Origin of the sequence: Ensifer adhaerens (assembly GCF_001270265.1) — a bacterium.
Classification (GTDB): Bacteria; Pseudomonadota; Alphaproteobacteria; order Rhizobiales; family Rhizobiaceae; genus Ensifer; species Ensifer adhaerens_B.
Map to the genome: position 1 here is coordinate 394,823 of NZ_LGAP01000001.1, position 111,796 is coordinate 506,618.

112 protein-coding genes, 1 tRNA gene and 5 pseudogenes (2 of these 118 cut by a window edge) are annotated in these 111,796 nt (G+C 60.3%); 65 read left to right on the plus strand and 53 right to left on the minus strand.

The window, feature by feature from the left end; all coding sequences use genetic code 11:
• From AC244_RS01890 to rplQ, 5 genes are all read left to right on the plus strand, one after another.
• On the plus strand, positions 1 to 13 hold the 3' portion of the coding sequence (locus tag AC244_RS01890; protein WP_053247119.1) for an adenylate kinase. The gene continues 566 nt to the left of window position 1, outside the view; 13 of the gene's 579 nt are visible here — the last part of the coding sequence; its start codon lies off the left edge, out of view; its stop codon occupies positions 11 to 13.
• A gap of 231 nt (positions 14 to 244) precedes the next feature.
• Positions 245 to 613 (plus strand): 30S ribosomal protein S13, encoded by a 369-nt coding sequence (gene rpsM, locus AC244_RS01895; RefSeq protein WP_025426685.1) that lies wholly within the window; start codon positions 245 to 247, stop codon positions 611 to 613.
• A 228-nt stretch (positions 614 to 841) separates the two neighbouring features.
• The gene (rpsK, locus tag AC244_RS01900) at positions 842 to 1,231 is read left to right on the plus strand and encodes a 30S ribosomal protein S11 (RefSeq protein ID WP_003536496.1); all 390 of its coding nucleotides are present in this window, start codon (positions 842 to 844) and stop codon (positions 1,229 to 1,231) included.
• 103 nt (positions 1,232 to 1,334) lie between these two features.
• Positions 1,335 to 2,345 carry a DNA-directed RNA polymerase subunit alpha gene (locus tag AC244_RS01905; protein ID WP_025426686.1) on the plus strand — a complete coding sequence of 337 codons (1,011 nt, stop codon included), beginning with the start codon at positions 1,335 to 1,337 and terminating at the stop codon, positions 2,343 to 2,345.
• A gap of 44 nt (positions 2,346 to 2,389) precedes the next feature.
• A complete protein-coding gene (gene rplQ, locus AC244_RS01910) occupies positions 2,390 to 2,815 on the plus strand; it encodes a 50S ribosomal protein L17 (RefSeq protein WP_025426687.1) in 426 nt (141 codons plus the stop codon).
• Between the two features lie 40 nt (positions 2,816 to 2,855).
• On the opposite strand, the gene msrQ is transcribed toward rplQ, so the two are convergent.
• Positions 2,856 to 3,518 (minus strand): protein-methionine-sulfoxide reductase heme-binding subunit MsrQ, encoded by a 663-nt coding sequence (msrQ, locus tag AC244_RS01915; protein ID WP_053247120.1) that lies wholly within the window; start codon positions 3,516 to 3,518, stop codon positions 2,856 to 2,858.
• Positions 3,519 to 3,520: 2 nt separating this feature from the next.
• The gene (gene msrP / locus AC244_RS01920) at positions 3,521 to 4,468 is read right to left on the minus strand and encodes a protein-methionine-sulfoxide reductase catalytic subunit MsrP (RefSeq protein ID WP_053247121.1); all 948 of its coding nucleotides are present in this window, start codon (positions 4,466 to 4,468) and stop codon (positions 3,521 to 3,523) included.
• Between the two features lie 198 nt (positions 4,469 to 4,666).
• Here msrP and AC244_RS01925 point away from each other — a divergent pair, with 198 nt between their 5' ends.
• From AC244_RS01925 to sugE, 3 genes are all read left to right on the plus strand, one after another.
• Positions 4,667 to 6,064, plus strand: coding sequence for a DegQ family serine endoprotease (locus AC244_RS01925; protein ID WP_053247122.1), 1,398 nt, complete (start codon positions 4,667 to 4,669; stop codon positions 6,062 to 6,064).
• The gene (locus AC244_RS01930) at positions 6,061 to 7,368 is read left to right on the plus strand and encodes a replication-associated recombination protein A (RefSeq protein WP_053247123.1); all 1,308 of its coding nucleotides are present in this window, start codon (positions 6,061 to 6,063) and stop codon (positions 7,366 to 7,368) included. The genes AC244_RS01925 and AC244_RS01930 overlap by 4 nt, the downstream gene beginning before the upstream one ends.
• Positions 7,369 to 7,588: 220 nt before the next feature.
• A complete protein-coding gene (gene sugE, locus AC244_RS01935) occupies positions 7,589 to 7,903 on the plus strand; it encodes a quaternary ammonium compound efflux SMR transporter SugE (protein ID WP_053247124.1) in 315 nt (104 codons plus the stop codon).
• Positions 7,904 to 7,955: 52 nt separating this feature from the next.
• Here sugE and AC244_RS01940 read toward each other — a convergent pair whose 3' ends face one another.
• The 9 genes from AC244_RS01940 to AC244_RS01980 all read right to left on the minus strand — a co-directional run bounded on the left by AC244_RS01940 (position 7,956) and on the right by AC244_RS01980 (position 14,509).
• Positions 7,956 to 8,741 carry an ATP12 family chaperone protein gene (locus AC244_RS01940; RefSeq protein ID WP_053247125.1) on the minus strand — a complete coding sequence of 262 codons (786 nt, stop codon included), beginning with the start codon at positions 8,739 to 8,741 and terminating at the stop codon, positions 7,956 to 7,958.
• Entirely contained in the window at positions 8,734 to 9,399 is a 666-nt protein-coding gene (locus AC244_RS01945) for an HAD-IA family hydrolase (RefSeq protein WP_053247126.1), read from the minus strand. Before AC244_RS01945 ends, AC244_RS01940 begins: the two co-directional genes overlap by 8 nt.
• The gene (locus AC244_RS01950) at positions 9,399 to 10,391 is read right to left on the minus strand and encodes an RluA family pseudouridine synthase (RefSeq protein WP_053247127.1); all 993 of its coding nucleotides are present in this window, start codon (positions 10,389 to 10,391) and stop codon (positions 9,399 to 9,401) included. Before AC244_RS01950 ends, AC244_RS01945 begins: the two co-directional genes overlap by 1 nt.
• A 37-nt stretch (positions 10,392 to 10,428) precedes the next feature.
• On the minus strand, positions 10,429 to 10,806 hold the full coding sequence (gene crcB, locus AC244_RS01955; RefSeq protein WP_053247128.1) for a fluoride efflux transporter CrcB: 378 nt from the start codon (positions 10,804 to 10,806) through the stop codon (positions 10,429 to 10,431).
• 26 nt (positions 10,807 to 10,832) lie between these two features.
• Positions 10,833 to 11,666, minus strand: a complete 834-nt coding sequence (gene fghA / locus AC244_RS01960) for an S-formylglutathione hydrolase (RefSeq protein WP_053247129.1) — start codon at positions 11,664 to 11,666, stop codon at positions 10,833 to 10,835.
• A 25-nt stretch (positions 11,667 to 11,691) separates the two neighbouring features.
• Entirely contained in the window at positions 11,692 to 12,339 is a 648-nt protein-coding gene (locus AC244_RS01965) for a DUF1345 domain-containing protein (RefSeq protein ID WP_053247130.1), read from the minus strand.
• A 41-nt stretch (positions 12,340 to 12,380) separates the two neighbouring features.
• Positions 12,381 to 12,821 (minus strand): YaiI/YqxD family protein, encoded by a 441-nt coding sequence (locus tag AC244_RS01970; RefSeq protein WP_053247131.1) that lies wholly within the window; start codon positions 12,819 to 12,821, stop codon positions 12,381 to 12,383.
• Between the two features lie 80 nt (positions 12,822 to 12,901).
• The gene (locus AC244_RS01975; protein ID WP_053247132.1) at positions 12,902 to 14,029 is read right to left on the minus strand and encodes an S-(hydroxymethyl)glutathione dehydrogenase/class III alcohol dehydrogenase; all 1,128 of its coding nucleotides are present in this window, start codon (positions 14,027 to 14,029) and stop codon (positions 12,902 to 12,904) included.
• Between the two features lie 81 nt (positions 14,030 to 14,110).
• Positions 14,111 to 14,509 carry a helix-turn-helix domain-containing protein gene (locus AC244_RS01980; protein WP_053247133.1) on the minus strand — a complete coding sequence of 133 codons (399 nt, stop codon included), beginning with the start codon at positions 14,507 to 14,509 and terminating at the stop codon, positions 14,111 to 14,113.
• A 625-nt stretch (positions 14,510 to 15,134) separates the two neighbouring features.
• Between AC244_RS01980 and AC244_RS01985 the strand changes: the two genes are divergently transcribed.
• Positions 15,135 to 16,079 carry a DMT family transporter gene (locus tag AC244_RS01985; protein WP_082366726.1) on the plus strand — a complete coding sequence of 315 codons (945 nt, stop codon included), beginning with the start codon at positions 15,135 to 15,137 and terminating at the stop codon, positions 16,077 to 16,079.
• 28 nt (positions 16,080 to 16,107) lie between these two features.
• Here the strand turns inward: AC244_RS01985 and lipB are convergent, their stop codons facing one another.
• Complete coding sequence (gene lipB / locus AC244_RS01990; protein ID WP_053247642.1) at positions 16,108 to 16,827, minus strand: lipoyl(octanoyl) transferase LipB; 720 nt, start codon at positions 16,825 to 16,827, stop codon at positions 16,108 to 16,110.
• Between the two features lie 194 nt (positions 16,828 to 17,021).
• Between lipB and AC244_RS01995 the strand changes: the two genes are divergently transcribed.
• The 8 genes and pseudogenes from AC244_RS01995 (at position 17,022) to AC244_RS38725 (ending at position 21,752) form a co-directional block, all read left to right on the plus strand.
• A tRNA-Leu gene (locus tag AC244_RS01995) sits at positions 17,022 to 17,106 on the plus strand.
• Between the two features lie 672 nt (positions 17,107 to 17,778).
• Entirely contained in the window at positions 17,779 to 18,021 is a 243-nt protein-coding gene (locus tag AC244_RS02000; protein WP_053247134.1) for a hypothetical protein, read from the plus strand.
• Positions 18,018 to 18,572 carry an AbrB family transcriptional regulator gene (locus tag AC244_RS02005; RefSeq protein WP_053247135.1) on the plus strand — a complete coding sequence of 185 codons (555 nt, stop codon included), beginning with the start codon at positions 18,018 to 18,020 and terminating at the stop codon, positions 18,570 to 18,572. Before AC244_RS02000 ends, AC244_RS02005 begins: the two co-directional genes overlap by 4 nt.
• Positions 18,573 to 19,243: 671 nt before the next feature.
• Complete coding sequence (locus AC244_RS02015; protein ID WP_053247137.1) at positions 19,244 to 19,732, plus strand: hypothetical protein; 489 nt, start codon at positions 19,244 to 19,246, stop codon at positions 19,730 to 19,732.
• A 207-nt stretch (positions 19,733 to 19,939) separates the two neighbouring features.
• Positions 19,940 to 20,326: a ParB N-terminal domain-containing protein gene (locus AC244_RS02020; RefSeq protein WP_161807831.1), complete on the plus strand. Its 387-nt coding sequence runs from the start codon at positions 19,940 to 19,942 to the stop codon at positions 20,324 to 20,326.
• Between the two features lie 199 nt (positions 20,327 to 20,525).
• Positions 20,526 to 20,744, plus strand: a pseudogene (locus tag AC244_RS37850) (cysteine rich repeat-containing protein); the annotation flags it as partial.
• Between the two features lies 1 nt (position 20,745).
• A pseudogene (locus AC244_RS34925) lies at positions 20,746 to 21,107 on the plus strand (OmpA family protein); the annotation flags it as partial.
• 366 nt (positions 21,108 to 21,473) lie between these two features.
• Positions 21,474 to 21,752 (plus strand): hypothetical protein, encoded by a 279-nt coding sequence (locus tag AC244_RS38725; protein WP_321166218.1) that lies wholly within the window; start codon positions 21,474 to 21,476, stop codon positions 21,750 to 21,752.
• A gap of 272 nt (positions 21,753 to 22,024) precedes the next feature.
• Here the strand turns inward: AC244_RS38725 and AC244_RS38730 are convergent, their stop codons facing one another.
• Positions 22,025 to 23,473, minus strand: coding sequence for an ATP-binding protein (locus AC244_RS38730; RefSeq protein ID WP_321166219.1), 1,449 nt, complete (start codon positions 23,471 to 23,473; stop codon positions 22,025 to 22,027).
• Positions 23,474 to 23,718: 245 nt separating this feature from the next.
• Here AC244_RS38730 and AC244_RS38560 point away from each other — a divergent pair, with 245 nt between their 5' ends.
• Positions 23,719 to 23,853 (plus strand): hypothetical protein, encoded by a 135-nt coding sequence (locus AC244_RS38560; RefSeq protein WP_268750756.1) that lies wholly within the window; start codon positions 23,719 to 23,721, stop codon positions 23,851 to 23,853.
• 50 nt (positions 23,854 to 23,903) lie between these two features.
• Here the strand turns inward: AC244_RS38560 and AC244_RS02035 are convergent, their stop codons facing one another.
• Positions 23,904 to 24,674 carry an SOS response-associated peptidase family protein gene (locus tag AC244_RS02035; protein WP_082366700.1) on the minus strand — a complete coding sequence of 257 codons (771 nt, stop codon included), beginning with the start codon at positions 24,672 to 24,674 and terminating at the stop codon, positions 23,904 to 23,906.
• Positions 24,675 to 25,528: 854 nt separating this feature from the next.
• Between AC244_RS02035 and AC244_RS02040 the strand changes: the two genes are divergently transcribed.
• The 4 genes from AC244_RS02040 (at position 25,529) to AC244_RS02055 (ending at position 32,012) form a co-directional block, all read left to right on the plus strand.
• A complete protein-coding gene (locus tag AC244_RS02040; protein WP_053247142.1) occupies positions 25,529 to 26,281 on the plus strand; it encodes an ImuA family protein in 753 nt (250 codons plus the stop codon).
• A complete protein-coding gene (locus tag AC244_RS02045; protein ID WP_053247143.1) occupies positions 26,202 to 27,713 on the plus strand; it encodes a Y-family DNA polymerase in 1,512 nt (503 codons plus the stop codon). The genes AC244_RS02040 and AC244_RS02045 overlap by 80 nt, the downstream gene beginning before the upstream one ends.
• Positions 27,710 to 30,967 (plus strand): error-prone DNA polymerase, encoded by a 3,258-nt coding sequence (locus AC244_RS02050; protein ID WP_053247144.1) that lies wholly within the window; start codon positions 27,710 to 27,712, stop codon positions 30,965 to 30,967. Before AC244_RS02045 ends, AC244_RS02050 begins: the two co-directional genes overlap by 4 nt.
• A gap of 79 nt (positions 30,968 to 31,046) precedes the next feature.
• On the plus strand, positions 31,047 to 32,012 hold the full coding sequence (locus AC244_RS02055; protein WP_053247145.1) for a magnesium and cobalt transport protein CorA: 966 nt from the start codon (positions 31,047 to 31,049) through the stop codon (positions 32,010 to 32,012).
• Between the two features lie 34 nt (positions 32,013 to 32,046).
• Here the strand turns inward: AC244_RS02055 and AC244_RS02060 are convergent, their stop codons facing one another.
• From AC244_RS02060 to AC244_RS02070, 3 genes and pseudogenes are all read right to left on the minus strand, one after another.
• Entirely contained in the window at positions 32,047 to 32,682 is a 636-nt protein-coding gene (locus AC244_RS02060) for a hypothetical protein (protein ID WP_053247146.1), read from the minus strand.
• 133 nt (positions 32,683 to 32,815) lie between these two features.
• Positions 32,816 to 33,625 (minus strand): Ku protein, encoded by an 810-nt coding sequence (locus AC244_RS02065; protein ID WP_053247147.1) that lies wholly within the window; start codon positions 33,623 to 33,625, stop codon positions 32,816 to 32,818.
• Positions 33,626 to 33,637: 12 nt separating this feature from the next.
• A pseudogene (locus AC244_RS02070) lies at positions 33,638 to 34,546 on the minus strand (Ku protein).
• Positions 34,547 to 34,790: 244 nt separating this feature from the next.
• On the opposite strand from AC244_RS02070, the gene AC244_RS37385 reads away from it, so the two are divergent.
• Positions 34,791 to 35,123, plus strand: a complete 333-nt coding sequence (locus tag AC244_RS37385) for a hypothetical protein (RefSeq protein WP_053247148.1) — start codon at positions 34,791 to 34,793, stop codon at positions 35,121 to 35,123.
• 1,098 nt (positions 35,124 to 36,221) lie between these two features.
• On the opposite strand, the gene AC244_RS02080 is transcribed toward AC244_RS37385, so the two are convergent.
• The 3 genes from AC244_RS02080 to AC244_RS02090 all read right to left on the minus strand — a co-directional run bounded on the left by AC244_RS02080 (position 36,222) and on the right by AC244_RS02090 (position 38,215).
• Positions 36,222 to 36,839 carry a hypothetical protein gene (locus AC244_RS02080; protein ID WP_152975816.1) on the minus strand — a complete coding sequence of 206 codons (618 nt, stop codon included), beginning with the start codon at positions 36,837 to 36,839 and terminating at the stop codon, positions 36,222 to 36,224.
• 144 nt (positions 36,840 to 36,983) lie between these two features.
• On the minus strand, positions 36,984 to 37,892 hold the full coding sequence (locus tag AC244_RS02085) for an ImmA/IrrE family metallo-endopeptidase (protein WP_053247150.1): 909 nt from the start codon (positions 37,890 to 37,892) through the stop codon (positions 36,984 to 36,986).
• Entirely contained in the window at positions 37,889 to 38,215 is a 327-nt protein-coding gene (locus AC244_RS02090) for a helix-turn-helix domain-containing protein (protein ID WP_053247151.1), read from the minus strand. The genes AC244_RS02085 and AC244_RS02090 overlap by 4 nt, the downstream gene beginning before the upstream one ends.
• Before the next feature lie 195 nt (positions 38,216 to 38,410).
• Here AC244_RS02090 and AC244_RS02095 point away from each other — a divergent pair, with 195 nt between their 5' ends.
• From AC244_RS02095 to AC244_RS02120, 7 genes are all read left to right on the plus strand, one after another.
• Positions 38,411 to 39,850: an SMODS domain-containing nucleotidyltransferase gene (locus AC244_RS02095; RefSeq protein WP_053247152.1), complete on the plus strand. Its 1,440-nt coding sequence runs from the start codon at positions 38,411 to 38,413 to the stop codon at positions 39,848 to 39,850.
• Between the two features lie 12 nt (positions 39,851 to 39,862).
• Positions 39,863 to 40,633 (plus strand): hypothetical protein, encoded by a 771-nt coding sequence (locus AC244_RS02100; RefSeq protein ID WP_053247153.1) that lies wholly within the window; start codon positions 39,863 to 39,865, stop codon positions 40,631 to 40,633.
• Positions 40,634 to 40,643: 10 nt separating this feature from the next.
• The gene (locus tag AC244_RS37855) at positions 40,644 to 41,021 is read left to right on the plus strand and encodes an SMODS domain-containing nucleotidyltransferase (RefSeq protein WP_234716828.1); all 378 of its coding nucleotides are present in this window, start codon (positions 40,644 to 40,646) and stop codon (positions 41,019 to 41,021) included.
• Between the two features lie 72 nt (positions 41,022 to 41,093).
• The gene (locus AC244_RS37860; RefSeq protein WP_234716829.1) at positions 41,094 to 41,507 is read left to right on the plus strand and encodes a hypothetical protein; all 414 of its coding nucleotides are present in this window, start codon (positions 41,094 to 41,096) and stop codon (positions 41,505 to 41,507) included.
• 227 nt (positions 41,508 to 41,734) lie between these two features.
• Positions 41,735 to 42,352 (plus strand): hypothetical protein, encoded by a 618-nt coding sequence (locus AC244_RS02110; protein WP_053247154.1) that lies wholly within the window; start codon positions 41,735 to 41,737, stop codon positions 42,350 to 42,352.
• Positions 42,353 to 42,405: 53 nt separating this feature from the next.
• Positions 42,406 to 42,927: a hypothetical protein gene (locus AC244_RS37865; protein WP_053247155.1), complete on the plus strand. Its 522-nt coding sequence runs from the start codon at positions 42,406 to 42,408 to the stop codon at positions 42,925 to 42,927.
• Positions 42,908 to 44,239, plus strand: a complete 1,332-nt coding sequence (locus tag AC244_RS02120; protein ID WP_234716830.1) for an AAA family ATPase — start codon at positions 42,908 to 42,910, stop codon at positions 44,237 to 44,239. Before AC244_RS37865 ends, AC244_RS02120 begins: the two co-directional genes overlap by 20 nt.
• A 102-nt stretch (positions 44,240 to 44,341) precedes the next feature.
• Here the strand turns inward: AC244_RS02120 and AC244_RS02125 are convergent, their stop codons facing one another.
• From AC244_RS02125 to AC244_RS02135, 3 genes are all read right to left on the minus strand, one after another.
• Positions 44,342 to 45,532 carry an MFS transporter gene (locus AC244_RS02125; protein WP_053247157.1) on the minus strand — a complete coding sequence of 397 codons (1,191 nt, stop codon included), beginning with the start codon at positions 45,530 to 45,532 and terminating at the stop codon, positions 44,342 to 44,344.
• A gap of 61 nt (positions 45,533 to 45,593) precedes the next feature.
• Positions 45,594 to 46,193: an NADPH-dependent F420 reductase gene (locus AC244_RS02130; protein ID WP_053247158.1), complete on the minus strand. Its 600-nt coding sequence runs from the start codon at positions 46,191 to 46,193 to the stop codon at positions 45,594 to 45,596.
• Positions 46,194 to 46,219: 26 nt separating this feature from the next.
• The gene (locus tag AC244_RS02135; protein ID WP_053247159.1) at positions 46,220 to 46,972 is read right to left on the minus strand and encodes a 3-oxoacyl-ACP reductase family protein; all 753 of its coding nucleotides are present in this window, start codon (positions 46,970 to 46,972) and stop codon (positions 46,220 to 46,222) included.
• A gap of 111 nt (positions 46,973 to 47,083) precedes the next feature.
• Here AC244_RS02135 and AC244_RS02140 point away from each other — a divergent pair, with 111 nt between their 5' ends.
• On the plus strand, positions 47,084 to 48,013 hold the full coding sequence (locus tag AC244_RS02140) for a LysR family transcriptional regulator (RefSeq protein ID WP_053247160.1): 930 nt from the start codon (positions 47,084 to 47,086) through the stop codon (positions 48,011 to 48,013).
• Positions 48,014 to 48,091: 78 nt separating this feature from the next.
• On the opposite strand, the gene AC244_RS37870 is transcribed toward AC244_RS02140, so the two are convergent.
• The gene (locus AC244_RS37870) at positions 48,092 to 48,931 is read right to left on the minus strand and encodes a hypothetical protein (protein WP_053247161.1); all 840 of its coding nucleotides are present in this window, start codon (positions 48,929 to 48,931) and stop codon (positions 48,092 to 48,094) included.
• Positions 48,932 to 49,582: 651 nt separating this feature from the next.
• On the opposite strand from AC244_RS37870, the gene AC244_RS02150 reads away from it, so the two are divergent.
• A complete protein-coding gene (locus tag AC244_RS02150) occupies positions 49,583 to 50,269 on the plus strand; it encodes a ThiF family adenylyltransferase (RefSeq protein ID WP_152975817.1) in 687 nt (228 codons plus the stop codon).
• A gap of 15 nt (positions 50,270 to 50,284) precedes the next feature.
• Here AC244_RS02150 and AC244_RS02155 read toward each other — a convergent pair whose 3' ends face one another.
• Positions 50,285 to 51,928: an alpha-amylase family glycosyl hydrolase gene (locus AC244_RS02155; protein ID WP_053247163.1), complete on the minus strand. Its 1,644-nt coding sequence runs from the start codon at positions 51,926 to 51,928 to the stop codon at positions 50,285 to 50,287.
• 151 nt (positions 51,929 to 52,079) lie between these two features.
• On the opposite strand from AC244_RS02155, the gene AC244_RS02160 reads away from it, so the two are divergent.
• From AC244_RS02160 to AC244_RS02180, 5 genes are all read left to right on the plus strand, one after another.
• Positions 52,080 to 53,108, plus strand: coding sequence for a substrate-binding domain-containing protein (locus AC244_RS02160; protein ID WP_053247164.1), 1,029 nt, complete (start codon positions 52,080 to 52,082; stop codon positions 53,106 to 53,108).
• Positions 53,109 to 53,359: 251 nt separating this feature from the next.
• Entirely contained in the window at positions 53,360 to 54,568 is a 1,209-nt protein-coding gene (locus AC244_RS02165; RefSeq protein ID WP_082366729.1) for an ABC transporter substrate-binding protein, read from the plus strand.
• A gap of 37 nt (positions 54,569 to 54,605) precedes the next feature.
• Positions 54,606 to 55,583, plus strand: a complete 978-nt coding sequence (locus tag AC244_RS02170) for a carbohydrate ABC transporter permease (RefSeq protein ID WP_053247166.1) — start codon at positions 54,606 to 54,608, stop codon at positions 55,581 to 55,583.
• A 5-nt stretch (positions 55,584 to 55,588) separates the two neighbouring features.
• Positions 55,589 to 56,413 (plus strand): carbohydrate ABC transporter permease, encoded by an 825-nt coding sequence (locus tag AC244_RS02175; protein ID WP_152975845.1) that lies wholly within the window; start codon positions 55,589 to 55,591, stop codon positions 56,411 to 56,413.
• A gap of 18 nt (positions 56,414 to 56,431) precedes the next feature.
• Entirely contained in the window at positions 56,432 to 57,436 is a 1,005-nt protein-coding gene (locus AC244_RS02180) for an ABC transporter ATP-binding protein (RefSeq protein WP_053247168.1), read from the plus strand.
• A 278-nt stretch (positions 57,437 to 57,714) separates the two neighbouring features.
• Here AC244_RS02180 and AC244_RS02185 read toward each other — a convergent pair whose 3' ends face one another.
• A complete protein-coding gene (locus AC244_RS02185; RefSeq protein WP_053247169.1) occupies positions 57,715 to 58,617 on the minus strand; it encodes a LysR family transcriptional regulator in 903 nt (300 codons plus the stop codon).
• A gap of 95 nt (positions 58,618 to 58,712) precedes the next feature.
• Here AC244_RS02185 and AC244_RS02190 point away from each other — a divergent pair, with 95 nt between their 5' ends.
• Entirely contained in the window at positions 58,713 to 59,804 is a 1,092-nt protein-coding gene (locus AC244_RS02190) for an alpha/beta fold hydrolase (RefSeq protein ID WP_053247170.1), read from the plus strand.
• Positions 59,805 to 59,908: 104 nt separating this feature from the next.
• Here the strand turns inward: AC244_RS02190 and AC244_RS02195 are convergent, their stop codons facing one another.
• Positions 59,909 to 60,973 (minus strand): substrate-binding domain-containing protein, encoded by a 1,065-nt coding sequence (locus AC244_RS02195; protein ID WP_053247171.1) that lies wholly within the window; start codon positions 60,971 to 60,973, stop codon positions 59,909 to 59,911.
• Between the two features lie 203 nt (positions 60,974 to 61,176).
• Here AC244_RS02195 and AC244_RS02200 point away from each other — a divergent pair, with 203 nt between their 5' ends.
• From AC244_RS02200 to AC244_RS02220, 5 genes are read left to right on the plus strand one after another with little or no spacing between them, the layout of a single operon-like run.
• Positions 61,177 to 62,460 (plus strand): extracellular solute-binding protein, encoded by a 1,284-nt coding sequence (locus AC244_RS02200; protein WP_053247643.1) that lies wholly within the window; start codon positions 61,177 to 61,179, stop codon positions 62,458 to 62,460.
• 11 nt (positions 62,461 to 62,471) lie between these two features.
• A complete protein-coding gene (locus AC244_RS02205; RefSeq protein ID WP_082366704.1) occupies positions 62,472 to 63,404 on the plus strand; it encodes a carbohydrate ABC transporter permease in 933 nt (310 codons plus the stop codon).
• Position 63,405: 1 nt separating this feature from the next.
• Positions 63,406 to 64,254, plus strand: coding sequence for a carbohydrate ABC transporter permease (locus AC244_RS02210; RefSeq protein WP_053247172.1), 849 nt, complete (start codon positions 63,406 to 63,408; stop codon positions 64,252 to 64,254).
• Positions 64,255 to 64,258: 4 nt separating this feature from the next.
• Positions 64,259 to 65,767: an argininosuccinate lyase gene (gene argH, locus AC244_RS02215; protein ID WP_053247173.1), complete on the plus strand. Its 1,509-nt coding sequence runs from the start codon at positions 64,259 to 64,261 to the stop codon at positions 65,765 to 65,767.
• Complete coding sequence (locus AC244_RS02220) at positions 65,767 to 66,852, plus strand: ABC transporter ATP-binding protein (protein WP_053247174.1); 1,086 nt, start codon at positions 65,767 to 65,769, stop codon at positions 66,850 to 66,852. Before argH ends, AC244_RS02220 begins: the two co-directional genes overlap by 1 nt.
• Positions 66,853 to 66,956: 104 nt before the next feature.
• Here AC244_RS02220 and AC244_RS02225 read toward each other — a convergent pair whose 3' ends face one another.
• Complete coding sequence (locus AC244_RS02225; protein ID WP_053247175.1) at positions 66,957 to 67,976, minus strand: LacI family DNA-binding transcriptional regulator; 1,020 nt, start codon at positions 67,974 to 67,976, stop codon at positions 66,957 to 66,959.
• 226 nt (positions 67,977 to 68,202) lie between these two features.
• Here AC244_RS02225 and AC244_RS02230 point away from each other — a divergent pair, with 226 nt between their 5' ends.
• The 6 genes from AC244_RS02230 to AC244_RS02255 all read left to right on the plus strand — a co-directional run bounded on the left by AC244_RS02230 (position 68,203) and on the right by AC244_RS02255 (position 74,596).
• A complete protein-coding gene (locus AC244_RS02230; protein WP_053247176.1) occupies positions 68,203 to 69,462 on the plus strand; it encodes an extracellular solute-binding protein in 1,260 nt (419 codons plus the stop codon).
• Between the two features lie 92 nt (positions 69,463 to 69,554).
• Positions 69,555 to 70,436, plus strand: coding sequence for a carbohydrate ABC transporter permease (locus AC244_RS02235; protein ID WP_053247177.1), 882 nt, complete (start codon positions 69,555 to 69,557; stop codon positions 70,434 to 70,436).
• An 11-nt stretch (positions 70,437 to 70,447) separates the two neighbouring features.
• Positions 70,448 to 71,305 carry a carbohydrate ABC transporter permease gene (locus tag AC244_RS02240; RefSeq protein ID WP_234716831.1) on the plus strand — a complete coding sequence of 286 codons (858 nt, stop codon included), beginning with the start codon at positions 70,448 to 70,450 and terminating at the stop codon, positions 71,303 to 71,305.
• A gap of 197 nt (positions 71,306 to 71,502) precedes the next feature.
• Positions 71,503 to 72,588 (plus strand): ABC transporter ATP-binding protein, encoded by a 1,086-nt coding sequence (locus AC244_RS02245; RefSeq protein WP_053247178.1) that lies wholly within the window; start codon positions 71,503 to 71,505, stop codon positions 72,586 to 72,588.
• A gap of 82 nt (positions 72,589 to 72,670) precedes the next feature.
• Complete coding sequence (locus AC244_RS02250) at positions 72,671 to 73,453, plus strand: ThuA domain-containing protein (protein ID WP_053247179.1); 783 nt, start codon at positions 72,671 to 72,673, stop codon at positions 73,451 to 73,453.
• A 48-nt stretch (positions 73,454 to 73,501) separates the two neighbouring features.
• Positions 73,502 to 74,596 (plus strand): Gfo/Idh/MocA family protein, encoded by a 1,095-nt coding sequence (locus AC244_RS02255; protein ID WP_053247180.1) that lies wholly within the window; start codon positions 73,502 to 73,504, stop codon positions 74,594 to 74,596.
• A 51-nt stretch (positions 74,597 to 74,647) separates the two neighbouring features.
• Here AC244_RS02255 and AC244_RS38735 read toward each other — a convergent pair.
• Positions 74,648 to 74,847, minus strand: a pseudogene (locus tag AC244_RS38735) (recombinase family protein); the annotation flags it as partial.
• 619 nt (positions 74,848 to 75,466) lie between these two features.
• On the opposite strand from AC244_RS38735, the gene AC244_RS02270 reads away from it, so the two are divergent.
• Positions 75,467 to 75,817 carry a helix-turn-helix domain-containing protein gene (locus AC244_RS02270; RefSeq protein WP_234716832.1) on the plus strand — a complete coding sequence of 117 codons (351 nt, stop codon included), beginning with the start codon at positions 75,467 to 75,469 and terminating at the stop codon, positions 75,815 to 75,817.
• Here the strand turns inward: AC244_RS02270 and AC244_RS02275 are convergent.
• The 3 genes from AC244_RS02275 to AC244_RS02285 all read right to left on the minus strand — a co-directional run bounded on the left by AC244_RS02275 (position 75,814) and on the right by AC244_RS02285 (position 78,818).
• Positions 75,814 to 77,763 carry an AAA family ATPase gene (locus tag AC244_RS02275; RefSeq protein ID WP_053247183.1) on the minus strand — a complete coding sequence of 650 codons (1,950 nt, stop codon included), beginning with the start codon at positions 77,761 to 77,763 and terminating at the stop codon, positions 75,814 to 75,816. The two genes, AC244_RS02270 and AC244_RS02275, sit on opposite strands and share 4 nt — an antisense overlap.
• A 3-nt stretch (positions 77,764 to 77,766) precedes the next feature.
• Positions 77,767 to 78,153 (minus strand): hypothetical protein, encoded by a 387-nt coding sequence (locus AC244_RS02280; protein ID WP_053247184.1) that lies wholly within the window; start codon positions 78,151 to 78,153, stop codon positions 77,767 to 77,769.
• 365 nt (positions 78,154 to 78,518) lie between these two features.
• Positions 78,519 to 78,818: a DUF6634 family protein gene (locus AC244_RS02285; RefSeq protein ID WP_053247185.1), complete on the minus strand. Its 300-nt coding sequence runs from the start codon at positions 78,816 to 78,818 to the stop codon at positions 78,519 to 78,521.
• Positions 78,819 to 80,807: 1,989 nt separating this feature from the next.
• Between AC244_RS02285 and AC244_RS36215 the strand changes: the two genes are divergently transcribed.
• Complete coding sequence (locus AC244_RS36215) at positions 80,808 to 81,059, plus strand: hypothetical protein (protein ID WP_152975818.1); 252 nt, start codon at positions 80,808 to 80,810, stop codon at positions 81,057 to 81,059.
• 251 nt (positions 81,060 to 81,310) lie between these two features.
• Here AC244_RS36215 and AC244_RS02300 read toward each other — a convergent pair whose 3' ends face one another.
• The 6 genes from AC244_RS02300 to AC244_RS02325 all read right to left on the minus strand — a co-directional run bounded on the left by AC244_RS02300 (position 81,311) and on the right by AC244_RS02325 (position 86,702).
• A complete protein-coding gene (locus AC244_RS02300; protein ID WP_053247188.1) occupies positions 81,311 to 81,925 on the minus strand; it encodes a site-specific integrase in 615 nt (204 codons plus the stop codon).
• Between the two features lie 130 nt (positions 81,926 to 82,055).
• The gene (locus tag AC244_RS02305; RefSeq protein WP_053247189.1) at positions 82,056 to 83,435 is read right to left on the minus strand and encodes a DUF6538 domain-containing protein; all 1,380 of its coding nucleotides are present in this window, start codon (positions 83,433 to 83,435) and stop codon (positions 82,056 to 82,058) included.
• 664 nt (positions 83,436 to 84,099) lie between these two features.
• Positions 84,100 to 84,873, minus strand: coding sequence for an adenylate/guanylate cyclase domain-containing protein (locus AC244_RS02310; RefSeq protein WP_053247190.1), 774 nt, complete (start codon positions 84,871 to 84,873; stop codon positions 84,100 to 84,102).
• A gap of 413 nt (positions 84,874 to 85,286) precedes the next feature.
• Positions 85,287 to 85,649, minus strand: a complete 363-nt coding sequence (locus tag AC244_RS02315; RefSeq protein ID WP_053247191.1) for a hypothetical protein — start codon at positions 85,647 to 85,649, stop codon at positions 85,287 to 85,289.
• A gap of 162 nt (positions 85,650 to 85,811) precedes the next feature.
• Entirely contained in the window at positions 85,812 to 86,072 is a 261-nt protein-coding gene (locus AC244_RS02320; RefSeq protein WP_053247192.1) for a hypothetical protein, read from the minus strand.
• A gap of 120 nt (positions 86,073 to 86,192) precedes the next feature.
• Positions 86,193 to 86,702, minus strand: coding sequence for a peptide deformylase (locus tag AC244_RS02325; protein WP_053247193.1), 510 nt, complete (start codon positions 86,700 to 86,702; stop codon positions 86,193 to 86,195).
• Between the two features lie 288 nt (positions 86,703 to 86,990).
• Here AC244_RS02325 and mgtE point away from each other — a divergent pair, with 288 nt between their 5' ends.
• Positions 86,991 to 88,412, plus strand: a complete 1,422-nt coding sequence (mgtE, locus tag AC244_RS02330) for a magnesium transporter (RefSeq protein ID WP_053247194.1) — start codon at positions 86,991 to 86,993, stop codon at positions 88,410 to 88,412.
• A 69-nt stretch (positions 88,413 to 88,481) separates the two neighbouring features.
• Positions 88,482 to 88,868, plus strand: coding sequence for a MerR family transcriptional regulator (locus tag AC244_RS02335; protein WP_053247195.1), 387 nt, complete (start codon positions 88,482 to 88,484; stop codon positions 88,866 to 88,868).
• Positions 88,869 to 88,945: 77 nt separating this feature from the next.
• Here the strand turns inward: AC244_RS02335 and AC244_RS02340 are convergent, their stop codons facing one another.
• The 3 genes and pseudogenes from AC244_RS02340 to AC244_RS02350 all read right to left on the minus strand — a co-directional run bounded on the left by AC244_RS02340 (position 88,946) and on the right by AC244_RS02350 (position 91,255).
• Positions 88,946 to 89,419: a methyltransferase family protein gene (locus tag AC244_RS02340; protein ID WP_053247196.1), complete on the minus strand. Its 474-nt coding sequence runs from the start codon at positions 89,417 to 89,419 to the stop codon at positions 88,946 to 88,948.
• Positions 89,420 to 89,422: 3 nt separating this feature from the next.
• Positions 89,423 to 90,429, minus strand: a pseudogene (locus AC244_RS02345) (heparan-alpha-glucosaminide N-acetyltransferase).
• A gap of 133 nt (positions 90,430 to 90,562) precedes the next feature.
• Positions 90,563 to 91,255, minus strand: a complete 693-nt coding sequence (locus AC244_RS02350) for a DUF599 domain-containing protein (RefSeq protein ID WP_053247197.1) — start codon at positions 91,253 to 91,255, stop codon at positions 90,563 to 90,565.
• Positions 91,256 to 91,949: 694 nt separating this feature from the next.
• Between AC244_RS02350 and AC244_RS02355 the strand changes: the two genes are divergently transcribed.
• Together AC244_RS02355 and AC244_RS02360 are read left to right on the plus strand one after the other, a co-directional pair.
• The gene (locus AC244_RS02355) at positions 91,950 to 93,350 is read left to right on the plus strand and encodes an L-serine ammonia-lyase (RefSeq protein WP_053247198.1); all 1,401 of its coding nucleotides are present in this window, start codon (positions 91,950 to 91,952) and stop codon (positions 93,348 to 93,350) included.
• 77 nt (positions 93,351 to 93,427) lie between these two features.
• The gene (locus AC244_RS02360) at positions 93,428 to 93,865 is read left to right on the plus strand and encodes a DUF1489 family protein (RefSeq protein WP_053247199.1); all 438 of its coding nucleotides are present in this window, start codon (positions 93,428 to 93,430) and stop codon (positions 93,863 to 93,865) included.
• 45 nt (positions 93,866 to 93,910) lie between these two features.
• On the opposite strand, the gene AC244_RS02365 is transcribed toward AC244_RS02360, so the two are convergent.
• The 6 genes from AC244_RS02365 to AC244_RS02390 all read right to left on the minus strand — a co-directional run bounded on the left by AC244_RS02365 (position 93,911) and on the right by AC244_RS02390 (position 99,591).
• On the minus strand, positions 93,911 to 94,180 hold the full coding sequence (locus AC244_RS02365; protein ID WP_053247200.1) for a hypothetical protein: 270 nt from the start codon (positions 94,178 to 94,180) through the stop codon (positions 93,911 to 93,913).
• A 74-nt stretch (positions 94,181 to 94,254) separates the two neighbouring features.
• A complete protein-coding gene (locus AC244_RS02370; protein ID WP_053247201.1) occupies positions 94,255 to 95,772 on the minus strand; it encodes an SPOR domain-containing protein in 1,518 nt (505 codons plus the stop codon).
• 184 nt (positions 95,773 to 95,956) lie between these two features.
• The gene (locus AC244_RS02375; RefSeq protein WP_053247202.1) at positions 95,957 to 96,691 is read right to left on the minus strand and encodes a hypothetical protein; all 735 of its coding nucleotides are present in this window, start codon (positions 96,689 to 96,691) and stop codon (positions 95,957 to 95,959) included.
• Positions 96,692 to 97,021: 330 nt separating this feature from the next.
• Positions 97,022 to 97,630 carry a transglutaminase-like cysteine peptidase gene (locus AC244_RS02380; RefSeq protein WP_053247203.1) on the minus strand — a complete coding sequence of 203 codons (609 nt, stop codon included), beginning with the start codon at positions 97,628 to 97,630 and terminating at the stop codon, positions 97,022 to 97,024.
• A gap of 632 nt (positions 97,631 to 98,262) precedes the next feature.
• Entirely contained in the window at positions 98,263 to 98,871 is a 609-nt protein-coding gene (locus AC244_RS02385; RefSeq protein ID WP_053247204.1) for a PilZ domain-containing protein, read from the minus strand.
• A 111-nt stretch (positions 98,872 to 98,982) separates the two neighbouring features.
• A complete protein-coding gene (locus AC244_RS02390; protein ID WP_053247205.1) occupies positions 98,983 to 99,591 on the minus strand; it encodes a PAS domain-containing protein in 609 nt (202 codons plus the stop codon).
• A gap of 344 nt (positions 99,592 to 99,935) precedes the next feature.
• Between AC244_RS02390 and AC244_RS02395 the strand changes: the two genes are divergently transcribed.
• A complete protein-coding gene (locus AC244_RS02395; protein ID WP_053247206.1) occupies positions 99,936 to 100,667 on the plus strand; it encodes a rhomboid family intramembrane serine protease in 732 nt (243 codons plus the stop codon).
• A 264-nt stretch (positions 100,668 to 100,931) separates the two neighbouring features.
• Positions 100,932 to 101,360: a CBS domain-containing protein gene (locus AC244_RS02400; RefSeq protein ID WP_053247207.1), complete on the plus strand. Its 429-nt coding sequence runs from the start codon at positions 100,932 to 100,934 to the stop codon at positions 101,358 to 101,360.
• 157 nt (positions 101,361 to 101,517) lie between these two features.
• Here AC244_RS02400 and AC244_RS02405 read toward each other — a convergent pair whose 3' ends face one another.
• The 4 genes from AC244_RS02405 to folE all read right to left on the minus strand — a co-directional run bounded on the left by AC244_RS02405 (position 101,518) and on the right by folE (position 103,982).
• Positions 101,518 to 102,483 carry a patatin-like phospholipase family protein gene (locus AC244_RS02405; protein ID WP_053247208.1) on the minus strand — a complete coding sequence of 322 codons (966 nt, stop codon included), beginning with the start codon at positions 102,481 to 102,483 and terminating at the stop codon, positions 101,518 to 101,520.
• A 46-nt stretch (positions 102,484 to 102,529) separates the two neighbouring features.
• Entirely contained in the window at positions 102,530 to 102,754 is a 225-nt protein-coding gene (locus tag AC244_RS02410; RefSeq protein WP_053247209.1) for a hypothetical protein, read from the minus strand.
• 134 nt (positions 102,755 to 102,888) lie between these two features.
• On the minus strand, positions 102,889 to 103,341 hold the full coding sequence (gene hisI / locus AC244_RS02415; RefSeq protein WP_053247210.1) for a phosphoribosyl-AMP cyclohydrolase: 453 nt from the start codon (positions 103,339 to 103,341) through the stop codon (positions 102,889 to 102,891).
• A gap of 23 nt (positions 103,342 to 103,364) precedes the next feature.
• Positions 103,365 to 103,982 (minus strand): GTP cyclohydrolase I FolE, encoded by a 618-nt coding sequence (folE, locus tag AC244_RS02420; protein ID WP_053247211.1) that lies wholly within the window; start codon positions 103,980 to 103,982, stop codon positions 103,365 to 103,367.
• Between the two features lie 342 nt (positions 103,983 to 104,324).
• On the opposite strand from folE, the gene AC244_RS02425 reads away from it, so the two are divergent.
• The 6 genes from AC244_RS02425 to AC244_RS02450 all read left to right on the plus strand — a co-directional run bounded on the left by AC244_RS02425 (position 104,325) and on the right by AC244_RS02450 (position 109,224).
• A complete protein-coding gene (locus tag AC244_RS02425; RefSeq protein WP_152975819.1) occupies positions 104,325 to 104,771 on the plus strand; it encodes an iron-sulfur cluster assembly scaffold protein in 447 nt (148 codons plus the stop codon).
• A 3-nt stretch (positions 104,772 to 104,774) separates the two neighbouring features.
• Positions 104,775 to 105,149, plus strand: a complete 375-nt coding sequence (yidD, locus tag AC244_RS02430) for a membrane protein insertion efficiency factor YidD (protein WP_053247212.1) — start codon at positions 104,775 to 104,777, stop codon at positions 105,147 to 105,149.
• On the plus strand, positions 105,146 to 105,574 hold the full coding sequence (locus tag AC244_RS02435) for a DUF2267 domain-containing protein (protein WP_053247213.1): 429 nt from the start codon (positions 105,146 to 105,148) through the stop codon (positions 105,572 to 105,574). The genes yidD and AC244_RS02435 overlap by 4 nt, the downstream gene beginning before the upstream one ends.
• A 15-nt stretch (positions 105,575 to 105,589) precedes the next feature.
• Entirely contained in the window at positions 105,590 to 106,129 is a 540-nt protein-coding gene (locus AC244_RS02440; protein WP_053247214.1) for a DUF1697 domain-containing protein, read from the plus strand.
• A 126-nt stretch (positions 106,130 to 106,255) separates the two neighbouring features.
• Positions 106,256 to 108,238: a threonine--tRNA ligase gene (gene thrS / locus AC244_RS02445; protein WP_053247215.1), complete on the plus strand. Its 1,983-nt coding sequence runs from the start codon at positions 106,256 to 106,258 to the stop codon at positions 108,236 to 108,238.
• A gap of 146 nt (positions 108,239 to 108,384) precedes the next feature.
• Complete coding sequence (locus AC244_RS02450; RefSeq protein WP_053247216.1) at positions 108,385 to 109,224, plus strand: lysophospholipid acyltransferase family protein; 840 nt, start codon at positions 108,385 to 108,387, stop codon at positions 109,222 to 109,224.
• Positions 109,225 to 109,269: 45 nt separating this feature from the next.
• Here AC244_RS02450 and AC244_RS02455 read toward each other — a convergent pair whose 3' ends face one another.
• Positions 109,270 to 110,274 (minus strand): hypothetical protein, encoded by a 1,005-nt coding sequence (locus tag AC244_RS02455; RefSeq protein ID WP_053247217.1) that lies wholly within the window; start codon positions 110,272 to 110,274, stop codon positions 109,270 to 109,272.
• A 99-nt stretch (positions 110,275 to 110,373) separates the two neighbouring features.
• Between AC244_RS02455 and AC244_RS02460 the strand changes: the two genes are divergently transcribed.
• Both AC244_RS02460 and AC244_RS02465 read left to right on the plus strand, forming a co-directional pair.
• Positions 110,374 to 110,958 carry a nitroreductase gene (locus AC244_RS02460; RefSeq protein ID WP_053247218.1) on the plus strand — a complete coding sequence of 195 codons (585 nt, stop codon included), beginning with the start codon at positions 110,374 to 110,376 and terminating at the stop codon, positions 110,956 to 110,958.
• A complete protein-coding gene (locus tag AC244_RS02465) occupies positions 110,958 to 111,560 on the plus strand; it encodes a flavin reductase family protein (RefSeq protein ID WP_053247219.1) in 603 nt (200 codons plus the stop codon). Before AC244_RS02460 ends, AC244_RS02465 begins: the two co-directional genes overlap by 1 nt.
• 40 nt (positions 111,561 to 111,600) lie before the next feature.
• Here AC244_RS02465 and AC244_RS02470 read toward each other — a convergent pair whose 3' ends face one another.
• Positions 111,601 to 111,796, minus strand: the 3' portion of a protein-coding gene (locus tag AC244_RS02470) for an aldolase (RefSeq protein ID WP_234716833.1). It continues 485 nt past the right edge of the window; only the last 196 of its 681 coding nucleotides appear in the window; its start codon lies beyond the right edge, outside the window; its stop codon occupies positions 111,601 to 111,603.

The following is a 111,796-nucleotide window of genomic DNA, read 5'->3' on the forward strand; positions in this document are numbered from 1 at the left end:
GATTCTGGCTTAGACCCTGGGTCTTTGCCGAAAAGGAACCGCCGGGGAGTTGACTTTTCCGGCTGATTCCGCCAAAGACAGCGCCAACTCGCGACATGGGAGCGATCGGCGCGGTCTTCAACGAAACGAAGTCCGGGTACGGTCGTTTTTGACGTGTCTCGAACCTCAATCAACGTGCGGCTCTTGAGGTCGCGTAACGAAGCACCTATTGCCGGATGGCAACTGGAACGCAAGGAGAATAGACGTGGCACGTATCGCTGGCGTCAACATCCCGACGGCAAAGCGCGTTGTTATCGCGCTGACCTATATTCACGGGATTGGACCGAAATTCGCACAGGAAATCGTCGAGAAGGTCGGTATTCCGGCTGATCGCCGCGTGCATCAGTTGACGGACGCTGAAGTTCTTCAGATCCGCGAAACGATCGACCGTGACTACCAGGTTGAAGGTGACCTGCGTCGTGACACGTCGATGAACATCAAGCGTCTGATGGACCTTGGCTGCTACCGCGGCCTGCGTCATCGCCGCAGCCTGCCGGTGCGCGGTCAGCGTACCCACACCAATGCCCGCACCCGCAAGGGTCCGGCAAAGGCGATCGCCGGTAAGAAGAAGTAATTTCCCGAATAGGGAGATTGGGAGGCTGGCGCACGCGCCGGCCTCCTTTTGCAGTTTGGGAAGGGCGTTGCCCGACCGTTGCGGAACTGGATAGGTTTCGTGAAATGCCTGCAGGGCCGGTTCCGCCGGTTCTGGATGAAACTGAAGAAGCAGGGCAGGGGACGAAAATTCCTTTCCCGGTGGAGCCGCTGGAATTACGGCGGTGCAGAGATCTAAGAAAGGGATCCTATGGCCAAGGAAGCCACCCGCGTTCGCCGTCGCGAACGCAAGAACATCACGTCTGGCGTTGCGCACGTCAATTCGTCGTTCAACAACACCATGATCACCATCACCGACGCACAGGGCAACGCAATTGCCTGGTCGTCTGCCGGTGCCAAGGGTTTCAAGGGCTCGCGTAAGTCGACCCCGTTTGCCGCTCAGATCGCCGCTGAAGACTGCGCCAAGAAGGCCCAGGAACACGGCATGAAGTCGCTTGAAGTTGAAGTTTGCGGTCCGGGTTCCGGCCGTGAATCCGCTCTTCGCGCACTGCAGGCAGCGGGCTTCATGATCACCTCGATCCGCGATGTGACCCCGATCCCGCACAACGGTTGCCGCCCGCGCAAGAAGCGCCGCGTCTGATCATTTGCGTTCAAAATGCCGGTGAGGGCGCTTTGGCGCGCTCCCGGACTTCGGGGCTCGGTTGTCACGATTGGATGGTGACAACGAACGGAAGGCACAAAACATGATCCAGAAAAATTGGCAGGAACTGATCAAGCCGAACAAGGTGGAGTTCATCTCCTCGGGCCGCACCAAGGCAACGTTGGTGGCGGAACCGCTTGAACGCGGCTTTGGTCTGACGCTCGGCAACGCGCTTCGCCGCGTGCTGCTGTCGTCGCTTCGCGGTGCTGCTGTCACCGCGGTGCAGATCGACGGCGTCCTGCACGAGTTCTCCTCTATCCCGGGCGTCCGGGAAGACGTGACGGACATCGTGCTCAACATCAAGGAAATCGCCATCAAGATGGATGGCGACGACGCAAAGCGCATGGTTGTGCGCAAGCAGGGTCCGGGCGTTGTAACCGCCGGTGACATCCAGACGGTTGGCGATATCGAAATCCTCAACCCGAACCATGTGATCTGCACGCTCGACGAGGGCGCGGAAATCCGCATGGAGTTCACCGTCAACAACGGCAAGGGCTACGTTCCGGCTGACCGTAACCGTTCGGAAGATGCTCCGATCGGCCTCATCCCGGTCGACAGCCTGTACTCGCCGGTCAAGAAGGTCTCGTACAAGGTGGAAAACACCCGCGAAGGCCAGGTTCTTGATTATGACAAGCTGACGATGTCCATCGAGACGGACGGCTCCGTCACCGGTGAAGATGCGATCGCGTTTGCGGCCCGCATCCTTCAGGACCAACTGTCGGTTTTCGTCAACTTCGACGAGCCGCAGAAGGAAGCAGAGGAAGAGGCAGTCACCGAACTCGCCTTCAACCCGGCGCTTCTCAAGAAGGTCGACGAACTGGAGCTTTCCGTCCGTTCGGCCAACTGCCTGAAGAACGACAACATCGTCTACATCGGCGACCTCATTCAGAAGACCGAAGCAGAAATGCTCCGCACGCCGAATTTTGGTCGCAAGTCGCTGAACGAAATCAAGGAAGTTCTCGCTTCCATGGGCCTGCACCTCGGCATGGAAGTGCCGTCCTGGCCGCCTGAGAACATCGAAGATCTCGCCAAGCGTTACGAAGACCAATACTAACCATTAGACTGCGGGCAGATGCCTGCAAGTGAAGGAGAATAGCAATGCGCCACGGTAAAGCCGGCCGCAAGCTGAATAGAACCGCCAGCCACCGCAAGGCGATGTTTGCCAACATGGCAGCTTCGCTGATCGAGCACGAGCAGATCGTTACGACCCTGCCGAAGGCTAAGGAAATCCGCCCGATCGTTGAAAAGCTCGTCACTCTCGGCAAGCGCGGCGACCTGCATGCTCGCCGTCAGGCGATCTCGCAGATCCGCGACGCCGCTGTCGTTTCGAAGCTGTTCGACACGATCGCATCGCGTTACGCCACCCGCAACGGCGGCTACCTGCGTATCATGAAGGCTGGCTTCCGCCAGGGCGACAACGCTGCTCTCGCTGTCATCGAATTCGTTGACCGCGACACCGATGCAAAGGGTGCGAAGGATCGCGCTCGCGTCGCAGCTGAAGCTGACGCCGCAGAAGCAGCCTGATCTTTTCAGGCAAGCTGAATTGAAAGCGGCCGGGTGTTCTTCACCCGGCCGCTTTTTCTGTTTCAGGGGCTCGGATCGGCCGGGCGCCTGCCTGGCGTTTGCGCTTCAGATAAGGCTTGCGCGCCAGACGCCAGCATAGAAGCAGGGTGACCAAGGCGAGATAGGTCGCCTGTTCCGGGCCAACCACCTTGACCGACATCGCGAAATGCAGCGCCCCCGCCGCGGCAATGACGTAGGCGAGCTTGTGCAGCCGGCTCCACCGGTTGCCGAACCGGCGGATCGACCAATTGTTGGAGGTCAACGCCAAGGGGATAAGCATCACCAGACCGGCCATGCCGATGGTGATGAAGGGACGCCGAGCGATATCGGCGATGATAGCAGGAATGTTCAGCACCTGGTCGAGCAGGAAATAGGCCAGGAAGTGCATCACGACATAGTAGAACGACAGCAGCCCGAGCGCGCGCCGATAGCGCAGCCAGTTGATGCCGAAGATGTCGCGGATCGGTGTGATCGCCAGCGTAGCGATCAGAAAGCGCAGCGCCCAGATGCCAAGCAGATGCTCGAATTCCTTGACCGGGTTGCCCGGCAGACGCCCCGTCGCCCCGAGATAGAAGGCGGCAAGGGCCGGACAGAGGCCCAGCCCGTAAAGTGCCCAGACGGACGCGGAGTGAAAGCGTTTCGGCAGGGCGGGCAATCTGGCCATCCTCAGAAGTTCGCTTTCAGGTCCATGCCGGCATAGAGGCCGGCGACGTCGTCCGCATAGCCATTGAAAGGCAGGGTATCGCGCCGGTTGGCGCCGAAGAAGCCACCACCACCAATCCTGTTTTCGGTTGCCTGGCTCCAGCGCGGATGGTCGACGGCTGGATTCACGTTGGCATAGAAACCGTATTCGTTGGGTGCTGACAGGTTCCAGGTCGAGGGCGGCGGCGTTTCCGTCAGCGAGATACGCACGATCGACTTGATGCCCTTGAAACCGTATTTCCAGGGAACGACGAGCCGGATCGGCGCGCCGTTCTGGTTGGGTAGCGTCTTGCCATAGACGCCGACCGAGAGAATGGTGAGCGGATGACGCGCCTCGTCCAGGCGCAAACCCTCGCGATAGGGCCAGGGCAACGGCTGGAAGAAGCCGGATTGGCCGGGCATCTCCTCGGGGCGCACCACGGTATCGAACGAGACATATTTGGCATTGCCGAGCGGTTCGACCTTGTCGAGCAGGGCTGCGAGCGGAAACCCGGTCCAGGGGATGACCATCGACCAGGCCTCGACGCAGCGCATCCGGTAGACGCGCTCCTCAAGGGGGAGTGCCAGAAGCTCCTCCAGCCCGAATTCCCTTGGCTTGGCGACGAGACCGTCGACTTTCACGGTCCACGGCGTCGTCTTGAAGGCCTCCGCGTTTGCGGCAGGATCGGCCTTGCCGGTCCCGAACTCATAGAAATTGTTGTAGCCCGTGACGTCGCCTTCCGGCGTCAGGTCTTCGTCCACCGTATATTTGCCCTTGGGCGCAACAAGGGCGGCCGCTTGCGCGGCACGGGCGCCAGCTCCTGCAACCAGCAGGCCACCGGCCGTCGTTGCGAGAAAGGCGCGGCGCGAGAGAAAGCAGCCCTCCGGGGTGATTTCGGACAATGCGATTCTCGGTGGACGATAGGCCGGCATGAGCTTTTCCGCTTTGAACGTGTGGGTCTTGTCTGCTCAAACTGACCAGAGTTTCGATCACTGAGAAAGAGGCGGATAACCACGTTTTCGTGCATTGGACGTGATGGCGCCGACTTTGGGTATCTTGCCGCGACGTTTGCCTTTTTTCCTGCGAAATCCTATCTGAACGTAGCGGCGACGAATAGGAGAATGCTTCATATGATCTTTGGTCAAAGAGCGCTTGCGGCGCTCGTTCTTGCGGTCTCTCTGTCCTGTCCGGCAATGGCCCAGGATGTAAAGGCCGTGCCTCAATCGCGCACGGAGATGCAGCTTTCCTTCTCCCCGCTGGTCAAGCAGACGGCGAATGCGGTCGTCAACGTCTATGCCGAACGGGTGGTCGAGCGCCGGTCGATCTTCTCGGGTGATCCCTTCTTCGAGGAGTTCTTCGGGCAGCGCATGCCGAACCGCAGTGAGAAGCAGTCGTCGCTCGGATCCGGCGTGATCGTCGGCAAGAACGGCATCGTCGTCACCAACAACCACGTCATCGAGGGTGCCGACGATATCAAGGTGGCGCTTGCCGACGGCCGCGAATATCCCTGCAAGATCGTGCTCAAGGACGATCGCCTCGATCTTGCGGTGCTGAAGATTCAATCCGATGGCCCATTCGACAATATCCCGATCGGCGATTCCGATGCGGTCGAAGTCGGTGACCTTGTGCTGGCGATCGGCAACCCCTTCGGTGTCGGCCAGACGGTGACGAGCGGTATCGTCTCGGCCCTTGCCCGCAATCAGGTATCATCAGGCGATTTCGGCTTCTTCATCCAGACCGATGCCGCCATCAATCCCGGCAATTCCGGCGGCGGCCTGATCGACATGAACGGTGCGCTGATCGGCATCAACACTGCGATCTTCTCCAAGGGCGGCGGCTCGAACGGCGTCGGTTTCGCCATTCCGGCTAATCTGGTGAAGGTCTTCGTCGCATCCGCCGAGGGCGGCAATGGCTCCTTCGTGCGTCCGTTCATCGGCGCGTCCTTCGAACCTGTGACATCGGAAGTCGCCGAAGCGCTCGGCCTTGATCGCGCGCGCGGTGCGCTCGTGACCGCCGTTGTCAATGGCGGGCCGGCGGCCACGGCCGGCATCAAGCCCCGGCCGGGGGTCACCGCCGGCCACCGCATCGCCGTCGAACATCCCCATGCCCCCCGCTCTCGCCCGACCACGGGCGGCATCGGCCCCGAGGCACGCGTCACGATTTCCGAAAACGGCAAACCGCACGACGTCAGCCTGAAGCTGGACCGGGCGCCGGAGACGTCACCCCGTGATGAACGGCTCATTGAGGGTCGCAATCCGTTTGCGGGTGCAGTTGTGGCAAATCTCTCTCCACGGCTTGCCGAGGAACTGCGCATGTCGACCTCGTCGCAGGGTGTCGTCGTCACCGAGATCAATCGTGGCTCGCCCGCCGCGCGCATAGGTCTGGCGCCGAAGGATATCATCCGCTCCGTCAATGGCGCGGCGATCGATAGTTCGAAGACGCTGGAGACCGTCATGGCCGATGATGCATCTTTCTGGCGCGTCGAAATCGAGCGTGACGGCCAGCTCATTCGTCAGTTCTTCCGATGAGCGATCTCTTCTCCTCCTCGGAACCGCCGGAAATGACCTCGGCTAGGCCGCTTGCCGATCGTCTGCGTCCGCGTACGCTGTCCGAGGTCACCGGTCAGGAACACCTGACGGGCGAGGATGGCGTGTTGACGCGAATGATCGCATCGGGCTCGCTCGGCTCGATGATCTTCTGGGGACCGCCGGGCACGGGCAAGACGACGGTCGCCCGGTTGCTGTCGGGTGAGGCGGGTCTGGCCTTCGAGCAGATCTCCGCAATCTTTTCCGGCGTCGCCGATCTCAAGAAGGTTTTCGAATCGGCGCGGGCGCGGCGGATGTCTGGCCGTCAGACCCTGCTCTTCGTCGACGAGATCCATCGTTTCAACCGTGCCCAACAGGACAGCTTTCTGCCTGTCATGGAAGACGGTACGGTCATCCTGGTTGGGGCGACGACGGAAAATCCATCCTTCGAGCTCAACGCCGCTCTCTTGTCGCGCGCCCGCGTGCTGACGTTCAAGCCGCATGGAGAAGAGAGCCTGCAGGAATTGCTGAAGCGTGCGGAGGAGACGGAAGGCAAGCCTCTTCCGCTCGACGCGGACGCGCGGGCAAGCCTGATCCGTATGGCCGACGGTGACGGCCGGGCGGCGCTGACGCTGGCCGAGGAAGTCTGGCGCGCCGCGCGGCGCGACGAGGTCTTCGATGTCGAGGCGCTGCAGAAAGTCGTGCAGCGGCGAGCGCCCGTTTACGACAAGGGCCAGGACGGTCACTACAACCTGATCTCGGCGCTGCACAAATCGGTGCGCGGCTCCGACCCCGATGCCGCACTTTATTATCTCTGCCGGATGTTCGATGCCGGTGAGGATCCACTCTATCTCGGGCGACGGCTCGTTCGCATGGCGGTGGAGGATATCGGCCTTGCCGATCCTCAGGCGCTGGCGATCTGCAATGCCGCCAAGGACGCATATGATTATCTCGGCTCGCCGGAAGGCGAACTGGCACTGGCCCAGGCCTGCGTCTATCTCGCGACCGCGCCGAAGTCGAATGGTGTCTACACGGCCTACAAGGCGGCGATGCGGGCAGCCAAGGAAAACGGTTCGCTTCTGCCTCCGAAACATATCCTCAACGCACCGACCAAATTGATGAAGGGTGAGGGCTACGGCGACGGCTATCGCTACGATCACGACGAGCCCGATGCGTTCTCCGGGCAAGACTATTTCCCCGAAAAGATGGGACGCAAGACTTTCTATGATCCACCGGAACGCGGCTTCGAGCGGGAGATCCGCAAGCGGCTGGAATGGTGGGCAAAGCTGCGTCGGGAGCGAAGCTGACTCTCTGTCGCGAGGCATTTCCTGACGGAAAACCGCTTCGCACTTTCCCTGAAAATGCTTAAGCCCTGCCAGTCGCGCAGGGCTGATTTGCCCCGGCATATCTTGCTGCCGTCAGTGAACCGTGAGATAGAAGCCGCGTTGCAGACGGCTGCACGGTTTTGAGACTCTCGATACCGAACATCCGCGGGGACGGCCTCGCTCCATACTCTAGGAGTTTGAAATGGCCTGGTTAATCCTCCTGCTTGCCGGCATCCTTGAAATCGGCTGGGCAATCGGTCTCAAATATACCGAAGGCTTCACGCGGGTAACGCCGACGATCCTGACCGTCGGTTCGATGATCTTCAGCATCGCGCTGCTGGGTCTGGCGGTCAGAACCCTGCCGCTTGGCACGGCCTATGCCGTCTGGACCGGCATCGGCACCGTCGGCACCGTCATTCTCGGCATCTTTCTCTTTGCCGAACCGGCAACGTTTGTCCGCCTCGGCTGCATCACCCTGATCGTTGCCGGTATCGCCGGGCTAAAGCTCTCCGCTTAACGCGTCGTCAGAGATCTCTCGTAATTCTTTCGCAATGTGTCCCGGCGCGCCGCTACCGCAGCGCGTCGAGAACGGCTGCTGCCGCCTGCATTTCCTGCCAACGGGCTTCGCGGCGCTTGAACGCCTCCTCGTCCGTGCCCCAATGCTCGATCTGCCAATCTTCGTCGACATGGGCCGCGGTCCAGGCCTGTTCGGCCGTCAGCCGGCCGGATGCGAACGCAACCGCAAGCAGGGCCGAGCCGGTCAAGGTGGTGATCGTATGCACGCAGGTCAGGCCAAGCGGCGTCGCAAAAGCGCGTAGACCCTCTGCATAGGCAGTGATCGCCTCACCAGGCTGTTCCTGGTGGATGACGCCTTCGGCAAGAATGAAACGGGCGCCCAGCGACTGCGCGGCCCATTCGAGCACCGGATTCCAGACGGCGTTCTGCCGTCCGACGAGCCCTTCCGGGCTGTCGGCGCGGTAGCAGAGCAGATCGGTTCCGGCAAAGCGCAGCACGTCCTCGAAAACCGAGCGTTGGTCCTTGGCAACACCGTCGAGCGCCGTATTGACGATCCGGGTGACCGGCATCTTGGCGGGATCGATGACTTCGACCTGCGCATCCCATTCGGCTGCCAGCATCTCGGCAAGCCTGAGGGTGGGGACTGCAAGCGGATGTTTCGCCGGCGTGCGGACCGGCCGGCCGTCAAGCAGGACGCTGTGGCCGCCGTCTTCCGAGGCGCCGATGCTGACGTCCTTGTAGAAGCGCTTGGGCAGCGGCTTCAGCATCTGGATCTGCGCGCGCCGGACCGGGTCCTCGTGGCTCAACGCACCGCTGAGTTCGTCGCGAATATCAGGCATGATAGTGTTCCATCCACTCAATGATGTCGGCCGGCGTCCGTGCAATGTAATCGGCACCCGCCTCGACGAGATCGGATACACCGGCATAACCCCACGCGACACCGATGGCGGCAGCGCCGGCGGCCTTCGCCATCTGCATATCATAAATCGCATCGCCGATGACGACGGTGTCGCTCGGATCGATCCCGGCCTGCGAGCAGCATTCCGTTACCATTGCCGGATGCGGCTTTGAAGGGCAGTCGTCGGCGGTGCGCGACACGAAGAACATCCGGTCAAAGCCGTGGGTCTCGGCAATATGCGTCAGGCCGCGTCGCGATTTGCCCGTCACTGCGCCGATCAGCAGTTCGTCGCGGCCGGAAAGTGTCTGCATCATCTCTGCGATGCCCGGAAACAGCAGCTCCTGAAAGCCAGCTTCCGCACGAACGCCGGCAAAGATCGCCTTGTAGTGCGCTGTCATTGCCAGCGCCTGCTCGTCGACATGCTCGCGTTCGAGCAGGCGGGCAATGGCGATGTCGAGCGTCAGGCCGATAATGCCCTTGGTCGCGGAAATTTCGGGTCGATCGAGGTCGAAGGCTTCGAAGGTCCGTGCCATCACTTCATGGATGAGACCGCCGCTGTCGACCAGCGTGCCGTCGCAATCGAAAAGCGCCAGTTTCATCAGTCGTCCTCGCCAGGCTCGTTTTCTTCGAAGCCAAGCAGGTTCCAGCTCTGGACCATGTGCGGCGGCAGCGGTGCGGTTACCCGCAGGCGACCACCGTCCGGATGCGGGATATCGATATGGCGCGCGTGCAGGTGCAGTCGGTTCTGCATGCCGCCGGGCAAGCTCCAGTTGACATCCGCGTCGAAGTATTTGGGGTCGCCGAGGATCGGATGGCCGATGTGCAAGGCATGTACGCGCAGCTGATGGGTACGGCCGGTATAGGGCTCCATCTCCAGCCAGGCGAGATTCTGTGCCGCCTGCTCGCGCACACGATAATAGGAAATGGCGTGGTCCGCGCCGTCCTCGCCATGTTTGGCGATGCGCATGCGGTCGCCGTCCGGCGTTTGTTCCTTGACCAGCCAGGTCGAAATGCGGTCTTCGCGCTTGCGCGGGACACCCTTGACCAGCGCCCAATAGGTCTTCTTGGTGTCGCGTTCGCGGAAGGCGGCAGTCAGCTTCTGCGCGGCGCCACGCGTGCGGGCAATGACAAGCACACCGGAAGTGTCACGGTCGAGGCGGTGCACCAGACGGGGCTTTTCGCCACGCTGGTTGGTCCATGCCTCGAGCATCTTGTCGATGTGCCGGTTGACGCCGGAGCCGCCCTGGACGGCGAGGCCGGCCGGCTTGTTCAGCACGATGACCTTCGCATCCTCATGCAGCACCATGCGCGACAGCAACTCGCCATCGGGCGAATGGCGAAGGTCGCGACCGGCGATCGGGCCTGTCTTTATCTCTTTCGCATCGACGCCAAGGGGAGGGATGCGGACCGTCTGGCCGGGCTGCAGGCGCGTGTCGGATTTGACGCGGCCGCCATCGACACGGATCTGGCCCGAGCGCAAAAGTTTCTGCAGCGGACCGAAACCCAGTCCGGGGAAATGCACCTTGAACCAGCGGTCGAGGCGCATGCCTGCCTCGTCGCCGTCCACCTGCTTGTGTTCTATGCCTGCCATCTCAGCGAACCTGCTTCCTGTTCTTTAGAGGCAGCCTTTAGACCATTGCGCGCATCAGGGCCAGCCCGGCAAATACCGCGAGGATCGAAAGCACGACGCTGGCGGCGACGTAGCCGAGCGCGAGCGCGACATCGCCGCGCTCGAACAGCATGATCGCGTCCAGCGAAAAGGCCGAGAAGGTGGTGTAGCCGCCGAGCACGCCGGTGATCAGGAACAGCCGCATCTCCGCCGATGCGCCGAATTTGCGCATGATCAGCTCGGCGAGCAATCCGATCAGGAACGAGCCGGTGACGTTGACGCCGAGCGTTCCCCAGGGAAAGCCCGGTCCCCATCGCTGCAGCGTCCAGAGGCCCAGGAGATAGCGGGCCATCGATCCGATAGCGCCGCCGGCACCGACGAGGAGAAGATGCGACATCGGAGACTCCGGCCGTTTCCCGTGGATTAGGCCAGCCGCTCGGCGTGCCACTTCAGATGATCGTCCATGAAGGTCGAGATGAAATAATAGGAGTGATCGTAGCGCTCGTGCATGCGCAGCGTCAGACCGATGCCGGTCCCCTTGATCGCTTCCTCGAAAAGCCATGGCCGCAGGCCGTTGTCGAGGAAGCTGTCCGCCTTGCCCTGGTCGATGAGGAATTCTGGGAACCGGGCGCCGTCCTTGACGAGCGCGCAGGCATCGTATTGCCGCCACGTAGCCCGGTCCTCGCCGAGGTATTTCTCGAAGGCGCCGATGGACCAGTCGGCCGTCGACGGCTCGACGATCGGTGCGAAGGCCGAGCAGCTGCGGAGGCGGTCCGGGTGCTTGAGCGCGATGGTCATTGCGCCGTGGCCGCCCATCGAATGTCCGAAAATGCCCTGTCGGCTCATGTCGATCCGGAAGTGCTGGCTGACGAAGGCCGGCAGCTCCTCGGTGATGTAGCTGTACATCTGATAGTGCTCGGACCACGGCGTTTGCGTGGCGTCGAGGTAGAAACCGGCACCCTTGCCCATCTGCCAGTTGGTGAGCTCGTCCGGAACATCCGTGCCTCGCGGGCTTGTGTCTGGGCAGACGACGATCAGCCCCAGTTCCGCGGCCATGCGGCGGTATTCGCCCTTCTCCATCACGTTGGCATGGGTGCAGGTGAGGCCCGAGAGATACCAGAGCACCGGCCGTGGCTCCTTGATCGCCTGGGGCGGGACGAAGACCGCGAAAGTCATCTCGCCCTTGCAGGCCACGGACTCGTGCGAGAAGACGCCCTGCATGCCGCCGAATGCGGTGTTCTGCGAGAGGACTTTCATCAAATGCTCCTTGGGTATCGTTGGATCAGCCGGCGAGTTGCACGGCCGCGTTGACCGCAGCGGCGACAAGCACGGTGTTGAAGAAGAAGGAAACGATGGCGTGCATCAGGTTGATGCGCCGCATCGCCGTGGAGGTGAGGGCGACGTCCGATGTCTGGGCGGTCATGCCGATTACGAAGGAAAAATAGAGGAAGTCGTAACCACCGGGCTCGGGTGTTTCTGGAAAATCGAGGCCGCGCTGCGGCGCAGGGGATTGCCCATCACCACCCGACACCCAATAGACATGGGCATAGTGCATTGCCGCCATCACATGGATGGTTGCCCAGCCGAGAACGACGGAGGCAAAGGCCAGTGCCAGCTCGAGTGTCGGCCTCGTACCCTGTCCGTTGAGCGCGAAGAACAGGGAGGCGAGCGAGGTCGCAGCCGCTCCGAAGGTGACCAGGAAAATCACCGCCTCGGGCTCGTCCGTGTTTCGCGCGTGTGTCTTCAGGTGCTTTCCGGTCATCATCCGCAGCCGTCGGCCGCTCATGATGAGGTAGACGCAGAAAAAGGTGATTGCCGCGACTTCGAGAAGGTAACTCGAAGCGAGGAACCACATGATCGGCAGGCTGGTGAAGGCGCACAGCGATGCGGTGTAGAACGGCCAGTGCCTGAGCCTTGTCGTCGCTGTCATCGAAATGCCCTTGCTATCCCTTGCGGCTCGGCGCTGCGCTCTCACTTTTTCGTCTGGCGCGCGAGTCGGTCAAGTGTCTCGAGGAAGGTCGAGCGGTCGCGTTGGGTGAAGGCGGCATTGTACCCCTTGCTTTCGCCGGTCTCGCGCAGGTGTTGGCCAAGGTCGCGCATCGCCGAGGCCATGCCGATATTGCTCTTGTCGAAGACGCGACCGGACGGGCCGGTGACAAATGCGCCGGCAGCCACGCAACGAACCGCAAGCGGCACGTCGGCGGTGACGACGATATCGCCGTCATGCGCGCGTTCGGCGATCCAGTCGTCGGCGGCGTCGAAGCTTGCCGACACGATGACGTTGTGCACCATCGGGTCGCGTGATGGGCGCAAGCCCGAATTGGCGACAAACGTCACCTCGAAGCCGTGGCGCTCGGCCACCTTCAGCACTTCTGCCTTTACCGGGCAGGCATCGGCATCGACATAGATCATCTTGAATCAATTTCTCAAAAGGACTGAAAAAGCGCCGGAATACAATCGATTCCGGCGCCTTCCTGAATCGGATTGCGAGCTTAGTAGAGAACCACGCTGCGAATGCTTTCGCCGGAATGCATCAGCGCGAAGCCCTTGTTGATCTCTTCAAGCGCCATGGTGTGGGTGATCATCGGGTCGATCTCGATCTTGCCCTCCAGGTACCAGTCGACGATCTTTGGCACGTCGGTGCGGCCGCGGGCGCCGCCGAAGGCGGTGCCCATCCAGCTGCGGCCGGTGACGAGCTGGAACGGCCGGGTGGAAATCTCCTGGCCGGCGCCGGCAACGCCGATCACCACCGACTTGCCCCAGCCGCGATGCGAGGCTTCGAGCGCCTGGCGCATCACCTTGGTGTTGCCGGTGCAGTCGAAGGTATAATCGGCACCGCCGATCTGGTCGGCACCACGCTTCGTCATGTTGACGAGATAGGCAACGATATCGTCGCCCACCTCCTTCGGGTTGACGAAGTGGGTCATGCCGAAGCGTTCGCCCCAGGCCTTCTTGTCGTTGTTGAGATCGACGCCGATGATCATGTCGGCTCCGGCCAGCCTGAGCCCCTGGATGACGTTGAGGCCGATGCCGCCGAGGCCGAAGACGATCGCGGTGGCGCCCATTTCGACCTTGGCCGTGTTGATCACCGCGCCGATGCCGGTGGTGACGCCGCAGCCGATGTAGCAGATCTTGTCGAACGGCGCGTCGGGGTTGACCTTGGCGACGGCAATCTCCGGCAGCACGGTGTAGTTGGCGAAGGTCGAGCAGCCCATGTAGTGATGGATCTTGTCCTTGCCGATCGAAAAGCGCGAGGTGCCGTCCGGCATCAGCCCCTGGCCCTGGGTGGCGCGGATCGCCGTGCACAGATTGGTCTTGCGCGACAGGCACGACGGGCAGGAGCGGCATTCGGGCGTGTAGAGCGGGATGACGTGATCGCCCTTCTTGACCGAGGTGACGCCCGGGCCGACATCGACGACGATACCGGCGCCCTCATGGCCGAGGATCGCCGGGAACAGACCTTCCGGGTCGGCGCCCGACAGCGTGAAATCGTCGGTGTGGCAGATGCCGGTGGCCTTGACCTCGATCAGCACCTCGCCGGCCCGCGGGCCTTCGAGCTGAACGGTCATCACTTCCAGCGGCTTGCCGGCCTGAACGGCGACGGCGGCGCGTACATCCATCTGTTTTCTCCCTTCAACTAAGAATGATCTCGGGCGGCATCGGCGCATCGGCCAATGTCGCCCGTTGGAATCGGCAATGAACTAACGAATAGTCTGTTGGACGCGATTGAGTTCCATCTCAAGAGCCGCAATCGCCTTGCCGGTCTGTTCGTGCAATTTCTTGACGAGTGCGAGTTGTTCGCGAAGGCTTTCGCCGGAAGCGGTCTTCGTCTCGTCGTCCGGTGCGCGGCCCATGCCGGCGATCAGCCAGGCGGGTGTGACGCCGAGCACACCGGCAAGCATGAACAGGCGGTTGGTGCGCGGCTCTGCCCGATCGCGCTCCCAGGCGGCGACCGTTTCTATCCGTACGCCGAGCTGATCGGCGAGATCCTTGGTCGAAAGATTGGCTGCGTCGCGCGCGCGCCAGATGCGTCCGCCCAGCGTATCTCCATCGCCGGTATCGCGCAGGCGAGCAATCATCGTTTCGGTGGACAAGCGCATGGATATCTCCTTTGCCACGGTTACGTTCAAAGGTCCCGGTTTCTGATCAGAGAAGTGAGAAAGCTTCTCCTCCGGGGCGGAAGATGAAGTGAGCTTATAGGCATTCGGCCCGTCGGGGACCACCCCGGAGCGGCAAAAACGCGGTCAAAAGCGGCTCGGACGGTGAAACACGCTCTGCCGTGCCGTACCCGCACGCGTTGAAAAGCGCTGCGAACGTTCCAATACCAACCTGCACTGATATTGACCTATTGCGTGGGATCGCCTGCGGTCCTCTGGCAAGGAGCATATCGCAGAGCGATGCCTTACAGCGCCGCGCGTCAAATCTGACGCGCAAAGGACACTGTAACGCTTTAAACTTGCTGCATAATTTTATCCTTAAATCGGATCCGATTTAAGGAATTATGCAGTAGCATCGGTCGAGGATTGCGACGCTGCCGGTGGCCGACAGGCGACCCACCCGAAGGGCCGGGCGCTTTTGGCCTCCGGACGGCGTCGATAATCCTCACCGGACCGCTTGGGTCCGCTTCCGGTTCTCTCCTTGCCGGAAACCAAAATCGCTCCGGCGCAAGAGGTCAATATCAGTGCAGGTTGGTATAAGGTGGCGCATCCGAATCGGAACAAGCCCATGACCGCGCCGGTATCGACAGCAGCCAATCCCCACAACACGGTAATGCAGGGCGTCGCCATCATGCTCTTTGCCATGGTGATCCTGCCGGGCATGGACGTGATCGCCAAATACATGGCCGTCTTTGAGGGCATGGCGCCGGCGCAGGTGACCTTCTACCGCTTCTTCTTCCAGCTTGTCGCGACACTGCCCTTGCTCATCAAGATCGGGGGCGTGCGGGCGCTGCGTCCGAAACGTCTCTGGCTCAATTTGCTGCGTGGTGTCCTTCTGGCGGCGGCTGCGCTGTTCTTTTTCATTTCGGTGAAATACATGCCGCTCGCCGACGTATTTGCGATCTACTTCGTCGAACCGTTCATCCTGACCTGCCTTTCAGCGCTGATCCTGCGCGAGAAAGTCGACTGGCGCCGCTGGCTGGCGATCGCGATCGGTTTTGCCGGCGCGATGATCGTCATCCAGCCGAGTTTCGCAGCGTTCGGCACAACATCTTTGCTACCGGTCGCCTGCGCCACGGTCTTTGCGTTCTATCTCCTTTTGAATCGCGCGGTCGGAACGGCCGACAGCCCGCTGACGATGCAGACGATCGCCGGTATCGGCGGAACGCTGTTCATGGTCGGCGTGATTGCGATCGGTAACGGCATGGGTGTCGCGGATTTCGAGCCGTCCTTGCCGAAGACGGCACTCGGCTGGGTGCTCGTCGTCATCCTCGGCTCGCTTTCGGGCTATGGCCACCTGCTGGTGGTCAAGGCCTTCCAGGCCGCACCCGTTTCGCTGTTGGCGCCGTTTGCCTATTTCGAAATCGTCACCGCGACGGCCCTTGGCTACCTGATCTTCGGCGACTTTCCATCGGTCTCGAAATGGCTGGGCATAGCGATCATCGTCGTGTCAGGGCTTTTCATGATCTGGCGCGAGCGTCAGGCCGGCGTTCGATCCATCGAAGCACCGTGATACACGCCGACTCCTGACGCCTCCTCGTTCAGGCTTCGTCGTTGCGGGTAGGGCCGAAGACCGTCTCGAAGGCTTCGCGCAGCCGCATGTCCACATCAGGCACCATAACCGGCAGGCCGAGATCGACCAGGCTGGTGACGCCGTAGCCGCGGATGCCGCAGGGCACGATGCCGCCGAAATGGTCGAGATCTGGATCGACGTTGAGCGAGAAACCGTGAAAGCTCACCCAGCGGCGCAGGCGAATGCCGATTGCCGCGATCTTGTCTTCGGCCATCGACCCGTCGGGGAGCGACGGTTTTTCCGGTCGGCGAACCCAGACGCCGACGCGATCCTCGCGCCGTTCGCCTTTGACGTTCATCGAATCGAGCGTCGAGATAACAACGCTTTCCAACGCGGCGACAAAGGCGCGTACGTCCTGTCGCCGGCGCTTGAGATCCAGCATGACGTAGACAACCCGCTGGCCGGGTCCATGATAGGTGTATTCGCCGCCGCGTCCGGTCGCAAACACCGGGAACCGGTCGGGCATCACCAGGTCGGCGGCGTCGGCGCTTGTGCCCGCGGTATAAAGCGGCGGATGTTCGACCAGCCAGACCAGTTCGTCGGCGGTGCCGGCGGCAATGGCGGCGGCTTCCCGCTCCATCGTTTCAACTGCCTGTGGATAATCGACGAGGTGAGGGGCGATCCGCCAGCGAACCGGGGGTGATTCCGGCGGGGCGAACATGTCCTGGCTCAGATTTTCGCGCTGCATTTCCGTCTGCATTCCTGTTTTGATCCCCTGTACATGGGACGGCGCGCGACAAGAGTCCAGCGTTTGCAGGGCTTCGCGAGGAGGCTGTTGAAATAGTTTCTTTTCCCGTCAAATTTCTGTCGTCATGCCCTTGTGCACCCCAGAGGCTTTTGCTACATGCAGCCCCGCCGGAGCAATTCGGCGCCTACCACGATGCGGTCGTGGCGGAATTGGTAGACGCGCAGCGTTGAGGTCGCTGTGGGGCAACCCGTGGAAGTTCGAGTCTTCTCGACCGCACCAAGCCTTCTGGGCGATATTGATTTGTATTGTTTTTTTTATTTCTTATGAATCCTTTGTGTCCCAGAATGAGCCCACTTTGAGTCCCACTGCGCACTCAATTCCAATTTGAAGTCGTGCTAGGAATCCGCTCACATTTCAATCCTTGTGATCACGCTGCGTGGCGAGACGGCGAACTAGCCGTTCAAAGGATTCCGGACTTCCGCTTTCCTCGTGAAAAATCCACGGGAAGGCGTATTAGGGATCCATGCAAATCTACGCACTACCGGTGCATCGATGACGAGGAGCATTGTTTTTTGTGACAGCGATAAGCGCAAATCGTCCCACGGTCTTGTTACCTTGCATCGAGGAGCGATTTTTGCCTGCCGCCCGTCCAGCGATATCCGGGTCGTTGGTTGCCGGGCGGGTTAGCATGGACAGATGAAAAGGGGTGGCAAGGCATAACGCCCGAACGGCCATAGTTCCCAACCAATAGGATCAACTGCAGCCGCTCTCGATCCAACCAGTCTTGCCCGCCATCCGGCCTGCTCGCGACCTTCTTAATCTCCATTAGCAAGCGCTTGTTGTGCATTGATCATTATGATCACTATATGATCATAATGATCAGAAGTCGAGCGATTTCATAATGCAGAGCGCGTAGTCGGCCTGTAGTGAGATTCCGGGTCCGATGAGCGAATGGTCGATACCCGCCGCCTAGAATCCGGTTCGAATACTGACAGAGCCGAAACCATCAACATGAACGGACTCAGTCTAGCACTGATTGAACGCCTCAAGCTGGAGCATCGTCACCTGCTGCGACGGGCACTGGCGGAAGCATGTCACTGGAACCGCCGTATCGAACGAAATCTGACGAAGCCTTCCGACCAGTTCTGGATCGAAACTTTTTCAACCGGAGAAGCTGAAACAGCAGGCAAATGATCCTCGAAGTTGCCGAAATCACCGTGAAGCCCGGACTGGAATCAGCTATGTTCCCCTTGCGAACGTCGAACTCACGGATCTTGCAGTGGTTCACTGCGGCCGTCGTCCTGGGTGTCGGGGCGGGGATCGACCTCCGGCTTCTAGCCCGATACCTCATGGGGCCGATGGCCGTCAGTGCCGTCCTGCATTTCTCTGGCGTGACCGACTTCGAAATGCCGAGCGTCGCACTGGCCGCGGCGCAGGTGGTGATCGGTACCACGGTCGGATGTCGCTTCGCAATGGCGTCACCACGGAAGATCCTGAAGGTTATCGGTCTCTCGATCGGATCCACCTTCCTTCTGCTATGCATCTCGCTGGACTTTGCCGGGGGCCTCGCCTATTTCACCGGTGATTGGTTCATCACACTTATGCTTGCCTACTCGCCAGGGGGCGTGGCTGAGATGAGCATCATTGCACTGTCACTCGAGATAGAAGTGCCGTTCGTTGTCTTCCATCACATCGTCCGCGTCCTGCTGGTAGTCGGGGGTCGGCGTTGGTGTTTAAATATGTGAAAGAGCATAGATAAACGTCACGTCACCCCCCATGCCTGCGCTAGACATTGGGCAGATACCTCGATGCTCAGGTGGCAAACTCGATGGGCCAATGCCGTTTGACCGCAGGCTCGGCAGATCGCGTAGGAAGGCTGTGTGAGGTCATGAACGCCCTGCTTTACATCGCTTCGACCGACCGCAACGTTGTGGCAACAGGCAGCGTCAGGTCGATTGCCTTAAATGTGGTAGGATGCAGACGACAGAGGGCGGTCGAAAATGGAGACTAGGATGCCACAAGGTGGAAAGGACGATGTGAACAAAGCCAACGACTCTCGCCCGATCGGGAAACCAGTCGACGACAACAAAACGTTTGGCGAAGCGCTGTCAAAGATAGGATTCGTGCCTGCCAATGTCGGACGCAAGATTGTGTCCCAGGGGAGGCGCAGAGAAACGCTGAAGAAGAGCGCCCCCAGAGACTCGGACAAATAGCTTTGGGAACGCGATCGCAAATCTTCTTCTAACATAATCGGCCGTGGTGCAAAACGCAAAGTGCTGACCATCCCGGGCGCTTACTTGGTTAGCCATAGCGCGCAACCTAGTCGATAAAGGGAAACTTCGGCATCGGCGCGAAGGTCTCTGGCCTCACAGTATCGCCTGCGGGCATCCGATACCGGTCCTGCAAGAACGGTGTCGTGTACGAGGTCACTATCGGCTACGACGATGAGGCCGAGGCATTTGTCCGCTTCACCTTCGACGTCCAGGGCAGGGAAGAATCCGTTTTTGACGTCAGCTATGCGTTACGACACACGGTCGACCTGTCATCCGATTGGACAGAAGTTGTGCTCATGGGGGAAGACGACGAGCACGACACTATCTCGGAACCTATCGGAAATGATATCAGGGTCGACCGCAGCTATGTCCCAACGCAGATCTTCCGACGCTTCGCGGAATTTCGCTCCGGCGTGAAGGTGGTGCTCGACGTGTCCTTAACGAAAGGCGGCGGTCGCGACGAGACCGGGAGGACGAGAACGCTCAAGACCCTGCAGGAGGTCGTTCCAGCACTGCCGAACGCGGAGACCGTCGTTTGCTCTGAAACCGATGTCAGAATTCAGTACATTCACGATCCGAAGCACGCGAACTACAGCCACTCGCTGAGCGCCCTCAGTAACCCTGCTACGTGATCGACTACGTTCTGCGCGCTCGTCCACAAGGGCGAGCGATAATCGGCCACCTGCTTTGCGCGCTCTGCGGCCTGACCGTCGTTGTAAATCTTCCATTAAACGGAGCCTAAGGAAATTGCCGGCGGACGTTCTCAATTAAGATACCGACAACCCCGGGCTGTCATGGATGGAGAGATTGTGTCGGCTTGGCGCGGGGAGAATTGCTCAGTGAGTTCAATGAGAGAAGTTTTCACTTTTAACAATTTGGAATACGACGTTTCCGGCCTAAACAGCTTAGTGGCGCTCAATCCCTATCGTTATGGGCCACTTCCTTGTGAGATTACCGAAGATTTCCTCCACCACATTTCCGGCTACAAAGAAGTTGACGAAAGCCGCATCGCGTCGATGACAATCGAACGACTGCAGGCTCCTCCAATATCAGTGAGACTGGAGAACGGAGAAACAAGGGTTGTCGATGGTCACCACAGGATCCATAGGCTTCACAGGGAAGGGGCGAAGGAATTCCTCATGTTTCTCATTCCGTACGAGGAAAGCCTGCCGTTCATAACAAGAACGAAGAAATTTAAACCTTCTAGGAAGGTGCGGCTGCGTTAAACTGGTGAACAGTCTTCGGGACGAGATCAAGGCGGCGCTCGACAACGCTGCCGTCGTGCCGTTTCCGCGTTCGCGCAAATGACGGAGCGACCGTAACATACAGTAACACACTGTTCTTTGTAGGGGGGTGTGAAGCATTGGTGGTGGCCATCACCCTCCCTGACGGTCGAGTTTAACGCTGTTAACGATCGGACGTGCGATGACGAACAGGCTAGCAGTTTTCGCAGCGGCGGTAGTCCTCGCCGCTTTTTGCTTCGCCGCCCCCAGCCGGGCGGACACCATCAGCTACGCGGACGCGGTGAGCACACTTGCCAACGACTGCGGCTCCGACATCAAGAAGTTCTGCAAGGGACTTAACCTTGGCAACGGCCGGATCCAGTCCTGCCTGGGGCAACACGCAGGAAAAGTCTCGCCAACAGGGCGTCGGCAGCCTTCCGGACTGGCAGGAGCTTTCGAAGCTGTCGCAACTGATCGTCGAGATCGAATTCGAGAACGACCCGGTCGCCATCGAACCGAAACCCACCGCACGGTCGGGCTGATCGCCGATGCGCTTCATAATCCCAACCTGCGGCGCTACAATTTCCTCGTCCTCGGCCATACGAGCTCGACCGGCGATGCCATGCACAATCTCAAACTCAGCGCGCAGCGCGCCAGTGCAATAACAGAGGCGCTCTCGACGACATTTGCGATTGCGCCGGACCGTCTGTATGCGATCGGTGTGGGAGAGGAGTGGCCTTTCGATCCAGCCAATCCGCAGGCCGCAGGCAATCGACGGGTCTAACTGGTCAATCTCGGACTTGTCACAATGGGTTATCGCGATCTCCGTCATCTGTAGGGCGTCGGGGTATAGGCCTTGGGCGGCTAGCGCCTGCGCGCCAACGGACTGAAAGATTGTCTGAAAGAGCGTAAAACCCGATTTACACAATATGGACATGGCCGGCCGCAGCTTCTGGAGGCACTTGTCCGGGTTACCCGCCCGCAAGTGAAGTTCGGCTTCGAAGCAATCGGCATATGCATGCCACACGTCGAGAGAGAGGGCTTTTGTGTGTTCACGAAGGAGGTCGATGTAGTGGGCGGCTAGCGTGTCGTTACCGGAGAGGAGTGATAGTGGGCAGGCCGCCTCCGCCAGTACGTTGCAAAGGGAGAGATGGTGCTGGATGTCAGTAGCATGTCGTACGGTCTCCTCGACTTCCCGGAGCGCGCCGCCTTCGTCTCCAAGGAGCCACAGCGTTCGCGCGAGGATGATGCGGGCTGTGACCCTCTGATCAAATTGAAACCGCACGGAATGGTGACGCTCCTGCAAAGCCTCGTATTCTTCGAGCATCTCGCGAAGCTGATCCCGCGCCTCTGTCTGACGGGCGATCCAATGCAATGTCGCACCACGCATGCGCTTTCCCACAATCGCGTCAGCACCATCGCGCGATGATTTCGCGAGAACGCAAAAACGTTCGGTGTACTCGAGGCCGAGGCGGGGTTCGGCGCGGTTGATCGCATCCACCCACAGGGCCCAGGTCGCACGCAACTGATAGTCAAGGTCGCCGATCTCCTCCGCGATCCTGAGGGCTGTCGTCCAAGCCGCGATGCCATGCTCCGGCGCTTCGGTCGCGCGCATCTGCGGCCAGCCGAGCGCTGCATATAGCTTCATGCGGCTCCGCTCGTCCAAGCCTGGCTTGGCGTCCAGGTAGTTAATCGCATGCGTTACGAAGACCAGGCACTCGTCCAGGAGCGAGAGCCTGAAGAAAAGAGGCAGGGCGGCCACCGCGAGACGCACGCCGAGCGGGCATTGTCGCTTTCGCGGAACGACCATTCCAAGGCAATCCGCAGACCTCCGACATGCTGGGCGTAGTCCTGCGACCAGCATGATATCGGACTTGAATAGAGTTCGTATTCGGCGCTTTCAAAGACAGCGTCGAGATATCTAGCCAGTCGCGCCATCGCGGCGGGGGTTTCATTCGCCTGGCCGAGTTTCTCCGATGCATAAAGCCTGGTTGTGTCGAGCAGGCGGTAGCGGGTTTCCCGGGAGGATGCGTCGGCAACGACGAGCGATTTAGCTACCAGCGCGGCGACAAGGTCTTCGGGTTCGCAGCCCGTGAGCACGGCGGAGGCAGCATCGTTCGCGAACCATCCTGGGAAAACAGATAGCTCGCGTAGAGCTATCTGTTCCGGGGCGGGGAGTATCATGTAACTCCAGTCCAGGGTCGCGCGGAGCGTCTGGTGCCGTGGCAAGGCCGTCCGACGACCCCGGGTGAGCACCCGAAAGCAGTCGGTGAGCGACGTGGCCAGGGCCTGGATGCCTACGGTCTCAAGTCGCCCTGCGGCCAATTCGATGGCGAGCGCGATACCGTCCAGACGAGCGCAGATTTGCGCGACGTGGGGCGCGTCCTCATCTGTCAATTCGTAGCTTCCAAGGCAGGCATCCGCCCGATCGACGAACAACTGCGCAGCCGATGACTGAAGCGCCACCTGTGCGGTCGTGCCGGGCGGCGGAATTTCCAGCGGTGGCATTCGGTTGACGCGCTCGCCAGCAGCACGGAGGGGCTCACGGCTTGTAGCCAACACACGAAGCCCGGGGGTCTCAGTGAGGAGGTCTTCCACAAAGGGGGCCACGCTCGCCACGACGTGTTCGCAACTGTCCAGAACCATGATCACGTCGCGCGTTCCGAGGTGGGACGTGATTTCACTGACAATGTCCTCGCTTCGGGAAAGTATGCCCAAGGCCGACGCGACGCTCGTTGGGACTAGCTTTGTGTTCGCGACCTCGGAGAGGTCAACCCAAACAACCTCGGATGGACAGCGGTCTGGGGCTGTGAGTGCCCGCGCGACGGTCGACTTGCCTATGCCTCCGGGGCCGACGATCGTCAGCAGCTTTGACCTTGAGAGCTGCGCCTCGATCGACATGATTGCCTCGTCCCGGCCAAATATGCGTGACACGACGCGATCTGGTCTTACCTTGAGACGTGCATCCTGCCGACCGTTTCCGACCGCGTCCTTGCGTCTAACCTGGGCAATGAAGATGTACCCCCGACCCGGGACATTTGCGATGAATTGCGGTTCCTTCTGGATGTCCCCCAGCGCTTTTCGAAGCGCGGAAACATGAACGCGGAGATTGGCCTCTTCGACGAACGTGTCCGGCCAGACGTGTTTCACGATTTCAGCGTTCGTCCGAAGTTCCCCTGCGTGCGTCACTAGATAGGCCAGGATGTCACCGCGCGGCTCCCCAGCGGCAGGGCGACACCGTCACGCGTCAGTGTGCGTCTCCTGGCGGCAATCGTGAACGGTCCAAATTCGAGCTCTTCCACGCGACGTTCCCTTGGGATGCGCCGCGGATTTTGCGTAGGACCGAGCCATCCTGTCAATCAATCAGTGCAAAAACAATCTGATGGAGCCTTCTGATGACCTACGAATACCTGGGAGCACGAGGGGTGCTAGTCGCCGCGTGGCGGGATCCTACCGGCAACAAAGAGGACGAGAGCTTCCTTGATCTTGATGTCAAGGAAAACCCCGCAATCGACGAGAATGAGATCTAGCGCGCGTGCCTCATCGTCTGTTTTGGTATCGACCCAGTGCAACGTAGCAGTCACAGAAGGGTCCCCTGAACGGGTTCTCCGTCCGTCGAGACGATGCTGGATCCGTAGGGCTCGCGCGATGTGATCATGATCGCATCATTCGGCGCCGGACGTGCGAGATGCTGCGCCTCCTCCCACGGCGCATTCATCCAGAGATCCGTCTCCTCCTTCGTCAGTAGCAGGACGGGCATTGCCTTCCAGTGAATGGGCTTCACGATGTCGTTCGGGTTCGTCGTCAGGAATCCGTATAGATCGTCTGTCGTCAGCCCGTCCTTCACCTTCCGTACGCTTGTCCACCTCGGGACGTGGATCCCGGCGAAGAACGTAAGCTCTTTGCTTTCGTTTCGCCCGAACCAGGCATTCGGGATTTTCCCTCCCGGCTCCTGACTGTCGGGATCGGGTTCAGCGAAAGTTGTCACCGGAACGATGCATCTATGCTCGACGCCAAACCATTGCCTCCAGTGCTTGAGATGGAGCTTCCGCACATTCGTCACGCCGCGGTCAGGCTCCATCCGCAGGAGTTCGTCCATATCGAAAGGCTTTCCCTTGGCCGCGAGTTTCGCGGCCCGGCCCTCGGCAGCTTCCTCCTGGACACGTGTCGGAGATGGCAGACCCCAGCGGGCATGGACGAGCTGCTTGCGACCGTCTGCGGTGTTGCGGATGATCGGCCCCATCTGGTCCGGGTTCATTTGATACGTGGGCATCAAGTTGATCATGCTCTCGGCATCGATTGCCCATTTCCGGACCCAATCTCTGTCGTCCATGCGGTATAGGTTGCACACGCCAGTCATCTCCCGTCAGTTGGGATGCGCAACGTAGCCGACCAACATAAAGCTGCCAACACCTGCGATCTGGAAAGCACCGGCGACCGCTCCTATCTCCAGCCCAATAGGAATTCAGGGAGGTTACCATGCCAGAACCTGCCAATCGTGCGGGCGAAAGGCCTCTTGTCGAGATCCTTCCGCCAGCGAGCTTCTCCTGCCGCGGAACCGTCGTCTGCGATTGCTGCCATCAGAGGAAAAGCAGGGACAACTTCGACGAAGATGCATTCGGAATCTGCACAGAATGTATCGGTTCCGACGAGGCTATCCTGGATATCGTACCTCGTTCTCCAGACGACTAGCGATCTGCCACTCCACTGGGCGGGGTCGGCTGCAGGGATGGGAGCCGAGTGCCGCACCGATCCCCATCCGCATCCACAAGGCGGTCGCATCCGAGCAAGCCGGGCGAACGTAACGCCGGCACCATGCTTCTTGACGAGTTCCGCGCGGACGTAGCTACCTGAGTGACAACAGGCCCGGCACTCGACCTCTATGATGGGATTCGCGCACCTGCCGCAGTGTCGAGGACAAGTCGAGTGGCTTTTTGGCCTTCCTGGGCAACGGCTCCATGACGAAATGTCCGGGTCATAGGCGTAATCCTTCACAATCTTTTTTCAATAAAGCCGGTGACTTACGAGATTCGGCTACGTGCCTGATTCAACGGCATATTCTTTCGCGTCACTAAACTTGTGAGACGACATTCATATTTTAGGGTGTCTTGACTCTGATTTCGGGAAGGAACATTACAGGAACATTCGCATTCAAGCGACATGATGTCGTCAGTTTCAACGCGATCTGAACAGGATTCGTGATCGATGTCCGCTGTCCCCGCGCACGTCATAGCCGATCTCCGGGAACGCATCAGCGCCATCGAGCGCCATGCGGTGAGGAAGGTCGGGTGTCTGCCGTTCGGCGTGCCGCAGATCGACTCGGTTCTTCCGGGAGGCGGACTGAGCAATGGCGCTCTGCATGAGTTCGCTGGGGGCGGCTCCGGCACGGTCGACGGAGCGGCTGCAGCCTTGTTCGCAGCAGGGATCGCCGCACGTACGAAGGGGCCGATTGTGTGGTGCCTGACGAGGCCGGATCTCTTCTTCCCGGCGCTGGCGCAGGTCGGCCTGCATTCCGACCGAGTGATCTTCGTCGAGTCGGACAAGGAAGAGGACGTGCTGGCGAATATGGAAGAGGGACTTTCCTTTGGCGGCCTCGGTGCCGTCGTCGGGGAGATCGTCCGGCTGCCGATGACCGCTTCCCGTCGCCTGCAGCTTTCCGCCGAGCGGACAGGCACGATGGCGCTCACGATCAGGCGGTGGCGGCGGCAGACCGAGGCAAACGACTTCGGGCAGCCGACGGCCTCGACCACGAGATGGCGAGTGAGCGTCCTGCCGTCCGAGGAGCTTCCGGTGCCGGGAGTCGGTCGGCCGAGGTGGCTTCTGGAGTTGATGAGATCGCGTGCGGGCGAGTGTGCTGAGTTTGAAATTGGAGCCTGCGATGACAAGGGTCGTATCCATCTATCTACCGGATCTGGCGACCGATCGAATACGTCGCGCCGATCCGTCTATCCCGGCTGATCAGGCAATAGCCGTGATCGCGAAGTCTGGTTCGAAGCGCTGGGTGTCCGCTGCCGATCCTGCCGCACGAAAGGCCGGCGTGCGCGTCGGGATGCAGGCCGCCAAGGCCCAGGCGCTATTCCGCGGCCTGATGATGGTGGATGCGGATCCTGCGGCTGATGCTGCCGCACTGGAAAGGATTACACTCTGGGCGCTGGCGCAGTATTCGCCCATCGTTGCCATGGACGCACCCGACGGCATCGTGCTCGACACCGAAGGCGCCGACCATCTTCAGGGTGGCGAACTGCCCATGGTCACGAAGATCTCGAACCAGTTCTTCGCGAAGAAGCTCACGGCGAGGGTGGCCGTGGCCGATACGTGGGGCGCTGCTCACGCCTGCGCGCGGGCGATCAGCCGCGAGACCCTCATCGTGCCCGCGGGCGAAATCGTCCGGGCGGTCGAGAAGCTTCCGATCTCCCTTCTAAGGGTGCCTGAAAAGATCATCGGCGACCTGCAGATGCTGGGCTTTAAATCCATTGGCGAACTGGCCAACACACCACGTGCGCCGCTGACCCTCCGCTTCGGACCCGAAGTGGGCCGCCGCCTCGATCAGATGTTCGGCCGCACGCCGGAGCCAATCGATCCAATCAGAACCCGCGAGTTGATCGAGGTCGCCCGGGCGTTCGCAGAGCCGATCGGTGCCGCCGAAACCATCAACAAGTACGTCGGCCGGCTGATAGCTCAGCTCATCGACAAGCTTCAGAAGGAAGGCCTCGGTGTCCGCAGAGCAGATCTCATTGTCGAGAAGGTCGATGGCACCCACCAGGCTGTCCGGGCAGGTACCGCAAAACCTGCCCGCGATGTCGTGTGGCTGACCAAGCTCTTCCGTGACCAGACCCAGAAGATCGAGCCGGGCTTTGGCATCGAAAAGCTGACGCTCGTTGCGGTCATGTCCGAGCCGCTTGAGGACGTCCAGAAGTCGTCGTCTCTGGTCGAGGACGAGGTAACCGACGTGACACCGCTGATCGACATCTACGGAAACCGCGGTCAGCGCGTCTATCGTGTCGCCCCGGTCGCCTCCGATGTTACCGAGCGTTCCGTAGGCCGTATTGATGCCGCCTCGGATCCTGTGGAGACAACCTGGATCCACCACTGGCGGCGGCCCGTCCGCCTGCTGGCGCAGCCGGAGCAGATTGATGTGATGGCTCTGATGCCGGACCATCCGCCCGTCTGGATCATGTGGCGTGGCAAGCGCCGAAAGGTGAAGTGTGCTGACGGTCCCGAGCGGATATTCGGGGAGTGGTGGCGGCGCAGCTCGGAATACGAAGCCGTTCGGGACTATTTCGTCATCGAGGATGATGCGGGCGAGCGGCTTTGGATATTCCGCTCTGGCAACGGTGTGGATCCGGAAACGGGATCGCATAGGTGGTTCATGCACGGGATCTTCGCATGAGGTACGCGGAACTCCAGGTCACCACCCACTTCAGCTTTCTCAGGGGCGCATCGTCTGCCGACGAGCTGTTCCAGACTGCCAAGGAGCTTGGCATAGATGCCGTCGGTGTCGTTGACAGGAATTCGCTAGCCGGGATCGTGCGTGCTCTCGAAGCGTCTCGGGCGACAGGAATCAGGCTCGTCGTCGGCTGTCGGCTGGACCTTCAGGATGGCATGTCGGTTCTCGTCTATCCGACAGATCGGGCCGCATATTCCCGGCTGACCCGGCTGATCACTCTGGGAAAGTCCCGGGGCGGCAAGAACAACTGCATCCTGCACTGGGACGATGTTGCCTCCTATTCCGAGGGAATGATTGGCATGCTCGTGCCCGACCTCCCTGACGATGTCTGCGCGACGCAGCTTCGGAAGATGGCAGGCCTCTTCGGCGACCGTGCCTACGTCTCGCTGTGCCTGCGACGGCGGCCGAATGATCAGCTCCGGCTGCACGAGCTCTCCAACATGGCCATCCGCTTCAAGGTCAGAACCGTCGTCACCAATGACGTGCTCTTTCACGAACCTGGCAGGCGGCAGCTCCAGGACATCGTCACGTGCATCCGCAACAATACGACGATCGATGAAGTCGGCTTTGAGCGCGAACGGCACGCGGATCGCTATCTCAAGCCGCCGCACGAGATGGAGCGCCTGTTCCCGCGACACCCAGAAGCGTTGGCCCGGACGATGGAGATCGTCCACCGCTGCAGGTTCTCCTTGGAGGAGTTGACCTACCAGTATCCGGAAGAGGCGATCGTCCCCGGCAAATCGGCACAGGTGTCGTTGGAGCACTACGTCTGGGAATGCGTACCGCAGCGATATCCTGAAGGTCTGCCGCCGGATGTGCTGAAGACGATCCGCCACGAGCTCGACCTCATCCAGAAGATGAGGTACGCGCCCTATTTCCTCACCGTCTTCAGCATCGTCAAATTCGCCCGCAGCCAGGGCATCCTGTGCCAGGGAAGAGGATCGGCGGCCAACAGCGCCGTCTGCTATGTCCTTGGCATCACGAGCATCGACCCATCCACCAACGACCTTCTGTTCGAACGCTTCGTCTCGCAGGAGCGGGACGAGCCGCCTGATATCGACGTGGACTTCGAGCACGAGCGCCGGGAGGAGGTGATCCAGTGGATCTACAAGACCTACACCCGGGAGAAGGCCGCCTTGTGTGCGACGGTCACGCGGTACCGTGCACCCGGTGCGATCCGTGATGTCGGCAAGGCGCTCGGCCTGCCCGAGGACGTGATCAAGGCGCTGTCGTCGGGCATGTGGTCGTGGTCGGAGGAGGTCACGGATAGGAACGTCCGCGAGCTTAACCTCAACCCTGAAGATCGCCGCCTTGTGCTGACGCTGAAGCTGGCGCAGCAGCTCATGGGCGCGCCGCGGCACCTCGGCCAGCATCCGGGCGGGTTCGTCCTGACCCACGACAGGCTGGACGATCTCGTGCCCATCGAACCTGCCAGCATGAAGGATCGGCAGATCATCGAATGGGACAAGGACGATATCGAAGCGCTGAAGTTCATGAAGGTCGATGTGTTGGCCTTGGGGATGCTCACCTGCATGTCGAAGGCTTTCGATCTGATCCGAGAGCACAAGGATGACGATCTCGACCTCGCCACGATAAGGCAGGAGGACAGCGCCACGTATGCGATGATCAGGAAAGCCGACACGCTCGGCACTTTCCAGATCGAGAGTCGCGCCCAGATGGCCATGCTGCCACGCCTGAAGCCACGGACGTTCTACGACCTGGTCGTTCAGGTGGCGATCGTTCGTCCGGGCCCGATCCAAGGCGACATGGTCCACCCCTACCTCAGGAGACGGGAAGGAAAGGAGCCTGTGGAATACCCGACACCGGAGTTGGAAGCCGTGCTCGGCAAGACCCTCGGCGTGCCGCTATTTCAAGAGTCGGCGATGAGGGTCGCCATGGTGTGCGCGGGCTTCACGGGCGGGGAGGCCGATCAGCTCCGGAAGTCGATGGCGACCTTCAAGTTCACGGGCGGGGTAAGCAGGTTCAAGGACAAGCTCGTATCCGGGATGGTGAAGAACGGTTACACGCCGGAATTCGCGGAGAAGACGTTCTCGCAGCTCGAGGGATTCGGTTCCTACGGTTTCCCGGAATCCCATGCAGCGTCGTTCGCCCTGATCGCCTACGCCTCCAACTTCGTGAAGTGCCACTACCCGGACGCGTTCTGTGCGGCGCTTCTGAATTCGCAGCCGATGGGGTTCTATGCCCCGGCCCAGATCGTGGGCGACGCGCGAAACCACGGCGTCGAGGTTCGGCCCGTCTGCATCAACCGATCCCGCTGGGACTGCACGCTCGAGCGCGTCGGCAACACCGACCGCCACGCAGTTCGGATGGGCATGCGGATGGTCAGGGGGCTGGCTGCCGCCGATGCGGCAAGGATCATTGCAGCGAGAATGAACAGCGATTTCGAAAGCGTCGATGACGCATGGCGGCGATCCGGCGTCCCGTCCGAGGCACTCGTGCAGCTCGCCGAGGCTGACGCATTCCGGCCGTCGATGAAGCTCGAGCGACGCGATGCACTATGGGCGATCAAGGCTCTTCGTGATGAACCGCTGCCGCTATTCGCCGCCGCCGCAGAACGCGAGGAGCGGGCTATCGCTGAGCAGCAGGAGCCGGAAGTCGAGCTCCGGCAGATGACCGAAGGCCACAACGTGGTTGAGGACTATTCGCACACGGGGCTGACACTCCGGGAGCATCCCGTCGCATTCCTCCGGCGGGATCTGCAGCGACGCAACATCGTCACCTGCGCGGATGCCATGAACGCCCGCGACGGGCGATGGGTCTGCGCGGCCGGCCTCGTTCTTGTTCGGCAGAAGCCAGGATCCGCAAAAGGTGTCATGTTCATCACCATCGAGGACGAGACCGGACCCGCGAACATCGTCGTGTGGCCTTCGCTCTTCGAGAAGCAGCGGCGCGTTGTCCTCGGATCATCGATGATGGCGATCCATGGAAAGATACAGCGCGAGGGCGAGGTTGTTCATCTCATCGCGCGGCATCTCATCGACCTCTCGCAAGACTTGTCAGGCCTCGCCGATCGCGATGTCGAGTTCAAGCTGCAGCCAGGCAGTGGTGATGAGTTTGCCAGAGGAGGTGGGCCGGATCACAAGTATACGCCGAAACCAACGGTCCAACCGCGGGATATCTTCGTGCCGGACCTGCGCATCGACACACTCAAGGTCAAGGCGAGAAATTTCCAATAGGCGGCGCAGATATCGAATCGGTTGCCACGCTTCCGCGTTTACGCAAAACTATTGCAGCCCCTCCCATGACAGGTCCCCTATGACAATCGTTGCCTCCTACGTCTACCGCGACGGAAAACGCGCCGACGCGATCCCCCTTGCCGCAGAACCTTTCGAAGCAGCAGACGGCGAATTCGTCTGGATCGGACTTGTCGATCCCACCCCGGATGAGATGGCTGACCTCCAGGCGATGTTCGGTCTCCATCAGTTGGCGGTCGAAGATGCACTTAACGGCCGGCAGATGCCCAAGGTCGATATCTATGGGGACCAGCTTTTCGTGGTCGTTAAGACGGCGCATCTGGATGGAGAGAAGATCGCCTATGGCGAGACCTGCATCTTCGTGGGCAAGCATCATCTGATTTCGGTCAGGCACGGCTCGGCCCGCGCCCACAGCGAACTGCGCGACCAGCTCGAGCGTTCGCCAAAACTCCTCGCCCACGGACCCGACTACGTCCTCCATGCGATCATCGATTTCGTCGTCGACGGCTACCTGCCAATGGTCGAGACGTTGGAAGACAAGGTTCTGGAGCTGGAGAAGCATGTCCTGGTGTCTTTCCTGCAACCGGAGCAGATCCGGCGCATTTTCCGCATGCGGCGCCAGGTGATCCGGTTTCAGCGCATTCTTGGTCCGATGGGCGAAGTCGTTGGAAAGCTCGTCCATCTGGAACTGCCCTGTGTCGATGACAACGCGAAGCCGTTCTTCAAGGACGTTCACGACCATGTGCGTCGGGTTGAAAGCACGGTCGGCGGCCTGAGAGAAATCATGACGTCGGTTTTTGAGGCATCCAATCTTCTCGAACAGCAACGCCAGGGGACGATCACGCGGCAGCTCGCCGCTTGGGCCGCCATCCTCGCCGTCCCGACTGCCATTGCAGGCATCTATGGAATGAATTTCCAGAATATGCCTGAGCTGAGTTCCCGCTACGGATACTTCGTCGTCCTAAGCGTGATCGTGACCCTCTGTGCGATCCTGTACGTGCGCTTTAGGAAGGCGGGCTGGTTGTAGCCGCAGAATACGAACGGCTGCGCAACACCTAAACTCAGCGGAGGAGCCCATCGCGCCCGAACTCTTCCCAGCCGAGCAGCTTCGGACGGGAGGCATCGTCAGGGTTGCCTTCCGGTTCTGAAGGGCTCTTTCTGCCACTCTTCAGCGACCGCGTCAGCTTTGCCTTCAATGCCGCGCGCCGCCTGTTCTCGGCCGAAGCTTCTGCATCCTCTTCGCGCCAGACGGTAACCAGGTCCCGGTCGAGGATGTCTTCAACGACACGAGGATCGAATACGTGGAAGGTGATCTGCCTCGCGCGTCCCCGCAGCTTCACGGTGCGAGTTCCCGCGCTGGGCAAGCGTCCGTCGTTGAGCCACCGATGCCTCTCGGTCGTGGAGATCGTCAGGATATCCTCTATTTCGCGCGGGATCACAGGCAGGCTCTCGATACCATCGAGTGCCTGTTTGACGATCGCAGAAGCAGAGCGGAACTCACCTCTGGAGACTTCAGGCATCGCCAGGGTCAGAACGCCTGCTTCGAGATCGATCGACTTGCGACCCGCCAAGGGAAGCCGCGCTCGAATTTCCAGCAGGATGCCTTTCGCACGGACGGATGACCCGAGCGTAGCTGAAGGCGGCAGCGACCAAGTCTTGATCAACTCCGCGCAATTGTTCTTTTTCTGCTTTGACATCGAACACGATAGATGGGTGTGCCGCGCCTTCCTCGTTGCATCATACTGGTTGAACGCTCCGGCCGTCGTCTCCGATGAAAATCGATTCGCCAGCCACGGGCGTCGTGCTTGATTGGCGTGGTCAAATGCATGGTCATCCCGCCTTCCGGTTTTTCAGATCTGCCTCCAGGGACTTGCGCAGAGCAGACATGATATCCACGACGTTGGAACCGGGTTTTTCCTCTTTCTTACCCTTTGTTGCCTTCTTCGGACGGAGGAGCTTCTTCTTCCCTTCAATGAGCTGCAGAAGGCTCTCCTGGATGGGGTCACTGACCATGTCGGGCGACCAGCGCTTCGTCTTTTGCTTGATGAGCTGCTGTACGAGCGGGACGAGATCTGGGTCGGCATTCTCGTCGATATCCTCGAAATAGGCTTCCTCCGGCCTTACCTCGTCTCCGAAGCGGAGCGACCAGAGGACGATCCCTTCATCGCGGGGTTCCAGGATGACGGCGCGTTCGCGACGGCCTATCACCAGCTTCGATACGCCAACGACGCCGTCCGCCTTCATGGCATCGCGTATGACTGCAAAGGCCTCGTTCCCGACGGCATCGTCGGGCATCAGGTAGTGGGGCTTCTCGAGGTAGATCCATTCGATGCTGTCGGCGGACACGAACTTCTCGATGTCGATCGTCTTCACCGTGTCGAGCGCGACAGCATCGAGATCCTCATCGGTCAGGATCACATAGTCGTTCTCGCCGCGGGCATATCCCTTGCCCTCATTCTCGTCCTTGACCGGCTTCCCCGTGACGGAGTCGATGTACTGCGAGACGACGCGATTGCCAGTATCCTTGTTGAGGGTGTGAAAGCGGACTTTTTCGCTCTCGCTGGTAGCAGGGGTCATTGCGACAGGGCAGGTGACCAAGGAAAGCTTGAGGTAGCCCTTCCAATAATAGCGCGGTGCCATAGCCCCACCTCCTTAGCTAGCTTTGCGGTGCGGAGCAGCCTTTGAACGGGCGGACTTCGCTGTCGGGCCGCGGGAGGCACGCACCCGTGCGGTGCCAGCGCTGGTATTTGCAGCCGTCCGTTTCGGCTTGTCGGCTGCAGCCCTCATCATGCCAGCACTCTCGCGGAGCGCGGCCAACAGATCGTTCGGCTTCGACACCTCCACCTTCTTTGGCTTCGGTAGGGCCTTGCCCTCGACCTTGGCCTTCACGAGCTCGGCGAGCGCAGCCTCATAGCGATCATCGAATGTCGCCGGATCGAACTCGCCCTTCTTCGTCGAAATGATGTGCTTGGCGAGGTCGAGCATCTCGCCTTCGATCTTGATCTTCGGCATCTCCTCGAACGCCTTCTTTGAAGACCTTACCTCGTAGTCGTAGTTGAGGGTCGTCGCTATAAAGCCTTTCCCGTGCGGCCGGATTAGCACTGTGCGCATGCGGCGGAAAAGAACCGTTCTGGCGATGGCGGCCACTTCTGACTGCGCCATGCCGTCCCGCAGTGCTACGAACGCGTCGCTGCCCATTTTGTCGGGTGTCAAATAATAGGGCTTGTCGAAGTAGACATCATCGACATCGGAGCAGGGGATGAAGGCCTCGATCTCCAGGGTCTTGTTGCTCTCAGGGATCGTCGCAGCGACCTCTTCCGGATCACTATGATGTACTGGCCGTTGTCTATCTCGAAGCCCTTGGTCTGCTTCTCCTTCGGTACCGGATCCTCGGTCTCGCTGTCGATGAATACGCGGTTAACCCTGTTTGCCTGTTGCCTTGTTGATCGTATTGAAGGTGATCCGTTCTGACGTGGATGCGGCGGTGTAGAGAGCAACGCCGCATCTCACTTCGCCGAACTTTATGAAACCCTTCCACTGGGCACGATGTCCTGTCGCCATAGCTCTGCACTCCGAATCACTACGGCGATTCAAAGCGTGTGCAGGTGATTCGTTCCAACTCGAAACGAATCATTTTTCAATGACTTATGGAGTGTTCTTCCGACTTTGAATCCGGTTCGTTCCCTGGTTGCAGCCTTTCACGCTCGGCCCACAGCGTCCGAGCGTGCCACTCACTGCGAGGTTGTCACGCAACTCGTTGGAATCTCACGCGTTCTTCCTGTTTCCAACAAGGAGGATCATCCCCATGTCTAAGCATGAATTGATCAATACCGGAACAGACAAGCACTACGTTCGCCGCGACAAGGAGGGGCAGTTCAAGGAAAGCGTCGATGTCGGCCGCTCGCTGTCCGCCGACAAGCGTCAAAAGGCGAAGACGGTGGCCAAGCCGGGCGAGGCGACCAGGGCGACCAGCTCGGCACTCATTGATTTTTGTCCGCTTATAGCTCGATGGCGTGGGTGGCCGACGGCATCCGGCTCAAAAAGGGATCTGTTCTCCTTCTCTGATGCACTCACCTACGCCCGCTCTGCCGAACCGAAGCTGAGAGCTTGGATCATTCCGCTGGGCAGTGATCGTTGATCGATGGGCCGACAGCCGACATCCGGTGTTCCTCGGTTCCGGAGACGTGGAGTTTCCGCCGCGGTGGCTTCCAGACACCGGCCTTCTATGGTGGCTACGTTATGTCCCCAAGATTGGAGCGGTCGCGACACCCGTGTTTCGACAAAGCGTCACTGACTGGCGCTTCCATCAAGGAGCTGGCGAGGATCGAGCTGCGCCGGCCACCGAGGTCGCGGTCAGGAACGCCTGCCTTCGAAGCCTATCTGGCACGGGCGCGGAGGTTTTGAGAGACCGTCGGCGACACGAAGCCCGCTTTCCATTCGCCTAAATCTCCTCCTAGAGGTTCCACTGGGAAACTTCCAGGAGAGTTTGAGCCGGGTGGCCATGGCCGACCAGTCATATTAAGGCGCACCTCGCCTGGAATTCACCCCGGCTCAACAGGATTCGAAAGCGAATCCACAAGCAATCCATCCCTGCCAAATATCTTCTTGTTAAAACCGTCAATGAACGAATTTACCACCAAATGAGTAACGGCCGATCAATCGCTACTTCAAGGACTCAGTCCTTTTCATCGGAGCCGAAAGGTCGCTAGGGAAAGTTGGGCAGGATACGGCGCAAACGGAGGCCCAATCATGCCCCAGTTCGATTTCGCCAGGAACAACCTCACATCCGGACGCCGAACGCTACGGGCACCAAAACGGCTAGTTCATTGTTTTCATTCAGTATTCTGGAAGTCGGTGTACGCTGTTGGCGGGCAGGGTGCACGCTGTTGGCAAGCTGGTGCACGCTGATGCCAAGCGTTACAAATGTTGTAGCGCTCGTCATCAGCGTACACCGACAATCATAGAAATCATTCAGCTTTTGGGAACATGCGAGCGCTGTGGCGTGCACTGTGCTGGTCATCAGTGTAAACTGAAGCAGCCCTGCTCGGCATCAGCGTAAACTGCGCATTCGGTCGAGTTTTGTGAGCCCAATTACCTATGTTCCATGCTATCTCCAGAAGCTGGATCGAGCCTTTCGAACCAGCCGAGAATCGCGACGATACCAACCTGCATTGTCATCGTTGAATCCTCCACAGGGATCCTTGTCCATTGACATCCTCATCCCGCGCGGTGAGGTCTAATACGTCGGCCCAGAAGCTCTCACGATATCGAATGCTTCCTCGACGTGCTCGTGGAGGAGACGCAGTCGCAGTCTCTGAGGAGAGGTATTGTTTGCCGAGGGGAAAGGGGAAGCGAAGTAATCCGGGCGCGCGTCAACGAGTGTCGGATCTATGCGATGGCTGTTGTGCTTCAGCAGATTGTTGAGGCGGTTCAGGTTATCGAGCTGCGGACTGAGGGGGTATTTCTTGGCGCTCTCGGTACTCAGTATCCCGAAGTGATCGCGCCTGCCATGAAGCCCGGTCCATGCTCTCGCGGACCGCTCCCAATAGTGAAAGGCGCTGGTAACGAAGGCTTCACGTACGACACTAACCGCCAAGATAGCGTCCATCTCTGCCTGGGCGAGCGAATGCGCGGTGGAGCCAAGCAGGATGCCATCCTCGTCATATTCCGAGTCATCGACGCCGGCTTGGTCATACTGTGCATAGGCCTGTTTAGCTTGACTGAGCGCCTCGTTCATCTTATCCGCCGATGCCCTGTATGCATCGCAGACGCGATCAATTCCGGTCTGATATCGGAAGGCTTTAAAGCTGTCGGGTAAAATCGCCATAAACGTCTCGAATCCTTCGCTCGACATGATCGCCTTCTGGTCGCACACAAAATGAGCGAGCGTCGCCTCAAAAATAGGGACCGTCGCAAGCCGGCATTGAAGCGCTCAACGACCAGAACTCATCTCTGTCCGAGGTACTCGCTGGGTTGCAGGCCGCGTAGCAGTAGTGGTCTACGCCCGCGCCCCCAGTCGGAAAAACTGCGTATACGAGTCCTGAAAATCATCCTCGGCTTGATAGGCTGGCGCCTTGCCTTCAAAATGTAGAAGCGTCAACTCGAAGTCATATCGATCTGTCCTCATGCACATTTCGAAAGTCGGCTCCGGAAACCAAACGCCTGCCTTCTGCTGAATGCCCTCCAAGGATTCGTCTCGCGACAGCTTGCTGACAGCAAGCGAAGCGGCAGGCAGTTCAAACAGGTCGCTTTTAGTCCGGAGAAAGCGACCTGACTTGAGGGCCGCATCGCTAGATTTCGCCCAGAGCGCGAAGCCATCCACGGACGCGACGACCATGGCCCGCGATGTCGTATACTCGAGCCACCTCAGCGTCGCGGCCGTGAGCGATACACCATACCTTGCGGCCGCTTCGCCCAAACGAGAGAAGTCAGCGAGCTGATCGGAGGGGATGAACCGCCGATAGTCATCGAGGGGCATGAGGAGCGTGGCAGCGAACTCGTTCGCTTCCTTCTCGATGTTTCGTCCGGCGCCATGCTCGACGGCTTCCTTCGTGCAATGGAAGCCACCGTCAAAATCAGGATCCTTATCGACAAGATCCCGGTGAAGCATGAAATGTCCGAGTTCGTGCGCAACGGTGTAGGCCCGGCGCCCCGCGTTCTGCTTTTTGTCGTACATGATCGCCCAACGCCGGGGCGTGGTATCGCCTGGAACGAGGGCACCTTCGCATCCAGGCAGATCATCACCGACGATCTGCTCAATGTGACTGCTTGGCGAGATCTGCTTCGTGTATTCGAGTGCAACCTCGTCCACGTTAACAGGCCCGCGCTCGAACCTGTCATTGCCAAACATCGTGTTCAGCACCAGCGAGATGTTGTTAGCAACGGCTCTCGGCGACTTCGGTGTCAATCTTTCTTGCCTCCAAGAACCTTGGCCATCGCTCGAATCTTCTCGCGGGTGTCGGGGTCCATCTGACTGTATTCACGAAAGAAGGCCTTGTCCTCGGCATCAGCGAGCGTGACCTCCTCGCGCCCGATCAGGTAATCGGTCGTAACACCGAGAGCTACCGCGATTGTCGCCAGCTTTTCTGCGGAAGGACGCGGAGGATCCTTGTTCTCCAGTTCCCAGATGTAGCTTTTGGATGAACCCGTAGCCGTCGCGAGCTGGTCGAGCGTCAAGCCCTTCTGCGTGCGTAACTCTTTGATTCTTGTTCCAAATGTCGGCTTTGCCATGGCGGTACCGTTCTCGTTTTTGTTGTTCGGTGTAGCAGTACAATATGGCCCTTGACTCTGGAAGGCAACATCTCCATCTTGTTCGGAGTAGCGATATTTAACGAAGTATTACGGCGAACCCGCTCTGAGGTCGGGGCTGGCTAGTAGACATCAAGGCGCGGCGCAGCGTGCGGGTCAAGCGAGATCGGAAGCAGCATGAAACTTGTAAGTGATTTCAAGGATTTCCTGGAGGATACCGTCAACCTCAATCAGACGCGCATCGACTTGCTCTCAGCTCGTGTCGACGCCATCAAAGATTTTCTCAGGGCATCCGACTGGGACCCGCAGATCCTTCGTTTCATCGAGCAGGGGTCGTGGGCGCACGACACGATCATCCGTCCCGTCGACAAGGGGGAGTTCGACGCTGACCTGCTCGTGAAGGTCAAACCCGTCGACGGTTGGAGCGCCGCCCAGTACGTGAAAGAACTCGGTCGCGTCTTCCGCGATAGCAAGCGCTATGGCGAGATGACGGTCGTCTACGATTACTGCGTCACCATCACCTACGCCGATGATTGCAAGATCGACATCGCGCCGTTGGTGACGGATCGCGAATATCAGGGAACGCTTGAGGTCTGCAACAAGCGCGCCGACGAATTCGAAGAGTCTCAGCCGATCGAGTACACCCGCTGGATCAAGGAAAAGAACGGATACTCGGGCAACAACTCCTTCCGGAAGGCAACGCGGCTGATCAAGTACATCCGCGACATCAAGAAGCGGTTCAGTTGCCAGTCAGTTCTGCTGACGACCTTAATCGGCCATCGGATCGAGTGGTGGGACAAGGACACCACGGCCTTCGCCGACACGCCGAGCGCCCTCCAGACGATCATGGGAAGGCTCGACGACTGGCTGCAGGAACGCCCTGAAAAGCCGAAGGTGGAGAACCCATCCCTGAAATCGCAGGACTTCGCGGATCTTTGGAACGACACCCAGTACGCGAACTTTCGCAACTTCGTGCACAAGTACCGGACGTGGATCGATGACGCCATTGAGGCCCCGAACCGCGCCGAAAGCATCGAGAAATGGTGCAGGGTCTTCGGCGATGACTTCGCGAAGGGCGAGAACGTCAAGAAGGCCGAGGCTTCAGTGACCGATCGCGCACGGGTCCTTCTCATGGACACAGCCGCCCATCTTGACGGACTTGTCGACACCGTGATCGATTACGGGGTGGGAATCCTTCCGTCCATCTTCAACAAGCCGCCACATCAGCAGGCACCGCCCTGGCCGATGGCGGAAACCGTCTCGCGCAATGTTCAGGTCTTTGCGGAGCATAGCGGTACCAAGCTGAAGGGAAGGGGGCACCGGATCAGCTCGGGTGAGGCACTCGCTCCCAAGGGCGGGCTCTGGTTCGATGTGCGCATCAACAAGTTCCAGGCAGTTCCATCTGACTGCTACGTTCGGTGGCGCATCACGAACACGGGCGCAGCCGCGATGGCCCAGAAGTGCGGGAGAGGCGGCTTCGAAAAACCCACTGAAGGCGATCGCCGGTGGGAGGGGCTGCAGTACCGCGGTGTCCATATGGCCGAAGCCTTCATCATCAGGCGACGCGACGATCGTGTTGTTGGCCAGAGCGACCCGTTCTACGTCGTGATTAAGTAGGAGCAGAAACGAATGCCTAAGGTCGATACCGTCAGTAAGAACTATTACGCCCCACTCACGCTGATGGACACCATCGGAGGCTGGCTGTTCTGGGTGATCTCCATCCTGTCCATCGTCACTCTTTTTATCGACAAGGCCGCGTATCCGCAGGCGAACATCGCTCTCCAGATAGCGTTCCTGATCGGCGCTCTGCTCTTCTTCGTGCATGGACAGGTTCAGAACATCTACCTCTTCCCAAGGGCCGAGGATGCGAGGCGGCAAGAGGCGCTATCCAACAGCTTCAACGTCGCGCTCACGCATGAGGAGACTGTCGGCTATTACAATAACGACCAGACGAACCCGCTCAGGCGGTTGGCCGCGAACTCCATGGAGAGCGTATTCTTTACGCGCTCCATTGTTCGCAAGATGCTGCGGTCCCAGCGGATAACGACGCTTGGCTATCTCGTGGTCTGGATTGCGGCGATGGCATATCCCTCCACCGATCTCGAGGTCATCGGCGTTGCGGCGCAAGCAATCTTCAGCGGGGAAATCGTCGGACGACTGGTTCGCATGGAATGGCTCCGCATGCGCTGCGAACACCTCTTCAACGACTTCAACAGGCTCTTCAACGGCGGTCGGGGGGCATCCAAGTCCATCACTCAGGCCCAGATCATCGAATTCTTCGCCTATTACGAGACAACCAAATCGACCGCTGCGATCCTCCTATCCACGAAGATCTTCAATGAGCAGAACCCAACGCTGACCGCCGAATGGGAGCGCATACGCGCTCGCATCGGTATCTGAGGCTGCATCCATGGCCACGACAGTTGCCGGTGCCTTCCAACAGTTCAAGACCAATCTGGAGATTTCTAACCTGCAGGAGAGCACGACATCTACGCGCCAACAGAATGTGCGGGATGCGGTCTCCCAGGACTTCGTGGTCCTCGACACCTTCCTTACCGGATCCTATCGCCGCAGCACGATGATCGCGCCCCTTAAGAGCGCCGACATCGATGTGTTCGCCGTCCTTGATCCGAGGTACTACGCGGCCAAGAACCAGCACGCGCTGCTGACATCGGTAATGACCACGCTCAAGAAGAAATACCCCTCGACACCGAGGATAAAACCCGACGGACAGGCCGTGACCATCACGTTCACGGATTTCGAGGTCGACGTCGTGCCGGGCTTCTAGCGGACCGGCGGAGGCTTTCTTATTCCCGACGCGAATCTCAAGCGATGGATTCCTACGGATCCCAAAAAGCACGTGGAGCTCTGGTCCCAATCCAACAAGGCTCACAACGGCGCACTCGTTCCGCTTATAAAGATGCTCAAGTGCTGGAACCGGTCGAATGGAAACCTACTCCGCTCCTTCCATCTTGAAGTACTCGTCAGACATGTCCTGCAGGACGTCACCATCAGTGACTATGCAAGCGGCGCCCGCTGGGCGTTCGACAAGATGAGGGGGAAAGTCTGGGTCAAGATCGCCGACCCCGCCGGCTACAGCGACGATGTCGCCTCATATCTCGCCAAGTCGGAAGCAGACAAGATCATTGCCGCCCTGGATAAGGCGTATCGTCAATCGGTCGCCGCTGAAAGCAACGCTAGTTACGGCTTCGTGAGGTCAGCGATCGAGGACTGGCAGACTGTCTTCGGCGATTACTTCCCTGGATATGGATGAAAGGGGCATAGTGCGCAAGGCCACCTATTTGCGCCTGTATCTCGCCGCGGCCGCCTTCAGTATCTCGAAACCATCGGCGGCAACAATGGTCCTTGACGCCCTCCTACATGTTCTATATTCGTTCTCGCCCATGAACACCTTCGCGCGCCACTCGACACGAATACGCTGACGCACTCCGGCTTCGTCCGGTGTCGCCCTGTTCTGCGTTTTCGTTTCCGAGGGATGCCATGAAGGTAATCTCGAATGACCGGAGGGACGATGCTGTCCCGCACAAGGTCACGCTTTCACCGATTTATACCCCGATGGCGACCATCAAGTGCGATGGCCCCGCCAAGTTCCGGTCGCAGCAGGCGAGGGACTTCGCGTGCCTGCTTGATCTTGATCCCGATGTCGTTCGATGGAGCGCCGCGCCACCGCTGCTACGTGACGGGGACGACGAATACCAAGTCGATTTCTTCCTGCTGACCACGGAAGGCGGATCCTTCCTCATCGATGTCGGGCAGGAAGAGCCATCGCCACCACGCTGGCTCTCCAGCGCGATCGAATCCATGGGGCACCGATACCGCCCTGTGGCTATGATCGACTTCGCCGACAGCTTCCGCCTCCGGAATGCCAGGGATCTTCTCCGATACGGCTTCTACCGAGCGCCGCTCGGCGACAGGATTCGTCTCCTTGCCGGCCTCGAGGAAATGGGATCGCTCACTGTTGCAGAATGCCTGTCGGCGATCCGGGAAGGACGGCCGATGCCGACATTGGCATCGCTCATCCTCCAAGGATTCCTGGAGATCGATCTCGACGAAGCCCTGATCAGCCCGGAAACGCAGGTGCGCCGGATACGGGGATGACGTGACGTGCAATCGCGCGGCGGCAGTCACCTTCTTCGATCCGGGGTAAAACAATGAAAAACATCTCTCGCGACCAGGACGGCTTCTCGCTGCCTGAATTCCTGGCGTATGCATCCATCAGCGGGGCCATGCGTCCATTCACTCGGGCAAACCGCTATTCCATCGGTATCGTCGTTCCCGACTGGGATCGCAGGGTCACATACATCCGGGCTGCGCTCGTGGTTCTCGACCGGGAACTAGACTTCCGCTTCCGGGATCAGGTCAGGGCATTCGATGACGAGAAGTCCGAGCCTTCGCTCGAGGCCGTGATGGACATGATGCAGAACAAGAAGACTATCATCCTCTTCAAGTCGGAGGATGCCGTTCCGCCTGACCTCAGATATGCCCTCGACGCGGTTGTGCAGGTTCCACCTCCCAGCAGCCGCCTTGTTCGTGGCGTGGTCCAATGGGCGTACGGCATCAGCGTCAGCCAGCAGCAAGCGGCCACCCTTCTCGATCCTCGAGAAGATGGCGAAGACAGAGTCTGCGAAGCCACGGCCGAAGGACTCCAGGGCGGTGTCAGAAATCCGTCTTGAAGACCTCGCAGGATACGGAGAGGCGAAGGATTGGGGCCTCGATCTGGTGCGTGACTTGGCCGACTGGCGCGCCGGGACGATTTCATGGGAGGACGTCGACAAGGGAGTGCTTCTCTCCGGCCCGCCGGGAACGGGCAAGACCATGTTCGCCCGCGCGCTTGCCGCCTCATGCCAGGTCACGCTGATCGCCACCTCGTATGCCAAGTGGCAGGCGAAAGGGTATCTGAATGACTTCCTGAAGGCCATGCAGAAGTCGTTCAAGGAGGCGAAGGATGCCGCTCCGACCATCCTGTTCATCGATGAGCTGGATGCTTTCGGTTCACGCGACGGAGCAGCCGGGAGCAATGCGTCCTACGACATCAAGGCAATCAATGGCCTCTTGGAAGAGCTCGACGGCATCGAAGGGAGAGAGGGCGTAATCGTTGTCGGCGCTTGCAATCATCCCAACATGGTCGATGCCACAATCCTCAGAGCGGGACGGCTTGATCGGCACGTGATGATTTCCCTCCCTGACGAGCACACCCGCGAGGCCATCTTCAAAATGCACCTGAATGACTGCCTTTCCAGCGACAACCATCGAGAATTCGCCGAGGCGACAAAAGGGCTTTCCGGAGCCGAGATCGAGAAGATTGTCCGCAGCGCCCGTAGGTCGGCACGTCGTCGACGTGGACCGATCACGAAGGGGGACGTAGTTCTTCATCTTCCTTTGATGGCGGACATCCCGCCGAACATCATGAGGGCGAATGCCGTCCATGAGATCGGCCATTCCGTCGTCGGCGCAGTGCTCGGAATGGATCTCGTGAGAGTTGCTATCGTCGGCCGGATCAGGGTCGATGACAGCGTGCAGTCACTAGGTCAGGCGCGTTTCAGACGCGGCACCTGGGTTCGGAGAACGAAGGAGCACTATCTCGACCTGATCGCCATGACCATGGCCGGCATGGCTGCGGAGGAGGTGTTCCTGGGTGGCCACGATGACGGTGTCGCAGGCAACGATGGATCCGATCTCTTCGAGGCCACGAAGACAGCGATCGCCTTGGAGCGATCATATGGCATGGGCGAGAAGCTTGCCTCCTATGGCGATCTCAGTCGGCGCCGTATCGAGGAGGTCGGCCATCTCGATCCGATGCTGATCGAACGGGTCGACCGCACATTGCAGGAGCAGCTTGATCGCTCGAAAGGGATCCTCCAGCGGCACTGGAAGGCTTGCTTGATCCTCACCGATCAACTGGTCTCGCGTCTGGAGTTGCCGGGCAAAGAGGTCTTGGACGTGCTGGGCGAGCAAGGAAAGCCGTCTCAACGAGTGGCCATGTGACCCTTGTGCCACGGCTGTTGCGCTCAGTCCCCCTCAGCGAAGCAGCGAATCTTTCAGATATCGCCCACTGCTGCCGGTGTTATGAGGGGGACATAAGACGCTCTAACGTCTTCCGGTGGACGCGACGACTATTAGAGTGGTCGCTAAGGCCGCACCACCACCAATCAATAGAGCGCTAGCGACGCCAAAATGATCGACGGCGAGACCGCCAACCAAGGCGCCCGCTCCGATGGCTAGTTGCGCAGTCGAAACAAACAACGCCGCCACGCTTTCAAGCTTGTCAGGGGCCGAGGTGAACATAAAGGTCTGCATGGCGATCGGAAGCATTCCAAAGCCGAAGCCCCAAGCGAGCGTCCAGATCGTTGCGGCCACGGCGCTGTTCCCGGTTCCTGCAAGGCCGAATGCGGACAAGCTGATCAACGCAGCGGTTCCGGACAAGGCAAGATTTAATTGCTTGCCGACTGCCCAGCCGCCGAAGAGATTCCCGATAAACCCAGCAATCCCGTATCCAAGAAGGAGCGCGCTGAGCCCGGCGGCGTCGATGTGCGCGACCTGGTTGAGAAAAGGTGTGATGTAGGTGTAGGCGGCGAATTGCCCGATGAATATCAGGACAGAGGCAAGCAGGCCTACTTGCGTCTTTCGGTTTCGAAGGACCGCGGGGATTTGAGCCAACCCGGATGACTGCTGTGGCTTGATCGAGGGCAAGAGCAACAGGAGCGCAGCAACGACGAAAATGGCGACTCCAGTTGCCAATCCGAATGAAAGACGCCATCCGAGCAGATTCCCGACGAGCGCGCCCGCCGGCACCCCGGCGACCGTTCCCAGCGAAACACCGGAATAGATCAGAGATGTCGCGCGTCCGCCCTCCGCTCCGGGTCGAAGGCGCGGACCAAGCGATCCCCCGATCGTCCAGAAGCCACCGACCCCGATCCCCAGCAGAACGCGACCGAACATCAACGCCTGGAAACTGGCCGCCGTCGCAACAATCGCATTTGACAGCACGAGCAGACCCAAAAGAAGGACCAGCACGTGCTTGCGGTCGAACCGACCCGCAAGGCCTATGGTGAGAGGGGCGGCGATGGCGGCGAGGACGCCCGGCGTCGTGACCATCAGGCCAGCCTGCCCTTCGCTGATTCCAATCTCTGCGGCGATCTGCGGCAGCAGCCCCACGGGGAGGAATTCCGTAGTGACGAGAGCGAATGCGCCAACCCCGACGCTGGCGACGGCGGCCCAGGACGCAAGTGGCGCATGCGCGCGAGTCTGTGCATAGCTCGATGAAACGGGCATATCCATTTGAAGATTCCTCATTAGTGAGAGCCTTCGGCCGGAGGCATGAGCGTCCGGCCGAAGTTCGTCATCCAAATTTCACGAGGTTGAGTGCGGGGAGCGGACCGCCCGGGAACTGCACGAGCTTTCCACCGATCGAGATCGGACCGAGATCGATCCCCGCGAAACCCAGCTTGGCGATCAGTGTGCCAACTTCGGCCTTCGACCTCGCGTCGTCTCCCGAGTAAAAGAGGACGCGGCTTCCGCCCTCAGCACGCGGATCGCCAGAGAGCAGATGCGGAGGAAGATGGTTGAACCCCTTTACGACGCGAGCGCCTGGCACCAGGTCAGCGAACACTTCCGTCGACAGTCGGCCATTGAGTTCCGCCGGCTGAAAGAGCGGGCGCTCGATCGGGTTGTTGGCGTCGATGACGATGCGCCCGGCCCAATCAGGAAGACCCGCCAAGGCCTTTGGCAACTTCGACCACGGCACGGCGACTAGCACGAGATCGGCCTGGGCCGCGTCCTCGATAGTGCCTGCCGTGATGTGTGGTGTCAGTTCGCGTGCAAAGTCCCGAAGCGAGTCCGGACCGCGGCTGTTCGCGATCGTTGCGGCGATGCCGTTTCGAGCAAGCGCGCGGGCGAATGCGGAGCCGATCTCCCCGGCTCCAATGATGCCAATAGACATTGGTGGTCTCCAGGTTGGATCGGTGATCAGGCAGTGAAGCCGCCGTCGGCGACGATGTCAGCGCCGGTTACGAAGGCAGCCTCGGGGCTCGCCAGATAGGCCACAACACTGGCGACCTCATAGTCCTTGCCGTAGCGGCCGATTGCCATTCCGGGGCCGACGATCTTCGAGACGGGACCTCCATCCGGATTCATGTCGGTGTCGGTAGGGCCAGGGTGCACGGTGTTCACGGTGATGCCCTTGGGACCGAGGTCGCGAACGAGGCTGCGGTTGAAGCCCGCGACCGCTCCCTTCGTCAGCGTGTAGAGAGAGGCAGTCGGAAAGGCTGCGTAGCGGACCATGGAAGAGCCGATATGAATGATGCGGCCGCCCGATTTCATGCGGCGTGCAGCCTCCTGCGTGCCGACGAACACACCCGTCACGTTGACCGCGATCATGCGCTCGTAGTCTTCGAACTTGATGTCCTCGATCGGACCGCCGAGTGCGATACCTGCATTGTTGACGAGGATGTCGATCGAACCGAACGTCTCCTCTGTTTTAGCCACGGCGGCCCGCACCGATTCAGGATTTCCGGAGTCGGCATGGATGGCGATGGCACGACCGCCTGCGTCTTCGATTTCCTTCACGACTGCGGCTGCCTTTTCCGGCGCTGCGCTGTAGGTGATGGCGACTGCGGCTCCATCCGCCCCAAGGCGCTTTGCGATGGCTGCGCCGATAGAGCGCGAACCGCCCGTGACGAGAGCGGTCTTGCCGGACAGTTTCAGAGAGGTGTTGGTCATTGTGGTCACTCCATTGCTTGGTTTCGATGGAGTGAATATCGCCTCCTTATTCCCCTATGATTAGACGGTATTGGCTGTTATTAATTTCAAGCGATCATTGAAAGCTGCATCATGGAAACACTGGCTAATCTGGAATCCTTCGTCCGCAGTGCCGAGCTCGGCAGCTTCTCTTCCGCAGCCCGCAGGCTGGGACTGACGCCAGCGGCGGTCAGCAGGAACGTCGCCGCTCTGGAATCCAACCTGAAGCTTCGGCTCTTCCAGCGCAGCACACGGAGTCTGGCACTGACGGAGGCGGGCGAGCGCTTCCTCCATTCGGTCCGTGATCACCTGGAGAGCCTTCAAGGTGCGATTGCCGAGGCTTCCAATGAACAGACCGAACCTGCAGGCGTGCTGAGACTCAGCATGAGCCCTACATTTGGAATTGAGTACATTCTCCCCAAACTGCCCGAGTTCATGAGCCGATACCCGCTGATCAGGCCGGAATGGATGTTCGAGAATCGCCAGGTTGACCTGATCGCCGAGGGATACGACGCGGCGATCAGTGGCGGATTCGAGCTGACGCCGGGCATCATCGCAAAAACCCTTGCCTCGGCCCACATCATCGCGGTTGCCTCGCCATCGTACATGCGGACCCGCGTTCCGCCTCACGACCCAGAGGGCCTGACCGAGCTGGATGGGATCGTCATGCGTTCATTGCGGACAGGTCGAATTCGACAATGGCAGATGCGAAACGTCGCAGGTGAAGAGCAGTCGGCGGCGCTGAAGGAAAGGATCGTCGTCAACGACCCGGCCGCAATGCGATCTGCTGCGGTTCTGGGACTTGGTGTCGCCCTGATCGCAAAGCCTGACGCACTGCCTTATCTCGAGAACGGCGAGCTTATACGGCTGATTCCTGCATGGTACGCAGACGCTGGTCCGATTTCGATCTACTATGCTAACCGGACCTTGCTACCCGCAAAAACTCGCGTGTTTGTTGATTTCATAAGCGAGGCTTTTCAACGTGAAAGGTGGCCAGAACGGTTCGCAGGTACGTTGGGATAATGTCCGCTGTCGCTCTCGGCGATGAGGTTCGACGATTTGCCGCTAAGTCTTCGAACTCTGTGCACTGACCGCTTCGGTTCAGATCGGGCTGAACTCGACATACTCGCACTGCAGATAGTCCGATCTCGTCTTCTTCCAGTCGTAGACATATTCGCGCTGATCGACTGCCGAGCAACTCAACCCAGGCAACACTTTGCCCGACGGATTGGTGGCGGCTTTCCGGGCAATGTACCGCCAGAACAGGCCGGAGGTGTCGGACTGGTCCTTCTCGAAGCGCGAAAGCTGGACTACGCCACATGGACCTTCGGGGTGCGATGACACCACCCACGCACCGCCATTGCCGAAGTCGGAGACCCAGACGAATTCCTGCGCGAACGGATTCGAACTGACCTGGCAAGTTCGAAGATTCTTGTCGTGGTCGGCCTTTGTGATCTTCAGGAAATTCTCCTCAGTCGGATGATCGCACATGCCTGCGAGAGCGCGGAAGGTGTCGAGCACGCTGGGGTTCGCCTTGGCGTCCTCCTGCAGACGGATCATGCCTTCTTTGAACTTCGCAGCATCTGTGGCGATTCCGGGATTGCGGGCGAGGGCGGCATCAATGGAAATCTGACCGGTGGCCATACCAAGCCACGCCCCCACCATGTTGCATTCCCTGGGGTCGGAGAACTCCTTCACAGCCCCGGGGTAGTTCTTGCGGGCTTCAGCGAGCTTCTCTTCCAGATTGGCTGGCTTCGACTTCTTGCGAACGGCTGTCTGGATGAATTCGCACCGGAGCCGCTGCTGACCCTGCTGAAGCGTGCAAGTGTAGGTCAGCGAGGAATCTTCCTGCTGGTTATAGAGCATGCCAGTGGTGGGGTATTCGGCGGCGAGCACGGTGGACGCAGCTAGGCCGAACAGGCAGGCGAGCAGTGATCTCATGAGAAGTCCTCCGGGCGCATGTTTGCAGCGGCCCAGAGGAGATTGCAATGGTCATGCCTTCGGCAATTTCCGCGGATTCCTGAAATGAAGATACAGGCACCGCAAAGCCTCCGCAGCAACGGTGATATCCTCCATCGCACGGATCCTGAATTCAGCGGTCACGTCACCTCTCGCATTCTGTTTCGACTAGGTGAAGGCCTTCCACTCCCCCTCTATCTGCCGCTGATTGGCGGTGAACACTTTCCATTCGCGCGGGGCAGGGTGGCCCCGAAAGTCTTCCGGATCAGCAGTTCTGCGCCGTCGACGTGAAGCTCCACACACGTCCACCGCGTGGCCATGCCGAAATCGGGTAGTTTCCTCCTACGAAACAGAGAAATCCTTTAAGTCGAAGCCTGCAGGGATACAGCGATGTCGTTTCAGAATAATGCAAACATCATCAAGGTCACCGGCACGGTCCGGGAGATCAATGGCAGGACGTTCCTCGGCCGCAACGGCGTGGATGCCTCTCAGGCAACTTCTTAGCAAGATCGACACAGCGATGAAATCGCTCCAGGAATGGAAGCAATAATTCCCAGGATGGCAGGATTCTCTACCTATCAGAGATCCTGCCATCCTTTCGCGAGATCCAGCCTGTAGGACTTCAGCGAAGCATTGCGTGAGCGCATTCCTCGTTGTCTGACTGTAGAGCTATTTCTTGGCGCGACCGCTGCACAATGGCGCAATTTTCTCGCTATCCGAATACGGAATCCGACGGGTGGTGTCTGGGCGAATGTCTTGCTCTCTTTCCTTGCCGCCAATGCCGACCTGTGGCTTACCCGACGCTACGAGAGTCCGAAACGGCCACGCATGAATTTAAGCCGCCCTAAAACCCTCAACGAGTTCTCCTTTTCGGGCCGCCTTCCGGCGGAAAAATCTCCAGCGGCACGGGATATTCCGGTTTTCATGTCCTTCGTTCACAACGAACTCGACGCTGAAGGGGCCGCCAGACTGTCAGGAGGCGAGCACGCCGATGTTCGCCGAATCCTTATGATCGGGGCTGGTTCCGCGGGCTCGATGATCTCGGAGACCCTCGTCCGGCAGGGCCTCTTCAAGTGGACTGTCGTCGATGACGACACCCTGTTCCCCCACAACGTCGTACGCCATTCGTTGAGCAACCAGTTCGTGGGCCAGAAGAAGGCGGTCGCAAGGCGGCAACTGCCCCGGATCAGAGCCTGTCCGACCGTCAAGGATACGCAATCGAATCCTTTCGCACAATTGTTGACAAAGGCGTCGGCGGCTCTGCCAATATCGCATGGGCGGCGAGTGCCCCAGACCGCCGACCATTGGCAAAGATCATGAGGAACTCCCGACGTTTTACTGCGCGCCAAGAGTATCCAGTTCTCTGAGGTCCATCACCGCCGGTGTCGCAAGGATTTGCATCAGAGCGAAGCCGTTCGGGTGAAGCTTCAGGAGGTCACCATCGCGCTCTGTGCCCTCGCTGACGCATGGCATACCCGCGCCTTGTATGCGGACGCTGTTAGACTGCGGGGACAAATTGAAGACGCAGAGCATTTCGCCGCCGCGTGCGAATGCCAGAACTGGCTCGGAGGTATCAAAGAACTCCGTCTTGCCGGTCCGGAGCGCCTCGCTCTCGCGCCGCAGTTTCAGCATGCGACGATAGCTTTCCAGCACTGAATCCTGCCAGTCGATCTGGCCCGCGGCATTTCGCGAAGCCTGTGGTGCCTTGATCGGCAGCCATGGCTTGCCCGTCGAGAAGCCCCCATTTGGTGCATTCCCGTCCCAGACCATCGGTGTGCGGCAGCCGTCGCGCCCCTTGTTGTCGGGCCAGAATCTCAGGCCCTGCGGATCGATCAGCTCATGATACTCGAGATCGGTCTCGGTCTGGCCGAGTTCTTCGCCCTGATAAAGGCAGATCGATCCCTGAAGCGACAAAAGGAGGGCTGCCGCCTGCTTGGCCAGCGCATCCTGGCTGATGCCGTGTTTTGCCCAGCGGCTCACATGACGGACGACGTCGTGGTTGGAAAAGGCCCAAGTCGGCCACCCACCGGGCGCACCGGTAAAGAAATCCTCGATCTGCTTGCGGAAGTGCGCAGCATCGAAGGCGTCTCCGAGCATCTCGAAGGAATAGCATTTATGCAGCCGCTTGCCGGTGGTGTATTCACCCATCATGCGGATCGCGTGGTGGGCTTCGCCCATCTCGCCGACCATTGCGCGCGCGTCGTATTGATCGAGCAGAGCGCGCATGCGCTCCAGAAACACCAGGTTCTCCGGCTGGTTCTTCGAGAAAAGGTGGTATTTCATCCAGTAGGGATTCCATTCCGGAACTGCCTTGCGCCGGAAGTCCGCTGGATCGTCCCTCAAGAGCTTGTCGTGGAAGTAGAAGTTCACGGTGTCGAGCCGGAATCCATCGATGCCGCGGTCGAGCCAGAATTTCATCGTCGACAGCAACCAGTCCTGCACATCCGGGTTGTGGAAGTTGAAGTCGGGCTGTTCGACAAGGAAATTGTGGAAGTAATATTGCTTGCGCCGCGTTTCCCATTGCCAGGCCGGGCCGCCGAACACCGAAAGCCAGTTGTTCGGCGGCGAGCCGTCTGCCTTGGGATCTGCCCAGACGTACCAGTCCGATTTCGGACTGTCGCGGCTCGTGCGGCTTTCCTGGAAGAAGGGATGCTGCGAACTGGAGTGGGAGAGCACCTGATCGATAATCACCTTAAGACCAAGCTGATGGGCACGGGCGATCATTCGGTCGAAATCGGCAAGCGTGCCGAAGGTGGGATCGATGTCCGTATAGTTCGACACGTCATAGCCCATATCGGCCATCGGCGAGGTGAAAATAGGCGACAGCCAGATCGCATCGACACCGAGATCGGCGAGGTGGGGGAGCCGTTCCGTGATGCCGTTGAGGTCGCCGATGCCATCACCGTTGCTGTCCTGGAAGGACCGCGGGTAGATTTGATAGGTTACAGACCCGCGCCACCATTCATCTTGGCCGCTCATTTCCGCCTCCCGAGATTGAAAACGCCGAAAAGACCCTTTTTGGGGCACCCGAAACGCTTCGGATGGCAGATTGATATACCGAAACGATTTGGATTGGCAAGCGCGTTGCGCTAAGCTCGGCCGAACCCACCGGGTCAAGAGCGGAAAGAACATGGCGACTTTGAAGGACATCAGCCGCAAAATGGGCCTGTCGGTTACGCAGGTAAGTCGGGCCCTTAACGGCTACTCGGACGTTAACGAAGAGACGCGCCGGCGCGTCATGGAAGTAGCCAAATCTATGAAATACCAGCCAAATCTTACGGCACGGAAGCTTGTCTCCGGCCGCTCTGGGATGGTCGGTTTCGTGATGACGCGCTATCCGCGGCTCTCGTCTGATGGCTTCCTCCTCGAGATGGTAGCAGGGCTTTCATCGCAGTTTTCAAGCCGGGGCATGCAGTTTGTCCTGCACATTGCGCAGGAGGGTGACGAGGTCATCGACGTCTATCAGAAATTGATCGACGGCGGCGCGCTTGACGGGTTTGTCATCGTCGAACCCGCGGATGAGGACGTGCGGATCGGCTATCTCACTGAGCGGGACGTTCCTTTCGTGGTACACGGCCGAACGAGCGCAGCTCCAAATTATCCCTTTTTCGACATCGACAACCACGGTGTTGCCTACCGGGCCACTGCCCATCTCGTGAAGCAAGGACACACGCACATCGCCTTGATCAACGGCCTTGAGCACTACAGCTTCGCACGCGACCGATTGGCCGGGTACCGGGCGGCCTTGTCCGAGACGGGATTGCCATTTCAGCCGGATCTGGTCCGCCACGGCCGCATGGAGGAGGCGCTGGGCTTAGTATCGACTGTGCAATTGTTGAGCGAAGGCGGCCGTCGCCCGAGCGCATTCGTCTGCGGTAACGTGCTGATTGCAAAGGGGGTTTACAAAGCCGCCGAGGCGCTTGGGCTTTCCATTCCGCGCGATGTCTCGATAATCGCCCATGACGACGTGCTTCCGGACATCTCCCTGCCGGTGTTTCGTCCCGAACTCACGGTCACCCGCTCGGCGCTCAGTGAGAGCTGGTCTCCACTGGCGGACTTCCTCGCGGGAGCGATCGAGGGAAAGCCCCTGGAAGATTTGCAGCGCGTAGCGGAAGTCGAGTTTGTCGAAGGGGACTCGGTCGGCTCCGTGCCGGGTTGACGTCCCGTCTTGTTGAGCTAGGGCGAATATTTCGTCCTGCCGGATTGACAGGGCGAGAATCTTGGCGCTATTTATCCGAAACGTTTCGGATAGTGAAAAATCTAAACCGATACCGCCTGACTGGGAGCGGAGCCCGGAGGAGGGCATCTGCTGATCGCTTCGATGGGAGGAACCTCATGAAAGCTCACCTGACAAATCATGCAATTCGCTCGGCCGTGTTCGCGGCGCTCGCCACGGTTTCGTTTGGGGCGATGGCGGCGGCCGCCGAACTTCACTATGTGCTCGGGACGGTTGGAAACGACGTCGAAAATTTCAGGAAGCTGGTGAAACCCTGGGAAGCGACCACCGGCAACACGGTGAAGCTGGTGCCGATGCCCGCCTCCACTTCAGACCAGTTCGGGCAGTACCGCCTGTGGCTCGCCGCCGGCAACAAGGATATCGACCTTTACCAGACCGACGTGATCTGGGCACCGCAGCTCGCAGAGCAGCTCGTTGACCTGTCTGAAGCAGCGATAGATCTGGTGCCGCAGCATTTGCCGGCCGTTATTCAGTCGCAGACGGTCAACGGCAAGCTTGTTGCCCTGCCGCTCTTCACCGACGCGCCGGCACTCTATTACCGCAAGGATCTTTTGGACAAACATGGCGTCGCCGTCCCGAAGACCTGGGAGGAACTGACGCAAACCGCGCGGAAGATCCAGGATGCAGAGCGGGCCGACGGCAAAAAAGACTTCTGGGGTTTTGTCTGGCAAGGCAATGCCTATGAGGGGTTGACCTGCAATGCGCTGGAGTGGGTCAAGTCCTTCGGCGGCGGCCAGATCGTCGAGCCTGATGGCACCATATCGGTCAATAACGAGAAGGCTGCCGCAGCGCTCGATCTTGCGAAAAGCTGGATCGGCACGATCTCGCCGGAGGGGGTTCTGGCTTATCAGGAAGAGGAAGCCCGCGGCGTTTGGCAGACAGGCAATGCCGTCTTCATGCGCAATTGGCCCTATGCCTATAGTCTCGGCAACAGTGCTGACAGTGCCGTCGAGGGCCGTTTCGATGTAGCGCCGCTTCCGAGCGGCAGCGAAAATGGGAGCTCGGCGGCGACCCTCGGCGGCTGGAACGTCGGTGTCTCGAAATACTCCGAACACAGGGAGGAGGCGATTTCGCTGGCCCTCTTCCTGGCGGGACCCGAGGTGCAGAAGCAGCGCGCCATTCTGGCGTCGAGCCTGCCAACGATCATCTCGCTCTACGACGACCCCGACATCGCCGCCGCCCAGCCGATCATCCCGCGTTGGAAGGAAGTGCTCCTCAACGCCGTACCGCGCCCCTCGGCATCGGCCAAGGTCAAGTACAACGAGCTCTCGTCGAAATTCTGGTCCGCCGTGCACGAGACGCTGTCGGGCAACGGATCGGCCGCCGAAAACCTCGAGGTGCTCGAACTCGATCTCGAGGATCTGAAAGGCGGCGACTGGTAGCGCCAGCTTGAGTCGCAGGCCCAGATTGGAGGAGCCCATGACTAACGCAATCACAACGACGGCCAGGCCCGCGATCGAGCGCCGGCAGCTCAACCTTCAGCAGCAGAGGGTACGTGCTGCATTCTGGTTCCTGGCGCCGATGCTCGTCATGCTGTTCTTGGTGGCAGCCTGGCCGCTGTTTCGATCGATCTACTTTTCCTTCACCAACGTCACGCTCAACAATCTCTATGCGGGCGAGTGGATCGGTTTCGACAATTATCTGAGCTGGCGCACGCTATCCTCGGGCCGCACGATCTGGCGCGGAACATTGGTCGATCCGGCCTGGTGGAATGCAGTCTGGAACACCGTGCGGTTCTCCCTTGTCTCGGTAACGATCGAGACCATCCTGGGCCTGCTGGTCGCTCTGGTGCTTAACGCGGAATTCAAGGGACGGGGCCTGGTGCGCGCCGCCATCCTCATCCCTTGGGCGATCCCGACGATTGTTTCCGCCAAGATGTGGAGCTGGATGCTGAACGACCAGTTCGGGATCATCAACGACATGCTGCTCAACCTCGGTCTGATCGATCATAAGATCGCCTGGACTGCGAGTGTCGAGACGGCGATGGTCGCGGTGCTGATTGTCGATATCTGGAAGACCACGCCATTCATGGCCCTTCTCTGCCTTGCCGGACTGCAGATGATCCCGCGCGACATCTACGAAGCGGCAAAAGTGGATGGCGTTCATCCGCTGAGGGTGTTCTTCAACGTGACCTTGCCGCTGGTGCGGCCGGCGCTGATGGTCGCGGTTATCTTCCGCATGCTCGATGCGTTGCGGATCTTCGACCTCATCTATGTGCTCACCCCCAATTCGAAGGCAACCAAGACGATGTCGATCATCAGTCGGGAGAACCTGATCGAGTTCGACAAGTTCGCCTATGGATCGGCGCAGTCGACGCTTCTGTTCGCGATCATCGCGGTGTTCGTCGCCGCCTACATGTGGCTTGGCAAGTTGGACTTGAGCGGAGAAGGCCGATGACCATCATGGACACGATCAAAAGCGCCGGCTTCTATCTGGCCGTGGCCGTCATCGTTCTCGTTGCGGTGTTTCCTTTCTACTATGCGATCCTGACCAGCTTCGAAACGGGAACGGCGTTGTTCGAGGTCAACTACGTGCCCTCGAGCCTCGACTGGTCGAACTATGCGACAATTTTGAACAACGGGACGTTTCCGCGCAATGTGCTGAATTCCCTGTTCGTTGCCGCGACCACGGTCGCCTTCGCGCTGTTTCTGGCTGTCACTGCCTCCTACGCGCTCGCCCGCGTGCGGTTTCGTGGACGCGGGCTGCTGTTGATGACGATCCTGGCGGTTTCGATGTTCCCGCAGATCGCCGTTCTCGCCGGGCTGTTCGAGCTGATACGCTTTCTCAATATCTACAACACGCCTTGGGCGATGATCCTCAGCTACACGATCTTCACGCTTCCCTTCACGGTGTGGGTGCTGACCACCTTCATGCGTGACCTGCCACTGGAGATCGAGGAAGCCGCGATCGTCGACGGTGCCACGCCGTGGGTGATCATCACCAAAGTGTTTCTGCCGCTGCTCTGGCCTGCGCTGGTCACGACGGGCCTGCTCGCCTTCATCGGCGCCTGGAACGAGTTCCTGTTCGCGCTCACCTTCACGTCGTCCGAGACGACGCGCACCGTGCCGGTCGCCATCGCGCTTCTCTCCGGCGCGACGCAACACGAGACGCCATGGGGCACGATCATGGCAGCCTCGGTGCTGGTGACGGTACCGCTCATCGCGCTTGTTCTCATTTTCCAACGCAAGATCGTGGCCGGGCTGACGGCCGGTGGCGTCAAAGGCTAGTTTGGGAGGTTCGACACCATGGCAAATATTGAGCTCAGGAATGTCCGCAAGAGCTTCGGCGCCTTCGATGTCATCAAGGGCATCGACCTGGACATCCGCAAGGGCGAGTTCATGGTTTTCGTCGGCCCTTCCGGTTGCGGCAAGTCAACTCTGCTGCGCCTGATCGCCGGCCTCGAGACGATCACCTCGGGCGATCTGATCTTCGACGGCGAGCGGATGAACAACCTGGTTCCGTCGAAGCGCGGCATCGCCATGGTATTCCAGTCCTACGCGCTCTACCCGCACATGAACGTCTTTGACAACATGGCCTTCGGCCTGAAGCTTGCCAATTCCACTCCAACGGAAACCCGCAAGCGCGTCGAAAAGGCCGCCGACATGCTGCAGATCGGCCATTTGCTCGACCGCCTACCCAGGCAATTGTCGGGTGGGCAGCGCCAGCGGGTCGCGATCGGCCGGGCAATCGTCCGCGACCCGCGTGTGTTCCTGTTCGACGAGCCGCTGTCGAACCTCGATGCCGCCTTGCGGGTTGCCACTCGGCTGGAGATCGCCAAGCTGCATCACGACATGCGGGACGTCACGATGATTTACGTGACCCATGACCAGGTCGAGGCAATGACGCTCGCGGACCGGATTTGCGTGCTACGCGATGGCGTCGTCGAGCAGGTCGGAACGCCCTCTGAGCTTTACGAGCGACCGAATTCGCTGTTCGTCGCAGGATTCATCGGCAGCCCGAAGATGAACTTCCTGAATGGTCGCCTGGCCGGGGCGCACGGCTGCCACACGCTCGGCATTCGTTCGGAGCACATCGATATCGTCGACGAGAGCGCCATCTGGCGCGGCGGTGTCATTCATGCCGAAGAGCTTGGCTCCGACAACTACCTATTCGTTGACATCGGCGCGCAGGACCCAATCGTCGTTCGTCAGGCGGGAAAACGGCAGATCCCGTATGGCACTAAGATCGGCTTACGGCCGGTCGCAGATCATCTGCATCGATTTGACGAACGTGGCACGCCTATCCGCTAGTCATAGGTGATACAGGGCGCTCTTGCACCTTTAGGTCGGTTCACTCCTTCTGTCGTCTAAGGACCGACCATTTGGACCCCGACGCCACTCCTCCCGGGCTCGGGGTCCTCTTTTTCGCACCGTCGGCTGTGGAGCGCATTGTTCATCCCAAGGGCTGATCCCCAGCTTCCGCTTCCCACCCTGCTGCAACGAGACCTGAACGGGAAACGTCGACTCGAATATGTCGTTCCTGGGCATAACTGTTTCCACCCATCACGGCATTCGGCGCGCAACATAGGTCACTGGCTCGCGGACAATGATCTGACCGTCCGCAGGAACTCGACGACCGACCGACGGGCGCTGCGTGGCTTCCATACCATCGCGAGATCCCAGGCCAGGTCGTCGGGCAGGCCCACCAGCGGAACCATTGCGACGCCATCCACCCGCATCGAACGCGCTCCCTCGGGCACAAAGGTTACGCCCATACCGGCGGCCACCAAGCTCAGGATCGTGTGCATCTGCCGCGCTTCCTGACGCACGCGAGGCACGTAGCCGGCCTGCCGGCAGGCGCTCGTCAGCCGACCGTGGAGCGAAGGACCTTGCGCATATGGAAAGAGCACGAAGTATTCCTCTGAGAGTTCAGCCAGGCCGATCGAGCTTCGGTTTGCGAGGGGACTCGAGACTGGGACCGCGAGACAGAAGCGGTCACGATCGATCATCTCGACCTGGAGACCAGACACCGCCTTCAACGGCGGCGTGACGAAACCCACGTCGATCGACCCGTCCTGCAGTCCTTCGAGTTGCGCGTCGGTGGACCGTTCATCGAGGCGAACGTCGATCGTCGGGAAACGTTCGCGATAAGCTCGAAGCGTAGCGGGGAGGACGCGGTAGAGCGCGGCGCTCGTGAAGGTCACTGTGATCTCGGCCAGATCCTCCGAGGCGGCGCGGCGCGCCATCCGCACGCCTTCGTCCACCTGCTGCAGGGCGCGCCGAGCCTCCACCAGAAACACCTGGCCCGCAGTGGTTAGTTCGACCCGGCGTTGCGTGCGCACGAACAACGGAAAGCGGAGCGCTGCCTCAAGGCGTTTGATCGACTGTGAGAGCGGCGGCTGCGCCATGTGGAGACGGGCGGCCGCCCTCCCGAAATGCAGTTCCTCGGCGACGGCCACGAAGTGGCGCAGGTGGTGCAGATCAATACTCATATCGCCATCATCTCAATAAAGCGCCAATTGATATTGGAAGAGAGCAAAAATAGGTACCAAGTCAAGAGACGAGACCAGTAAAACAGGAGCCTCAAATGCGTTCGCAATCCATAATCCCGCGTCTAACCGGGCCGGTCCTCGTTGGGGCCACCCTTCTCGGTGGCGCCGCTCAAGCGGCGATCACTCGTCAAGATTTCACCGTCATCAGCGAACCGGGCGTCGAGCTGTCGGTCCGCGAGGTAAGCGACACCGAGGGTCAGTATGGAAAGCCTCCGGTTGTACTGCTTCACGGCGCGCGCGTTTCGGGCGTTGCCACCTTCGACCTCCCGGTGGAGGGCGGCTCTCTGGCGGCGGATCTGGTCCACGCCGGGCACCGGGTCTTCATCATGGATGCGCGCGGCTACGGTGGCTCAAGCCGGGATGGGCAGGACGGCAGACAGGATGGCCAGCCCCTCGTACGCTCCAACGAGGTGGTTCGTGACATTGGCGCCGTGGTCGACGCCGTCCAGGCAAGGACAGGCGTCTCGCAAGTTGCCCTGCTGGGCTGGGCCACCGGCGGCCACTGGGCGGGGATGTACGCCAGCGAGAACCCCTGGGAGGTGAGCCATCTCGTCGTCTACAATAGCCTCTACGGCGCACACGCCGGTCACAGGACCCTGGGGCCTGGTTCGGACACGGCCGACCCAAGCAACCCCGACCTGTTCAACATCCAGCGCTTTGGGGCCTATCGGTTGAACACCGCTGCCTCCCTGCTACCCTCGTGGGATCGGTCGATTCCGGTCGAGGACAAGGCCGCCTGGCGCGATCCGAGGGTGGCGAAAGCCTATCAAGGCGCCGCGCTTGCCTCTGATCCGACCTCGGGCAGTCGCAACCCGCCTTCGTTCCGAGCGCCATCGGGAGCGATAGCCGATTCCTTCGAGCTCGCTTCGGGACACAAGCTGTGGGATGCCGGTCCGATTACCGCGCATGTGCTGGTAATCCGGTCCGGGAATGATTTCTGGAGCCGGCCCGAGGACGTGACTTCGCTGGCCCAGGATCTGAGGAGGGCGGCGAGCGTGCGCAAGCTCACAATCCCCGAGGCGACGCACTATGTTCATCTCGACAGGCCGGAGCGGGGGCGCCGCAGCTTTCTCGCCGAGGTAATCCGCACGCTTGCGCAGCCCGCGAAAGTGCGAGCGGCTCGCTGAGGAAAAGCGCATCGTCGAGGCCGTGCTCGTCTGTCTGGGTCGGTTCCGGTAGAAGTCGAAATGACACCTTAGCAGGATTTCGTTTCGAATCTTCCGATCCGGCATCAGTGACGAGGCTTTTGCAGCCCGACGGAGTCCCTCAAGATCAGATCCACCTCTGCAATCTCCCTTATGGGTTCCTTGTTGCCGTTTGCCTCAACGAGGTTAATCAGGATGTCGGCGAGGTGTTCTCCCGCTTCGCGCACCGACCTGAAGGTAGAAGTCAATGGCGGATCAAAGTCTGCCGGCCTGATACCGCGAAGGCCGTCATCGTGGCAAACAACGGAAACGTCCTGCCCCACCCGAAGGCCGCGCTCTGTGACGGCCCGATATACGCCCTGAGCCAGGAATACCGATCCGCAGAGGAATGCGGTCGGCGGATTTTCTGACGAGAGGAGCGCGGTTGCAAGATCGTATCCCGCCTGCTCCGTCATCGGGGTTTCGAACATCATATCCGGATCGGGAACCCTTCCGCGCGCCTCAAGTGCCCGGCGGTAGCCTTCGCGTCGCGCGTTCGCATAGCGGAAACGCAGGAAGGAATTCAAAACGGCGATCCGCTCATGGCCGTAGTCGAGCAGCAGTCCTCCGAGCTTCTCGAACACGGCAGCATTGTCGATGTCGATGAAGGAATAGGGCAGATCCACGTCGCTGCGCCCATGCACGACGAAGGGGATGCCGAGGTCGTGCAATAGCGGGATGCGGGGGTCATCGACGAGCGGCCGCGTGATGATGATGCCGTCGACGGTCCTCGATGTTGCCAATTTGCGAAGAACGTCCTGCTCATTGTCCGAAAACGGCGTCAGGAGGAGGCTGTAGTTGCGGCGCGTGACGACATCGCTGATGCCGGTCAGCACGTCGACGAAGTTCGTCTGCGCCAGTTGCAGCCGTTCGAGCGGAAACACCAGACCGATCGCCTCCGTCCGGCCCGTCGCAAGGCCGCGGGCGCGGACATTAGGGCTGTAGCCCAGCTTTTCGGCGGCCGTGGTCACACGCCTGCGCGTGCTTTCGGGGATCGAGTGATGCGCGCGCAATGCGCGGCTGATGGTGGACTGGGACAGGCCCAATTCCTCCGCCAAGGTCTTGAGATCGACGCGCTGCGATTTACGCAAAGGCTTGCTTTGATCGATCATTGTCCCCTCCGTTGGCATCAATCGCTCCTTTCGATGGGCGTGCCTTTTGAAAGCAGACCTTAATGTTGTAACGGTTTATATTCAATAGCTTATTGCGAATTTACTCTGCGCTTCCGGTCTTTCTTGACAAATTTCTGCACCTCTGCAATTCTACGCAAGCGCTTGCGTAGCGCTGTGGAGAGGTCTCAAAGGGAGGAATGACGATGCTGCACGCGTCGACTCGTGGTCTGGTTTCATCGGTAAAAATGTTCTCGGCCGGTGCGCTCGCGCTTGGCCTTCTCGCCGCCCAGCCGGCCAGCGCCGTCGAAATCGAATATTGGCAATACGTCTTCGAAAGCCGCGTCCATGCGATGGACGAACTGATCAAGGAATTCGAGGCAGAGAACCCGGATATCACCGTCAAGCAGGTGACGTTCCCCTATGCCGACTACCAGACGCGCGTCGTCGCGGCGAAGGCTGCCGGTAACGGCCCGGACGTGGTGCAGCTCTTCTACGGCTGGCTCGACAATTTCGTGGCCGGCGGCCTTGTTCAGCCGCTCTCGAAGGAAAAATTCCCGGCCGCCGACATCGAGAAGGACTTCTTCCCGATCGTTTCGGCGATGAAGCGCGGCGAGGACTATTACGGCCTCCCGACGGCCGTGCGCTCCATGGCGCTGTTCTACAATAAGAACCTGTTCAAGGACGCTGGCCTCGATCCCAACAAGCCGCCGCAGACGCTGGACGAGATGGTCAAGGCCGCCAAGGCGACGACCAAGCAGGACAGCGCCGGCAACTTCCAGACCGTCGGCATGGCGCTCGACATCGCCCGGCAAGACCATAACTGGTGGCGGGAAATCCTCATCCGCCAGTTCGGCGGCGAACCCTATTCCGCCGACGGAACGAAGGTCACCTATAACAGCGACGGCGGGCGCAAGGCGCTGGAATTCTACACCGGCCTGCAGTCGGGCGAGAAGGTCGGTCAGGAAGGCTTCATGGACGAGGGCCAGGCGGCGTTCCGCGCCGGTCTTGCGGCCATGGTGATCGACGGAACCTTCCGCCTCGCGTCGTTCAACACGATCTCCGGCTTCGAATGGGGCGTGACGGAGCTGCCGGCAGCGCCAGACGGCACGCGCTCGAACTATGCCAGCTACTTCGCCAACGCCATCGGCGGCACGGCCGAGGGCGAGAAGCTGGAAGCGGCGGAAAAATTCCTAGCCTTCATCTCCTCGGAAAAGGCGATGAAGGTGTGGCTCGAAAAGGGCGGCGAACTGCCAGCGCGCAAGTCCATCGCGCTTTCGGAGGAGAACCTTGCCCATCCGGTCTACGGCCCGTTCATCCGCGGCCTCACCTATGCCCATACGACGCTGTTCGTCGACGAGGCCGCCCAGCGGCAGATCACCATCGACATGGTGAACTCGGTGCTGTTGCAGGGCCAACCGGTCACCGACGCGCTGAGCGCGGCGGCCGCCAAGGAACAGCAGCTTCTCGACAAGCGCAAGGCCAACTGAGGATCGAACCCATGTCGCTCAATCGAACGGCGGCCGGTGCGGGGCAAAAGCCCCGCGCCTGGGACCGCTTATCCATCTCGACCAAGCAGATCGTCTGGGCCTGGACCTTCCTTGCCGTGCCGATGCTGTTCTTCACCGTGGTCCGCTTCTATCCCACAGCGGAAGCCTTCTATCTCTCCTTGACGGATTGGGACTTTTTGCGTCCGGCGAGCTTCATCGGGCTTGAGAACTACAAGATGCTGCTGTCGGACCCGGTCTTCTGGCAGGTGTTCCGCAACACCTTCGCCTATCTCCTGATCGGCACGCCGATCAGCATCGTCCTCTCCTTCGTGATCGCCTACTATCTCGACCGCATCGAATTCGGCCATGGCTTCATTCGCGCGCTGTATTTCCTGCCATTCCTGACCACGGCCGCCGCCATGGCCTGGGTCTGGCGCTGGTTCTACCAGCCGCCGCCGATCGGCGTCATCAACAGCCTGCTCGGCGCTTTCGGCATTCCTGCGCAGCCCTTCCTGCGCTCCGTCGACCAGGGACTGCCGGCGATCATGGTTACAGCGATCTGGGCAGGCCTCGGCTTCCAGATCATCATCTTCCTGGCGGGGCTCCGGGCAATCCCGGCGACCTACCACGAGGCCGCGCGCGTCGACGGGCTCGGCGAATTCGCCATCCTGCGCAAGATCACCCTGCCGCTCCTGAAACCCACAACGGTCTTTCTCGTCGTCTTCTCGTCGATCGGTTTTCTGCGCATCTTCGATCAGGTCTACAACATGACGAGCAACGATCCCGGCGGGCCGTTGAACACCACCAAGCCGCTCGTGCTGATGATCTACCAGACGGCCTTCTCATCCTACCAGATGGGCTATGCCGCGGCACAAACCGTCGTCCTGTTCCTGATCCTGTTCGCCATTTCCATGGGACAGCTCTGGATCCTGAGGAGCCGCTGACATGACCACGAAAACCGCAACCAACAACGCCATCTTCCGCTTCCGGCCGGGCTTCATCATCTCCTGGACTCTGCTCTTCATCGGCGGCGTCATCATGATCACGCCGCTGCTCTTCATGTTCTCGACCTCGCTGAAATCGGCGGGTCAGGTCTACGATCTCCGGCTGATCCCTGCCGCGCCGACGCTCGACAACTATATCCGCGTGCTCTCGGACGGCCGTTTCGTCCGATGGTTCCTGAACTCCAGCCTCATCGCCGTCGTCGTCACCGCCTCGTGCCTGTTCTTCGACAGTCTGGTCGCCTATACGCTCGCGAAATTCAACTTCGCCGGCCGCAAGCTGGTCTTCCTCGCGATCCTCTCGACGCTGATGATCCCGACCGAAATGCTGGTCATCCCCTGGTATCTGATGTCCAGCAAGTTCGGCTGGCTCGACAGCTACTGGGGCATCATGTTCCCCGGCATGATGACGGCCTTCGGGGTCTTCCTGATGCGCCAGTTCTTCGAAACTGTGCCGAACGACTTTTTGGAAGCCGCGCGCATCGACGGGCTCAACGAGTTCGAGATCTGGTGGAAGATTGCCATGCCACTGGTGACGCCTGCGCTTTCGGCGCTCGCCATCTTCACCTTCCTCGGCAACTGGACGGCGTTCTTCTGGCCGCTGATCGTCACCACCGACAAGGACCTCTACACGCTGCCGGTCGGGCTTTCGAGCTTCGCCGTCGAGCAATCCATCCAATGGGAAATGATCATGACGGGGGCGGCGATCGCCACCATCCCGACGCTGCTCATCTTCCTCTTCTTCCAACGTTACATCGTTCGCGGCGTCATGCTCGGCGGCGTGAAGGGATAAGACCATGACCACACCCCAAACCAAAGACCGAACCAAGTTCCCCGATCCCGTCTATGCGAGCACAGTCCTCGAACCCCTGTTTGACGGTGCGAAGCGCCACCATGCGCGCGCCCTTCAGAAGATCGACCGCGCCCATCTGTTAATGCTGGTGGAAACCGGCATCGTTCCCACCGCGCAGGGCGGTCGCATCGCGGCCGCGCTCGAAGCCATCTCTTCCGAGATCGAGCCGGGAGAGCTGAGCTATACCGGCGAGGTGGAGGACTTCTTCTTCCTGATGGAGAAGGAACTGAAGACGCGCGTCGGCCCCGATCTCGGCGGCCGACTGCACACCGCCCGCTCGCGCAACGATATCGACCACACGCTTTTCAAGCTCGGCCTCAAGGAGCGCATCGACGCGCTGCTGACAAAGAGCCGGGCGCTGCTGGCCGCGCTGATTGAGACCGCCGAGCGCGACAAGGCCACGCTCATCGTCGCCTACACCCACGGCCAGCCGGCGCAGCCGAGCACCTACGGCCACTATCTCGGCGCGGTGATCGAGATCCTGATCCGCGATATCGAGCGCATCGAGGCGGCGCGGACCATCGTCGATCGCTCCTCGATGGGCGCGGCGGCGATCACCACCTCGGGTTTTCCGATCGATCGCCACCGGGTCGCCCATCTGCTGGGCTTCGCCGAGCCGTTGCAGAACTCCTATAGCTGCATCGCGGCGGTGGATTACGTGACCTCCGTCTACGGCGCGTTGGAACTGATGTTCCTGCATCTCGGCCGCCCGATCCAGGACTTCCAGTTCTGGTCGAGCTTCGAGGTCGGTCAGCTCTACCTGCCGAACGCCTTCGTGCAGATCTCCTCGATCATGCCGCAGAAGCGCAACCCCGTGCCTTTCGAGCATCTGCGCCATCTCGCCAGCCAGGCGGTCGGGCGGGCGCGGGCAGTGCTCGACGTCATGCACAACACGCCCTTCACCGACATGAACGACAGCGAGGGCGAGACGCAGGACATGGGCTACCAGGCCTTCGACGTCGCCGAGCGCGTGCTCGATCTTCTCGCCGCCGTGGTGCGCGCCGCCGAGATCGATCCGCGCCGGGTGGCGGTCAACCTGCGCCGCTCCTGCGTCACGATCACCGAGCTGGCCGATACGCTCGTTCGCCGGGAGGGACTTTCCTTCCGCCAGGCGCATGAGATCGCGGCGGTCGTCGCTCGCAGCGTCGTCGCCATGGACGGTGACCTGTCCGGCGACGGCTACGCGCCCTTCCTCGCGGCCTTTGAGGAAGCGACCGGACGAGCGCCGGGGATTGACGCCAATACATTCAAGACCATCGTCTCGGCCGAGAACTTCGTCGCCGTCCGCGAGCGGTTCGGCGGGCCGGGCACGACCGCGCTGGAGGCAGCGATTGCCGGCTACCGGCGCGACGAGGCCGCCTTGGCGGCTAGGGCGGAGGAGCGCGCAACGCGCGAGGCCGATGCGGCGAAGGAACTGGAACAGAAAATTGCCGAACTTGCGGGAGGTGCGTGATGGCAAGCATTGAATTGGACAAGATCGTCAAGTCATACGGGGCCGTCACAGCGGTCCACGGCATCGACCTGTCGATCAAGGATGGCGAGTTCGTCGTCTTCGTCGGCCCGTCCGGCTGCGGCAAGTCGACGACGCTTCGGATGATCGCCGGCCTCGAGGACATTTCCGGCGGCGAACTCAGAATCGGTGGAGAGGTCGTCAACCAGCGCGAGCCAAAGCAGCGTAACATCGCCATGGTCTTTCAGAACTATGCGATCTACCCGCATATGACCGTGGCACAGAACATCGGCTTCGGCCTCTACACCTCGAAGCTGAGCAAGGCCGAGAAGGACGCCCGCATCCGAGAAACCGCCCGTGTGCTTGGCCTCGAAAAGCTACTCGAACGGCGTCCGGCCGCCCTTTCCGGCGGCCAGCGTCAGCGCGTGGCCATCGGCCGCGCCATGGTGCGCGACCCGGCGGTGTTCCTGTTCGATGAACCGCTCTCCAACCTTGATGCGCAGTTGCGCGGCCAGATGCGGCTGGAGATCAAACAGCTTCACCAGCGCCTCGGCACGACGATCGTCTTCGTCACGCACGACCAAGTGGAGGCCATGTCGCTCGCCGACAAGATCGTTGTCATGCGCGACGGCCATATCCTACAGGTCGGCGCGCCGATGGAGCTCTACAACCGCCCTGGCGATATATTCACGGCCCGCTTCATCGGCAGCCCGGAGATGAACATCATCGGTGCGGATTTGCGCGACGGGCGCGCTGAATTCGGAGCCAACGCCACCGCCATCCGGTGGAATGCTGTCGAAGGCCTACCGCCCGGTGGTAGGCGCAAGGTCAGCATCGGGGTGCGTCCGCAGGAGCTGACGCTGGTGACGCCGAACGACAGCCTGGCCGCTTTCCTCATCGAGGGGACGGTACGGGTCGCTGAGCCACACGGTTCGGAAACGTTTGTCCATCTTGATTTGCCCGAAGGCTCGATCGTCGCTCGCGCACCCTCCGAGCGCTCCTACCGCCCTGGCGAGACGCTTAGCTTTACCGCCGAAGGCAAGAGTGTGCGAATCTTCGATGCGGAGACGGAGAAGCTGCTGCATTGAGGTTACGTTGGGCCTGCGGATGGAATTCGCAGGCCCTCGCCCGTCGATCGACGGCGCGTGCTGCTTAACCCAAATTCCTTTGACCTAAGACCGTCCCTGTTACCTCAGGTTCTCGGAGGTGCAGTAGATTGCCTTACAATCAACTCGACCGGCCATTTCACGCTCAACGAAGGAGCATCTTTCCCATCGAGAATGCTCACCAACATTTCCGCGATCTTCAACCCTGCGAGCCGAACCGATGATCGGGTCGTCGTTAGGACCGGCACCATGTCGGTTGCACTTAAGTAAGGAAAGACGTCGTCATGGGCAATCACGGAAACCTCTCGTCCCACTTCCCAGCCATTGGATCGAATTGCCTGGTAGACACCGACTGTAGACATCATCGAACCGACGATGAGAGCGGTGGGACGTGGCGACATAGACAATAAACGGCTTGTGGCGCGGAAGCCTGCTTCGGTAGTAAACCGATCATGGACAATAAAGTCGCTACGGGGTTCGAGTCCTCGCCCAGTGAGCGTCTCAACATATCCCCTCTGGCGGTCTTCCGTGAAGGTAAAACCAGCTAGACCTTCGATGATTGCAATCTCCTTATGACCAAGATCAAGAAGGTAGGACGTTGCCTGGCGGTATGCGTCCTCATTGTCAATATCCAGCCAAGCATACGGAAGATCAACGTCAGTGCTGCCGTGCAGTACGAAGGGAAACTTCTTCTCAACGAACAGCCTGATGCGCGGATCTGAATGCACGGGATCCGTCAAGATAACAGCATCGACACTTTTGCTTGAGATCCAACGACGATAGATCGCCATTTCGTCTCCGTTGAGCAGGGGGCTCATGAGAAGGTCGATTTTCGCCGCTGCAAGTCCCTCGGCCAATCCGGAAACATACTCCACGGTTTGCGCGCTATATCGATCGCTGAGGTGACCGGGTAAAACAATTCCAGCGGCCCCGACACGTCCGGTAGCCAGTCGGCGTGCACTGGTATTGGGGGCGTATCCAAATTTCCGCGCGGCCTGTTCCACGCGTACGCGAGTCTCCTCGTTCACCTCGGGAAACCCATTGAGCGCTCGGCTAATCGTCGTCTTGGAGAGACCAAGTTCTCGGGCAAGTTCTTTTAAATTCATGCGTCACCGTAATTTCTTTTGCAACTGGATATCACACCTCCCGCCAAAACAACAAACCCGAAATTTCAAACCGGTATGAATCTTTCCGGCACCAAGTTGTCGCGGAAAATAAAGCCGGGTTGACAAGCTCAGCCACGTATGGGTAGTTTGTCTCAAACCGGTTTGAAAGACTCGGTTAAAGCAAGGGAACATCAAATTCGTTTTTCATCATCTCTGGGAGAGTCCTGTGAAGAGCATCATATCAGCAATCGTCGCCACGACAGTCCTCGTGTCCACTGCGAGCGCGCAGGAAGACAAGGTCTTCCGCGTCTGGTGGTTCGAGGACCAAGGGAACGCCGCGGACTTGGCTTGGAGTAAGGCGCTTGATGAATTCAAGTCCAAACATCCCGATGTAGAAGTTCACTTTGAGCGCAAGAGCTGGGATCAGCTCGTGACGGCAGGCACAATGGTGCTCAATTCAGACTCGACTCCTGACCTTCTCGAATATCCCGGAGGCAATGCATCGACAGGCCTTGCCGCTTCCAGTGGCCTCCTTGAAGATCTTGACCCGGTTGCGGAAGAACGCGGTTGGACCAAGGCACTCAACCCCGCACAGTTGATGTTTGGACGCTACGACGAGCGCGGCCTTTTCGGTTCCGGCCCCTTGGTCGGCATTCCAAACGGCGCAGAATTCGTAACCGTTTTCTACAACAAAGATATGTTTGCTCAGAACGGCATCGAAGTTCCAAAGACGTTCGAGGACTTTGAAAAAGTTTTGGATGCGTTTGCTCAGAACGGCGTCACTCCTATTGCCACGGCGGCAAACGACTACCCGGCGCTTCATGTCTGGTATGAACTTGCGCTCGCCAAGAGCGACCGCAAATGGCTCGACCAATTCCATGGACTTAAAGCTCCGCTTGACTCCACGCCTTTCCTGGAAGCTTCGAAAAAGCTTCAGGACTGGGTGACGAAGGGCTATATCTCAAAGGACTCGACTGGGCTGACGGCTTCCGACATGGTGGGGCTTTTCGAGGCCGGCAAGTCGCCGATGGTCGTTACTGGCACCTGGTACGCCACTGAATTCAATACGAAAATCACGACCTTCAAATGGGGTCAATTCTTGTTCCCCGGAAACACAATCCATCCGGCCTCGACGGGCGGCCTCTGGGTGGTTCCCAAGACGGCAAAGAACAAGACCCTCGCTTATGATTTTATCGACATCACGCTCTCAAACGAGAATCAGAAGGCTCTTGCCGACGGAGGCGGCGTGGCCCTGATCGCCAAGGCAGAGGATATTTCCAACCCGACAGGAGCGGAGTTGACGAAGACCGCTTCGGACATCGTGGCGGCCAACGGACTTGGCTATTATCCCGACCAGCCGTTTCCCGGCTACTACGAAATCATCCGTACGAAGGTGCAAGCGCTGGTCGGAGGAACGATTTCGCCCGAAGATGCCGTCGATGAGATGAAGCAGGCGTATGACGACGCCCAATCCGACGCCCATTGAGCGCAAGCAGGTGCTCTTTCGCCCGCTTAAGACGGCGGAAGAGCATACTGGCGGGAGACAAAGAACCCATGTCAGCACCACGGACGCAGGCTATGGAGGCCGCCAAGCCTTCTAGCTATCTACTGTATATCCTTCCGAGCGCAATCGGTTTTGTCGGGATCATTATCATCCCGTTCATACTGAACATTGCAGCAAGCTTCACCCAATGGCGAGGCGTCGGCATTCCCAAGTTCATAGGCCTGGCAAACTATGCCAGGCTATTGAAGGACGAGCTGGTTTGGGAGGGATTCTACCACAGCTTGATCTTTATCCTTTCCATGGCGGTCATTCCCACAATTCTCGGCCTTATTCTTGCTGCGCTGCTGTTCGACTACGTCGCGGCGCGCTTCGGGAAAACCACGGCAAGCTTCTTTCGGGCCGGTTTCTATCTGCCGCAAATCTTGCCGCTCGCGGTGGCCGGTGTTCTCTGGGGCTGGATCTTCAGCCCGATTGGGGTGCTCAACACGACACTGAAAGCCTGGGGGCTCGATTTTCTCGCGCGGAATTGGCTTGGCGATCCAGGCACTGCGATGCTTTGCGTCATGTTTGTTATGGTCTGGCTACAGCTCGGATATTCGTTGGTGATTTTCATGTCCGGCCTGGCGCGGGTCGATCCCGCCCTCTACGAGGCGGCAGAGCTTGACGGAGCCACCTGGTTCGAGCGGTTTCGCTATATTACTGTGCACATGCTCAAGCCTGAACTGTTCGTGGTTGGTTTGACTACGACAATCGCTGCGCTCAACGTCTTTGCCCCGGTGTTCGTACTCACGAAGGGTGGACCGAATAACGCCACGACCGTTCCTTCGCTTCTCGCATACTACCATTTCTTCACCACCAACCGTGTCGGATACGGCGCGACCATTACGACGATGCAGACCGCCCTGACCATGCTGCTCGCCTACGTGTTCGTTCGTCTTCAGTCGCGGGATCAATGAGGACCGGAAACATGGGCAAAAAAAACCACAGCGATGCCGGTATGCATAGAATAAATCTCTCTGCTTGGCTGGTGGTCGGCCTTCTTGGGGCGAGCGTGCTCGTTACGCTATACCCATTCTGGCTTGCTGCAACGAATGCCGTCAAATCTCCGGCCGACTACGGTGCCAATGGTCCGATCGCGCTACCTCAGAGTTTTGATCTCTCCGGACTTTTGAGATTTTGGCACAACGTCGATTTCACGCTGAAACTCTTCAACAGCGCGTTGATCAGCGGCGCCGTTGCCGCCATCGCCGTCCTTTTAAGCTTGCTCAGCGCCTATGCGATAGGAATTGGACGGATTAAAGGTTCGAGAACAGTGCTGTTCATCGTCACAATGGGGATGATGGTCCCGCAGGAATCGCTCGTCTATCCTCTCTACTACATCATGAAGAGTGTTGGTCTGTTCGATACGCGAACGTCGGTGATCATCATCTTCGCTGTGTTGCAGAGCGCCTACGGCACCTATCTTCTGTCAGCAGTTCTCAGCACCTTCCCGCGCGAGCTTCTGGAGGCCGCGGAAATCGATGGAGCAAGCCGTTTCGAGGTTCTCGTTCATGTGGTGACGCCGCTGCTACGGCCTACGCTGATGGTGCTCGCCACATTCTTCTTCATCTGGACCTGGAATGAGTTCCTGCTTCCGCTCGTCCTGCTGATTTCCAATGACAACCAGACCGTCTCGGTCGCCATGGGAACGCTGAATACACAGTACACCTCCGATCCCACGACGACGGCTGCAGCGTCACTTCTGGGGCTTGCACCGACGGTTCTCTTTTTCCTCATTTTCCAGCGTACCCTCACGCGCGGCATCGCCGTCGGGGCTGTCAAATAGCGCGCAATGCACATCCGCCAACTGAACACCGGCGGTGAGGGGTAGTTGTTCGGGCAACAATGGGAGTCTGAATGACCTAGGAAAAGGCGGCAGCCAGCCGCCATCCGGACGTCTGGCCAGGAGTATTCGAACTCCAGCTATGTCCCGGAAAAATCTGACACAAAACAGCTCGTCCATCGGCGAGCCGGAGGCTTAAAGTGGCTAGTGTAAGCATCACATCATTGCGCAAGTTCTATGGCACGCATTCCGTCTTGCACGGCGTGGACGTGGAGATCGCCGATGGCGAGTTCGTCATCCTCGTGGGACCGTCCGGCTGCGGAAAGTCCACGCTTCTGCGTATGATCGCCGGTCTGGAAACGATCAGTGGCGGCACCCTCATGATCGACGATCGGATCGTCAATAACGTTGCCGCCAAGGAACGGGACATCGCCATGGTCTTCCAGACATATGCGCTGTACCCACATATGTCTGTGGCCGAGAACATGGGGTTCTCGCTTAAGCTAGCCAAATGTCCCAAGACAGAAATTGACGAGCGTGTGCGCCAGGCTGCTGACATCCTCGCACTCACGGCGCTTCTCGAGCGAAAGCCTGCACAGCTCTCCGGCGGCCAACGCCAACGCGTCGCGATGGGCCGAGCAATGGTGCGCAACCCCAAGGTATTTCTGTTCGACGAGCCGCTTTCCAATCTGGACGCCAAGTTACGGGTCCAGATGCGAACCGAGATCAAGGAACTTCATCGCAGGCTGGGATCCACGATCGTCTACGTGACGCACGATCAGATCGAAGCCATGACCATGGCGGATCGTATCGTGGTTATGCAGGGCGGCTACGCGCAGCAGATCGGCCGCCCGCTCGATATTTACGACGCGCCGGCCAATACGTTTGTTGCGACCTTCATCGGTTCGCCCGCGATGAACCTGATCACCGGAAAGATCGAATACACAGACGCCAGCGGACGGCTACTGTGCGCCGACGGAGCGTCGATTTCCCTGGATGATCCCGCCATCGCGGCTTTCGCAGGCGAAACGGTGACCTTGGGCGTTCGGCCGGAGCATCTTCAGCTTTGTGCGCCCGGAGACCTCAATGCGTTCACTGCGGAAGTCACCGCGGTCGAGCCGACCGGGGCGGAAACCTTCGTCGTGATGAAACACGGCGGACAGGAGGTCACGGCCGTCTTGCGCGACCGCCTGGCTGTCGAACCGGGTGCGCATCTCGAGCTGTCGATTGCCAAAGGCAAATTACATTTCTTCGACGCGAAAACGGGGCTGCGGCTCGCCCCGTAAACCGATCCGCAGAGGAACGAGACGGACGGGAGGAGCGCTCGTCTGGCCGCCTGTCTATCATGCAAAACCGAAAGGAAACTCAATGTCTATCCGCGTTCTCGTATGGGGTGAAAACGTCCACGAACGGACCAACAAGACGGTCGCAAAGCTCTATCCCGAAGGGATGCACACCCAGATCGCCAAGCTGATCGCCGCCGAAGGGCGCATCACGACATCAACTGCAACGCTTCAGGACCAGGAGCACGGCCTGACGGAAAAGGTTCTGGACAATACAGACGTCCTCGTTTGGTGGGGCCATGCCGCGCACGATGAAGTAAAGGATGAGATCGTCGAGCGGGTCGCCAAGCGCGTCTGGGAAGGCATGGGGCTGATCGTTCTTCACTCTGGACATTTCTCCAAGATCTTCACCCGGCTCATGGGTAGCCCATGCGCGCTGAACTGGCGCGAGGCTGGTGAACGTGAGCGTCTCTGGGTCGTTAATCCGGGCCACCCTATTGCCCGCGGCCTGCCCGCCTATTTCGAGCTTGAAAACGAGGAGATGTACGGCGAGCCCTTCTCTGTTCCCGAACCGATTGAGACGGTGTTCCTCTCATGGTTCCAGGGCGGAGAGGTCTTCCGATCAGGGCTCACCTACCGTAAGGGCGCGGGAAACATCTTCTATTTCCGGCCTGGCCACGAAACCTACCCGACCTACTACAACGAGACCGTAGGCCTCGTGCTGCGCAACGCCGTGAACTGGGCTTACAATCCTCAGCGCTTCCCCATGATTACCGATGCTCCGAACGTGCCGGTCGAGAGTGCCCTGGAATCCATCGTCGCCCGCGGCGAGTCTCTGCATGAAGCCGGTCAGGAAGGTTTCCGCTGAGCCACGGGCGGACGAACATCAACTAATCACTCAATGGGATCTAAACCTATGCGACTTCTTATTTTGGGCACCGGTTGGTTCGCTCAGACTCATGCGGAGAATTTCTCCAAGATCGAGGGTGTCATGATTGCTGCCGCCGTCGATCAGGACCCGGTGCGCCTCAAAGCCTTCTGCGAAAAATACGGAATCGCCAATGAATTCTCGTCTCTCGAAGAAGCGTTAGCCTGGAACGAATTCGATGCCGTCACCAATGTGACCCCTGACAGTGCCCACTACCCGACAACGCTCCAATGCATTGCAGCGGGAAAGCACGTCTTCTGCGAAAAGCCTCTTGCCACCAATCGTGAGCATGCGCACGAAATGGCGGACAAGATCGAAGGCGCAGGACTTGTCGGCATGGTAAACCTGACCTATCGCAATGTCCCTGAGCTTCAAGCCGCGCGCCAGATCGTTACTTCCGGTCAAATCGGCGCAGTCAAGCACGTCGAAGCGTCCTACCTTCAAAGTTGGCTTGTTTCAAAGGCCTGGGGAGACTGGCGCACCGAAAGCCAGTGGCTCTGGCGGCTTTCTAAGAAGCACGGCTCGCACGGGACGCTCGGCGATGTCGGGATCCATATCCTCGATTTCGCGTCCTACGGCTCCAACCTGGAAATCGAGGATGTCTATTGCCGCCTCCACACCTTCGAGAAGGCGGAGGGCAACAAGATCGGCGAATACGAACTGGATGCCAATGACAGCTTCGCGATGACGGTCAGTTTCAAGAACGGTGCGCTCGGCGTGGTGCATTCCAGCCGTTTTGCCACGGGTCACATGAATGATCTGAGGCTACGCGTGTACGGCGACCGCGGTGCCGTTGAGGTTCAGCATCGGGAAGATGGTTCGCATCTGCTCGTCTGCCTCGGCGACGACGTCGAAACCGGTACGTGGAATCAGGTCGCGGTTGAACCGGTAAGAACGAACTTCCAGCGTTTCGTCGAAGCGGTCAGCATGGGTATTACCTTCGAGCCGTCGTTCCGCCATGCCGCTCGAATACAGGATGTCCTCGATATTGCAAACTTGACTCATGCCGAGCGCCGGGCGTTCTCTCTGTCGAGAGACTACGACGGACTATCTCCGCAGGGAAATGCGCTGTCGGGAACGTAGTGCGTCTGGCGGAAGTTGCGGTTGTCTGCTCCCCCCGGGGAGCAGACAACCTTAAAGCCAAACCCGCACGGACCGTGAACCTTCGTCACGAACGCGCATGATCGTCTGCCGGCTAGTGGTGAATTTCCTGCCGATGGCCGAAACGCTCATTCCTGTCGCGAGATCGTCGCGCACATCCAGCTTCTGTTTTTCGCTGAGCGTGGGCGGCCGAGGGTCTTTCCTTCTGACTTGGCACGCTTGAGGCCAGACTTCCTCGCCGTCAGTGCAGGCATGAAGCCCGGCTTCGCCGCCTGCTCCCTGGTAGGGGCCGTTTCCGGCAGGCCTGCGATATCGATGCCCTTGGAGCCCCAGCGCGCTGCCTCCTTGGCGCGCGGCTTGCCGCGGCGAGTCACGATGGTGGATGCCTGACCTCGCACCAGCACGCGCTTTGTTCAGGCGTCGGGTTTTCGTCGCTTTGACCGACCAGATCGACATCTGGAAAACCGTCGATGTCGCTCCCATCTCCTTTGGATCACGAAATCAGGGAGGTTGCGATGTCCGGACCTGCCGCTGACGCCGTCGAGGATAGGTTGCTTGAAATACTCGCGCCCATGCGTGCCTGCCGTGGCACCATCGTCTGCGATTGCTGTCGACGGGCGAGAAGCACGGACGACTTCGACGAGGATTGCTTCGGCATCTGCTGCGACTGCCTGACTTCCGATGAGTTGTTCGTCGAATTGGATGCGAGCATGAAAGGTGATCCGTCTACGCGCTCCTGAGCAGGGAAGACATCAGGCCCGATAGGCAGATCCCATTACAGGGCCGTCTTGAGGATCTTCGTCGAACCTGATCGGCAGCCACATCCAGTTCCCTAGGTTTGGGGATACGGTTATGCAATCGAATCCTTGCGCACAATTGTTGACAAAGGCGTCCGGTTATCGCCTTGTCGAATCCATGGATTCGATCTCTGAAATCATGCGCACGCTGAGGGGCGGACGGGCGCTGCTGGGTCTCAGCCAGGAGGAACTCGCGGAGCTTGCGGGCGTCAGCCGCCAGATCGTCGTGAGGATCGAGAAGGGCGAGAGCAACGTCCTCGTGGAGGCCGTCGAGAAGGTGCGCGCGGCGCTCGAGTCCTCGGGCGTGGCGTTCATCGACGCCACGCGGGAGCATGGTCCGGGCGTCGCCATGACGCGACGACCGTCCGCCGCCGACACGGACGCCCAAGGATTCCGCGACGGCTAGCGGACGCTTCCGTTCCTCGATCGTTCCGGCGGATGCCCGCGGACGATGGCCTCCACGTCGTCCGGCTCGAGAATCTCCCTTTCCAGCAGTTGTCCCGCCAGGGCCCGGACGGCACCGAGACGGGTCCTGACGATCGCCTTCGCCCGCGACAACTGCTCTGCGAGAATGCCGTCGATCTCCCGTCTCGCCGCCGCGGGAATGCCGCCGCTCCAGCCGATGCCGGGATGGTCGTCCTCGAGCAGAAATGACAGGCCGCGGCCCATCCCATAGCTGCACACCATCCGCACGGCGATCGATGTCGCCTTGTGAAGGTCGCTGCCGCGGCCTCCTCCGGCGCCGACCGATCGGGCGCCGAGCAGGACCTCCTCCGCGGCGGCTCCGCCGAGTATCCTGCAAATGTGCGCTTCCATCGAATCCCGTGTCTCCATGTCTCCGGGCAGGTCGAGATACCGGGTCATCCCCTGGGCGGTTGCTTCGGACGAGAACGTCCTGAACTGCCGGCGCATGGAGACGCTCGCCCTGCAGCCAGGCTGGAGGGCGAGTGCGACGACGGCATGCCCGCTCTCGTGCGCCGCGACGCGCCGCGCGGTCTCCGTAGGAAGTGTCTGGAGCGGCGGCAGCGCAAGGCCGACGTGGGCCGGTCCTGCCGGCTGCCCGGCCGCCCTGGCCAGCCGCCTGGCCTCCCGCGACAGCTTCTCGAGATCGGAGCCGCTCCATCCCCCGAGGTCTGCCGCGAACCTCCCCAGCTCCCGGTCGTCGACAGTGGTTCCCAGGTGGAAGCGAAGTATCTCGCTGCGCTCCTCCGCGTCCGGAAGGTCCATTCTGACATGCCGTTCGATCCTGCCGCTTCGCAGCAGCGCCCGGTCGACCGCTTCCGGGAAGTTGGTGGCCCCGACCACCACGATCCCCTGCCTCCCGTCGACGCCGTCGATGCACTCGAGGAGGGAATTCACGACCTGCGTCTGATAGCCGACATGGTCGCCCGAGAATTTCGTTCGGTCGCCGATCGAATCCAGCTCGTCGAGGAAGACGATCGCGGGCTGAAGTTCGCCGGCCCTTTCGAAGGTCGATCGCATCGCGGCCAGAAGGTCACCGAGATGTCCCCTCGACTGCCACTTCGCGACCGACGCCGCAATCAGGGGAATGCCGCACATCTTCGCAAGAGCGCGCGCGAACAGGGTCTTGCCGGTCCCCGGAGGGCCGTGGAGAAGGATTCCGCGGTCGAGATCGGTCCACGCAATCTCGCCGCTGCGTGCACGCTCCAGATCCCTGGCGAACGACCGCGCCCAGGGCTTCAAGTCCCTGTAGCCGGGGAGGTCCTCGAGGCTGGGGTTGCCGTCCGCCGCCGCGCCCGGCACGGAGGTGCGCAGGATCCTCGCATGTTCGGATGTGAGGCTGAACTTCGTCAGGACTGGAGCAAGCATCACGACGTCGTTGCCCGAGAGCAGTTCGGCCGTCTCGGCCCGGATCGGATTTCGTCCGAGCAGCGACCGCGCCGCTGCAATGTGGGCCGCGGAAGGTTTCGGCAGATCGATCACCGCGTCGGCCGCCGCCGCCAGTTCCACAGGCAGATCCCTTCTGTGCCTCGCGAGCACGACGATCACGGGAACTCTCCCGTAGCAGCGGAGGAGGTCGCGGCCTCCCTGCGCGGGAATCCTTTGACGCGGTTCGGACTCGATGACGTGGATGAGCGCCTTTCCCTCCCTCGTGTTGTCCCAGTCCGGTGGGCGGCCGATGACAAGGAGCGCCGCGGCCTTCTCATAGATGCCGAGATTCAGCGCGGCTTCCGCGATCAGAACCACGATGGTCGGGCGGCCCCGCCTGAGGAGGTGCTGCGACCGCAGCGCCCTGCCCACGCAGCAGCAGGCAAGGAAGAGCGCCGGCGACTGCCGAATCTTTCGAAACTGGTCGGCGTCGAGCCTTCCGAGCGGCGGGTTCTTTTCCATTTTTCAGAACTCCCCGTCCACGCTCCATCGCCGAAGCGAGTCCTCGGCAACCGGCGAGGGGTGACCGACGCGGTACCAGCGCTGGGACGAGCGTGCGATTCCTTGCTGAAGCGAGAAGAGGTGGAGCGGGGCCGTGAAGCTCATCGAGCTGCGCTGTCCGTGATGCTCGCCGCTGTCGCCGGGATATGTGATGAATCCCACGAGCGTCGGCACGATGAACTTCTCGATGAACCACTGTTCGACGACCGGCGTGTGGTTGGTGTCGAGCTGGGGGAGGGATCTGCCGTCGATCACGCGGCGCAGGTCCTCCGCCAGATGCTCGACGGCATTGGCATGGCGGGCGACCGACGCCCATGAGGAATTCGCCCGGTTTTCGCCGATTCTAAGCATTGTGCGTCTCCCCATCAGCGTGTCGGATCGCGATTGGATTTCCAAGTTGTGAGTTTGGATGATTGAAAGCTTTTCGCCATCGAAGGCGCAAGAATGTTAGTTCGGCGGCTTCTATACTTTCCGGCGGGCCGAAGTTTTGGATACCCCTATAGCTAGGAACCCGGCCGCCTGAGGCGAGACATTCGGCGGCGACGCGACATTTATGGCGTGGAGTGACGAAGATGACCGGTCCTCTCCGGATCTGCTCTCCGAGCAGCAGGGATGGCGAGCGGCGGAGTGCGTTTCGCATTCCGCAATGCGCTAGGAGTATGTCGGGAGACCGGGAAGGCTTGCGGAGCTCCGGGTTGTGCAGCCGGGAACGCATGTCAGTTCCTTTCCGACCCGTGGGGTCGGCCCAGGCGATACCAGCGGTTCAGTGTGCGGGCCACGCCCTGCTCGGCATTGATATGGAACACCTGGGTCGAGAAGCAGCGACGCCCGTCAGCAATGCGCGGGTGTCCAGTGACGATACCCGTCAGCCCCACCGCGGGCTGCGGGACGAGAGCGTACTCGTCGAGGAATGGAGCACCGGCCAGCATTCCAGGACCGAATCCTTCGGAAGCAGCCTTGCGTATGTCATCTGTGAGGCGGGCCAGCGTATCGGCGTTGACGAATGTGTAATGCATAGGGTCTCTCCAGACTGGTTGGATTGCGGATGGTGTCTCTTGGCGGAATGCTTCAGCGGATCCGCTGTCAGCGGTACTTGCGCGGGTGAGCGGCGGCGGAGGATGGCCACATTGTGGGCGAATGATCTGGAAGCACGGGTTCGCAGGAGCGGACTGCATGGAGCTCGCCAAGTTGGCTGGCCGTCTTCGGACGCCGTGGCAGTCCGCCCGCCCTGCTGCGCTCGTTCGTGACCGCCTCGAAGGTAATATGTCCGGAAATGCGGGACGCAATGCGTGGCGACCTATTGCAGAAGGATGCCGATCAGCCGTCGTCGAGTTCTTGGATGGCCCTTGCTCCCGCCATGCGGGGCAGCCTCCCTGCGATGGTTGCGATTTCGCTGCGCCGGATATGCCGAATACAATCATGTCGTGGGCTCCTTGTGGTGCGACTCATGATCATTAAGATCACGAGGTGATCAAAATGATCACGAAGAGACGCATTGTCAACACAAGCTAACTATCCCCGTTCGCTGTCGGCAGTTCTCGCAACGAACAGCTCCGGCCGGAGCCCTCCCGGAGGGAGCTCCGCTGGATTGCCCTCGATGGGCGCTCGGGACTCCTCCCGAGACGTGTGGCCCGCCCTGCAGACCGAATGCTCAACCCCTGTCGAAGAATTCGGTCAGCCGAACGCAAGTGGTACGCGGCTTCGGCCGTTCGAAGTTCATCCAATCTTCGTCCTCCTTCCGGAGGAAACTCGGGCAGCCATGATCCTTGCCTCCCGGCGATATGCCATAGCAGGGAGAAAGCGTCACTCCCTGGGGTGTGCGAGTTTTGTCGTATCCAGTGAAAGACTTGACGATGAATCCTTCTTTCATAGTCACGTGAATAGGGGAAAAAGACAAGATTACGCCGTAGTTGTGTTGATATTAATTGTTGACAATTACTTCGCATCGCCTGATGCGTATCATCGTTAACACGACGAGATAGTATGTTAAGCGTGGCGGTGTCGCTTGATAAACATGAGGCCGTGTGACATTATATTAGGCGCGCGAATTGCCGGCGGCTCGCGCGCCCAATAGAAGTAGGACGTGTCTGCCGGCACCAGCGCCGCCGACGCCAGTGGTGTTCCAAGCGGGACGATCTCGGTCAATGCGCACCGCAGCAGCTCCCGCACATGCGTCGAGACCTTGGGGAGAGCCGGACATGGCAATCTACAAGACGCACGATGACCAAGGCCGTGAGCGAAGGAGCACTGCGGCGAGGAAGGGGCCCGGAGTGCGCGGGCGCCCATGCGATCACAGACCGCCAGGGCCGGAGCAGGTTCTCATCGCGGACCTCATCGCGTTTTGGCTGGCGTGGAACGCCGGTCACATCGATCGGATGCAGGAGGCGCCAAGGCGCGCGCTTCTAAAGCAGGCGGAGCGCCTCGGTTCGTTCTGGAGGGGCATGGCGGTCGCCGGAATCTGCGCGGACACGTCGCTCCGCTACCAGAGCAGCAGGAATGCGAACTCGGTCCGCGCCGAGCTCGCAAGGTTGCGCACGATCGTCGACTTCGGCGCCCGTTGTGGGCTGGTCCATCTGGGAGACCGCGCACTGGACTATGCTCTGCCACCGCGGCCGCCCAGGCGGCGGCAGTGGCACTGCTGCAGCCGCGCCGAGGTGGCGAGGCTGGTGCGCGCGGCCTATAAGGGAGATGGGGAGTGCGCCGCGACAATCCCTGTCGCAAGGCTGGTCCTGTCCGTATGCTATCTCGGCGTGCCGACTTGGGTTGCCGAGCGAGCGTCCTTCGAGGAGGAGGAGGGGTGTCCGTGGGCGGACCTCGAGGGCGGGGTGCTTTATCCCCGCCCCCTGGGGGCCCTCCCGAGGCGCGGCAACATGCACGCTGACCCCATACCCATCCCGACCCGGCTGTTGATGCACATGAGGCGGTGGCGTACTGAACGGCCAGGGGGGTCGGGAGGGCGCTACGTCGTCGAGCCCCGGGGCGCTGGATGGCGGAAGGAATTCCGGATGCTGAGTCGCAAGGTCTTCGACGAGGAGCGCAGCCGTGAGATCACCTGCCAAGCGCTGCGGAACACGTGCACGTGGTGGCTTTACGCGGGCTCGGCCCCGACCGAGATCATCTGCCGGTTCCGTTCCCTGGCGCCTGACCTTACGCGCAAGCAATTTTTCACCGGACACTTCCCGCCCTGGTGGCCGCAGGAGGTCGACAGGGCGTTCGCGAGAGCGCGGCTCCGTCTGTGCGGGGACGGCGGCCGCTGAGGTCCGCCGCTTCCACCGCTCCGCGGGGAACGCTGCGGCCGGGGGGACTGCAGAAATGGAAACAATGACACCCCTGGTGCCTTCCGAGGTGTCCGTCCGCGAGATGGAGAGGCTGCTCGACCGCCTGGCAGTTGAGATCGACGCGATGGGACGGGACGGCGGCGTCCTGGTAGGACTCTACGCGTGGCTCGAAGGCCAAGTCGAGCGCCGCCGCGCACACGCCGCCGTCCTCGCGTCGGTGCACGAGCGTGTCAGACGATTGCAGGATCGAATGGCAGCGCGATCCTGAGAAGCCGGTACCGCTGCCATTCGAGGGATAGTTCCAATCCGAGCGGCTGCCACGCGCACTCATGTCCCAGCAGAATCGCGACCAGTCCGCTCTCGAGACCGCCGTCCTTCAGGCGAGCCGCGAAGCATCTGCGCAGCGAATAGAGACCGTGTGTCCCCACCGGAAACAGCTTCCTCCTGACCTTGCTCTGTAGAGCCCTAAGAGCCGCGTCGTTGCCCCTGTAGCGGGGGAAGCCTTCAGGATGCTTGCGGAACACCCCCAGCGCGACGCCGACCAGCGGTATCCGTCGCCGTTTCCCAGGGGGATCGTATTTGTCCCTCACTTCGATGTACGGAACCGGAGCGTCCAGGACTATGTCTTCCGGCCAGAGGTTAGCCAGATCGCCGGGGCGGCCCCCCGTCTCGACCGCTGACAGCACGATTCCGCGCCCCTCGTCGTCAAGGAAACGAAGGGCGCCGGGCGCGAGGATCTGGGTGGTGACCCACTCGGCCGAGACCGCCGGCCTCCTGGGCCTCCGGGAACGAGAGCCTGACGATGCTGGCGGTCCTGAGTTGCTCCTTGTATCTCTGGTACGCATGGTTTGAAATCCTCCAGTTCACTGGCCTGCTTTGGCGGCGAGGAGCCCCGCGTGATCCACTCGGCGCAACGCGGCTTCCATCACGCCGCTCTTCCGGTCGGCGCTCCCGGTCCTGCGGCGCACGGGTGCCTCAGACGATCCCGGGATCGAATGGCAGCGCGATCCTGAGAAGCTGGTCCCGCTGCCATTCGAGGGATCCGCCTTGCCCGTACTCCGGTCTGTCGCTCGTATGTCCCATCAGTATCATGCGCAGTTCGGCGTCGACGCCCCCCACCTTCATGCGGTCCTCGAACGAATGCCGCAGGGAATAGATCTTGTGCCGTTCGGTCGGAAAGAGGTCATGGACCTTGAAGTGCTTGTTGAGAGTGGCGGAGAGATTGCTGCCGTGGTCCCGATAGCGCGGAAATCCGTTGGGATGCTTGCGGAAGACCGCCAGCGCGAGGCCGACGAGCGGTATTTGCCGGTACGACGACACCGTCTTGACCTCGCGCGGACCATCCTCGTCCTCGTCGAGACGCGTCTTGATGTCGATATACGGCACCGGCGCATTGAGGACGATCTTCTCTGGCGGCAAGTTCGCGAGCTCGCTTGGACGCGCGCCCGTATCGATCATCGCCAGTACGATTCCGCGGGCCTGGTCATTCAGGGACCCGAGCGCGTCCGCAGTCAGAATACGTTCGGTGATCCAATCGGTGGGGAACGGCGGCCGTTTTTTCGCCTTCTTGTGCTTGTCGCTGAAACCCAGCCTGTCGAACGGATTGTCGATGTTCTTGACGCCCAAGTGCTCGTGGTAGCTCTGGTAAAGGACGCGCATGTTGCCTATGTCGCGGTTTCCCGAAGAGGCACTGTGGGTCGGCTTTCGGCGTTTGCCCTCCTTGTCCGTGGGCGGGGCGATCCTGTCCGACCACAGGTCGTAGAGCCTGAGCGCGTCCTCCCGCGTCACCTCGCCGATCGGCTTGTCGCCCACTAGGTTGATGAAGTTCTTCAGCGCGCGCTTTTTGACCTTGAGCCACGCTCTTATCTGCTCGTCGCTCTTGCTGGTCAGCTCAGGTGCTGCGATCTTGTCGACGTAGACTGTGAACGCCTCCGACAGGCGCACGCCGGGCCGCTCGACCACCCCCAGGACGGCGTTGGTCTCGGGCGAGTTGGGCTTGTGCTCCAGCAGCACGCGCAATCGATCCAGAATCTGCGCGCCGGTCTCGCCCTGCATGATCTCCATCGTCGTCCGGTAGGTGAAGCCCAGGGCTGCGACACGCCGGACAGCGGCCTCGTAACGCCGCTTCGCCGCCTCGGCGGAGTCAGAACAGAGGAGGGCGCCCCAGAGCTCGTCGTCCGCACGCTCGTATCCGTCCCGCAGCGCCCGCGCCTTGGCGAGATCCCGCGTCCTGAGCGACGCCCGGATGATCGGTTGCCGTTCGTCGAGGGCGACGACCAGCGTGGGGACCCGGCGCTTGTAGAAGTATATGCCGTTTCGGGTGGTGAGGTACCTGTCGGGCTCCGTCCTCTCCATGGCGCCGCCTCCTGTGTCCCAGAAATGCCCCATAATGTGGCTCAAAAAGAAGGATGTCTCAATCCGCAGAAAATATAGAATATACTAAAACACATTATAAATCAATTATATAATCAGAAGCTTTGAGGTGATTCTTTGGTGCGGCCTAGATGCACCTTTGATGCGTCTCGACCGCACCAAAGAAAACCTGCTTCGGCAGGTTTTTTTGTTTTTATCCATATGCTTAGCTTTGTGAGCGATCCGTAGCGGAGTCCTGCACGGCATCCGATTTGTCGCGTTACAGCGTTGAACGCGAACCTACGACCGGCAACGCGACACATGAAAGCTGGGGTGCGGCCGACCGCGGCACGCGCGGTTGATCATGTCCGGCGTCATGGTGCATCTGCGTTTCGATCGGCCGTGGATCCTTGCGGCCATACCGAGCGCCCGGATGACGGTTGTCCGCCTGACTGCGACGAAACCGGCGCTGCTGGAGCGCCTGGCGCAACGTGAGACTGGCGCCGGCGCGCAAGAGCGGGCGGAACGCTTCGACAGGCCAGGCGTATCGCCGGCGAAGACGCCGAAAGCCTTATCGTCGTGCCCACGGACGGCAAGCGGCCGCAGGAGCTTGCGGAGGCGATTGGCTGGTTACGCGCCGGTCAGCCGTGTGGCCCACGGCCAAGGATCAGTTCGTCTTGATTACGTTCGCCTGCACCGGGTGCTCTATGCCCTTCAGCGAAAGCAGGCGTGTCTCCGTATAGTTCGTGAAGTCCGGCGCTTGCGCGGCCGTCTCGGCTGACATCAGGATTTCCCCGGCAGCAGCCTGGGATTCGAGCCTTGCAGCCAGATTGACGGTGCCGCCGATTGCAGTGAAATCACTACGGAAGCTTGAGAATTCGCCAATTTCGACATCACCGCTATGTATGCCGACACCAACGCCGAGCGTGGAACCAAGCGCACCCTCGAAAGCCAGCTTTGGGCCGTTCACCGCAGCAGAATGAGACCGCTGTATATCCATCGCCGCCCTGATCGCAGCACGTGCATGGTCTTTTATCGCGATCGGAAAATTGAAAATCGCCATCAGTCCGTCGCCCATCTGTTTGTTGACGATGCCGTCGTGTGCCCAAACAGCTTGTGCACAGCGATCCTGGAACAGGCTGACAATTTCGCTGAGTTCAAGCGCTTCGATCTGTTCCGACAGGAGAGTAAATCCCCGCATATCTGCGAACAGGATGGTGGCTCGGGCGGTTATGTGCTGTTGCTTTTTGACATAGCGAAAGGAGCGCTCGCAGATCGTGCAGATGTTCGGATTCATCTTGCTTCGGGTGATACCGAACGCTCGAAAGGGCAGAGCTAACGGGCCGCGGATCGGGATCGGAACGCGCATCTGATCCCAGCAACCGCGGCAGATACTGGCGCTGCTGTGATGGGTAGGCTCGAGGGAGGAGGCGGTCGTCATGCCTTGCAATCTCGTCAAGCCGGTGAGCCTTATGGCCGCACGCCGATAAACTTCTAACATTCGGCTGCTTTTGGCAATGTGTGGTTTGGAGCGGGCGGCAACAGAGAGGTGGTTTGTTCTCTGATTGGCTTGCAGAACTCAGCCTGATGATGCGCGCCGGCCATCCATTTTTGGTGACGAACCGAGCGGGATAGAAGTGGGAATGGAGGTTGCCCGCGAGGCGGCGCACTACGAACCGAGCGGCGAATGTCTCTGCTCGAGGAAAAGGATTGTCGCGACACCGACACAGGCCGGATCGTTCGATGTCCAACGTCGTGGTCCATCTCGCTCAGCCGCTTTCAGGCTTCCCCTACGTGAAAGCTTTGCAAGATCCTTTGTCAGCCAGCCAAAAAATTGCGGCCGCGAACCGGCTGCTATTTGACCGTTCCGTCGGGCGAGACCTTCTGTGCTTCACTGCCGGTGCCCGTGTCTGGCGTCGGGTCTGTACCAGTCGGCGTCAGTACCCGGCCCTGCTTGTTGTCGATGCTGCCGGTCTGTTCGGGCGAGGGTTGCGGTTGGACCTGATCGACTGCCGTTGTCCGGTCGTTGTCGTTGCTTTCGCCCCATATCTCGGCGCCACCCCAGACAAGCAGCGCTAGGAACAGGCCGGCTGCGAGGATGGCCAGAACACGCACGCCCAGCGGCCCCTGGCGGCTTTCGCCGGCCGTAAAGCTCTCCCGGTCGGCGTCATGTGTCGCCGAGATGGGATCGCCTCGTTCATCCAGATTTTTGCTCATTGGATGACCTCCGTTGTTGTGATCGTAAACAACGGGATTCGAACGACAATGTTCCGCCTTGAGGCAAAATCACCCCGGCATTTAGCCAGGAATGAGAGGAGCCGAAACGCCAACGAGTTGGCGATCCGACGTCATATGTCTTTCTATGAGAAAGCCAGGTTTTCAGTTCGACCAGGTATCGGCCACTGTGCGGCGCACGAGCTTATATGTGTGGTCTGGCTGAACTTCGTAGGTCTCGAAGACCATGGTGCCCTGATGCAAGAAGCGGTTTTGGATCATCGTGCCCGGTGCCGCTATCGTCTTTCGCATGGGGCCGGTCTCACCGTAGGTGAGGCTGCCCGGTAGCGGCTCGAGATTGGAGGATGCGCTGTTGCATCCCGCCAGCGCGAGAAGGGTGAGGATTGCGACATGCGTCGGTCTCATAGGCTGATCCTTGATTGAACCTGTGTTTGAATTTAGCCGTGCTGACTTGGGACGGAAAGTCCGGGCTTCGATCGATATTCTGGCGCCTGCTCGACTTGCTGAGCGTGAGAGCTTACCGGTCTAGTTTCGCGCCAATTCCCTTGCAGCTTTCTCGAATCGCTTGACGGCGCGTTCCCGCTTCAGTCGCGACAGACGCTGCGTCCAGAAGATGCCGTCGAGTTGGTCGATTTCATGCTGGAGGCAGATCGCCATCAGGCCATCCGCGTCTTCCTCGACAATGGCACCATCGAGCGTCTGGTATCGAACGCGGACGGCTCCGGGACGCTCGACGTCTTCGGAAATTCCGGGCATCGAAACGCTGCCCTCGGCGTGTTTCACCATGTTTTTCGAGCGCGAGACGATCTCGGGATTGACGAAGATACGGACACCGCTTTCGCGGTCGAGCTCGATCACCGTCAATCGTTGCAATATGCCGACATGCGGCGCAGTGATGCCGATGCCCGGCGCAGCGCGCATCGTGTCGAGAAGGTCGTCGGCAAGCGCCCGCAGGGCATCATCGAAAAGATCGACGGTCTTCGCTTCCCGGCTCAGAAACGGATCTGGAAAGCGAAGAATGGGGCGGATCGCCATGGCATGCTCCTCGGCTGCGGCCGGATAGTGCTATCCGATCGCGCCGTCGATGTCGACTGCGGGCGCGCATGTGCGTTTCCCATGTATTTGCAACAGCTTGAATAAATCTGTTGCCATAGTGGCGACGCCTGCGCCTGCGATGTGGACCTCGGCAGGGCTTTGCGCTAGCAGGGCTGTAAGGCTCAGTTCCTAGAGGAGGATCTGGGCGGTAAAACCGGCAGTGATGTACCCTTTCCCAAATCCGCGCGTGGCGGCCGGAAAGTTGGCAATCGTTTCGAGGGCGCGCTCATGAGCAATACCGGCGACGACGACCGCGGTTCCGAAGAAATCCCCGCCTATGACGGGGCGGACATCTATGCCGACGATGGTTCGGTGCGCTCCGACTTCCTGATGCATGTCGGTGCGGCGATTGCCGACCGTGATACGATCTATCTGCGCCAGCATGTCGCTGGTCTGCATTCGTCCGAAATCGGCGACCTGCTCGAGGCGATCCAGCCGGAACAGCGCCTGGCGCTCGTCTCGCTGCTTGGCAAGGATTTCGATCTTTCGTCGCTGACCGAAGTCGATGAGGCCATCCGCCTCGACATCGTCGAGCACCTGCCCAATGAGCAGATCGCCGAGGCGCTCGGCGAGATGGATTCGGACGATGCCGTCTACATTCTCGAAGATCTCGACCAGGAGGACCAGGACGAGATCCTGGCGAAGCTGCCCTTTACCGAACGCGTTCGCTTGCGCCGTTCGCTGGACTATCCCGAGAGCACGGCTGGCCGGCGCATGCAGACGGAGTTTGTCGCGGTGCCACCGTTCTGGACCATTGGCCAGACGATCGACTACATGCGTGAGGACGCGGACCTTCCCGAGAGTTTTACGCAGATCTTCGTCATCGATCCAACCTTCAAACTTCTGGGCGCGGTCGATCTGGACAAAGTTCTGCGCTCCAAGCGGTCGATCAAGGTCGACGCCATCATGCGCGACACGAGCCATGCCATTCCGGCGGAGATGGACCAGGAGGAAGCGGCGCAGCTCTTCGAGCAATACGACCTTCTCTCCGCCGCCGTGGTGGACGACAATGGTAGGCTCGTCGGGGTTCTGACCATCGATGATGTCGTCGACGTCATCCAGGAGGAGGCGGAGGAAGACTTGCTGCGTCTGAGCGGCGTCGGCGATGAGGAATTGTCGGACTCGGTGGCCGAGGCTTCCCGTTCGCGCGTTCCGTGGCTGTTCGTCAATTCGATGACGGCCTGCATATCCGCCTCGGTCATCGGCCTTTTCGATGCGACCATCCAGCAGATCGTCGCGCTCGCCATTCTGATGCCGATTGTCGCCGGAATGGGCGGCAATGCCGGATCGCAGACGATGACCGTGACGGTGCGCGCGCTTGCGACCCGCGGCCTCGACATTCATAACGCTCCGCGAATCATCCGCCGCGAAGCGGGGGTGGGCCTCTTGAACGGCATGATCTTCGGCACTCTGATCGGCCTCCTGGCCGGCCTCTGGTTCCAGGACCCGAACATCGGCGGCATCATCGCCACGGCCATGCTCATCAACATGATGGCTGCAGCCCTCGCCGGTATCATGGTTCCGCTGCTTTTGGAGCGTTTTGGCGCCGACCCGGCGGTTTCTTCCGCGGTCTTCGTGACGGCGATCACCGACGTCACCGGCTTCTTCAGTTTTCTCGGCATCGCCACATGGTGGTTTAACGTCACGTGATATCGCGGTTGTTTGACTTTTACGTCAAGGTCAACGATAGTGACGGTTAAGAAATCATGGAATGGCAGCGTGAATAAGTACTATAGCATTACCGAATTGACGCGGGAATTCGGCATTTCGACCCGAACGCTGCGGTTCTATGAGGACGAGGGCCTCATCCATCCGGAGCGCCGCGGCCGAACCCGTATGTTTCGACCGGCAGACCGTCGGCTGATTCAAGAGATTCTGCGTGGCCGGCGCATCGGCTTCACGATTGCCGAGATTCGCGAAATCATCCAGGTCTACAAGGACCCGCCCGGTGAACTGGGTCAGCTGCAATTGCTGATGAGCCGCGTCGAGGTCAAGCGCGAAGAGCTGCGCCAGAAGCGCAAGGATATCGAAGACACGTTGACCGAACTCGACAATGTCGAGGAGGCATGTTTGACGCGTCTCGCCGAGATCGGCGTCGGCACCTGATTAAGCGCGTTTTCGGCACGCATAGGGATTGAGAAGGGCGGCTCTGGCCGCCTTTTTTGTGTCTATTTACGGCCTGATCAGATCCAGCGGCTCGTATGCCGGCAGTAGCGCTCGAACTCGAAGCCGAAGCGTGAGAGCAGATGCCGCTCTTCATTGCGAATGGCGAAGATCGTCGTCAACATCACTGCTGTAATCGCCATGATGAAGAACCACGGATTGAGCGTGATCAGGCCAAAGCCGATCATCATCAGCGTGTAGCCGAGGTAGATCGGATTGCGGGTGAAGCGGAATGGCCCGTAGGTGACGAGGCACGTGGCGCAGCGGTGCGGAAGCACGGCCGTATGGCGATCCAGCAGCGTCTTGACGGCCCAGAGGTCGAGCCAGATTGCTGTCGCGACAAGGATGCCGCCGGAAATCCACGGCACCCAGCCATGACCGTGGGCCACTGGGATCGGCGCGTATCGCGCAAGCAGCAAGGCTGCGAGGGTGGCGGTCCCGTAAAGCAGGGCCGGCCATGGGAAACTCAGCGGCTTGGCACGATAGGCATTCATGTCCTAGTCCCCTGATTGCACGTCCATTGTGCATTGACCGGCGATTCGCGCAATGCGTTCATCGGTGTTCACATTGATCTTTCCCCTGTTCAGTTCGTCGAACAGGTTCTGCTCCACCAGGCGATCGAGCGTGCATCCGCAGAAGGCGTCGCAAGGCACGGCCGGATTGCCGCGGCTGCAGGCCTCGACGCAGTTCGTGCGGTAGGCTTGCTTGGGATCCGGCAGTGTCGGCGGTGAGACCAGCGAGAAGAGGTAGACCAATCCGATGAGCAGCGGCTGGTGGAGGAGGTATATGGCCAGACTGTGACGCCCTCCGAAGATCAGCGCTTTCGTCCACAGGCGCGTTTTTCTGTCGTCGACCGGGCGCCTTGCAAGGGCTGCCACCAGGCGCGCATGCGCCAGCTTTGCGGTGCCGAGACCGAGGAGAAAAGGTGCGAGCCACGGCAGCAGCGGCACGTAGTCGTTCGAGCGCGGGATCGTTTCGGAGAGCCCGACCCACCAAAGATAGGGCGCGTCGAAGATCGCGGAGCGAAGATAGAGCGGGGCGGCGAAGGCGGCCGCCGCAGCTGCAAACGAAACGATAGCCGGAAGGGGCAGGAAGAGCAGCCCGACGAGGCTTGCCGCGGCAATCGAATGCAGGATGCCGAAGAAGATGAACGTGTCGGGGAAGGCAAACCAGGTCGCGATGCTGATCAGTGCGGCAGCGCCGGCAATCTTGGCGAAACGACGCATGAAGGCGTCGAAACGGATCTTCGGACGCTGCCCGAGCCCGGGGCTGTACCGGCCAGAAACGGGAGGCGGCGGGCGCCCGGCCGGGCAAACCCCCCCCCCCCGCCGGTGCCGGCGGTTCCGGCCGCGGTATAGCCGAAGAATTCCAGGTCCCCGACGAAATGGGAAAGCGCCATGGCCACCAGGGCCAGGCCGCGCAGCACATCGATGAAGACAAGCCGGCGACGAGTACTGCTCGTCGGTTGCGGTTCAGCGGTCGAGGTCATGTTGGTATCGGACATGGTGTTCGCCATCCTGTTGGCGCGAATGAGACTGGCAGGTCAGGCTTGCGCCAGACCGGTTTTGATCGCTGGGAAAGAGAAGATGCCGCTGGATCCCCGCCCGGACCATATCCGACGGGTCTCGCAACAGCGACTAGCGGGCGGCGTCCTGCAACAGGGCCGCCCGCGCCTCGGAGAAGAACTGCCGGCGCGTCAGGACGAAGATGACGAAGATTGTCAGGCCAACGAAGGCGTAGGGGCTTATGAACCAGCCGAGATAACCGATCGACAGGAAGATCGCCCTGAGGCCGGCATTGAAGTGCTTGGCGGCAAGGACGTTCATGCGCACCGCGCGTTCGGCCGCAATCTCGGCGCTGTGCCGGTCGCGTATCATGTCCGCCGTCATCGGTATGCCGCCCATGAGGATCGAGCAGTAGTTGAACAGGCGATAGGACCAGCCGAACTTGAAGAAGGAGTAGCCGAAGAGGCAGGTGAGCCCGGCGACCTTCAGCTCGAAGGCAGTCCGTCCGCCGTGGAAGACATAGGGCATGTCGGCGAAGATCATCTGTGCCTGCTCGGTCGCGCCCAACAGAGCGAAGCAACCGCCGAGCGCGAAGATCGTTGTCGAGGCGAAGAATGCGGTGCCGGCCTGCAGCCCGGCAATGATCTGCGTATCGATCATTTTCAGGTCGCGGTTGAGAGAGTTGCGAATCCACCGGCCGCGGTGCTCGTTCATCAGCCGGGTAAGACTGATGCGTTTGAAGCCGCGCGTGCCGTCTGTCGCCCAGCTGAAGCTCGCCCACAGTAGGATGAACACGACAAGTGCTATGTAATCTTCGAAGGTCATACACGTGTTTTTGGCATGGCTTTTGGAAATTGCAAGGTCGGCGCGCCTGTGGAGAATCTGCGGTGCATCAACTAGTGTGATGAAATTGCGGCGGAATTTCTTCCGGCAAAAATGCGTCGCCTCCAGCGTTTGGTGCTTTTACGGGAACCTTGATGTACCCCTGACACCTTTCCGCCATATTTCACCGTTGCGCCTTCACACTTTCTTCAGTATGCATTGCGCCATGCACGGGCCCTTGATGTGTGGCCCGCAGCCGTTGAGAGTTTTTCGGAGACATCATGGACAATACAATACAGAAGTCTTGCTGGGGCGTGACTGCTCGCGCCGTAGCCGGTTTCGCTGGCGTTCTTGTTCTTGCTTATCTTTTCGGCGGCCTTTGATACCCAAAAGTCCTCTGATTGACAGCGCGGCTTCGCAGAAGCCGCGCTGTTTCGATTCCGGGCGGTCGTAACGTCAGGCCTGGTGGCTGCTGCCCAGCTCGCCAGCGCAATGTCGCACCAACGGGATCGGATGTCGGTTGATCGCCTGATCGACAGGGATAGGATGGCTTAGGGTTTGATCCTATATCTAAGGGTGAGGGTACTGCTTCGGTCCTGAGGAGAGATCGAGGTTTGTATCGACTGTGCAATCATGCATATGACGGCATCCGGCGATCGGCCGGGCGGCATATGTTCAGGCTCCGGGCAGGCAATTCATGTTTCTTTCCGTTTTCGACGTCTTCAAGATCGGTATTGGTCCTTCGAGTTCGCATACGATGGGGCCGATGTCGGCTGCCAATCGCTTTCTCGAACTGATCCTGTCCGACGAATGGCCGCGGCCGTCGCACGCATCTGTCGCAGCCATCAAGGTCAGCCTGCACGGCTCGCTCGCCCACACGGGCATCGGCCATGGCTCGGGCAGGGCGGTTGTGCTCGGGCTTGTCGGTGAACGTCCCGATCGCGTCGATCCCGACCGCATGGATGCCTTGATCGACGAAGTTGAGCATACCGGGCGCATAACGCCGCCGGGACATCCACCTTACGAATTTCAGCCGAAGACCGATCTGATCTTCGACAAGAAGGTGCCTTTGCCGGGCCATGCCAACGGCATGTCTTTCTCGGCTTTCGACAAGGACGGCCGCCTTCTGCTCAAGCGCATCTACTATTCGATCGGTGGCGGTTTCGTCGTGACCGACACGGAACTCGACGCCATGCGCGCCTCCAAGAACAAGCCCGCTGGCGTCAAGGTGCCGTTCCCCTTCAGCACCGCCCAGGAAATGCTGGATATGGCAGCCCGGTCGGGCATGACGATCGCGCAGATGAAGCGGGCAAACGAAGAATGCACTATGTCGCCCCAGGAGCTGAACGAGGGGCTCGACCGTATCTGGGGCGCCATGAGCAGCTGCATCGATCGCGGCCTCAGCCAGGACGGCATCATGCCGGGCGGCCTCAAGGTGCGCCGGCGCGCCCGCTCCATTCACGACAAGCTGCAGGAAGAATGGCGCTCCAACAAGATCAACCCGCTGCTCGCCAACGACTGGCTGAGCGTCTACGCCATGGCGGTCAATGAAGAAAATGCGGCCGGCGGACGCGTGGTGACGTCGCCGACGAACGGTGCCGCTGGCGTGGTTCCCGCGACCATCCGCTATTACATGCACTTCCACGACGACGCCGATCAGGACGGCGTTCGCGACTATCTGCTGACGGCTGCTGCGATCGGCGGCATCATCAAGCACAATGCGTCGATTTCGGGTGCCGAAGTCGGCTGTCAGGGCGAGGTCGGTTCGGCCTCGGCAATGGCGGCGGCAGGCCTCGCGGCCGTTATGGGCGGTTCGCCAGAGCAGATCGAAAACGCTGCCGAGATTGCGCTCGAACATCATCTCGGCATGACCTGCGACCCGGTCGCCGGGCTGGTCCAGGTGCCCTGCATCGAACGCAATGCGCTTGGCGCCGTTAAGGCCGTTACCGCCGCGTCGCTGGCACTCAAGGGCGATGGCCAGCATTTCGTGCCGCTCGACGCCTGCATCGAAACCATGCGCCAGACCGGCGTCGACATGAACGAGAAATACAAGGAAACCTCGACAGGCGGCCTGGCGGTCAATGTCGTCGAATGTTGAGCAGCGCATGGACGATTGTGGATGACGCTGCGCAATTCGCTTGACCGAGACGGTAGGACGGGTGTTCAAAAACAGCCATGTCTCTGCATCTCATAAAGCTCTGCGTCGGGGCGGAATCGATCGAGGACCTGCGCGACTGGGTTTCGCGCAAGGCCCTGACTGCGATTGCCGCCGGCCTTGAACCGCATTCGTTCCACACGACCCGCATGGTCCCGAAACGCATGGACGAACTTCTGGACGGCGGCTCGCTCTATTGGGTGATCAAGGGGCAGGTGCAGGCGCGTCAACCGTTGATCAGCATCGAGACTTTTACCGACGGGGAAGGGATCGGCCGCTGCAACCTGATTCTCGGCCCTGAAGTTGTTGAAACCGAGCTGCAGCCGCGCCGGGCCTTCCAGGGCTGGCGCTATCTCAAGGCCAACGAGGCGCCGCGCGACCTGGCGTCGCTGTCCGGCGGTGGAGCCGACATGCCGCTCGAGCTCCGGCGCGAACTGGCCGAACTCGGTCTGCTCTAGCCAGACGAAGAAGGCGGCCGAAGCCGCCTTTCAAATTCAGAACAATCAGAGGATGCGCATCTTCAGCGGCCGGCGACGCCCGGGCGCCGTCACGTGAAGATGGATACCCGCGCGTGGCTGCGTCGAGCGCCAGGCTCTTGCCCCATGTGTCAGCAGCATGCCGACCAGATCCTTGGTCTTCGCCTTCGGGCGATTGAGACCGAGATCGGCAATGCGCATTGCTGCCTCATGGAGCGGATGCAGATTGATGCGCGACGGCTTAGCCCGTCGCCCCGGCAAGGGAGTGACACCCGGAACATTCTCGTTCATTGCCATAACTAACCTCGTACGCTTTACAAAACCGAGGAGGGTGGCCGAACTAACAAACCGGCCACCGAAACTGATGCCGTTTACTGCTGGCTGGCCCAGCAGGAGATGCCTTTCTTCTTCAACGCCTTGCAGGCATTGATCGCTGCATTCTGGTCGTCGAACCCGCCAAAGCGAGCGCGGTAGACCTGAGCGCCGCCATTGCTGAAGGCGACGGTGAACGGGGTCGCCTTGCTGAGTGCCTTGCCGCCCTTGTCCTTGGCGTTGCCGAGCAGCGTCATGGCTTGGTCCTTGTCCGGCGTCGCACCGATCTGGATGACCCAACCCTGAGGCTCTGGCACGGTTTGCGGCTCGGCTTCTGCCGCAACGGGCTCGCGCTTCGGAACGGAATTGGTGATCTGAGCGTCGACCATGGCTGCAGCAACCGGCTGGCGCGACAGCTTGATGCTCTGGGCGTCCAGCGTATTAGGAACGATCTTCGGCGAAAGGACCGGGTTGTCCGAAGCGCGTTTGGTTCCGGCATAGGCCATCTGCACGCTGTTGGTATTTTCGCCATCGTAACGCACGGCCGGTACGGGGCCGGTGTTCGGCAGATCGAGACCTGCAGCGGCGGCGACCGGGCTGGCGACCGGCGTTTCCGTAACCTGCGCCACAGCAATCGGCTCTTCGGCCGCGGGTGCGACCGGCGTCGGTGCGGTTTCAGCGATCAGGTTACCACCGCCGCGACGGGAGGCGGCCGGCATGTACTTTGCCACGAGACGGCGCATCTGGGCGTCGCGGCTGGCACCGGAGGTGCCGCCCATGACGACGGCAACGATGCTGCGACCGTCAAGCTGCGCGGAGGTCACAAGATTGAAGCCTGAGGCACGGGTGTAGCCGGTCTTGATGCCATCGACGCCACGCACATTGCCCAGCAGGCGATTGTGGTTGCCGATCGTCTGCTTGCCGAAACGGAAGCTGCGGGTGGAGAAGTAGTCGTAATACTGCGGAAAATGCTGGCGCAGGGCGAGGCCGAGGCGGGCCTGGTCGCGCGCCGTGGTGCGCTGCTCGGTGTTCGGCAATCCGTTGGCGTTGCGATAGGTGGTGCGGGTCATGCCCAGCGCGCGCGCCTTGTTGGTCATCATGCGGGCGAACCGCTGCTCCGAGCCACCCAGCAGTTCGCCGAGCGCCGTCGAGGCGTCGTTGGCGGAGCGGGTGACGAGCGACAGGATCGCCTGCTCGACGGTGATTGATTGTCCGGCGCGCACACCAAGCTTCGACGGCGGTTCGGCGGAAGCGTTCTTGGAGAATGGAACGGGGGTCGACTTGGTGATCCGACCGGCTTCGAGCGCCTCGAATGCCAGATAGAGCGTCATCATCTTGGTCAGCGATGCGGGGTAACGCAACTCGTCGGCATCTTCTCCGTAGAGAACCTTGCCGGTTTTCGCGTCAACGACGATGCCCGAATATTTCGGATTGGCCAAAGCGGGCGCTGCGAAGGCAACCGATGCGACGGCGCCCGCAAGGACGATCCGTCCTACCATCTTTGAAAAAGCGCCGAGCGGGCGTTTCGCGAGATCAAGAAAACCTGATTGGGACACTACGCTACTCTTCATTCTCATGTCATGGGTGTTGTCCGGACGCCGCCTCCGGGAACGACCGTTCCTGAGACAGTATCTGCATAGCGTTACCAATCGGTTTATGATGAATGATTGGTTTCCGGAATCGGACGCATATTTACAGAGGTGATACCGGTGTAGCGCAATGGTGCGGCGCACAAGCCAGCATCACATCACTTGGACGAAATCAGGGCACGAGATGGCTTTTCACAAAGCCACCCACAGCATTGTCGATCTCGCGCCATTGCGGCAGCAGATTGCGGGAGAAGCGGTAGAGGATAACCAGGTCCTTGCCGGCATGAATATCGCGCTGGCAGTCCGCACTCGTGGAGGCCTCGTTGGCGCCAGGCTCCAGGCAGCGCACGACATAGGTTGGCTCCCCTTCGCGCTCAGCGGTAAAGAAGGCTTCGCCTGCGTAGCTCGACGTGGCCTTGACGCCATGCCGCGTCAGCCCCTTGGGGCCGGGGCTGGCAGCGCCCTCGAAGACCTGGGTGTAGATGGGCTCGAGCCGACCGGACATGTCGCGCGACATGGTGCTCTGCGAGATCTGCAGGAAGATCAGGCTCTCGGGCCGGTTGACGTTATTGAAGAGGTGGCGGTTGTCATCGCTGTAGCCTCCGAGCGCCGGCCAGGTCAGGTAGATGTCGACGCGTTCGGCGATCGATGTTGCCCGCTGGCTTTCAAAGCGAATGACATTGGCGGGCAAACGAAGATGATCCTGGCCGATGAAGATATCGTAGGGCGTGAGGCTGGACGTGTGGCCGGCAAGGGCGAGGTTTTCCCCAAACCAGCGTCCCGATAGCGAGAGCGCCGTGGTGATTGCTGCGAGCAAGACAACGACCGCAGTAACTTTGTAGACGAAGCGTCCTGAAAGAAGCGGGCTCAGTTCCGGCTCGGAGTTCCCGTTTGAAGAGCTGCTCATCGATGGGGCGTCCCGTCGCGGTGGCCGCGCGATATGTGGCGGTTCAACTGCCGCCGGTCGGTTTGTAGCGTCAGGTGGACTCTGGCAAGGTTTGCTTGTCCGACGCTGGTCGAAGATGGTTAATTTTCGATGAAATCGACGCGCGTCTCTCGCCGGCACGCGCTTGATCGTGGTTCAGTGGGGCGATCAATAACGAAAAAGCCGGTTCCGAGGGGCAGCGGAACCGGCCAGGCCTGATCTTAGACGGGGATGGGGGCTGACCAAAGCCCGGTAGGCGGGAGCGTGGCGCGGGAAATCACCCAACCGCGCCACGGTTCCTACGATGACGGCTTACTGGGTGCGGACGCTGCCGACGGCGACCGTGCGGCCATCCTGCAGCTTGACCCAGCGACCGGCATGTTCTGTCGACTGCCGCTTGAGGTAGGTATATTCGGTGTCCGACCACAGCAGCACCTTGTTGCGCATGTTGTCGAGAATGAAGTCGCCGCGATCCGTGCGGACCGTGAGGACCGCGTGGCCATCGCCATTCGGCTGAAGGACGACGGTGATCAAAAGGTCGGAGGCGGAGAAGCCGCTTTCGATGAGTTTGCGGCGCTTCAGTAGAACGTAGTCTTCGCAATCGCCGACGCTGTCGGGATAGGACCACTTTTCTTCGACGCCATGGATTTCCATGTCGGTCATCGGCGTGATCGCCTGGTTGACGTCGTAGTTGACCTCGAGAATTTTCTGCCAGCCTTCGCGCGTCAGGACCGTCGGGCCGCGATCGGCGCCGTTCGACCGGCATTCGCCCGGGTTGATCTTGCAGAATTCATAATGGCCGATCGGCGGATTGGTCGCGCCGGTCACGGTCATGTTCGCCGGAAGGGCCAGCGCACCCTCGACCAGGCTGCCGGTAAAAAGTGCGGCGACAGCGATCATCTTGGTGATTGTCTTGAGCATGATTGTCTCCCCGTTATGGTTCGACAATGCCACGGACATTTTTATCGCTCGCGAAGATGCGAGGTAAAACAAAGTACAAATGAAAGACGTATCAGAATAAAATAAGAATAGAACTTGAGATATATTTTAGTTGAATTTGATTCAAATTTTAGCGGTTTTCAAAGGCGGCCAATCGCACAAGTGGAATCCATTAAGCATCTAAATGGTTGCAAGGGCGGTGTTTTACGAGCGCATATCGACGGCACGCGCGACGATGCTAGGCCGCATGGCGGTAATGGGATGTATCCGGAAGGGACAATTCCCCGGTTCACGCCCGGTCGCAATGCTTGATTTCAACGTGAAATCAACGCGAAGAGCGAAAATACGCGGAAAAAATATTTGAGAAAGTTGTGCCGGAAAATCAGCGCGGCGACGACGGGCTGTGCTGAAATGGAGCAAAAGGGCCGCGGGTAAGGCGCGAGCGCGGGTACTTCAGGTCGATTGCCCGGGTGGCAGACCGGAATAGGGCCTTCGCCCATAGTGGTTTACTGCGGCTGCGTCACCGAGCGCGTTCGGCCGCATGTCGATGCCGCCACTGACATGGCGTCACGATTGACGGCGGCTATGTCAGTGAGGGGGACGGCCGAAGTTGCTTAGAGGAATTCCGTTAGGGCTTCGCGGGACTGAACGCCCGAGAATTCGATGGCGACGCCTTCTTGGAAATGACGGACAATCTTGCCCTTCATGTTGCCGAGTCTGATCTGCGTGCCGATCGGCGGGCGGTTTTCGATATCCACGGCGGCGCCTGACAGCGAAAGGTCGATGATACGGCAGGGATATTTCGCGCCGGTATCGAGCGTCAGCTCGGTCAGTGTCTTGCGCGGCGCAAGACGATCGTGGCGGCGATCTTCCGGAAGACCGAGCTCGTGCTTGTTGGCAATCCATGTCAATTGCGCCGCGAGCTTTTCGCGCTTGCGGTCCGTGGCGTTGAGCTGGATGACGAAGGCGTTCTCGGCAAGCCGAGATACGGTGCCTTCGAGCCGCCCGACGTGGTCGATGTAAGCGATGATGCGTTCGCCGGCGCGCGGGCGGGCCGGCGATGAAAGAAGCACGTCGCCCGGCGACATGTCGACGGCGGTGCAGTCGTATTCATCGTGGTTGGCAAGCATCAGTCGCCCGGTGAGATTCACCGAGACGCGCTGGAACGCGCCTTCCTGGCGCGGCTTCGGACCGTTATTTTGAGCGTGCTGAAACGAGAACATGATCACTCTGCATCGACGTATCTTGGCACGCGAAAGCATAGTGCGATCCGGTTAATAGAATGTTCGCGCTGCGGTTGGTGTCTGCGCCGATCTTGGTACAGGCGCACCGTGTCAGCCGTCACGGCCGCCCTCGAAGACGCGCAAGTGTTGCACCCGGCGGATTCCCGGAGAAAACGTCTCGTCCAGGCCCGGTTCTTTGAGAAGGGCAGCGGTTCGATCCGGATCGAGTACCCTGAGGCCTGTAGCATCGAGACCGCTGACGGGCGTCGCGTGCAACCAGTACGGGCGTGACAATGGTGAAAGGGAACCGAGAATGCGGTCGCTATGGCCATCGTTGGAGGCGAGGGGAAGGAGCAGGGCCTCGGTCTCCAGTTCTCTGCGGTCTTCCGTTCGTGCCGTCGCCGACAGCATGACAGGCACGTGTCGCGCCATCACCTGCCGGCTGACCTGAAGCGTTCTGCCAGCCTGGGTCCCAAACCAAAGTGTGCCGAACTGCTGACCGCGCAACTCGTGGCCGAAGAGGGCGCAAACATGCGTTCCAGCGAGGCGGAATTTCATGCCGCCGAAGCGGTCCCGCTCGAGAATGAAGAGATCTGGTAGGAGCATGCGGATGGCCGACGGTTCGATTTCGTCGCGACGCGGTCGTTCGCGGTCGCCACGGATGAGGTTCCAGTACTGGAACAACTGCGTTGATGTCTTGCTGCGCATGATGTCGTTCATTCCATTTCACGCGATCTGTGTGCCGATCCGGCACAAATTCGACCGCTCATTCCGGTTCTGCCCATGACAGAGCGAATTCCGTGCCACCTGGAAATTAAGGTTAACAAACGGTTTCGATTGCTTCGGCCGCAGCGGGCTGGCACTTGAATGGACATCACTTCACGAAGGGTTGCCTTCGGCACAGAACTTGAGCTCGGCGTGTTATGGGCTTACCGACCGTTCAGTTTTTACTGGACGGTCTTTTTTTGTTTGCTTATGGCTGGGCACGCTGTCCGGCGATGCGCAATTGCCAGGCCGACTGGGTCGGAATGAAACGGATATGCGGACGGAAGAGAGCAGCAACCATGGAACGAGATCAGGCGACGACGCCACCGGAGGCGGATCGGGAAGGCGCTGTCAATCGCACGCGCGAGCCCGCATTCAACCTGCCGGCGGGGCTGACGTGCATCCTGTTGTTCCTCATCGCCGTTCATGCACTGCGCACCTATGTCTTCCCGGACAGTCTCGACCAGGAAATCATCCTGAACTTCGCCTTCCTCCCGGCGCGCTATGATCATCCGCTTGCCGAACAGAGCCTCGCCTGGCTCTGGAGCCCGGTGACCTATTCGTTCCTGCACGGAAGCTGGGAACACCTGATCTTCAATATCTTCTGGATGGTTGCCTTCGGTGCACCGGTGGTCCGGCGCATCGGTATGGCGCGGCTTGCGGTCTTCTGGGCTCTATCGGCCGCCGCCGCCGTAGCACTTCATACGGTTTTTCATTGGGGCGAGATGATCGTTGTCGTCGGCGCTTCGGGTGTCGTTTCGGGCTTCATGGGCAGTGCTGCGCGATTCGTGTTTTCGCCCAGCGGGCGCATCAGCCGCCAGTTCGCTCATCTTAATCGTCGGCTTTCCGTCAGCGAGGCGCTCTCAAATCGTTCCGTCGTCATATTCAGCGGAATCTGGTTCCTGACGAATTTCCTCGTCGGCTTTGGCATGTTCACGCCTGGTGGAGCCGACAGCGTGGCGTGGGAAGCGCATATCGGTGGCTTTCTCTTTGGCTTCCTTCTGTTCGCGCTGTTCGATCCGCGCGATTGATAACGCACCGATCCTGTTGCGATCATTGTCAGAACGCTTGATTTCCCGGTAACGCTGGCGCACCATTTGAATCGGCCGATATCGTCCGCGGACGGTGCGGCTCGTGAAGGCCGGGTGCTCATAGGTCGGCGCGTCTCTGAGGAGCGGCGCGCCAGCCATGCAGGCATCGGAGAGGGTATAGGTTCCGTTGCCCGACTGTGCCGCACACGACCGGCTGGAACCTTCCCCGCCGACCCGGCGTCGTCGCAACGGGGAGAAGTGCGCATGTCAGTAAAAGCGATACTCAATGAAAAGGGCCGAAACGTCGTGACCGTCGGCCCTCGCATGACGGTTCAACAGGCCGCGGTTCTTTTGCGTGACAATCATATCGGCGCGGTGATCATCATTGATGGGGATGACCAGATCGCCGGCATCCTGACCGAGCGCGATATCGTCGCCGCCATCGCCAAGCATGGCGCAGCCTGTCTGGAGAAGCCGGTTTCAGCCGTCATGTGGCAGAATGTCTATTGCTGCACCGAGGACATGACCGTCGATACGCTGATGGAGATGATGAGCAAGTTGCGAGCCCGTCACCTACCCGTTGAAACGAATGGACATCTGGCTGGCATCGTTTCGATCGGTGATGTGATCAAACATCACATTCGCGCCATGGAGCAAGAGGCCGAGCACATCAAGGCCTATATCGCCGGATAAGGGAAAGGGGCGGTTTCTGCCGCCCTTTTGTCGTCCGGCTGCGGCACAGACTCGAGCATCCGTCCTGAGCGCGCGGTGGCACTTTGCGCCATCGCGAAATATTCGGACAGATCAGCTATCCCGTGGGAGCAGGCGGATCCCGGCGTCGCGCCTGCTATCAGCGAACCAGGACTTCCTGCATCCGGCGGATCTCCGCGAGCTTCGCTTTCGCTTCCTGGTAGCCGCGGTCGATCGCCTCCCCGGCGCGATGGAATTCCGAGAGCCCGATATCGTTGAGCTTCGGATGCAAGGATAGATCCGGAGGGTCGCCGGCAAGGCGTGCCCGCGAGATGCGGTCCTGGATGATGTTGAAGGCCTGAACCATCACGCTGGTCATGCCCATGCGCGCGGAGTGGTGCGTCAGCTCCTTGGTGACCGGCATGTCCTGGGTCTCGGTGCCGGCGCTGTGCTTGACGACGGCCGAGCGGCCATAGAGGTCGTAGTTGAGGTTCACGGCGACGACGAGTTGCTGCTCGTGCGCGCGGCAGACGGAAACAGGCACCGGATTGACGAGCGCGCCATCCATCAATGTCCGGCCGTTGGCGTTGATCGGTTCGAAGATACCGGGAAGGGCGTAGGACGCACGGATGGCGGTGATCAGCGATCCCTTTTCCAGCCAGACCTCGTGGCCACTGTGGACTTCGGTTGCAACGGCGATGAAGGGGCGGTCGAGGTTCTCGATGCTCAGGCCCTGCAGGTGTTCCTGCATGCGCTTGGTCAGGCGCAGCCCGCCGAAAAGGCCGGCGCCACCGATGGCGAAATCGAGCAGGCCGGCAATACGACGTACCGTCAGCGAGCGGGCGAAGGTCTCAAGTTCGTCGAGCTTGCCGGCGAGATAGCAGCCGCCGACAAGGGCGCCGATGGAAGTGCCGGCGATCATGCCGACTTCGATGCCCTCTTCGTCAAGCGCTCTGAGCACGCCGATATGTGCCCAGCCGCGAGCGGCGCCGCCGCCAAGCGCGATCGCGATCTTGGGCGGCCTAGGCGGTACGGCGGGTTCTGATGGTGTTGTCGAGAGTGATGACCCGTCCGGGTCGGTCAGGTCGGCAATCTGGCTGCTACGCGTAAAAGTCCAGTTCAACATCCGGCACCTCCAACACCGCCGAACACTTGGCAGCGCAACACGTCCTTCAGAATGCGCGAAGGGCGTCGTGGCACTCCATGCATTGACTCAAACTTCCGAAGACCTGATTCGATCCTGGAACCACGCAATAGTTATGAGCGCTCTTGTCTGGAGGAAAACCTGCCAAGCCGGCGCTGGTGCCGGCCTTGTCCTTATTCATCGCTGAAAGACTGGCACCGTTACTCAGATTACCATCGATCCTGTCGCCGAGCGCGGCGGGGTCGATAAACATTCGCTACAGTCTGCAATACTGCCCGGCTTGCCGCCGTCCCCAGGGAAACGGCATCCTTGCCAAAGGATTAGGCGCAAGCTGGGTTACCAAAATATAAACGCAGTATGCACCCGCCCCAAAAAGGTGCGCAATGCTTAATTTTTGTCATAGACCTCGGTGGGGTCGAAATGACGGTGATCGTCGGTAATCGTAACGGTGGCCCGACCGTCATCCATGCCCACTGTTCGATAGAAGCAGGAGCGGCGGCCGGTGTGGCAGGTCGCGTCGTGCCCGGCGACCGAAACCTTGAGCCAGATGGCATCCTGGTCGCAATCGGTACGGATTTCCTTCACCGTCTGAAGATTGCCGGAGCTTTCGCCCTTCTTCCAAAGGCTTTTGCGGGAGCGGCTGTAATAGTGGGCGACACCCGTCTCGATCGTCAGAGCGAGCGCTTCGGCGTTCATGTGCGCGACCATCAGCAACTCACCGTCGCGCGCGTCGGTGACGACGGCGGTGATCAGTCCCTTTTCGTCGAAGCGGGGTGTGAAGGCCGGACCATTTTCCAGTTCGGCCTTGTTGGGAGAGGGGGTCTCGAAGGTGAGAGTCATGAAAGGCTCCGTTGGTTGGAGCCTTACTTGAAGCCCCGCAGCATGGTCATGAAACGGGCCTGCTCGGCCGGTTCGGTCTGGAAGGTACCCGTAAATGTGGTGGTCAGCGTTGTCGAGCCTTGCTTCTGAACGCCGCGCATCGCCATGCACATATGTTCCGCCTCGATCATCACCGCGACGCCGCGGGGCGCCAGCGACTCGTCGATCGCCCGGGCGATCTGGGCCGTCATCGATTCCTGCGTCTGCAGCCGGCGGCCGTAGATGTCGACCACGCGGGCGATCTTGGAAAGTCCGAGAACCCTTCCATTGGGCAGATAGGCGACGTGCGCCTTGCCGATGATCGGCACCATGTGGTGTTCGCAATGCGAGTAAAACGGAATGTCCTTCACCAGCACCATGTCGTCGTAGCCGGCAACCTCTTCGAAGGTTCGGCCGAGCACGTCTTCGGCTGCGAGATCGTAACCGCTGAAAAGCTCACGATAGGCCTTGGCCACGCGGGCCGGCGTATCCGCCAAGCCTTCCCGGCTTGGATCGTCACCTGCCCAGCGCAGCAGAACGCGCACGGCGTCCTCGGCCTCTTTTTGCGTCGGCCGGTCGCTCGCGTTGTCGAGCACGGGGAAATTCTTCACTATGGCATCCATAATGGCCTCTTTGCGCAATACGGGGATTGCTTGACGTTTTATCTTTCGGACAACTCGCCACTGGCCATTCGCCTAACCCTGCAGGCTTGGGTTCCGTCGGCGGGCTCCGGGGCTTTCTGGTCCTTGCTTAGCAGTGCAATGGACCGTCCGGCACGGTTTCCCAAACAACAGGCGACATTTGATCCTCTTGTGGAACTGTCGCCCCAACACGACATAGCATATAGTATGGTGCCATAGAGATGAAAGAGGCCGAGGGTACTGCGTCGTGCTTTTTTCCTGCCTACAGGAGAAAATCATGCGCCGATCACCCAAAACCGCGAAAAATCAGCCGGATCGCGTCAAATGATGGATGACATCTACAACAATCGTATTCTCGACTTTGCCGGCAACATCCCGCGCATCGGGGTTCTGGAAAATGCCGATGCCGAAGCGGTGGCGCATTCGAAACTCTGCGGCTCGAAGGTTCGGATCTGGCTGAAGATGGACGGTGACGTGGTCACGGATTTTGCCCATGACGTCAAGGCGTGCGCGCTCGGGCAGGCATCGTCATCGATCATGGCGCGCCATGTCGTCGGCGCGCAGGCGGGCGAAATCCGCCAGGCGCGCGACGAGATGCTGGCGATGCTGAAGGCGGACGGTGAGGGCCCGTCGGGCCGGTTCGAGGATATGCGCTTCCTGAGGCCGGTGAAGGATTACAGGGCGCGGCACGCTTCCACGATGCTGACCTTCGATGCCGTCGTCGACGCGATCGGCCAGATCGAGGCCAAACGAACGGTGGCGGCCGTCTGAGCCATGTGCCGGGATTCACATTGTGAACATGGATCTGACCCTGGACACAGACGACCGGCGCGTGGGCGCAATTGGTCCGGTCCCTTCCGCAAGACGCCGGGCCGTCTCCTGGGCATGGCGCTCGTTCGGGCCTACCAGTTGACGCTTTCCAGTTTCGTCGGCAATGCCTGCCGGCATCTGCCGACCTGTTCGGAGTATGGCTATGAGGCCATCGCCCGCCATGGCCTGTGGGCCGGCGGCTGGATGACGCTGTTCCGCGTCGCGCGTTGCGGCCCAGGCGGTACCCATGGCTTTGATCCGGTGCCGGAACGGCTGGAACGCAGGCATCTCTGGTATGCGCCGTGGCGCTACTGGCAGCCGCGGCCGAAGGGCGGATGAACACGATGACGATCCCCATGGAATACCAGCAGGCTTCGGTCGATTTCGACCGCTTCATCGTCGATGCCCGCGACATTTCGGGGCTTCAGACGACGAACCAGGCCTATACGATGGTTCAGGCCGTGCTGCGGGCCTTTCGCTGTCGTCTGGATGTCGAGGATGCGATCCTGTTTGCCGACGTGCTGCCGCCGGTTCTAAGAGCAATTTTCGTCGCCGAGTGGGATCTCGAAGAACCCAGGAGCCCCTTTTCGGGTCGGACGGCAATGACACGGGAAGTGCAAGAGTTTCGTGGCGATCACAATATTTCGCCGGATACCGCGATCGCAGATGTGGCAGCCGCCTTGCGACGCAATGTCGACGAAGCGAAGCTCGATCGCGTCCTGTCACGCCTGCCGCCAGGCGCTGGCGACTTCTGGCGTGAGTGAGAAGGAGCCCCTCGCGTGCAAAGCTACGTTGCGCTGCTCTATAGTATCGTGCTCGCTGAAGGACGCCGGGTCGTTATGGCTGATCTTAGAGCCATGGCCGAGCGACTTGGTCACGGGTCGCCGCGCACGCTCGTCGCGACGGGCAACCTGCTGTTCGAGGCGGACAGGACTGCGGTCCGCGATCTGGAGGCGACGCTCGAGGCGGCCTTCGCCGAGACGTTCGGTCGCCATGTCGACATCATTGTCCGCCCGGGCGACGATTGGTTGAAACTCGCCGCAGCAAATCCGTTTCGTGACGACGGCGAGGAGGCTGGCACCCGCGTCCATGTCCGCGTGATGCGCGATCCACTCACCGGCACCGTGCCTTCGGATTTCGAACGCTATTGCACCGCCGGCGAGCGCCTGGCGGTCGTCGATGGCCATCTCTGGGTTCACTTCACCGGTCGGGCGAGCGAATCGAAACTGCTCGGCGCCTTGACCAAAAAGCGCCTCGGCGTCGGCACGTTCCGCAACTGGAACACGGTGAAGGGCCTCGCCGCGATGCTTCGCGCCTAGGCCGCCCTTACCTTTACTCCGCCTCGAAAAACCTCTATCAGGCCTGCGTCAAATAACCGGCTGCGCCGGTCAATCATACCACACCATACCACCCGCATTCGTTGGCGGGACTGGATAGGAGATCAGATGTCGAATCCCGTTTCCCTTACATTTCCTGATGGCTCCGTCCGCGAATACGCCCCGGGCACGACCGGGCGTGATGTCGCCGAGTCGATTTCGAAGTCGCTGGCCAAGAAGGCTGTCGCCATTGCGCTCGATGGCGAGCTGCGCGATCTGTCGGATACCATCGCCGATGGCCGCATCGAAATCGTCACCCGCGACGACAAGCGCTCGCTGGAGCTGATCCGCCACGACGCTGCGCACGTGATGGCCGAAGCCGTGCAGGAGCTGTGGCCGGGGACGCAGGTGACCATCGGACCGGTGATCGACAACGGCTTCTATTACGACTTTGCCAAGAACGAGCCCTTCACGCCCGACGACCTGCCGGTCATCGAGAAGCGCATGAAGGAGATCATCGCTCGCAACAAGCCGTTCACCCGGGAAGTCTGGTCGCGCGACAAGGCACGCCAGGTCTTCGCGGACAAGGGCGAGGCCTACAAGGTGGAGCTCGTTGACGCGATCCCTGAAGGTCAGGATCTCAAGATCTACTACCAGGGTGACTGGTTCGACCTCTGCCGTGGTCCGCACATGGCCTCGACCGGCCAGATCGGCACGGCGTTCAAGCTGATGAAGGTTGCCGGAGCCTATTGGCGCGGCGACAGCAACAACCCGATGCTGACCCGCATCTATGGCACGGCCTGGCATACGCAGGAAGAACTCGACCAGTACCTGCACATCCTTGCCGAAGCGGAAAAGCGCGACCATCGCCGTCTCGGGCGCGAGATGGATCTCTTTCATTTCCAGGAAGAGGGTCCGGGCGTCGTCTTCTGGCACGGCAAGGGTTGGCGCCTGTTCCAGACGCTGACGGCCTATATGCGCCGCCGGCTCGCCAACACCTACCAGGAAGTCAACGCGCCGCAGGTGCTCGACAAGTCGCTGTGGGAAACTTCGGGTCACTGGGGATGGTACCGCGACAACATGTTCAAGGTGACGGTTGCCGGCGACGACACCGATGACGAGCGCGTCTTCGCGCTGAAGCCGATGAACTGCCCGGGCCATATCCAGATCTTCAAGCACGGCCTGAAGTCCTATCGCGAATTGCCGGTGCGACTGGCCGAGTTCGGCAACGTCCATCGTTATGAGCCGTCTGGCGCGCTGCACGGGCTGATGCGTGTACGCGGGTTCACCCAGGACGATGCCCACGTCTTCTGCACCGATGAGCAGATGGCGGCCGAGTGCCTGCGCATCAACGACCTGATCCTGTCGGTCTATGAGGACTTCGGCTTCAAGGAAGTCGTCGTCAAGCTCTCGACCCGTCCGGACAAGCGCGTCGGTTCCGACGAGCTCTGGGACCGCGCCGAAAGCGTCATGACCGACGTGCTGAAGACGATCGAGGCGCAGTCCGAGGGCCGCATCAAGACCGGCATCCTGCCGGGCGAGGGCGCCTTCTACGGTCCGAAGTTCGAATATACGCTGAAGGACGCGATCGGTCGCGAATGGCAGTGCGGCACGACGCAGGTCGACTTCAACCTGCCGGAACGCTTTGGCGCCTTCTATATCGACAAGGATTCCGAGAAGCGTCAGCCGGTGATGATCCACCGGGCGATCTGCGGTTCGATGGAACGCTTCCTCGGTATCCTGATCGAAAACTTCGCCGGCCACATGCCGCTTTGGATCTCACCGCTGCAGGTCGTCGTCGCGACGATCACGTCGGAGGCCGACGACTATGGCCGCGAGGTCGCCGAGCTTCTGCGTGACGCCGGCCTTACCGTCGAGACCGACTTCCGCAACGAGAAGATCAACTACAAGGTCCGTGAGCATTCGGTGACCAAGGTTCCGGTCATCGTCGTTTGCGGCAAGCGCGAGGCGGAGGAGCGTTCGGTCAACATCCGGCGCCTCGGCTCGCAGGCCCAGACGGCGATGTCGCTTGACGAGGCGATTGCTTCGCTCTCGGCCGAGGCCACGGCGCCGGATCTCAAGCGCAAGGCCGAAAAGAAAGCCCGGGGTTAACACCCCGGGACCTTCGCTCCGTCAGCAAACTGTCATATTAGCGGAATATCCGGATACTACAGCGACCTTGAGTTGCTGCATGTTTTTATCCTTAAATCGGGTACGATTTAAGGAAACATGCAGTAGGCCATCCATCGGAGACTTCCGTGCAGTTCAAAGAGCTGTCCTACGCAAACGAAAATGACCGGCGCCTGAAGCGCTGGTTCATCCGCTCCATGGAGGGCTTGGCGGGCCGTAACCGATACGCCAAGCTCTACGCGCGCTGGCGATCCGACATCGTCGGCAAGAGCGATCGGATCTTCGGTGAGATGCTGCAGCTGATCGATGTGCGCCTGCGGCTTCAAGGCGAATGGCCACCACGTCACCTGCCGGACACCCCGCTGGTCATCGTCGCAAATCACCCCTTCGGCATCGGTGACGGTATTGCCGTTCTGGCACTCGCCGAACAGCTGGGCAGGCCGTTTCGGGTGTTGATCAACAACGAGCTGTTGAAAGTGCCGGAGATGGCGCCCTATTCGTTGCCGGTGTCTTTCGAGGAAACGAAGGAAGCCTTGGCGCTGAACATGGCCACGCGGCATGAGGCGGTACGGCTACTGAAGGAAGGCGTGACGATCGTGATCTTTCCGGCCGGCGGCGTGGCAACAGCACGCTCGGGCTGGGGCAGGGCCGAGGATCTGCCATGGAAGATCTTTCCGGCCAAGCTGATCCAGGCCGCGCGCGCCAGCGTCATACCGATCTATTTCGAAGGGCAGAACGGCCGTATCTTCCATCTCGCCAGCAAAGTGTCGCTGACGCTCAGGATCTCGTTGCTGATCCGCGAATTCCGAAGGCTGTCGGGCACGACGATCGCGGCGCGGATCGGGCACGTTCTCACCTGGGAAGAGCTTTGTTTGCACGCTGACCGCAAGGATCTGCTCGGTCGGATCTACGACGCGGTCTTTTCGATGGCGCCGCCGCGTCGCCGTTTCCTCAAGCGTGCCGGCTGACGCAGCGTTAGGGATCTGCGGCAACGTCAAGCGTGCGATGTCAGGTCAATCCTGCGCTTCTGCGGCTGCGTCCGGGCTTGCGGCCGCGCCGCCATTGGTCAGGAGCACTTCGATATCGGTGTTGACGCCGGCCTTCACCGTGAAGTCGCGCTGGTAGATCTTGTTCTTGTTTCTCGCCACGGCCGTATAGTTGCCCTCGAGAAGAACGAGCGTCGGGAACGCCCCTTCCTCCTGGTCGACGATATCGCCGGCCGAAGTCAGGATCGACCAGCCGGTGTCGGCGATGGCTTCGCCGCCTGGTTCGGAGACCAGCTTCAGCGTCAGCTTCGCAGCCTTGTGCTGGATCGTCGCCTCGGTCAGCTTGCCCGCTTCCACCTGGATGTCGGCAGTGATCACCGCGTTTGTGGTGCCGTAGTTGGAACTGACATGGTAAGTGCCGGCGCCGAGGCGGATGACGGTGCTGGGTTTCACGTCGGCGGCAATCAGTGCCCGTTCGCCGTCACCCTGCGTCTCGGACGAATAGATGGAGAAGCTGAGTTCGCCTGGCGGAATGCGCACATCGCTGCCGGAGACCGCGTTCAGCGTCATGCCGCCCGCATCGAGCACCAGCACCTGCTTGTCGAGCACACCGTCTTCCGGGATGCGGATCTTGCGCGTCGCGGCAGCGCGGCCGAATGCGACGTTGACGAAGTACTCGCCTGGCACCAGGCTGAAGCCCGTGGATCCGCCTTCGGATGTGGCCAGCAGCGGCAGCTTGCCGTCGCTTCCCGGGATAGGGCTGAACACGCGCCAGGTCAGGCCGGCCTCGACGGGCTGCCCCTTGCCGGTCAGAAGCGCCTCGAGCTTAACGTCCTTCAGCGTGCCCTCCTGTGTCGGGTCGCTGGTCAGTGGGCTGAAGCCGGTCAGCTTCGGCATCTTGCGGGGTCCGGAGATCGACGGAAAGCTCTTGAAGGCCTCGGTGGCGTCCTGCGCCAGGACGCTTCCGGCGGTGATGCTTGCGAGCGCGACCGCCAAACCGGTTCTGATGAAAATACGAGGGCAGGTGCGCATGAGAGCAGTTGACTTCCTGACTGGGTGACTCCACTTGAGACGCCGGTATGGCATTTTCGTGGCTGCCGGTCGGCCGCAAAATAGTGGAATTCACCCAATATGAAAACCGAAATAAAGCTCGTTGACTATCTCGCGTCCCGCCGATCCATTCCGGCTTTTCAGATGGGCGGCCCGGGGCCCGGCAGGGCCGAAGTCGAGGAAATGCTGACGCTCGCATCACGCGTGCCGGACCACGGCAAACTGGCGCCCTGGCGGTTCATCGTTTACCGCGGCGAGGAGCGGGCGCGCATCAGTGCCGAGTTGAAGACGATGGCGCTCGCCAAGAAGCCCGATCTGTCGGAAGAAATGATCAAGGTCGAGGAGACGCGGTTGACGCGGGCCCCCGTGGTCGTCGCCGTCGTCAGCAAGGCCGCTCCGCATTTCAAGATCCCCGAATGGGAGCAGCAGATGTCGGCCGGAGCCGTCTGCCTCAACCTGTTGATGGCCGCCAACGCGCTCGGTTATGCCTCCAACTGGCTGACCGAGTGGTACGCCTTCGACGAAGCCGCCTACCCATTGCTCGGCGTCGAACCTGGTGAGAAGATTGCCGGTTTTATCCACATCGGCACCGCGATGGTCCCGCCGACGGAGCGTCCGCGCCCGGAATTGGCCGAGATCGTCACCTGGGTCGGAGAAGACGCCTGATGTTCTACGACACCGCAGCAAACAGGCATGGCCTGCCGCATGACCCGTTCAAGGCCATTGTCTCGCCGCGGCCGATCGGCTGGATCGGTACGCAAGCCACGGACGGCTCGTTGAACATCGCTCCCTATTCCTTCTTCAACGCGATCAGCGACCGGCCGAAACTCGTGATGTTTTCGTCGAGCGGCTACAAGGATTCGGTTCGCAACATCGAAGCGACGGGTGAATTCACCGCCAGCTTTGCCAGCCGAAATCTGAGCGAGGCCGTCAATAAGACCTCGATTGCAGCCCCCCATGGCGAGAGCGAGTTTGCGATCGCCGGATTGACGCCGATTGACGGGACGCTGGTCAAGGCGCCATTCGTCGGCGAGGCCTATGCTGCGCTTGAATGCCGGCTGACCGAGATGTTTCAGCCGAAGGGGCTCGATGGTGAACCCTCGGACAATTATGTCGTCATCGGCCAGGTCGTCGGCATTCACATTCGCGACGAAGCGATCCGCGACGGTCGCTTCGACATGGCGACGGTGCGGCCGCTCGCCCGCCTTGGCTACATGGATTACTGCGACGGCGGCGACGTCTTTCAGATGGTGCGACCGACGCGCTGAAGCGTGGCCTGTTCGGTCACGGACTGCCGGACCGATAGAGTCAGTCGTCTGTTCCCAGCCATGCCGCTTGTTCCGGCGAGCGGCATACCACGGACGAAAAGCCGTTGCTGCGGCTCGCGGTGAAAGCGCGCCGGACGGCCTTTTCAGTCACAGCCGTTTGCGGCAACCCTTCGTAACAGGCAAGACCCGCTTCATGGGCGCGAAGAATGGCAGCAGCGCGCCCAGCGGCGATCGGT

Bases quoted from the DNA above. Each gene is read 5' to 3' on its own strand.
- rpsK (WP_003536496.1), top strand. From the start codon at position 842: ATGGCCAAGGAAGCCACCCGCGTTCGCCGTCGCGAACGCAAGAACATC.
- AC244_RS01905 (WP_025426686.1), top strand. From the start codon at position 1,335: ATGATCCAGAAAAATTGGCAGGAACTGATCAAGCCGAACAAGGTGGAG.
- rplQ (WP_025426687.1), top strand. From the start codon at position 2,390: ATGCGCCACGGTAAAGCCGGCCGCAAGCTGAATAGAACCGCCAGCCAC.
- msrQ (WP_053247120.1), bottom strand. From the start codon at position 3,518: ATGGCCAGATTGCCCGCCCTGCCGAAACGCTTTCACTCCGCGTCCGTC.
- msrP (WP_053247121.1), bottom strand. From the start codon at position 4,468: ATGCCGGCCTATCGTCCACCGAGAATCGCATTGTCCGAAATCACCCCG.
- AC244_RS01925 (WP_053247122.1), top strand. From the start codon at position 4,667: ATGATCTTTGGTCAAAGAGCGCTTGCGGCGCTCGTTCTTGCGGTCTCT.
- AC244_RS01930 (WP_053247123.1), top strand. From the start codon at position 6,061: ATGAGCGATCTCTTCTCCTCCTCGGAACCGCCGGAAATGACCTCGGCT.
- sugE (WP_053247124.1), top strand. From the start codon at position 7,589: ATGGCCTGGTTAATCCTCCTGCTTGCCGGCATCCTTGAAATCGGCTGG.
- AC244_RS01940 (WP_053247125.1), bottom strand. From the start codon at position 8,741: ATGCCTGATATTCGCGACGAACTCAGCGGTGCGTTGAGCCACGAGGAC.
- AC244_RS01945 (WP_053247126.1), bottom strand. From the start codon at position 9,399: ATGAAACTGGCGCTTTTCGATTGCGACGGCACGCTGGTCGACAGCGGC.
- AC244_RS01950 (WP_053247127.1), bottom strand. From the start codon at position 10,391: ATGGCAGGCATAGAACACAAGCAGGTGGACGGCGACGAGGCAGGCATG.
- crcB (WP_053247128.1), bottom strand. From the start codon at position 10,806: ATGTCGCATCTTCTCCTCGTCGGTGCCGGCGGCGCTATCGGATCGATG.
- fghA (WP_053247129.1), bottom strand. From the start codon at position 11,666: ATGAAAGTCCTCTCGCAGAACACCGCATTCGGCGGCATGCAGGGCGTC.
- AC244_RS01965 (WP_053247130.1), bottom strand. From the start codon at position 12,339: ATGACAGCGACGACAAGGCTCAGGCACTGGCCGTTCTACACCGCATCG.
- AC244_RS01970 (WP_053247131.1), bottom strand. From the start codon at position 12,821: ATGATCTATGTCGATGCCGATGCCTGCCCGGTAAAGGCAGAAGTGCTG.
- AC244_RS01975 (WP_053247132.1), bottom strand. From the start codon at position 14,029: ATGGATGTACGCGCCGCCGTCGCCGTTCAGGCCGGCAAGCCGCTGGAA.
- AC244_RS01980 (WP_053247133.1), bottom strand. From the start codon at position 14,509: ATGCGCTTGTCCACCGAAACGATGATTGCTCGCCTGCGCGATACCGGC.
- AC244_RS01985 (WP_082366726.1), top strand. From the start codon at position 15,135: ATGACCGCGCCGGTATCGACAGCAGCCAATCCCCACAACACGGTAATG.
- lipB (WP_053247642.1), bottom strand. From the start codon at position 16,827: ATGCAGCGCGAAAATCTGAGCCAGGACATGTTCGCCCCGCCGGAATCA.
- AC244_RS02000 (WP_053247134.1), top strand. From the start codon at position 17,779: ATGGTCGATACCCGCCGCCTAGAATCCGGTTCGAATACTGACAGAGCC.
- AC244_RS02005 (WP_053247135.1), top strand. From the start codon at position 18,018: ATGATCCTCGAAGTTGCCGAAATCACCGTGAAGCCCGGACTGGAATCA.
- AC244_RS38725 (WP_321166218.1), top strand. From the start codon at position 21,474: ATGGTGCTGGATGTCAGTAGCATGTCGTACGGTCTCCTCGACTTCCCG.
- AC244_RS38560 (WP_268750756.1), top strand. From the start codon at position 23,719: ATGACCTACGAATACCTGGGAGCACGAGGGGTGCTAGTCGCCGCGTGG.
- AC244_RS02040 (WP_053247142.1), top strand. From the start codon at position 25,529: ATGTCCGCTGTCCCCGCGCACGTCATAGCCGATCTCCGGGAACGCATC.
- AC244_RS02045 (WP_053247143.1), top strand. From the start codon at position 26,202: ATGACAAGGGTCGTATCCATCTATCTACCGGATCTGGCGACCGATCGA.
- AC244_RS02050 (WP_053247144.1), top strand. From the start codon at position 27,710: ATGAGGTACGCGGAACTCCAGGTCACCACCCACTTCAGCTTTCTCAGG.
- AC244_RS02055 (WP_053247145.1), top strand. From the start codon at position 31,047: ATGACAATCGTTGCCTCCTACGTCTACCGCGACGGAAAACGCGCCGAC.
- AC244_RS02060 (WP_053247146.1), bottom strand. From the start codon at position 32,682: ATGTCAAAGCAGAAAAAGAACAATTGCGCGGAGTTGATCAAGACTTGG.
- AC244_RS02065 (WP_053247147.1), bottom strand. From the start codon at position 33,625: ATGGCACCGCGCTATTATTGGAAGGGCTACCTCAAGCTTTCCTTGGTC.
- AC244_RS37385 (WP_053247148.1), top strand. From the start codon at position 34,791: ATGTCTAAGCATGAATTGATCAATACCGGAACAGACAAGCACTACGTT.
- AC244_RS02080 (WP_152975816.1), bottom strand. From the start codon at position 36,839: ATGTCGAGCGAAGGATTCGAGACGTTTATGGCGATTTTACCCGACAGC.
- AC244_RS02090 (WP_053247151.1), bottom strand. From the start codon at position 38,215: ATGGCAAAGCCGACATTTGGAACAAGAATCAAAGAGTTACGCACGCAG.
- AC244_RS02095 (WP_053247152.1), top strand. From the start codon at position 38,411: ATGAAACTTGTAAGTGATTTCAAGGATTTCCTGGAGGATACCGTCAAC.
- AC244_RS02100 (WP_053247153.1), top strand. From the start codon at position 39,863: ATGCCTAAGGTCGATACCGTCAGTAAGAACTATTACGCCCCACTCACG.
- AC244_RS37855 (WP_234716828.1), top strand. From the start codon at position 40,644: ATGGCCACGACAGTTGCCGGTGCCTTCCAACAGTTCAAGACCAATCTG.
- AC244_RS02110 (WP_053247154.1), top strand. From the start codon at position 41,735: ATGAAGGTAATCTCGAATGACCGGAGGGACGATGCTGTCCCGCACAAG.
- AC244_RS37865 (WP_053247155.1), top strand. From the start codon at position 42,406: ATGAAAAACATCTCTCGCGACCAGGACGGCTTCTCGCTGCCTGAATTC.
- AC244_RS02125 (WP_053247157.1), bottom strand. From the start codon at position 45,532: ATGGATATGCCCGTTTCATCGAGCTATGCACAGACTCGCGCGCATGCG.
- AC244_RS02130 (WP_053247158.1), bottom strand. From the start codon at position 46,193: ATGTCTATTGGCATCATTGGAGCCGGGGAGATCGGCTCCGCATTCGCC.
- AC244_RS02135 (WP_053247159.1), bottom strand. From the start codon at position 46,972: ATGACCAACACCTCTCTGAAACTGTCCGGCAAGACCGCTCTCGTCACG.
- AC244_RS02140 (WP_053247160.1), top strand. From the start codon at position 47,084: ATGGAAACACTGGCTAATCTGGAATCCTTCGTCCGCAGTGCCGAGCTC.
- AC244_RS37870 (WP_053247161.1), bottom strand. From the start codon at position 48,931: ATGAGATCACTGCTCGCCTGCCTGTTCGGCCTAGCTGCGTCCACCGTG.
- AC244_RS02155 (WP_053247163.1), bottom strand. From the start codon at position 51,928: ATGAGCGGCCAAGATGAATGGTGGCGCGGGTCTGTAACCTATCAAATC.
- AC244_RS02160 (WP_053247164.1), top strand. From the start codon at position 52,080: ATGGCGACTTTGAAGGACATCAGCCGCAAAATGGGCCTGTCGGTTACG.
- AC244_RS02165 (WP_082366729.1), top strand. From the start codon at position 53,360: ATGGCGGCGGCCGCCGAACTTCACTATGTGCTCGGGACGGTTGGAAAC.
- AC244_RS02170 (WP_053247166.1), top strand. From the start codon at position 54,606: ATGACTAACGCAATCACAACGACGGCCAGGCCCGCGATCGAGCGCCGG.
- AC244_RS02175 (WP_152975845.1), top strand. From the start codon at position 55,589: ATGGACACGATCAAAAGCGCCGGCTTCTATCTGGCCGTGGCCGTCATC.
- AC244_RS02180 (WP_053247168.1), top strand. From the start codon at position 56,432: ATGGCAAATATTGAGCTCAGGAATGTCCGCAAGAGCTTCGGCGCCTTC.
- AC244_RS02185 (WP_053247169.1), bottom strand. From the start codon at position 58,617: ATGAGTATTGATCTGCACCACCTGCGCCACTTCGTGGCCGTCGCCGAG.
- AC244_RS02190 (WP_053247170.1), top strand. From the start codon at position 58,713: ATGCGTTCGCAATCCATAATCCCGCGTCTAACCGGGCCGGTCCTCGTT.
- AC244_RS02195 (WP_053247171.1), bottom strand. From the start codon at position 60,973: ATGATCGATCAAAGCAAGCCTTTGCGTAAATCGCAGCGCGTCGATCTC.
- AC244_RS02200 (WP_053247643.1), top strand. From the start codon at position 61,177: ATGCTGCACGCGTCGACTCGTGGTCTGGTTTCATCGGTAAAAATGTTC.
- AC244_RS02205 (WP_082366704.1), top strand. From the start codon at position 62,472: ATGTCGCTCAATCGAACGGCGGCCGGTGCGGGGCAAAAGCCCCGCGCC.
- AC244_RS02210 (WP_053247172.1), top strand. From the start codon at position 63,406: ATGACCACGAAAACCGCAACCAACAACGCCATCTTCCGCTTCCGGCCG.
- argH (WP_053247173.1), top strand. From the start codon at position 64,259: ATGACCACACCCCAAACCAAAGACCGAACCAAGTTCCCCGATCCCGTC.
- AC244_RS02220 (WP_053247174.1), top strand. From the start codon at position 65,767: ATGGCAAGCATTGAATTGGACAAGATCGTCAAGTCATACGGGGCCGTC.
- AC244_RS02225 (WP_053247175.1), bottom strand. From the start codon at position 67,976: ATGAATTTAAAAGAACTTGCCCGAGAACTTGGTCTCTCCAAGACGACG.
- AC244_RS02235 (WP_053247177.1), top strand. From the start codon at position 69,555: ATGGAGGCCGCCAAGCCTTCTAGCTATCTACTGTATATCCTTCCGAGC.
- AC244_RS02240 (WP_234716831.1), top strand. From the start codon at position 70,448: ATGGGCAAAAAAAACCACAGCGATGCCGGTATGCATAGAATAAATCTC.
- AC244_RS02250 (WP_053247179.1), top strand. From the start codon at position 72,671: ATGTCTATCCGCGTTCTCGTATGGGGTGAAAACGTCCACGAACGGACC.
- AC244_RS02255 (WP_053247180.1), top strand. From the start codon at position 73,502: ATGCGACTTCTTATTTTGGGCACCGGTTGGTTCGCTCAGACTCATGCG.
- AC244_RS02270 (WP_234716832.1), top strand. From the start codon at position 75,467: ATGCAATCGAATCCTTGCGCACAATTGTTGACAAAGGCGTCCGGTTAT.
- AC244_RS02275 (WP_053247183.1), bottom strand. From the start codon at position 77,763: ATGGAAAAGAACCCGCCGCTCGGAAGGCTCGACGCCGACCAGTTTCGA.
- AC244_RS02280 (WP_053247184.1), bottom strand. From the start codon at position 78,153: ATGCTTAGAATCGGCGAAAACCGGGCGAATTCCTCATGGGCGTCGGTC.
- AC244_RS02285 (WP_053247185.1), bottom strand. From the start codon at position 78,818: ATGCATTACACATTCGTCAACGCCGATACGCTGGCCCGCCTCACAGAT.
- AC244_RS36215 (WP_152975818.1), top strand. From the start codon at position 80,808: ATGCTGAGTCGCAAGGTCTTCGACGAGGAGCGCAGCCGTGAGATCACC.
- AC244_RS02300 (WP_053247188.1), bottom strand. From the start codon at position 81,925: ATGCGTACCAGAGATACAAGGAGCAACTCAGGACCGCCAGCATCGTCA.
- AC244_RS02305 (WP_053247189.1), bottom strand. From the start codon at position 83,435: ATGGAGAGGACGGAGCCCGACAGGTACCTCACCACCCGAAACGGCATA.
- AC244_RS02310 (WP_053247190.1), bottom strand. From the start codon at position 84,873: ATGACGACCGCCTCCTCCCTCGAGCCTACCCATCACAGCAGCGCCAGT.
- AC244_RS02315 (WP_053247191.1), bottom strand. From the start codon at position 85,649: ATGAGCAAAAATCTGGATGAACGAGGCGATCCCATCTCGGCGACACAT.
- AC244_RS02320 (WP_053247192.1), bottom strand. From the start codon at position 86,072: ATGAGACCGACGCATGTCGCAATCCTCACCCTTCTCGCGCTGGCGGGA.
- AC244_RS02325 (WP_053247193.1), bottom strand. From the start codon at position 86,702: ATGGCGATCCGCCCCATTCTTCGCTTTCCAGATCCGTTTCTGAGCCGG.
- mgtE (WP_053247194.1), top strand. From the start codon at position 86,991: ATGAGCAATACCGGCGACGACGACCGCGGTTCCGAAGAAATCCCCGCC.
- AC244_RS02340 (WP_053247196.1), bottom strand. From the start codon at position 89,419: ATGAATGCCTATCGTGCCAAGCCGCTGAGTTTCCCATGGCCGGCCCTG.
- AC244_RS02350 (WP_053247197.1), bottom strand. From the start codon at position 91,255: ATGACCTTCGAAGATTACATAGCACTTGTCGTGTTCATCCTACTGTGG.
- AC244_RS02355 (WP_053247198.1), top strand. From the start codon at position 91,950: ATGTTTCTTTCCGTTTTCGACGTCTTCAAGATCGGTATTGGTCCTTCG.
- AC244_RS02360 (WP_053247199.1), top strand. From the start codon at position 93,428: ATGTCTCTGCATCTCATAAAGCTCTGCGTCGGGGCGGAATCGATCGAG.
- AC244_RS02365 (WP_053247200.1), bottom strand. From the start codon at position 94,180: ATGGCAATGAACGAGAATGTTCCGGGTGTCACTCCCTTGCCGGGGCGA.
- AC244_RS02370 (WP_053247201.1), bottom strand. From the start codon at position 95,772: ATGAGAATGAAGAGTAGCGTAGTGTCCCAATCAGGTTTTCTTGATCTC.
- AC244_RS02375 (WP_053247202.1), bottom strand. From the start codon at position 96,691: ATGAGCAGCTCTTCAAACGGGAACTCCGAGCCGGAACTGAGCCCGCTT.
- AC244_RS02380 (WP_053247203.1), bottom strand. From the start codon at position 97,630: ATGCTCAAGACAATCACCAAGATGATCGCTGTCGCCGCACTTTTTACC.
- AC244_RS02385 (WP_053247204.1), bottom strand. From the start codon at position 98,871: ATGTTCTCGTTTCAGCACGCTCAAAATAACGGTCCGAAGCCGCGCCAG.
- AC244_RS02390 (WP_053247205.1), bottom strand. From the start codon at position 99,591: ATGAACGACATCATGCGCAGCAAGACATCAACGCAGTTGTTCCAGTAC.
- AC244_RS02395 (WP_053247206.1), top strand. From the start codon at position 99,936: ATGGAACGAGATCAGGCGACGACGCCACCGGAGGCGGATCGGGAAGGC.
- AC244_RS02400 (WP_053247207.1), top strand. From the start codon at position 100,932: ATGTCAGTAAAAGCGATACTCAATGAAAAGGGCCGAAACGTCGTGACC.
- AC244_RS02405 (WP_053247208.1), bottom strand. From the start codon at position 102,483: ATGTTGAACTGGACTTTTACGCGTAGCAGCCAGATTGCCGACCTGACC.
- AC244_RS02410 (WP_053247209.1), bottom strand. From the start codon at position 102,754: ATGTTTATCGACCCCGCCGCGCTCGGCGACAGGATCGATGGTAATCTG.
- hisI (WP_053247210.1), bottom strand. From the start codon at position 103,341: ATGACTCTCACCTTCGAGACCCCCTCTCCCAACAAGGCCGAACTGGAA.
- folE (WP_053247211.1), bottom strand. From the start codon at position 103,982: ATGGATGCCATAGTGAAGAATTTCCCCGTGCTCGACAACGCGAGCGAC.
- AC244_RS02425 (WP_152975819.1), top strand. From the start codon at position 104,325: ATGATGGATGACATCTACAACAATCGTATTCTCGACTTTGCCGGCAAC.
- yidD (WP_053247212.1), top strand. From the start codon at position 104,775: ATGTGCCGGGATTCACATTGTGAACATGGATCTGACCCTGGACACAGA.
- AC244_RS02435 (WP_053247213.1), top strand. From the start codon at position 105,146: ATGAACACGATGACGATCCCCATGGAATACCAGCAGGCTTCGGTCGAT.
- thrS (WP_053247215.1), top strand. From the start codon at position 106,256: ATGTCGAATCCCGTTTCCCTTACATTTCCTGATGGCTCCGTCCGCGAA.
- AC244_RS02455 (WP_053247217.1), bottom strand. From the start codon at position 110,274: ATGCGCACCTGCCCTCGTATTTTCATCAGAACCGGTTTGGCGGTCGCG.
- AC244_RS02460 (WP_053247218.1), top strand. From the start codon at position 110,374: ATGAAAACCGAAATAAAGCTCGTTGACTATCTCGCGTCCCGCCGATCC.
- AC244_RS02465 (WP_053247219.1), top strand. From the start codon at position 110,958: ATGTTCTACGACACCGCAGCAAACAGGCATGGCCTGCCGCATGACCCG.